Genomic DNA, 81,145 nt, shown 5'->3' with positions numbered 1-81,145 from the left:
TCCGATCCGATTTCCTCGGTGCTTTCCAGGTTCCCGCTTTTGTTTCGCGGTTTCCTTTCCGGCGGTTCCGACTTTATCAGAACTTTCGAGCCGGTCTGACCGGCCGCTCATTTCCGATTCATCGGGAGGTGGCTTCTTCGAAATCGACGTTCCGAGAAGCAGACAGACACTCACTGTTGCCGAACGGACAGGATCCGGTTCCAGGCAACTGTTCGAATCTACCTCCCCGCTTGGGTCGTGTCAACGATCCCTGCGGGGCGAAGGAGAGACTAACAGCTCAGCAGGCGTGCCCGCACATCAGGCGGCCGTCGGCACAGTGGCACTGCGCTCCGCCGCCTCGACGTCGCCCGTCTCGCCGGTGCGTGCCGCACGGCCGCCCAGGACGAAGACGTATGCGAGAAAGGCCAGCTCGGCGGTTACTCCGATGCCGATGCGGGCCCAGGTGGGCAGGCCCGACGGGGTGACGAAGCCTTCGATCGCGCCGGAGACGAAGAGCACCAGGGCGAGTCCGATCGCCATGCCGATGGCCGCACGGCCTTCCTCGGCCAGGGCCGTACGTCGGGAGCGTGGGCCCGGGTCGATGACCGTCCAGCCGAGGCGCAGGCCGGTGCCGGCGGCGACGAAGACCGCGGTCAGTTCGAGCAGGCCGTGCGGGAGGACGAGGCCGAGGAAGGTGTCGAGGCGGCCGGCCGAGGACATCAGGCCGAAGCCGACACCGAGGTTGAGCATGTTCTGGAACAGGATCCAGAGCACGGGCAGGCCCAGGAAGACGCCCAGGATGAGGCACTGAGCGGCGGCCCAGGCGTTGTTCGTCCATACCTGGGCGGCGAAGGAGGCCGCGGGGTGGCTCGAGTAGTACGTCTCGTACTGGCCTCCGGGACGGGTGAGCTCGCGCAGCTCACTGGGGGCGGCGATGCTCGCCTGCACCTCGGGGTGGGTGCCGATCCACCACCCCAGGATGACGGAGACGACCGTGGACAGCAGGGCTGTGGGGACCCACCAGCGCCGGGACCGGTACACCGCGGCCGGGAAACCGTGCCCAAGGAAGCGGGTGACGTCTCTCCAGGAGGCGCGTCGCGTTCCTGTCACCGCACTACGCGCGCGTGCGACGAGTTGGCTGAGGCGTCCGGTCAACTGCGGATCGGGCGCGCTGGACTGGATCAGCGAGAGGTGGGTGGCGGTGCGCTGGTAGAGCGTGACGAGTTCGTCGGCCTCGGCACCGGTGAGGCGGCGCTGGCGTCCGAGGAGGGCGTCGAGGCGGTCCCACTCGGCCCGGTGGGCGGTGACGAAGACGTCGAGGTCCATCGGTCTGCCTGCTCCTCGGATGTTCGTCGGCGGCTCGTCGTGGGAGTCAGCTTGTCGTACTGGGGCGCGATGCGCCCTCAGCTTGGCAGACTGGCCGTTCTCAGGGCAGGCCAGGGGAAGGACGACGGGCGTGAGTGAGCTGGTGACGGGCGAGGCGGTGGCGCTTGAGTTGCGCCCCGCGAGGCTGCCCAGCAGGGCGCTTGCGATATTGCTCGACCTGGTCGTGGCCATGGCCGTCTATGTCGCCCTGACCATCGGTCTTGTCGCGGCCACGGCCTCCATGGACGACGCCGCGCAGGTCGCGGTGTCGATCGCGACCTTCGTACTGGTGCTGGTCGGCGGTCCGATCGTGGTCGAGACGCTGAGCCATGGGCGGTCGCTCGGGAAGGTGGCGTGCGGGCTGCGGGTCGTCCGGGACGACGGCGGGCCCATCCGGTTCCGGCATGCGCTGGTCCGGGGTGGGATCGGGGTGTTCGAGATCCTGATGACGTTCGGGGTCGTCGCGTGTATCGCCTCGCTCGTGTCGGCTCGTGGCCGACGGCTCGGCGACGTGTTCGCCGGGACCCTCGTCGTACGCGAACGGGTGCCCGTCGCGCGCACCGGTTTCCTGCCTCCGCCGCCGCCCTGGCTGGCCGGACGGTTCGCGGAGCTGGATCTGTCGGCTGTTCCCGACGGCTTGTGGCTTGCCGTACGTCAGTATCTGGCGCGGATGCAGCAGTTGGACCCGCAGGTCGGCTCGGCCATGGCGGAGCGGCTCGCCTCGGATCTGTCGGCGCGGACGGGGACGCCGGTTCCGCAGGGGGTTCCGGCGGCGGCCTATCTGGCGGCCGTGTTGCAGGAGCGGCAGGCGCGGGAGGTACGGCGAGCCTTCGCGAACGGTCCCGCGACGGCTGGGCCGGCACCGGTTGTCCCGGCGGTGGGCGGGCAGCCGGCCCCTGCCATGCCTCGCTCGGAGACGCCGACCTCCGTCTCGGAGATGGGGACTTCCACCCCGGAGAAGCCGGCCCCCGGATTTTCCCTGACGCCGACTTCCGAAGTCGCCGAGTCGCCGACGCCAAGAGCCGCAGCGCCCAGCGGCCCAGTCCCCGCGGCGCCCGGCGCTCCAGTCCCCGCGCCGCCTGACGCGCCCGGGACCGACCGATCCGCCACCGAGAACTCCAGCCAGACAACCGGCTTCGTGCCGCCGGCCTGACCAGGACGCCCGGTCCGCCTCCGCCGCCCTTCGCCCCGCTCAGTCGAAAACGGAGGGCGGCGAAGCGAGGTCCTCCAACTCGATGCCGGGTGCCGCGAGTACGACGTCGCCGGCGATGTGGACCGTGTGCCGCTCGCCCGTGTCCAGGGCTGTGACCTGGTATTCGTCCACGGTCAGAGGGCCGTTGTCAGTGGCGTGTGTTTCGCTGTTCACCAGAGCCCAGGACTGGTCCAAGGTGCGCGGGGCGAGGACGGGGTCGGTGAAGCGGACGAGACGTACGCGGGTTGCCGCGGCGGAGGGGGTGAGGCGCAGGAGACGGCTGATGGCGATGAGGAACGCGGGGGAAGTGCCGGTGAAGGCGTGGGCTCGGACATTGCCTTCGGTGGCCTCGACGCCGGCGGGGTCCGTGCGGACCCAGGTGACGCCGTCCAGGGCGGCGCCGCGCACCCGCCAGCCCGCGGCGTGGAGTTCGAGTCGGATGGGGCGGCCGAGTTCGTCGAGGGCGAGGTCGACGGAGCCGCTGTGCTCGCCCGACGGGGCGATGAGCTGGGAGACGTAGCGCCAGCCGGAAGGGCCGGGGGCGCACTGGAAGTGCTCTTCCGCGAGGGGGGTGTGATCGTGCGGATCGTGGAGCGAATAACGGCCGCGGGGCATGGGGGTCCTGGGTCTTGACGGGCCGGCCCGGCGGACGGGCCACGGGGCCGAAGGGGCAGGCCCCCGACACGGGGGTGCGGGGGCCTGCCTCGGAGGAACTGCCTGCGGGGAGTGCGTCAGCGCACCGACGCGCTCCTCGGTAGCGGTAGTGGTCCGATCAGTAGCGGTAGTGGTCCGACTTGTACGGGCCCTCGACCTTGACGCCGATGTACGCGGCCTGCTCGGGGCGGAGCGTCGTCAGCTTCACACCGAGCGAGTCCAGGTGGAGGCGGGCGACCTTCTCGTCCAGGTGCTTGGGCAGCGTGTACACACCGGTCGGGTACTCGGACTGCTTGGTGAACAGCTCGATCTGGGCCAGCGTCTGGTCCGCGAACGAGTTGGACATCACGAAGGACGGGTGGCCGGTGGCGTTGCCCAGGTTCAGCAGGCGGCCCTCGGACAGCACGATGATCACCTTGCCGTCGGGGAACGTCCAGGTGTGGACCTGCGGCTTGACCTCGTCCTTGACGATGCCGGGGACCTTGGCGAGGCCGGCCATGTCGATCTCGTTGTCGAAGTGACCGATGTTGCCGACGATCGCCTGGTGCTTCATCTTGGCCATGTCCGAGGCCATGATGATGTCCTTGTTGCCCGTCGTGGTGACGAAGATGTCGGCCTTGTCGATCACCTCGTCGAGCGTGGTGACCTGGTAGCCGTCCATCGCCGCCTGCAGGGCGCAGATCGGGTCGATCTCGGTGACGATGACGCGGGCGCCCTGTCCGCGCAGGGACTCCGCGCATCCCTTGCCCACGTCGCCGTAGCCGCAGACGACCGCGGTCTTGCCGCCGATGAGGACGTCGGTGGCGCGGTTGATGCCGTCGATCAGGGAGTGGCGGCAGCCGTACTTGTTGTCGAACTTCGACTTGGTGACGGCGTCGTTCACGTTGATCGCCGGGAACAGGAGGGTGCCGTCGCGCTGCATCTCGTACAGGCGGTGGACGCCGGTCGTGGTCTCCTCGGTCACGCCGCGGATCTCGGAGGCCAGCTGGGTCCATTTCTGCGAGCCGTCCGTGATGGTGCGGTGCAGGAGTTCGAGGATGACGCGGTGCTCGTCGGACTCGGCGGTGTCGACGGAGGGGACCTTGCCGTCCTTCTCGTACTCGACGCCCTTGTGGACGAGGAGGGTGGCGTCACCGCCGTCGTCGAGGATCATGTTCGGGCCGCCGGTGGGGCTGTTCGGCCAGGTCAGCGCCTGCTCCGTGCACCACCAGTACTCCTCCAGAGTCTCGCCCTTCCAGGCGAAGACCGGGACGCCCTGGGGGTTCTCCGGGGTGCCGTTCGGGCCGACGGCGATGGCGGCGGCCGCGTGGTCCTGGGTGGAGAAGATGTTGCAGGACGCCCAGCGGACCTCGGCGCCGAGGGCGACCAGGGTCTCGATGAGGACGGCGGTCTGCACGGTCATGTGCAGGGAACCGGTGACGCGGGCGCCGGCCAGCGGCTGCGTCTCGGCGTACTCCTTGCGGATCGCCATCAGGCCGGGCATCTCGTGCTCGGCGAGGGTGATCTCCTTGCGGCCGAAGTCGGCCAGGGAGAGGTCGGCGACCTTGAAGTCCTGTCGGTTGTCGACAGTCGTCATTGCGAGCTGCTCCTCGGGGTTGGGTCGAGGTCGGGTACGGCTGTTCTGCGCGGCGGCGGACACAGGGGTGCCCGAAGAGGGCACAGGTGCCCACGTGCGCGCAGCGCAGTCCGTCGGAGGCCCTCTCTCCCTCGGTCGGTCCGCGGTGGGACCGCCCGACCGCCATCAGCAGCGACGTCTGGCTCTGTTCCAAGCTACACCGGCCGACCCGACCGGCCCCAGTCCGCCTTCGAACACATCGCGCCGATCGTGGTGTGCGTCGTGATGTGCCGCGGCCGACATGTCGGGCGGCGGAACGCGGTCACAGCGCTTGCGCACAGGTCGTTCACAGACAGCCGCTATCCTCCCCGCCGCGGAAGGGCCGCACGGGGAGGACGGGACATGGCGGGCAGAGGGCGGGGACTGGGGTTGTCGGCGCTCGTGGTGGGGGTGTTGGGCCTGGTGCTGGCCGTCGGCGCTCTCGTGTACGTGCGCGGGGCCTACGGCACGGGCACCGTGCCCGGTCAGGTCATGGCGCCGACGTACCGGCCGGGTGACCGGATCGTGTGGGAGCGGGTGGACGGGAGTGAGGTGCGGCGTGGTGATGTCGTGGTGTTCTCGGCGCCGGACCGCTATCCCGGGGGCGGGGTCCACATGCAGCGTGTGATCGGCGTGGGCGGCGACCGCGTGGCCTGCTGCACGCGCGTGGGCTCCGAGGAGCGGGTCACCGTGAACGGGAAGCCGATCAAGGAGCCTTACGTCAGTGACGGCGACGCCGACGGCCTGCACCGCAGCTACGACGTGAAGGTGCCCCGGGGCCGGCTGTTCCTGCTGGGCGACCACCGCGCCGACTCGGTCGACTCGCGGTTCTTCGCCACGGACCACGGCGGGACGATCCCCGTGGACGCCGTGCGGGGCAGGGTGACGGACGACCACGCGGTCGCACTGCTGCTGGGCGCGGCCGTGCTTCTGGGCGGGGTGCTGTTCCTCACGGGCGTCGGGCTGGGGATCGGCTTTCTGGTGGTACGGCGACGCAAGGCGCCCGCGGTTCCGCCGGCACCGTGGCCCGTGCGGCCGACGCAGGTCTGAGCGCCGTAACCGACTGTCGCCCGGCCCCCGTCCCAGTGCTGCCCGGCCGCTGAGCGCCAGGCACTCCCCCCGTCGCGCCCGTCCGTCAGTGCCCGGCCGCGTGTGGGGTCGGGCCGCCCGGGGTCGCCTCGCGGTCCGGGCCCTTCGCGGCCTCGGCCTCGCTGTAGATGTCGGGCTCCAGGTAGATCACGCGCGCGATGGGGACGGCCGCGCGGATGCGGGCCTCGGCGGCGTTGATCGCGGCGGCGACCTCGACGGCCGTGTCGTCGTGCTGGACGGCGATCTTGGCGGCGATGAGCAGTTCCTCGGGGCCGAGGTGCAGCGTGCGCATGTGGATGATGCCGGTGACCGTGTCGCCGTCGACGATCGCGGCCTCGATCTTCTTGACTTCCTCGACGCCCGCGGCCTCGCCGAGCAGCAGCGACTTGGTCTCGACGGCGAGGACGAGGGCGATCAGGACGAGCAGGACGCCGATGCAGACCGTGCCGACGCCGTCCCAGACGCCGTCTCCGGTGAGCAGGGCCAGGCCGACGCCGCCGAGGGCGAGGACGAGGCCGATGAGCGCGCCGAAGTCCTCCAGGAGGACGACGGGCAGCTCGGGGGCCTTGGCGCGGCGGATGAACTGCGACCAGGAGAGCCTGCCCCGCAGTTCGTTCGACTCCTTGATGGCCGTCCGGAACGAGAAGCCCTCGGCGATGATCGCGAAGACCAGGACGCCGACCGGCCAGTACCAGTGCTCGACCTCGTGCGGGTGGCTGATCTTCTCGTAGCCCTCGTAGATGGCGAACATGCCGCCGACCGAGAAGAGGACGATGGAGACCAGGAAGGCGTAGATGTACCGCTCGCGGCCGTAGCCGAAGGGGTGCTGCGGGGTCGCCTCGCGCTGGGCCTTCTTGCCGCCGAGCAGGAGCAGGAACTGGTTGCCGGAGTCGGCGAGCGAGTGGACGCCCTCGGCGAGCATCGACGACGAGCCACTGAACGCGAACGCAACGAACTTCGATGCCGCGATCGCGAGGTTGGCTCCGAGTGCCGCCACGATCGCCCTGGTGCCGCCTGACGCGCTCATGTGTCCGCGTTGTCCCTTCGCCTTCGTACGTCCGCCGTCCAGGCCTTTGCCCGTGCTTTGCCGGTGGGCCATTCTTGCAGCCCGGTCCGGCGACGGCTCGTCAGGTATCCACAACTCCGGTCATACGATCACAAGACCCGGGGTCATGCGACGACGGTGGCCCGGAACACCGTGCCCACGCCGGTCACCTCGGCCTTCTCGCCCGCGGGCACGAAGACCGACTGGCCGGGCCGCAGTTCGTGCTCGCCGGCCCGCACCGAACCGGCCGTGCACAGCAGGATCTGCGGGGTCTCGCGAGTGAGGTCGTGCGCGCCGGTGCCCTCCGGGAGGACGTACCGGGACAGCCGGAACTCGTCGATGGGGGTCTCGTAGACCTCCTCGCCGTCCGGGGAGGCCTCGGGGCGCAGGACGCCCGGGTCGCTCGCCTCGAAGCGGACGATGCGCAGGAGTTCGGGTACGTCGACGTGCTTGGGGGTCAGGCCGCAGCGCAGGACGTTGTCGGAGTTGGCCATGATCTCGACGCCGAGGCCGTTCAGGTACGCGTGCGGGATGCCCGCGCCGAGGAAGAGGGCCTCGCCGGGCTGCAGGCGGACGTGGTTGAGGAGCATCGCGGCGATGACGCCCGGGTCGCCCGGGTAGTGGTGGGCGATGTCCGCGTAGGGGGCGTACTCGCCGCCCACGCGCGTGCAGGCGGAGGCGGCCGCGGCGACCGTGTGCCGCATCTCCTCGGGGTCGGCGGTGAGGATCGCCGTGAGGACCTCACGCAGGGCCGCTTCCTCGGGGTGGGCGTGCAGCAGGTCGACGTACGGCTTGAGGGAGTCGACGCCGAGGCCCGCCAGCAGGTCGGCGGCCTGGACCGGGTCGCGGAAGCCGCACAGGCCGTCGAACTCGGTGAGCGCGCAGATCAGTTCGGGCTTGTGGTTGGCGTCCTTGTAGTTGCGGTGGGGCGCGTCGACCGGGATTCCGCGGCGCTCCTCGTCCTCGTAACCCTCCTTCGCCTGGGCCAGGTCGGGGTGCACCTGGAGGGAGAGCGGGGCGCCGGCGGCGAGGATCTTGAGGAGGAACGGCAGGCGGGGGCCGAACTTGGCGACGGCCGCGGGGCCGAGCTCGCGCTCCGGGTCGGCGTCGACGACCTCGACGAGGGTGCCGCGTCCGGTGCGCGAGGGGGCGCCGGGGTGGGCGCCCATCCACATCTCCGCCTGCGGTTCACCGGTCGGTTCGACGCCGAGCAGGTGCGGGATCGCGGTGGTCGAACCCCAGGCGTAGGGGCGGATGGTGTTGTCGAGCCGGTCCATGCTGTGTCTTCGTCTCCGTACGTACGCCGGTTCAGTGGGCGCTGGTTGCGTGGGTCAACGTCAGGCTCCCGAGGCGAGCGCCAGGTAAACGGCGGCGAAATCCGTGATGGCGATCAGCTCGGCGAGGGTCGCCAGCTCGTCGCCCTCCTCCGGCTCCAGTTCGCTGATCGGCGTGTCGTGGCTCAGGGCCAGGTCACGGGCGGCGGGGGCCGCGGTGAGGCCGCCTATCGGGCGGTCGCGCAGGAGCACCACGCGCGCGTGCAGCGCGGGAGGCTCCTCGACGCGGTCGCGGAAGAAGTCGTCCGGGTCGGCACTGGCGGCGAGGGGGCCCGCGAGCAGGGCGCTGTGCGCGGCGAGGGCCTCGGGGAGTTCGGCGACGACGGCCGGGCGGCCGGAGAGTTCGGCCAGCGCGGCGGCGAAGCGGCGGCCTGCCGGGCCCGCGGAGACGCCCTCCGTCCACACCACCGGCAGCGCGTCGGCGAGTTCGGCCGCGAGGGTCTTGGCGGGGTTGCTGTAGGTCGCGATGGCGGGCCCGCAGCGCTCGGCGACGTGGTCGAGGCGGTCGGCGACCTTCTCGACGGCGTCCGGCGGGGCGGTGAGCAGGCCGATGCGGTCGAGCACCACGAGCAGGGGTGTCAGCAGCGCCCACAGGACGCCGGGGGCGGACGCGGCGAGCTGTTCCTCGTCCTGCTCGTACGGGGCGGTCGCCATCGGTACGAACAGGCCGTGCGCGCCTTCCACGGCCTCCGTGAGAGGCGTGCGGGCGGGGGCGACGGCGACGACCGTGCAGCCGCGGCGGTAGGCGGAGTCCGCGAGCAGCGACAGGCCCGGTTCGGTGCCGTCGGGGGTGGTGATCAGGAGCAGGTCGACCGAGCCGGCCCAGCCCGGGAGCTCCCAGCGCAGGGCGCCTGCGGCGGGGGCGACGCCGGTGGGGGCGAGGCGGATGACGGGGCTGCCGGGGCCGGCCAGCGTGCCGAGGAGGTCGGCGGCGCAGATGGCGGCGGCGCCGGGGCCGGCGATGAGGACGGCGCGGGGGCGGCCGTCGGGCTTGAGGTCGTGCACGCCTGCTTCGGCGGCGTGGCGGGCCGCCGTGCGGACGCGGGCGCCGGCCTCGGCGGCGCCGCGCAGCAGGCCGCGGCGGTCGGCCTCCGAGAGGGCCTCGGGGGTGTCGAGCAGCGATTCGTCGAGCATGGGCGGCAGCCTCCGATCGCCGGGTTTCCTGGGTGCCTCGTCGGGCTGGTACGGATGCCTCGTCGGGGCGGCGGGGTGGGGTGCCGTTGGCGACGGGGCGGGCGCGGGCCTTGTGCGGGTCGCCGGCCTTGCGCGAGGTGCGGGCGCTGGGCGGGGCGGGTCGGCTCCGCGCGGGCCGGGGTCGTACGCGGGGCGGCGGGCCTTATGCGGGGCGGCGGGCCTCGTCGACGAGCAGGACCGGGATGCCGTCGCGGACGGGGTACGCCAGGCCGCAGTCCGCGCCGGTGCAGATCAGCTCGGTGTCCTGCTCCTTGAGGGGGGCGTGGCAGGCCGGGCAGGCCAGGATCTCCAGGAGGCCGGCTTCGAGCGGCATGGGGTGTCCCTTCGGGGCGGGGCGTGTACGCGCGCGTGCGGGTACGTGTGCGGATGTGCCTGGTCAGGGTACCGCCGTGGGGGGCGGGGTGCCGGGGTTGGGGCGAGGTGGGGTGGGGCGGGCGTGGAAGGGGGTTCGCCCCCGCCGCCCTTACCCGTCCCATCCCCAGGGGCTTCGCCCCTTCGACCCCACCAGGGGGCTCCGCCCCCTGGACCCCCGTCGGCCTGAACGGCCTCGTCCTCAAACGCCGGACGGGCTGAACGATGCCGGCCGGCGTCGAGAAGGCCCCGCCCCCCGATCCACCCCGCTCACGCCCTGATGATCGTCAAGACCTCGTCCCGTACCTTCGTCATCGTCGCCTCGTCCCTCGCCTCCGTGTTCAGGCGGAGCAGGGGCTCCGTGTTGGAGGGGCGGACGTTGAACCACCAGTCGGTGGCGGCGACCGTGAGGCCGTCGAGGTCGTCCAGGGTTACGTCCTCGCGGTCGCCGTAGGCCGATCTGATCGCGGCCAGGCGGGCGGTCTGGTCGGCGACCGTGGAGTTGATCTCGCCGGAGCCGACGTAGCGGTCGTACTCGGCGGTCAGGGCGGAGAGCGGGCCGGTCTGGCCGCCCAGGGCCGCGAGGACGTGCAGGGCCGCCAGCATGCCCGTGTCGGCGTTCCAGAAGTCCTTGAAGTAATAGTGGGCCGAGTGCTCGCCGCCGAAGATCGCGCCGGACTTCGCCATCTCGGCCTTGATGAAGGAGTGGCCGACCCGGGTACGGACCGGGGTGCCGCCGTGCTCCTTCACGACCTCCGGGACCGTCCAGGAGGTGATCAGGTTGTGGATGATCACGCCCTTGCCGCCGTTGCGCGCCAGCTCGCGCGCGGCCACCAGGGCGGTGATCGCGGACGGGGAGACCGGGTCGCCGTTCTCGTCCACCACGAAGCAGCGGTCCGCGTCGCCATCGAAGGCGAGGCCCAGGTCGGCGGACTCCTCGCGGACCCGCTTCTGCAGGTCCACGATGTTCGCCGGGTCCAGCGGGTTCGCCTCGTGGTTCGGGAACGTGCCGTCCAGCTCGAAGTACATCGGCACGAGGGTCAGGGGCAGGCCCTCGAACACCGTGGGGACGGTGTGGCCGCCCATGCCGTTGCCCGCGTCGACCACGACCTTCAGGGGGCGGATGGAGGTCAGGTCCACGAGCGAGCGGAGATGGGCCGCGTAGTCCGACAACGTCTCCCGCGAGGTGAGGGTTCCCGGCTCCGCGACCGGTTCCGGAGCGCCCGACTCCAGCCACTGCTCGGCGAGTTCGCGGATCTGCGCCAGGCCGGTGTCCTGGCCGACCGGCGCCGCGCCCGCCCGGCACATCTTGATGCCGTTGTACTGCGCCGGGTTGTGCGAGGCCGTGAACATCGCGCCCGGCAGGTCCAGCGCGCCGGAGGCGTAGTACAGCTGGTCGGTCGAGCACAGGCCGATCTCGGTCACGTCGGCGCCCTGGGCCGCCGCCCCGCGCGCGAAGGCACGCGACAGGGCGGGCGAGGAGGGCCGCATGTCGTGGCCGGTCACGATCGCGTCCGCGCCGGTGACCCGCACGAAGGCCGCGCCGAAGAGCTCGGCCAGCGGCTCGTCCCACTGGTCCGGAACCACTCCGCGCACGTCGTACGCCTTCACGATCTGCGACAGATCAGCCACGGCCAACCCTCCTGAAGTCCTATCGGTCGCCCCAAACTACCCGTACCGGATGAGCGCGCGCCGGGCGGACTCCAACTGGACCCCGAGCCGTAACCTCAGGTCAGAGCGGGGTGAGAAGATCCCGGGTCAACACACCTAGGGCAGCATCCAGTCCAGCACCGGGGAGCTCTGGCCCACGACGATCAGGCACATCACCAGGAGCAGGCCCAGGCTCCACGGCAGCACCTTGCGCAGCAGGTCCCCCTCGCGGCCCGCGAGTCCGACGGCCGCGCAGGCGATGGTGAGATTCTGCGGCGAGATCATCTTGCCGAGGACACCGCCCGAGCTGTTGGCGGCGGCCAGGAGCTCCGGCGAGAGCCCCGACTCACGGGCCGCGGTCACCTGCAGGGCCCCGAAGAGCGCGTTGGCCGAGGTGTCCGAGCCGGAGACGGCCACCCCGAACCAACCCAGGACGGGCGACAGGAACGCCAGCCCGGCGCCCGCGGCCGCCACGAAGTGGCCGATCGTCGCCGCCTGTCCGGAGAGGTTCATGACGTAGGCGAGGGCCAGCACGGACGTCACGGTCAGGATGGCGAACCGCAGCTCGTGCACGGTCGCGAGCCATTCCTTGACCGCCACGCGCGCGTGCACGCCGAGCACGACGGCCGTGCACATCCCGGCGATCAGCACGAGCGTGCCGCCGGTCGACACGACCGGCCAGGTGAAGACGTTCCCTCCGACGGGCTTCCCGTCGGGCCCCGCGACGTCCAGTAAGGGCCAGTCGTACGTCTGCGTCGCCTTCGCCAGCCAGTCCTTGACGGCCGGGATCTGCGCGATCGAGAAGATCACGACGATGAGGGCGTACGGGGCGTAGGCGCGCAGGACTTCGCGGCGCGGGTCGGCCTCGTCGAGCTCCTCGCTGCGCACGCCGGTCAGCACGGACGCGCGTACCGACTCGGTCGCGGGCACACGCGCGTGCGGAACGGCGACCAGGGCGCCCGCGCCCGCCAAGGACGCGGCGATGTCGGCGAGTTGCGCGGAGACGTAGTTGGAGGCGGCGAACTGGGCGACGGCGAAGGCGACTCCGCACACCAGGGCGGGCACCCAGGTCTCGCGCAGTCCGCGCCGGCCGTCCACCAGGCCGACCAGGAGCAGCGGCACCACCAGGGCGAGCAGCGGTGTCTGACGGCCCACCACGGAGGCCACGTCGTCCAGCGGCAGCCCCGTCACCTGGGCGAGCGTCACCACCGGCGTACCCATCGCGCCGAAGGCGACCGGGGCGGTGTTGGCGACCAGGGAGACGACGGCCGCCTTCACGGGGTCGAAACCGAGGGCGACGAGCATGACCGAGCAGATCGCGACCGGCGCGCCGAAGCCGGCGAGGGCCTCCAGGAGCGCGCCGAAGCAGAAGGCGACCACGAGAGCCTGGATGCGCGGGTCGTCGGAAAGGCGCCCGAAGGAGCGGCGCAGGATGTCGAAGTGCCGGGTGCGGACGGTCATCCGGTACACCCACAGGGCGTTGACGACGATCCACAGGATGGGGAAGAGCCCGAACACGGCCCCCTGGACGGCGCTGGAGGCCGTCTGGCCGAGCGGCATGCCGTACGCGAGCCAGGCGACCAGTACGGCCGCCAGAAGGCCCGTCAGGCCCGCGAGATGGGCTTTGAGGCGGACGCCCCCGAGCAGGACCAGGACGATCACCAGAGGCAGCGCGGCGACGAGGGCGGACAGGCCGAGCGAGTCGGCGACGGGTTCCAGTTGCTGGACGTACACGGGCGCCTCCCCGGATTCCGGCATGCGGAAAGCGATTTCCCGCCGGTTACGGAATGGTCGTGTCCGCGACAAGGGCGCGTCAATGGGTGTGCGTCACCGGGTGGAACGAGGGGAGCGACCAACGGGGAGGCGGGCGGCCTCAGTTGTCCGGCGAGCGCAGCACCCGCAGATGACCCCGCCGCGCGACCTCCATCGGGTCCGCCGCGCGCGCCCCGCCACCGCCGGCCCCGGCCGCGCGCTCCTGCGGGCGGGCCGCCTCGCGCACCGCGTTGGCAAGCGCTTCCAGGTCGTCGCCGCTGGGGCGGGCCGGAGCGGAGCCGTCGAGGAGCCGGACGACCTCCCAGCCGCGCGGGGCGGTGAGGCGCTCGGAGTGCTCGGCGCACAGGTCGTAGCAGTGGGGTTCGGCGTAGGTGGCGAGCGGGCCGAGGACCGCGGTCGAGTCGGCGTAGACGTACGTCAGCGTCGCGACGGCGGGGCGGCCGCAAGCGGTGCGCGAACAGCGACGTACAGGGCTCACGACGTTGGACGGTACCGCACTCTTGAGCGGGCCGCGACGACTCTCCCCCAGGTCACTCCACCGTGTCGTGCTGTGAATCACCCCACACACCTCTCCCGACCCATCTCTCTGACCTGCACGGACGTGCGTTCACAGGGCATCCGCAGGCCCCGCGCCCGATCAACAGTCCGTACAAACACCGTCATTTGCCTCGACGTCGGCGGTCTCGGAGAGATACGGAAACGAGCCCAACCTTGGCTGGAATGGTCATCCTGCGACATGCCGATCCGGGCGGCCGGACGGTGTCCGGAGTGCCGCGTGGGGCCGGGCGGCAGGTCCCGGCGGGGACTACGCTTCACCAGTGATGGACAACCCCGTACCGCCCCGTGCCGCCGGCCCCGGGCCCCGCCGCCGCGACCGCCATGGCCGGGGCATGCGCGGCCCGATCGCGCCGCCCCAGGTGCCGCTCGCCGCGAGCCGCGCCGACGCGTTCGCGGATCTGGTGCAGGACTCCGTGGAGCGCCTGGAGCGGCGCTGGCCGCAGCTCGCCGACATCGATTTCCTCGTCCTGGAGGTGCCGCGCCTGGACGGCCCGGGCCAGGCGTGGAACGACGAGGCGGTCCCGCTGGGCGGCACGATTCCCTCCCGCGAGGGACGCCGGGCCCGCGTCGTCGTCTACCGGCGGCCGGTGGAGATCCGCACCAAGGGACGCGACGAGCGCGCGGCGCTGGTGCACGAGGTCGTCGTCGAGCAGGTCGCCGAGATCCTGGGCCTGACCCCGGAGACGGTGGACCCGCGCTACGGCGAGGACTGAACCCGCCGCCCCGCCCCCGCTCCTGCTACTTCTGCAGCACGGACAGGTCCTGGTCCGCCTGCGGTACGGCCACCATCCCCCGGTCGTCCGGAAGCGTCTGGACGGTGAAGCCCGGGACGCCCTCCTCCGTCGCCGCGAGCGTACGGGCCGCGTAGACCGGGCCGCCGGAGAGCGGCTCCACCGTCAGGGCGTAGGTGCCCTTGAGGCCGCTGGGGACCGGGGCGTCGATGTCCTGGGTGGTGCCCGCCTTGATCGTGTACGTCTTCGAGACCGCCGTACCGCCCTCGCTGCCCGCCGACGCGGTGACCTTCACCCGGGCGGTGCGGGTCGGGGCGGCCAGCGAGAGGGTGGAGCCCTTGCCGCTGTTGTCGGCGGACGTCGCGCGCGTGCCGACCGGGCTGGTGGCCGGGATGAACGCCGTCTCCTGCTTGGCGCCCTTGCCGCGCACGACCCGCAGCGCGGCCACGACCGGCACCGAGTCGTCGGTGGGTGTGAGGACCAGGGAACCCGCCTCCCCGCGCGTGACCGCGCCGAGGTCGACCGCGGTCGTCATGCCGGCCTTCACGTGCAGCGTCTCGTTCCCGGCGGGCGTGATCAGCCCGGACGGGGAGGCGAGCCGCACCTTCAGGTCGGCGTCCGCGTCGCCCGGCGTGAAGGCGATCAGCCGTACCGAGGTGGCGTCCTTGGGGATGCCGGGCAGTACGAGGCTGCCCTGCGGGTCGGTGGAGGCGGCCAGCCAGTCGCCGCCCGCCTTGTCGTCCAGGGCTTGCACGGCGGCGCCCACGCGCCCGCTGCGCACGTTCACGTGCACGGTGAGGTCGGTCTGCTTCTCGTCGGTGAGCGTGGACAACAGGACCGGGTCACTGGAGTGCGGCGCGACCGTGATGCCCTCCCCCACGTCGGACGCGATGGCGCCGTCCTTGCCGTAGAGCTCGATGTCGACGACGGCCGCGGAGTCGTCGGGGTTGGTCAGGTGCACGTAGTCGGTGCGGCCGCTGTCCGTGCTGGCGCCCGGGAACCAGAACTCCGTGTCCGGCGCGGTGCAGTTGACGCCCTGCAGGCCACGACCGGTGCCGGCCGCGACCTCGGTGGTCTCCTGCACCGACCAGCCGGGCGCGAACTTGCCCTCGGCGGTGCCGACCAGCGCGGGCGTCTCGGAACCGGAGGCGTCCCCGGTGACCGGCGTGCCGGGCTCCTTGGGCGTGAGGACCGGCTTGGTGGCGGTCTTCTTGCCCTTGCTCTTCTTGTCCTTGGCGTCCTTGCCGCCGGTGTCGTCACCGGTCGTGTCGTCCGACTGCGCGGTGGCGGCCTGGAGTTCGGCCTTGCCGTCGCTTCCCGTGCCCTTGGTGACGGGCGTGAAGGACGTGTACGACGTCTCCGCGAGGTCGGAGGTGCTCGGCTGGGGGCACAGCAGCGTGGTGCGCTCCACGGGCAGTTCGGCGGCCGCCCTGGCGGTGTCCGCGCCGGAGGCGCCCGGCGCGGTGAGCGAGGCGACCCCGGTGATGGCGGCGAGCGCGGCCGTGCCGGCGATCAGGGACAGGGTGGTGCGGTTCACTGCTGACTCCCGTCGGGGCGCTCAGGGGCGTGCGGGTGCTGCTGCGCCGGGTCGTACGCGGGGTCGTAACCCTGCTGCTGGTACGACGGGTCGTACGCGCCTTGGTCGTACGTCCCCTGGGCCGTGCCGCCGTAGGCGTAAGGGTCGTACTGGCCGCCCTGGTACGGGTCCGCCTGGTACGTCTGGTCGTACGCGCCCGCCGGGTACTGCTGCTGGGCGCCCTGGTACTGGTTGCCGTACGCGTCGTACTGAGCACCTGCGTAACTCGCCTGATCCCACTCGCCGTACGCCTGCTGCTGCGGGACCGCGACGGGGGTCTCCTCCGGCGGAGGGGCCGGGAACTCCTCGCTCTGGTCGGTCTCCTCGGCCTCCGCCTGGGCGCGCAGGCGGCGGGCGCGGCGGCCCTCGCCGGCCACGGCCTGGGCGGGGACGGACGGCTCCTCGGGGAGGTCGTCGTCGACGTCGCGGCGGCGGCCCGGCAGCGCCAGGACGACGAGGACCAGGGCGAGGAAGCCCTGCGCCCACAGCCAGGCGGTGTGGGTGATCGGGTCGTCGAAGGTGACGTCCAGCTTCCCGCCGGAGGCGGGGAGTTCGAAGCCCTGGGCCCAGCCGTCGACCGTGGTGCGGGTCAGCGGCCTGCCGTCCAGGGTGGCCGTCCAGCCCTCGGCGGCGGTGTCGGCCAGGCGCAGGACGCGGCCGTCGGCGCCGGCGGGAACGGTCGTGTGGATCTCGACCGGGCCGGCGGCGACCGGCTGGGCGGTGCCCGAGCCGGACGCGCTGACGATGGTGGCGCGCGCGACCTCCTGGTCGACCCGCCACAGCGCGCTGCCGCCCTGCTGGCTGAGCCGGCTCAGGCCGGGCGTGGCGTCCAGCACGCGCGTGACCTCGCGGGGCGCGCCCTTGTGGACGAGGACGTAGCGCACCGCGAACTTGCCGAGCTGGTCGGCCTGGTCGGCGCCGGATCCTGCGACCAGGTTGGCGACGACCTTGTCGAGCTTGGCGTTCTCCCCGTCGGCCGCGGCGGTCTCGGCGTCGCCGAGGCGGGCGCCGGAGCCGCGGACCAGGGTGTAGCCGACGCGGGCCGTGGAGTCGCTGTCCAGGACGAGGGTGCGCGCCTGGTCGCGGCTGCCGCTCTCCTCGGCGACGAACGCGGGCACCTGGGTGGGGTCGCGCCGCTCCACCGGGCCGTCGGCACCGCGGGCCATCCAGCCGACGGCGATCACCAGCGGGCCGAGGACGGAGGCGAGGGCGATCAGCGCGGCCACCGGCTGCCGCCAGCCGAAGCTCTGCTCGGCCACACGCGCGCGTGCGCCGTCGGCGCCGAGAGCGGCGGCGGACAGAAGGGCGATGCCGTAGACGAGGGTGGCGGGTCCGGCCCACGTCGAGCCGTTGGACAGGACCGCGAAGACCAGGCCCACCAGGGCGATCGCCCAGGCCGTCCGGATTCCGGACTGACGCTCCGAGCGCAGCAGGGCGGCCAGCGCCGCCAGCACGATGCCGATCAGCGTCAGTCCGCTCACCGTGCCCGGGCCGCCGGGGCTCGCGCCGAGCAGATCGAGCGCCGAGGCGGCCGAGGAGCCGTACTCCAGGCCGGCCTGCTGGAAGAAGCCGAACGGGAGCAGCGTCAGCGACCAGGGCGCGAGGACCAGCAGGGGCGTGCCGAGCTGGGCCAGGAAGCGCAGGCCGTGCGCGGTGATCTCGGAGCGGCGCAGCGCGAGCACCGCGATGCCGAGGACCAGCGCGATCGGCCACACGATCGGCGTGAACGCGGTCGTGATGGTCAGCAGCAGCGCGTACGCCCAGGTGGCGCGCCAACTGCCGGGTCCCCCGGAGCTGTTCGCGAGGCCGCTCGCGGCGATGCCCGCGCGGGCGATCAGCGGCAGCAGCACGGCCAGTACGGCGGTGCCGATGCGGCCGCCGGCGAGGGCGCCGGTGGCGGCGGGCAGGAAGGCGTAGACGACGGCCGCCCAGGCGCGCAGCAGGCGCGACTCGACGAGCGGGCGGGAGGCGAAGTAGGCGGTGAAGCCGGCCAGCGGCACCGAGCACACCAGCAGGACGGTGACGGCGAGCCCGGTCGAACCGAACAGCACGGAGGCCAGCATCGCCACGATCGCGAGGTACGGCGGCGCGGCCGGGGTGCCGCCGGCGCCGACCGCGTGCCAGGAGTCGAGGTAGCGCGACCACAGCTCACTGGAGTCGGCCGGGGCGGGCAGCAGGGAGCCGCCCGCGAGCGCGCCGCCGCCGAGCAGGTCGCGGCAGGCGACCAGGGAGACGAACAGCAGCACCAGGAAGAGCATCGGGCCGGGCTTGCGGGCGATGCGCTTGAGGCGCGCGAACTGCTCGATCTCCAGGAAGTCGGCGTCGTCCCCGCCGGGCCCGGACTCGACCGCGCCGCCGTGCCGTCCGGCACCGGAGGCGGACTCGGAGTCGTCGCCGCCGAAGAAGTTGCCCGCGACCTGCTCGACGGTGGCCCGAACGGTCGCGCCGGGCGGCGGGAACAGCGCGCGCAGCTCGCCCTTGTCGATCTGCGGCACCCCGCGCCTGCGGCGGCCCGCGATGATCCGCTCGGGCCGCAGCAGTGTGCCCAGCAGGCCGCGGATCTCGTCGACGGCCTGTCCGGGGACCTTGCCGACGAGATAGGCGACCGTGCGCAGCAGTGTGCCGAGCACCAGGCGCAGCAGCACCCAGGGCAGTGCGGCCGTGCGCATGTTGACCAGGAGGGTGTAGACGGCGCCCGCCTTGTCGACCATGTGCGGGGAGGCGGCGCTGCGGCCCACGCAGTCGACGGTGCGGCGCTCGCGGGAGGCGGCCTCAGCGTGCCGTACGACCGCCTCGGGGGCGATCAGGACGCGGTGGCCGGCGGCGGTGGCACGCCAGCACAGGTCGACGTCGTCCCGCATCAGGGGCAGCCGCTTGTCGAAGCCGCCGAGCTGCTCGAAGACGTCGCGCCGGATCAGCATGCCGGCGGTGGACACCGACAGCACCGAGCGCACGTGGTCGTGCTGGCCCTGGTCCTGCTCGCGGCGGTCCAGGCCGGTCCAGCGGCGGCCGGAGTTGGCGATGGTGACACCGACCTCCAGCAACTGCCGCCGGTCGTACCAGCCGCGCAGCTTGGGTCCTACGACGGCCACGTCGTCGCGGCCCAGCTCCAACTCGTTCTCCACGACGCGCAGCAACTGGGCCAGGGCGTCGGGTTCGGGGGCGCAGTCGTCGTGCAGCAGCCACAGCCACTGGACCGGTTCGCCGTGCGGGAGCTCCGGCATGTCGTACGCGTCGTCGCGCCACGTGCGCGTGACCGGGTCCCAGCCGCTGGGGCGCTTCAGGTACGGCAGCTCGTCCGGGCTCAGCAGGGGCGCGGTCCGGGCCGCCTCCTCGACGGCCTGGCCGAAGCCGGTGCGCCGGGCGAGGTGCAGTACGCGGTCGGCGCCGAGGGCCTCGGTGACCAGCTGGGCGGAGGAGTCCGCGCTGCCGGTGTCGGCGGCCATGGCGTACTGAACGGGGCGCTCCTGGCCGAGCAGCCCGGCGAGCGCGTCGGGCAGCCAGCGGGCGCCGTCGTGGGAGACGACGACCGCGGTCACCACGTGACGCGGGAACTCTGGTGTGGCAGCCGGGTCTTGATGGGCTGCCGTGTGGCTGTGCACGGACATCGAGGTACGGGCCCCGGTTCGATGGACTGCGGTGGACGTCTGTGCCGCCTGGGGGCAGCGAGGCGTCTCGGACGAGCGACCACACTATCGGCTGGGCATGACGGCGGCCCGCCGCCTGTGGATAACCCACACGCGACGGGCCGTTCGAAGAGTTCCCGGGTGTATGTGTCCTCGGCGTGTCCTCAGACCGCGGCCTTCTTCAGACCGCGGCCTTCTTCAGCCTGCGCCGTTCCCGTTCGGACAGGCCGCCCCAGATGCCGAAGCGTTCGTCGTTGGCGAGGGCGTACTCGAGGCACTCGGAGCGGACTTCACAGGCGAGGCAGACCTTCTTCGCCTCGCGGGTGGAACCGCCCTTCTCGGGGAAGAAGGACTCGGGGTCGGTCTGGGCGCACAGCGCGCGCTCCTGCCAGCCGAGTTCCTCGTCCGCGTCGTCGACCAGCAGTTGCTGCACCAGCTCGGTCATGTGCGCCCCTCGTCTGTCTTTCGCGTCCCCGTGATGTAGCCGTTACCGATTCCGGCTGAACGACACGAGTGAAATTACAAGTGTGCTGCTCCGGGCGAGTCAAGCCGAGATCTGCTATTGGGCCCCTTATTCACTCTGCGGAACCAAGGCCTAGCGGAAAGTGTTCAAATCGGCATAAACCTTGACACGCAGACGGGGCCCTGAGGGCCTTCCAGCCCCGCGCAGAGCCTGTAGTGGGAAGGACGCCCAGACGTTCGATCCCGTTCCACAGGAGGCCTGTGCGCCCGGTTGTGCGCCATGTGTCCCGGTCGGCCTGTGAACAAACCTTTCACCTCCGCTATGTACCGGATGAGGTGAAACCCGTCCCACATACCGGGTGTCGAGTTGACAGTGGAGGTGTGAGCCGCTGTCCTTGTGGGCATGCTCGCGAACTCGGCACTCACCTCGACCCGCACCGCCGGGTCCCACGGTGCTGCCCGCGCTCGCTGTAGCTGTTGCTGTTGCAGCTGTTGAGCCACGCCCGCTCCAGCTGACGACCGAGTCCTCCGCGACTCGGTCTCCGCTTTCCCGCTCTTCTTCTCCGCAGACCCGTTCCCTCTGACCTTCTTCACTGAGGAACCACCGCACTCCATGAACAGCGACAGCGACCTCCAGATCGCCGGCGACATCCTCGAAGTCCCGCACCTGCTCCAGCCGCCGCGCGAGCACCCCGCCACCGTGGCCGAGTTCGTGGGCCTGGCCCGCTCCATCGCCGCGGACCGCTCCCAGTGGGAGCACCTCGTGCGGTACGACGCGACGACACGCTGGTACCACCGGCTGCGCACCGGCCCCGGCTACGAGGTGTGGCTGCTGTCCTGGGTGCCCGGGCAGGGCAGCGGGTTGCACGACCACGGCCGCTCCTCCGGGGTGCTGACCCTCCTGGAGGGCACGCTGACCGAGCGGACCGAGCGGGGCACGCGCGCGTTGGGCGAGGGCGCGCAGCGGGTCTTCGCGCCGGGATACGTCCACGAGGTCGTCAACGACGCCTTGGAACCGGCCGTCAGCCTGCACGTCTACTACCCCGGCCTGACCGAGATGCCCATGCACACGACATGCACGGCGGCCCCCGCCACCCACGACGAGGTGGACGCCGTAACCGCATGACGCGTTGTCCGACCCTCCTGCAAGACTGGCTTCCATGCGAATCGTGGTTCTGGCAGGCGGCATCGGTGGTGCCAGGTTCCTGCGTGGTCTGAAGCAGGCCGCGCCGGACGCGGACGTCACCGTCATCGGCAACACCGGGGACGACATCCACCTCTTCGGACTGAAGGTCTGCCCGGACCTCGACACGGTGATGTACACGCTCGGCGGCGGCATCAACGAGGAGCAGGGCTGGGGCCGGGCCGACGAGACCTTCCATCTCAAGGAGGAGCTCGCCGCGTACGGCGTGGGGCCGGAGTGGTTCGGGCTGGGCGACCGGGACTTCGCCACGCACATCGTGCGTACGCAGATGATCGGCGCGGGGTATCCGCTCAGCGCGGTGACCGAGGCGCTGTGCGACCGGTGGAAGCCGGGGGTGCGGCTGATCCCGATGACCGACGACCGGGTCGAGACGCATGTGGCCGTCGAGGTCGACGGCGAGCGCAAGGCGGTGCACTTCCAGGAGTACTGGGTACGGCTGCGGGCGTCCGTGCCGGCCCACGCGGTCGTGCCGGTCGGGGCCGAGCAGGCCAAGCCGGCGCCGGGGGTACTGGAGGCCATCGCGGAGGCGGACGTCGTCCTCTTCCCGCCGTCGAACCCGGTCGTGTCCGTCGGGACGATCCTCGCGGTGCCGGGCATCCGGGAGGCGATCGCCGAGGCGGGCGTGCCGGTCGTCGGCCTCTCCCCCATCGTCGGGGACGCGCCCGTGCGCGGGATGGCCGACAAGGTGCTGGCCGCGGTGGGCGTGGAGTCGACGGCCGCGGCGGTCGCCGAGCACTACGGCTCGGGGCTGCTGGACGGCTGGCTCGTCGACACCGTGGACGCGGGCGCCGTGGAGCGGGTCGAGGCGGCCGGGATCCGGTGCCTGGCGGTGCCGCTGATGATGACCGACCTGGACGCGACCGCGCAGATGGCACGCGAGGCGCTGGCGCTGGCGGAGGAGGTGCGGGCGGTTTGAGCGGGATGTCTGCCGACGGCACCGAGGCGTCCCCCGGCGCTGGTGTGAGGGCTGTGGCTGCCGAGGGCGCCGGGGGTGTGGCTGGCGGGGGTGCGGGCGGTGTGTTCGCCGACAGGGCAGAGGGCGGGGCCGACGGTGGTGCGGGGGCCGGGTCCGACGGTGGTGCGGGTGGCGTGTTCGCCGATGGGGCAGAAGGCGGGTCCGACGGCGGTGCGGGAGCCGGATCCGACGGCGGTGTGAGGGCTGTGGCTGCCGAGGGCGCCGGAGCTATGTCTGGCGACGGTGCGGGCGGTGTGTTCGCCGATGGGGCCGAGGGCGGGGCCGGCGGTGGTGTGGGTGGGGTGCCTGTGGGTGGTTACGTGGTGTGGGCCGTTCGTGGGCTGCCTGAGGTGCAGCGGGGGGACGAGCTTGCCAAGTTGATCGCTGCCGCCGAGCCGGGGCTGGTCGACGGGGACGTGCTGCTCGTCACCTCGAAGATCGTGTCCAAGGCGGAGGGCAGGGTCGTCGCGGCCGACGACCGCGAAGCGGCGATCGACGCCGAGACCGTGCGGGTCGTGGCGCGGCGCGGGACGCTGCGGATCGTCGAGAACCGGCAGGGGCTCATCATGGCCGCGGCCGGGGTCGACGCCTCCAACACCCCCGCCGGCACCGTGCTGTTGCTGCCCGAGGACCCCGACGCCTCCGCACGCGCGATCCGGGACGGACTGCGTGACGCCCTCGGCGTCGACGTCGGCGTCGTCGTCACCGACACCTTCGGGCGGCCCTGGCGCGCGGGGCTCACGGACGTCGCGATCGGCGCCGCCGGTGTGCGGGTGCTGGACGATCTTCGCGGGGGCACGGACGCGTACGGCAATCCGCTCAGCGCGACGGTCGTGGCGACGGCCGACGAACTGGCCGCCGCCGGTGACCTGGTCAAGGGCAAGGCGGCCGGGCGGCCCGTCGCCGTCGTACGCGGGCTGCCGCATGTGGTGGCCGAGGACGACGGGGAGGGGGCGCGGGCGATGGTGCGCGGTGCGCGCGACGACATGTTCCGGCTGGGCACGTCCGAGGCGGTACGGGAGGCGGTGGCCCAGCGTCGTACGGTACGGGCCTTCACCGACGAACCCGTCGACCCCTCGGCGGTGCGGCGGGCGGTGGCGCTGGCGGTCACCGCGCCGGCACCGCACCACACCACGCCGTGGCGGTTCGTGCTGCTGGAGTCGGAGGAGTCGCGGGGGCGGCTGCTGGACGCCATGCGGGACGCGTGGATCGCGGACCTGCGGCGGGACGGGAAGTCCGAGGAGTCCATCGCGAAGCGGGTGCGGCGCGGGGACGTACTGCGGAACGCGCCGTATCTGGTGGTGCCCTGTCTCGTGATGGACGGGTCGCACACGTACGGGGACGCGCGGCGGGACGGGGCCGAGCGGGAGATGTTCGTGGTCGCGGCGGGGGCCGGCGTGCAGAACTTCCTGGTCGCGCTGGCCGGGGAGCGGCTGGGGTCGGCCTGGGTGTCGTCGACGATGTTCTGCCGGGACGTCGTACGGGAGGTGCTGGGGCTGCCGGAGGGGTGGGATCCGATCGGGGCGGTGGCGGTCGGGCATCCGGCGGAGGAGCCGAGGCCGCGGGCGGAGCGGGGTGCGGAGGCGTTCATCGAGGTGCGATGAACGCGTAGTCTCTGGCTGGCCTCTCAGGGCATTCCCGACGGCTAGCTTCTCAGGACACTCCTGATGGCCAGCCTCTCAGGACATTCCCGATGGCCAGCCTCTCAGGACATTCCGTACGGCTAGCCTCTCAGGACACTCCCGACGCCTCTAGGAACTCATCCGTGGCAGGACGATTCGCTCCCCGGTCCACTCGTACGACCGTGCGCGGTGGGCATGTCGTCGTGCCGCCGGGGATACCTCGGCAGGCTGCCGCGCCGGGGCGGGTAAGGACGGTCGTACCGAAGGGGCCGCTCGATCTCGGGCTGGTGCTGGGGCCGCTGCGGCGAGGGCCCGGCGATCCGACGTTCCGGGCCATGCCCGACGGGTCCGTGTGGCGGGCGAGTCTCACGCCAGGTGGGCCGGGGACCTTGCGGGTGTCGGTGAGCGGGGGTGCCGTGCGCGGGGAGGCGTGGGGGCCCGGGGCCGAGTGGCTGCTGGAACAGTTGCCGGAGCTGCTGGGCGGGGCGGACGATCCGGCGGCGTTCGTGCCGCGACATCGGATCGTGGCCATGGCCCGGCATCGGCGGCCGGGGTTGCGGCTGACGCGGACCGGGCTGGTGCTGGAGTCGTTGATTCCGTCGGTGCTGGAGCAGAAGGTGACGACCGACGAGGCGTATCGGGCCTGGCGGTTGCTGGTACGGAAGTACGGGGAGCCGGCGCCGGGGCCTGCGGCGGGCGGGCGGTTGTGGGTGATGCCGGGGCCCCGGACGTGGGCGTTGATCCCGTCGTGGGAGTGGCATCGGGCCGGGGTGGACAACAAGCGGGCGTCGACGATCCTGCGGGCGGTGCGGGTGGCGCGGCGGCTGGAGGAGGCCGTGGGGATGGCGCCGGAGGCGGCGCAGGCTCGGCTGGAGGTCGTGCCGGGGATCGGGCCGTGGACTTCGGCGGAGGTCGTGCAGCGCAGTCATGGGGCGGCGGATGCGGTGACGGTGGGGGATCTGCATCTGCCGGGGATCGTGGGGTTCGCGTTGGCCGGGGACCGGGATGCGGATGATGCCGTGATGTTGGAGCTGTTGGAGCCGTATGCGGGGCAGCGGCATCGGGCGGCTCGGTTGATTCTGCTGAGTGGGAGGACGCCGGCGAGGCGGGCTCCGCGGATGCCGCGAGGGGATATCGGCCGGTTGTGACGTGCCGGCGCGTGGCGGGCACCGCCGAGGCTTCTCGCCCCCGCCGCCCCTACCCGTCCCATCCCCAGAGGCTGCCGCCCCTTCGACCCCGCCGAGGGGGCTCCGCCCCCTGGACCCCCGTCGGCCCTGAAGGGGCCTCGTCCTCAAACGCCGGACGGGCTGAAATGCTGGCCGGCGTTGAGAAGGCGCCGCCCCCTGCGGGTGGGTGGGGGATGGGGACGGCGGGGACCGGCCTCAAACGCCGGACGGGCTGGGAGATGGTCGCCGGTGTTGAGAAGGTGCCGCCCCTGCGGGTGGGTGGGGGTCAGGGATGGCGAGCGTCGGCCTCGAACGCCGGACCGGCCGAGAGTCACGGCCGACGCCGAGAAGACACCGCCCCTCCGGGCTCCAGGTGGGTGGGCCCGGGGATGGCCGTCGCTCATCCTCGCGTGCCGGGCGGGAGTTTCAGCCTGGTCGGCGCTTGAGGATGAGGTCGGAGGCCGATGGGGGGGGCGGGCACCCCCCGGCCGTCCGTGGGCGTGGCTACTGGTCCGATGAGAAGCGGACCGCGCCCGCCGGGATTTTCGCGTCGCACCACACCCGCATGCCGTCCCTCAACTCGTTGTCCGGGCCGATCACCGCGCCGTCGCCGATGACCGTGCCGGTGAGGACGGAGCGTTCGCCGACGCGGGCCCGGGTGCCGATCAGGGAGTCGGTGATGACCGCGCCCGGTTCGATCACCGCGCCGGGGAGGATCGTCGAGCCGAAGACCCGCGCGCCCTCCGCCACGAACGCGCCCTCGCCCACCACCGTGCCGCCCGTCAGCTTCGCGTCGGGGGCCACCGTGGCCGTGGGGAGGATCAGGCGGTCGCCGCAGCGGCCGGGGACGGCGGGGGAAGGGGCGCGGCCCAGGACCAGGTCGGCCGAGCCGCGGACGAAGGCGGCGGGGGTGCCCAGGTCCAGCCAGTACGTGGAGTCGACCATGCCCTGGAGGTGGGCTCCGGCGGAGAGCAGGTCAGGGAAGGTCTCGCGCTCCACGGACACCGGGCGGCCCGACGGGATCGTGTCGATCACCGAGCGGCGGAAGACGTACGCCCCCGCGTTGATCTGGTCGGTGACGATCTCCTCGGGGGTTTGGGGCTTTTCGAGGAAGGCGAGGACTCGGCCCGTCTCGTCCGTCGGGACCAGGCCGTAGGCGCGCGGGTCGGTGACCTTGGTGAGGTGGAGCGAGACGTCGGCGCCCGTCGACTCGTGGGTGTCGACCAGGGCCCTGATGTTCAGGCCGGTGAGGATGTCACCGTTGAAGACGAGGACCGGGTCGTCGGGGCCCGAGTGCAGACGGGACGCGACGTTGCGGATGGCTCCGCCCGTGCCGAGGGGTTCCTCCTCCGTCACGTACTCGATCCGCAGACCCAGCGACGAGCCGTCGCCGAAGTACGGTTCGAAGACCTCTGCGAGATAGGAGGTGGCCAGCACGATGTGGTCCACCCCCGCCGCTCTCGCTCTGGCCAGCTGGTGTGTGAGGAAGGGCACCCCGGCCGCCCGGACCATGGGCTTCGGCGTGTGCACCGTGAGCGGACGCAGCCTCGTGCCCTTGCCGCCGACCAGGAGGATCGCTTCTGTCACCTGTCGTCTCTGCTTCCTGCCGGGACCGGCCGAACTGACTTTCGGCCGGCCAGTGTATGCAGATCGTCGTGCGACGCCTTCGACGGCCCGGTGGCGTTACGTGGTTCGCGCCCTGTCCCCCGACGGCGGTGAACGCGATCCCCCGGCAGGCCTTGGCGGCAGTGCTCTGTCGCTCTATCGGCCCTGGTAACGGGCCGCGGTCGAGCGGGCCGTGCCGAGTTTGCGGTAGAGCTGCCAGCCGGGGCACTCCGTGGCGAAGCCGTCACGGTGGCCGGAGATCACGTTCAGTCGTACGTTCTTTCCTTTTCGGTAGAGATTGCCACCGGCGGACTTCAGATATGTCTTTCCGCGCGGATTGGCCCCGTAGAGCCCGAGTTTCCACGCGGTCAGCCGGGCGATGGCCCGCAGGACGGCCCCCGGCGGCTTCGACGAACCGAAGCTGCCGATCACCGCGATCCCCATGCTGTTGCTGTTGAAACCGAGGGTGTGCGCGCCGAGCACCGGCTTGGCCACGCCCCCGGCCCGTCCCTCGTAGATGTTTCCGCACTTGTCGACGAGGAAGTTGTAGCCGATGTCGCGCCAGCCCATGCTCTTGACGTGGTAGCGGTAGATACCGCGGATGACGGAGTCGGCCTGCGAACAGCGGTACCCGTTGCCGGACGCCGTGTGGTGCACGAAGGCCGCCTTGACCTTCTTCGTGTAGACGAACTTCTTCTCGCGCAGCTTCTCGTCCGCGCCCCAGCCGCGGCGCGTGATGATGCGCGGACGCGGGCCGATGTAGGGCCGGGCGCGCTGAGCCGTCGTCAATTCGCTTCCTCTCAGGGCCAGTAGCTCCGCCTCGGTCGCCGCCCGGCTCAGTGCCGGGAGCTCCGTGGCGCTCGGGGCGCCCGCGGGGACGGCCGCCCGGGTGAGCCTCTGCTCGCCGGGGTCCACGAGTTCCAGACGCAGGCCCGAGGGCAGCGGGGCCGCGGACGTGGCGGTGCGGGTGCCGCGGGCCGTCTCGTCCGTACGGCGTTCGCCCGCGGCCCGGACCCTGACCTCGACGCCGTCCGAGTCGCCCACCCACAGCGGGGCGGTGGAGCCGCGGACGCGGCCCGAGGTGCGCTCGGCGGTGCCCGGGTCGGCGGTGTCGTCGTTGTGCGTCTCCAGGTCCTGCCAGCCGGTCCAGGCGCCGGACCCGGTCGCGCGGGTGCGGACCTGGACGCTGCCGTGCAGCACGGTGTCGGGGTTGTCCCAGATGACGCCGACGAGCGAGAAGTGCCGTACGTCGTCCCGGGTCAGGCCCTGTTCGGGCGCGGCCGGGCCGAGGGCGCGGTCGCGGGTGAGGGGGGCCAGGGGCAGCGACTGGGTGCTGCCGGGGATCTCGGCGGGGGCCCGTTGGGAGGTGACCCGGGCGGTGGCCGTCACCGGTGCGGATCTCGCCCCGCTCGGCGCCGCGCCCGCCGTCGCGGCGGCTGCGGGCGGGGTGAGCGGAAGGGCGAGGGCGGCCGCGCACGTGACGCCGATCGAGGAAGCAAGGAATCCACGCATGCCCCTGATCTTGAACATAGTCATACATATCTGTCCATTTGGGATCTGACGGACCGTCGGCTGCCGTTCCGCCGAACCGGTGGCCCCGCGGCTGGGTGCGGGACGCCTCGCCCGCGTACGCTTGCGCGGGTGAACGCCACCGACCGCACCCCTGCCGACCTGCTGTCTTCCGCGCTCGCCGCGGATCCCGGACGCCCGCTGGTGACCTTCTACGACGACGCCACGGGTGAGCGGGTCGAACTGTCCGTGGCCACCTTCGCCAATTGGGTGGCCAAGACCGCGAACCTGCTCCAGGGCGACCTGGGGGCGGGGCCCGGCGACCGGGTCGTACTGCTGCTGCCCACGCACTGGCAGACGGCGGTGTGGCTGCTGGCGTGTGCGTCGGTGGGGGCCGTCGCGGACGTGGGCGGGGATCCGAAGACGGCGGACGTGGTGGTGAGCGGGCCGGATTCGCTGGACGCGGCGCGGGCGTGCCGGGGTGAGCGGGTGGCTCTCGCACTGCGGCCGCTGGGCGGGCGTTTCCCGCAGGTGCCGGACGGGTTCGTCGACTATGCGGTCGAGGTGCCGGGGCAGGGGGACCGGTTCGTTCCGTTCGCGCCGGTGGATCCCGAGGAGGCGGCGCTGATCGTGGCCGGGCGGGAGTTCAGCGGGGCGGAGGTCGTGGAGCAGGCGCGGGGGGAGTTCGGGGGGCGGGTGCTGTCGGGGTTGTCGTACGACACGTGGGAGGGGTTGAAGGCCGGGTTGTACGGGCCTCTGGCCGACGGTGGGTCCGTGGTGCTGTGCCGGAATCTGGACGCGCTGGGCGAGGAGGCGCTTGCGCAGCGGATCGAGAGCGAGCGGGTGACGGCCACTCGTCGCTGAACAGCTCTCACTCGAACGGACCAGCAACACCCACCCCCACCACCCCCTCCACGCCATGGTCGTAACAAGACCACGTCCGTACGCCATGAGGGGTGGGCCCGCTCGTGACCGACTGCCGAGGGACCCTGGGGCCCGGTGCCGGGGCGTCGGCCACCGGGAAGGGGCTGATACGGCGGCGTCGGCGGAAGTGGGCGCGGTACGGGGGGCTCGGGGTCGCCGTCGCGGTCGTCGTCGCCGCGGGCGTCGGCTGGGCCGCCTACGTCAAGCTCGACGGGAACATCACGCCCGACAACGCCGCCGCGGCCGAGCTCGCGCGGTACGAGAAGGAACGGCCCACCTCGCTCGTCAAGGACGCGCAGAACATCCTGCTGATCGGGTCGGACTCGCGGTCGGGGGACGGGAACGCGCGGTACGGGCGGGACTCGGGGACCGAGCGGTCGGACACCACGATCCTGCTGCACCTCGCCGCGGGACGGCGCACCGCCACCGCGATCTCCCTGCCGCGTGACCTGATGGTGGACGTGCCGGCGTGTCTGCGGGCGGACGGGACGCGGTCCGAGCCGATGTTCGCGATGTTCAACCACGCCTTCCAGATGGGCGGTTCGGCCTGCACCATCCGGACCGTCGAGCAGCTGACGAACGTGCGGATCGACCATCACGTCGTCGTGGACTTCCACGGGTTCAAGGAGATGGTCGACGCCGTGGACGGGGTGCGGATCTGTCTGGACCGGCCCATTCACGACAAGGCCGCCAAACTGAACCTGCCCGCGGGCAGGGTGACGCTCGACGGGGAGCAGGCGCTCGGGTACGTGCGGGCGCGCAAGTCGCTCGGCGACGGCAGCGACACCGACCGGATGGACCGCCAGCAGCGGTTCCTGGGCGCGCTGGTCAACAAGGTGCAGAGCAACGACGTACTGCTGAATCCGGTGAAGCTGTACCCCGTGCTGGACGCGGCCACTTCGTCGCTGACCACCGACCCGGATCTGGCGAGTCTGCGCGGGCTCTACGACCTTGTGCGCGGGCTGCGCGACATTCCCACCGAACGCGTGCAATTCCTGACCGTTCCGCGGGAGTCGTACGTCTACGACAGCAATCGTGACCAGCTCGTGGAACCGGAGGCGCAGAAGCTGTTCGAACGACTGCGCAAGGACGCGCCGGTCACCGTCGTCAAGGAAGTTCCGCGGGATTCCGCCGCAAAGAGTGATTACAGCGAGTACGGATACGGCGACGGAAAGTCGGGAAGAATGCCTTCCGGCGCGCCGTCGAACAGGCCTTCTCCCGCACCCACGTTCCGCGGGAACACGGCCGCCGAAGACACCTGCGGGTAAAGCGCTCACCAAATCGCCGCACTTATGTCCGAGAAAAAGGGCGAATTGCCCTGCCCGCGAGCGTGGAATTTCTCACCGTCGTCACTGGGCGCCGAAGCGGCCGGATAGTGTGAGCGATCCGGTGCATCCGCCGGCCAGGTCCGTCCTGGCGTCGGGCACTGTGAGACCGAGACCGAGCGCCTTTGAGGGGGGAAAGGCGCCGCGCCCCGACGGAGGATTCGGACAATCGTGGACGCGACAGGCCGTGGGCGGGCGGATGACATCGATCCCGCAGACCAGTGGGTGCTCAACCCGAACACCGGCGAATACGAACTGCGACTGACTCCTTCCGGACCGCAGTCGGGCGTCCCCAGTCCGCGCAGAGCCGCCGGCCACGGCGCCGGTGGCGCGGTGCGCAGTCGTACGGCGGCTCCCGAGCGGGCGCCCGGACGTGACGTTCCTGCGCCGAGGCGCAGGCGCGGGGTGCCCGAGGAGCCGCTGCCGGGGCGGCGCGGGCGCCGGCCGGTGAAGAAGAAGGGCAAGGCGAAGAAGGTCCTGCTGTGGACCGGCGGGACCATGGCCTTCGTGCTGGTCGCCGCGGCCGGGGGTGCCTACCTCTACATCAAGCACCTCAACGACAACATCACGGCCGTCTCCGACGACGGCGCGAGCACCGGTGGCTTCAGCAAGGGCAAGGCCATCAACATCCTGCTGATCGGCACCGACAAGCGCACCGGCAAGGGCAACACCAAGTACGGCGACTCCGGCAGCGTCGGGCACGCGGACACCACGATCCTGCTGCACGTCTCCAAGGACCGCTCGAACGCGACCGCGCTGAGCATCCCTCGCGACCTGATCACCGACATCCCGGACTGCCCGACCACACAGTCCGACGGCACCGAGAAGGTCATCGCGGGCACGGAGAACGTCCGCTTCAACACCAGCCTCGGGCAGGACGAGCGGACGCCCAGCTGTGTCGCGCGGACCGTCACCGAGCTGACCGGGATCACCCCGGACAACTTCATGGTGGCCGACTTCAACGCGGTCAAGACGCTGACCACGGCGGTCGGTGGCGTCGACGTCTGTCTCGGCAAGGACATCAACGACCCCGACTCGCACCTGAACCTGAAGAAGGGCATGCAGCACATCGAGGGCGAGACCGCGCTCGCCTTCGTGCGCACCCGGCACGCGGTCGGCTTCGGCGGTGACCTGAGCCGGATCACGCTGCAGCAGCAGTTCCTCAGCGCGCTGATGCGCAAGCTGAAGTCGAACGACACGCTCACCAACCCGGCGAAGATGATCAAGGTCGCCGAGGCGGGCACCAAGGCGCTGACCGTCGACTCCAACCTGGACAGCATCGGCAAGCTCAAGGACCTCGGTCTGGAGCTGGGCAAGCTCAACCCGAAGAACCTGACCTTCACCACGGTTCCGGTGGTCGACAACCCGGCGGAGAAGGTGAAGGCGACCGTCGTACTGAACGAGTCGACGGCCCCCGCGGTCTTCTCCGCGATCAAGAACGACGTGTCCTTCACCGCGGTGAAGGCGCAGAAGAAGAAGGAGGCGGCCGCGGTGGCGGCCCGGCTCAAGGGCACCAAGTCGGCCGCGTCCGAGGTGCGGGTGCAGATCCTCAACGGCGGTGCGGTCGCCGGCAGCGCGCAGGCGGAGCTCAACTACCTGCAGAACGACGAGGGTGTGCTGAAGTCGTCGAACGCGGGCAATGCGGACGCTGAGCAGGCGAAGACCACGCTGGAGTACGACCCGGACCAGGCCGACCAGGCCCGTCGGCTCGCCGCGATCCTGGGTCTGTCCGGCTCGCAGATGAAGCCCGGCAAGAGCGTGACTAACGACCAGGGCCTGCCGACGATGACACTGACGCTCGGCAAGGACTTCCCGGGGGCGGGAGAGTCGTACAGCGCGGCTACGAAGGCGCCGGACGTCGACAAGACGACGGCCGACAAGGTCGAGTGCGCCAAGTGAGAGCCTGTGTCATATTCCCGGTCGGATCAGCGCACGGCGTCTGGTGCTCCCCCAGAGGGGGCACCCCCAGATCGCAAGGCGCCGGAGCGCCCTCGTGGCGGAGCCACGTGGGTGGTTCGGCAACGCGGCTGGGGGTCCCCCCTCTGGGGGAGTGCGTGCCAGACGCCGCGCGCCCGGCCGGGGATATGACACAGGCTCTGGAGTGACCTGAGGGGCCTGTCGTGCGTCTAACAAGGCGCATGGCAGGCCCTTTTCGAGGGCGCGAGGGTGGGGAGGACGGGGAATGACGCAGAGCAGTGTGCGCGGGGAGGGGACCCGGCCGGGGGTTCGGGACGGTTCCGTGGGCCGGGGGGCCGCGCGGGACGGGGAGGGGTCCGGCAGACCCGGTACGGGGGACATGGGCGGCGGGCACCGCAGGACGGGGCCCGGTGGGCCGCGGCGGCGGGGGCGCCGGGTGCTGCGCTGGTCGGCGACCACGCTCGCGGTGCTGATACTCGGGACGGCCGGCGCCGGTTACCTGTACTACGAGCACCTCAACGGCAACATCCACAAGGGCGAGCGCAGCAGCGGCGACGCCAAGGCCCGCAAGACGGGGGCCAACGCGGCCGGGCAGACGCCGCTGAACATCCTGCTGATCGGCTCCGACAGCCGTAACTCGGACGCCAACGTGGCGCTGGGCGGCGCGAAGTACGACCGGGGCAGCCCGCCGCGGGCCGACGTGCAGATGCTGATCCACCTCTCGGCGGACCGCAAGAGCGCCGCGATGGTGAGCATCCCGCGCGACACCCGGGTCGACATCCCCAAGTGCACCGACCCCAAGACCGGCAAGGTCTACCCGGCGGTCAACACCATCATCAACGAGTCGCTGGCCCGCGGCGGCGCCGGCTGCACCCTGGCGACCTGGGAGAACCTCACCGGGGTCTACATCGACCACTGGATGACGATCGACTTCGCGGGCGTGGTGAAGATGGCCGACGCCATCGGCGGCGTCGACGTCTGCGTCCGGCAGAACGTGTGGGACCGGCCGACGGCCGCGGTGCCCGGCGGCTCCGGCCTGAAGCTGACCGCCGGCACCCACAAGGTGCAGGGCAAGCAGGCCCTGCAGTGGCTGCGCACCCGGCACGCCTGGGGCAGCGACCCGCTGCGCGCCAAGGCCCAGCACATGTACCTCAACTCGATGATCCGCACCCTGAAGCAGCAGAGCGTCTTCAGCGACACCGGCCGGCTGATGGGCCTGGCCGAGGCCGCCACCAAGTCCCTGTCGGTCTCCGAGGAGATCGGCACCGTCAAGAAGCTCTACGACCTGGGCATGCAGCTCAAGTCCGTGCCGACGGACCGCATCACCTCGGTGACGATGCCGAACGTCGAGGACCCGCAGAACCGCGACCACCTGGTCCCGGAGGCGACCGGCGCCGACAAGCTGTGGCAGCTGCTGCGCGACGACGTCCCGCTCGACGGCAAGGGCAAGAAGTCGAGCGCGAAGGCGAAGGCCGTGGCCACCAAGGCCCCTTCGGCGCCGGACGCCCAGATCGGCGTGATCGTGCAGAACGCCACCGGCACCACCACCCTCGCCCCGGTCCCGGGACGCGCCGGCACCGTCGCCCAGGAGCTGGTGACGAAGGGCTTCTCGCGGGCCGCGAAGGACGCGACGGCCGGACTCTCCGAGGAGCGGACGGTCGTGCGCTATCCGAGCGCCGACCTGGAGGGCGACGCCCAGCGCATCGCCAAGTCCCTGGGGATTCCGCTGAGTTCGGTGAAGCGGTCGACGGACGTCTCCGGGGTCACCCTCGTCGTGGGCGCCGACTGGCGGGAGGGTACGGCGTACCCGAAGCAGTCGACGTCCGACGACGCGCTGCCGAGCAACGCGGACGCGATCAACGGCTCGGACAAGAGCCAGTGCATGCCCGTGTACGCGCCCTACCAGTGGTAGACCCCCGGGTCCCGGGGCCTTCCCTCGACGTCCATGGGCGCCCAACTGTGCGGATATTGTGGGTGATCCATGTCTGACGGAGGCTCTGAGACCAGTGGATGCGCAAGGCCGTGGGCGGGCGGACGGTGTCGATCCCGCTGACCAGTGGGTGCTCGATCCGCGTACCGGCGAATACGAACTGCGGTCCCCCGCGGCCCCGTCCGGGCCCGCCCGCCCGACGGTGCCCGGCCCGCGCGGATCCGCCGGCCGGGTCCCGCCGCAGCGCGCCCGGCGCACCGCGCCCGGTGAACCACCGGCCGGGCGGCGCGGGCGACGGCCGGTCAAGAAGCAAGGCCGGGCGAGAAGGGCTCTGTTGTGGACCGGCGGCACCATGGCGTTCGTCCTGGTCGCCGTCGGTTCCGCCGCCTACCTCTACATCAAGCACCTGGAGGGGAACGTCCACACCGAGGACGTCGGCGGCGCGGCCAAGAGCAGCTTCAGCAAGGACGAGGCCTTCAACATCCTGGTCATCGGCACGGACAAGCGCACCGGCAAGGGCAACGAGGGCTACGGCGACAAGGGCAGCGTCGGGCACGCCGACACCAACATCCTGCTGCACGTCTCCAAGGACCGTACGAACGCGACCGCGCTGAGCATCCCGCGCGACCTGATCGTCGACATCCCCGACTGCCCGACCAAGCAGGCCGATGGCACCGAGAAGGTCGTCGCCGGGCAGCAGGGTGTCCGCTTCAACCGCAGCCTCGGCGAGAGCGGCCGCGACCCCGGCTGCACCATGCGCACGGTGAAGGCGGTCACCGGGATCTCGCCGGACCACTTCATGATGGCCGACTTCAACGCGGTGAAGACCCTGACCACGGCGGTCGACGGGGTCGACGTCTGCGTCGAGCACGCCGTGAACGACAAGGAGTCCAAGCTGGTCCTGCCCGCGGGCGAGTCCAAGGTCGAGGGCGAGAAGGCGCTCGCCTTCGTGCGCACCCGGCACAGCTTCGGCAACGCGGGCGACCTGGACCGCATCAAGGTCCAGCAGCAGTTCCTCGGCTCCCTGATGCGCAAGATGGCCTCCGGCGACACCCTCACCAGCCCCACCAAGCTGTGGAAGCTGGCCGAGGCCGCCACCAAGGCGCTCACCGTGGACAAGGCCATCGGCCATGTCGGCACGCTCAAGGACATCGCCCTGGAGCTGAAGAAGGTGCCGACGAAGAACATCTCCTTCACCACCGTGCCGGTGAAGGACAACCCGGCCGAGACGATCAAGGCGACCGTCGTCGTCGACGAGTCCCGGGCCCCGCAGATCTTCGAGCTGATCCGGAACGACGAGTCGCTCACCGAGGTGAAGAAGGCCAAGGCCAAGGAGAAGGCCGCGGTCGCCGCCCGCCTCAAGGGCACCAGGTCGGCCGCCTCCGAGGTCCGGGTCCGCGTCCTCAACGGCGGCGCCCCCGCCGGCAGCGCCCAGGACGAGCTGACCTGGCTGCAGAACGAGGCCGGTGTCCTCAAGTCCCAGAACGACGGCAACGCGGAAGCAGAGCTCGCGCGGACCACCCTCGAGTACGACCCCGCCCAGGCCGCCCAGGCCCGCCGCCTCGCCGACCTCCTCGGCCTGTCCGGCGCGGCCATGAAGCCCGGCGAGAGCGTCACCAACTCCCAGGGCCTGCCCACCATGACCCTCACCCTCGGCAAGGACTTCAAGGGCGCGGGCGTGAAGCTGAACTCCTCCTCGGCGGCCGCGGCGAACGTGGACAAGTCCACGGCCGACAAGGCGCAGTGCGCGAGTTGACGCGCTCAGGGCAACCTCACAGGCCCGTCGTATGTCTCCAGGACGTACGACGGGCCTGTGTCATGGCCCCATAGGGGCACAACGGGGTGGGGAGCAGGGGACATTGGGGCTAAACAGTGGGCGGCGTCGCCGTGTGCTCAAGTGGGTGGCGACGGGCCTCGCCGTGCTGGTGCTCGGCACGGCCTGCGCCGGTTACCTCTACTACCGGCACCTGAACGGCAACATCCAGCAGGCCGACCTCAACCTCGGCGACGCCAAGGCGCCCGCGCCGACACCGGACGAGGCCGGCCGTACGCCGCTGAACATCCTCCTCATCGGCTCGGACGCCCGGGACACCAAGGAGAACCAGGAGCTCGGCGGCGCCCGTGAGACCTTCGGCTCGACCCCGCTCGCGGACGTCCAGATGCTGGTCCACCTGTCCGCGGACCGCTCCAACATGTCGGTCGTCAGCATGCCCCGCGACACCCTGCTGACCATCCCCAAGTGCACCGACCCGGACACGGGCAAGACCTACCCGGCGAGCGACGGCCGCGTGATGACCAACCAGAGCCTCGGCCACGGCGGCCCCGGCTGCACGGTGGCCACCTGGGAGGCGCTCACCGGGATCCGTATCGACCATTTCATGATGGTCGACTTCTCCGGCGTGGTCTCCATGGCCGACGCCATCGGCGGCGTCCCGGTCTGCGTGGACGCCAACATCCTGTCCCGGGACGGCTCCGGGCACGGCTCGGGGCTGAAGCTGCCCGAGGGCACCACCTCGGTCAAGGGCGAGCAGGCCCTGCAGTGGCTGCGCACGCGCTACGGCTTCGAGGACGGCAGCGACCTCGCCCGGGCCAAGGCCCAGCACATGTACATGAACTCGATGGTCCGCCAGCTGCGCGCCAACGCCACCTTCTCCAACCCCGGCAGGCTGCGCGCCCTCGCCGAGACGGCCACCAGCGCGATCACCGTCGACCCGGGCCTCGACACCGTGAAGAAGCTCTACGACCTCGGCAGCGAGCTGCGCAAGGTGGAGCCGAGGCGCATCACGATGACGACCATGCCGAACCGTTACGTCGGCGCCCGCGTCGAGCCCACCGAGGAGGCCGGGCAGCTGTTCCGCCTGGTCCGCGAGGACATCGCCCTGGACGGCAGGGACAAGAAGAAGCAGACGGTCGAGCAGGTCTCCGACGACCCCGCCGCGGACGCCGCCGACATCGCCGTACAGGTGCGCAACGGCACCCGCACCGACACCCTCGCCGCCGCCCGCGGCCGGGCGACCGCGGTGACCGGGCTGCTGCGCGAGGCGGGCTTCACCGAGGCGGTCGCGGACTCCTCGACGCTGCCGAGCGAGAAGGCGACCGTCGTCCGCTACCCGAGCGCCGACCTGGAGGGCGACGCCCAGGCCGTCGCCAAGGCCCTCGGCGTCCCGCTGAGCGCGGTACGGCGGTCGACGGACGTCTCCGGGGTCACCCTCGTCGTGGGCGCCGACTGGCGCGAGGGTACGGCGTACAAGGCGCCGAAGGCGGACGACCGTACCCCCGAGTCCGCCGAGGCGCTCAACGGCGCGGACGACGGGGCGTGTATGCACGTCAACCCGGGCTTCACCTGGGAGTAACAGAGGAGCGCGCCTTCCCCTCACGTACCCACAGCAAACTCTTATCTCTCTACAGAATGATGAGGCGCGCTCAAGTCCGAGAGCCCCCGGGCCGACTCGGCGATCCACGGCGCTTTGTCGAGCGCTCGGGTGGGAGGACAGGGAGTTGGCGCGGAGCAGTGTGCGCGGGGAGGTCCCCGCGGTCGAGGACACCATGTCCCTCACCCCGGTGGGCAGCGGACGGGTGCCCGAGCAGCGGCGGCCCGGCGGCGCGGACGGCGGCGGGCGCAGACGGCGCGGCACCGGCGACGGCGACCGCAAGCGCCGCAGACGCCGAATACTGCGCTGGTCGGCGGCGGTCGTGGCGGTGGCGATCGTGGGCACGGCCGGTGCCGGCTACCTCTACTACCAGCACCTCAACGGCAACATCCAGAAGGAGAACCTCAACAACGCGGACGCCAAGGACCGCGCGGCGAAGTCCAAGGCCAACGCGGCCGGGCAGACCCCGCTGAACATCCTCCTCATCGGCTCCGACGCCCGCGACTCCGCCGAGAACCAGAAGCTCGGCGGCGCGAAGGACACGTACAACACCGCGCCCCGCGCGGACGTCCAGATGCTGCTGCACGTCTCCGCCGACCGCACCAACATGTCGGTCGTCAGCATGCCCCGCGACACCCTCGTCTCCATCCCGAAGTGCACCGACCCCGACACCGGCAAGGTCTACGCGGCGAGCACCTCGACGATGACGAACGCCTCCCTGGAGCGCGGCGGCCCCGGCTGCACCGTCGCCACCTGGGAGAAGCTCACGAACATCCACATCGACCACTTCATGATGGTCGACTTCTCCGGCGTGGTCTCCATGGCCGACGCCATCGGCGGCGTCCCGGTGTGCGTGGACGCCAACATCTACTCGCACACCTCCTCCGGGCACGGCTCGGGCCTGAAGCTGAAGAAGGGCACCACCTCGGTCAAGGGCAAGCAGGCCCTGCAGTGGCTGCGCACGCGCTACGGCTTCGAGGACGGCAGCGACATCGCGCGCACCAAGGCCCAGCACATGTACATGAACTCGATGGTCCGCCAGCTGCGCGCGAACGCCACCCTCACCAACCCGGGCAAGCTGCGCGCGCTCGCGGAGACCGCGACGAAGGCGCTGACGGTGGACGACGGCCTCGGGACCGTGGCCAAGCTCTACGACCTCAGCAAGCAGCTGAAGCAGGTCCCCACCAAGCGGATCACGATGACGACGATGCCGTGGGTGTACTCCTCGGACGGCAACCGGGTGCTGCCGAAGCCGACGGACGCGGCGAAGCTGTTCCGGCTGGTCCGCGAGGACATCGCGCTGGACGGCAAGGACAAGAAGAAGACGACCACGGCCAAGACGACCGACCCGGCCGCGGCGGACGACAAGATCGCCGTGCAGGTGCAGAACGGTACGAAGAGCAGCACGCTGGCCGCCGTGAGCGGGCGCGCCACCGCCGTCGCCCAGCTGCTGGTCGGCAAGGGCTTCGACGAGGCGGTCGCGGACTCCTCGACGCTGCTGAGCGAGGACACGACGGTCGTCCGCTATCCGAGCGCCGACCTGGAGGGCGACGCCCAGGCCGTCGCCAAGGCGCTGGGCATCCCGACCTCACAGGTGAAGAAGTCGACGGCGGTGTCCGGGGTCACGCTGGTCGTCGGCGCGGACTGGCGCTCGGGCACCACGTACACGGCCGACGACGACACGACACCGGCGTCGGCGAGCGCGCTGAACGGGGCGGACAGCAAGGCGTGCATGCATGTGGACCCGGACTACACCTGGTAGTCCGGGCCGTCGGGCCCAGTGGTATGTGACATAGCACTGACGCAGCGTCAGATATCACTCAGCCGCCGGTCACGACCGCCGGCCGCCGGGACGCGATGACCTTCCTGGCCAGCGCCTTCGGGCTGGTCAGGAAGCCCCAGCCCCACGACATGTGCATGGTGGCGAGGGCGACCGGGATCTGCAGCCGGGCCCTCAGCGGCAGCCCCTTGCCCGCCGGGAGCGAGCCGAGGGCGATCGCGGCGAGGTAGCCGCTGGGGACCACCAGGCCCCATGGCGTGAGCGCCGCGCCGACCACGAGCCCCGCGGCGATCGCCAGCACCGCGGTCGGCGGGGCGAGGTAGCGCAGGTTGATGGAGCCCTCGTGGTAGCGGGCGACGACGTGCCGCCAGCGGCCGTAGTCCTTGTACTGCTTGGCGAGGGCGCGCACGCTCGGCCGCGGCCGGTACGACACCTTCAGCTCCGGCGAGAACCAGATCAGGCCGCCGGCCTCCCGGATCCGGAAGTTCAGCTCCCAGTCCTGGGCGCGGATGAACTCCTCGTTGTAGCCGCCCTGTTGCTCCAGGGCCTCGCGCCGGAAGACGCCGAGGTACACGGTCTCGGCGGGGCCGGCCTCGCCGCCCGTGTGGAACGCGGCGTTGCCGACGCCGATCTTCGAGGTCATCGCGGCGGCGACCGCGTGCTCCCAGTCGTTCTCGCCCTCGGCGTGCATGATGCCGCCGACGTTCATCGCGCCGGTCTCCTCCAGGAGCCGTACCGCGGTGGCGATGTAGTTCGGCGAGAGCATGCCGTGGCCGTCGACGCGCACGACGATCGGGTGCCGGGAGGCCTTGATCGCGGCGTTCAGCGCGGCCGGCGTGCGGCCGGTCGGGTTCGGGACGGTGTGGACGCGCGGGTCGTCGCGGACGAGCTCGGCGGCGATCTCGTCCGTGCGGTCCTTGGACGGACCGAGGGCGATCACGACCTCCAGCTCGCCGGCGTACTCCTGCGCGAGGATCGCTTGGACGGCTCCGCGCAGATGCCGCTCCTCGTCGAGGACGGGCATGATCACAGAGACAGCGGGGAGTCGCACGTCGGAATTGGCGTTCATCGGTGCTCACGTTACCGCGAACGGGGGACACCTCCGCGCCCCGCCGGGGCGGCGGACCGGGCCACAGATCGTATGGACCTACGGTGCTCACGGATCCCACGTACGGCCGTCGCCCGGAGGTGTCCCCCTTGCCCACGCCGCCTCGGTCCGCCGCCCCGCCCCGTCCGCAGCGCCGCCCCCACCCCGCCCGTGCCCCGCAGCAGCGCGGCCCGCGGCCACCCGTCCGGCGCAAGAAGCCCCGCTGGGCCATGCGGGCGGTGACGACCCTGTCGGTCGTCGTGCTCGCCTCGGCCGGGATCGGGCACGCGGTGGTCACCAGCCTCGACGCGGACATCGCCCGCGTCGACCCCTTCAAGGACATGAAGAACCGCCCGGCCGCCGGGCACGGCATGAACGTCCTGCTGGTCGGCACGGACGGCCGCGACCGGATCACCGAGCAGGAGCGGCGCCGCTATCACCTGGGCGGCGCCCCCTGCCACTGCACCGACACGATCATGATCGTGCACATCTCGGAGGACCGGGAGCGGGCGAGCGTGGTGAGCCTGCCGCGCGACTCGTACGCCATGACGCCGCCGCACGTCGACGAGACCACCGGCCGACGGCACAACGGCCACCCCATCAAGATCAACGCGGCGTACGCGGAGGGCGGCCCGAACCTCACCGTGCAGACGGTCGAGGACATGACGCACGTGAAGATCGACCACTACCTGGAGGTCGACTTCACCAGCTTCATGAAGACGGTGGACGTGCTCGGCGGCGTGAAGATCTGCACGGCGGAGCCCCTGAAGGACACGTACACCGGTCTGAACCTCCCGGCCGGCACGCACACCCTCATGGGCGGCCAGGCACTCCAGTACGTCCGCGCCCGCCATGTCGACGGCGCCTCCGACCTGGGCCGCATGAAGCGCCAGCAGCGCTTCCTGGCCGCGCTCATCGACCGCGCGACCTCCTCGGGCATCCTCCTCAACCCCATGAAGTTCCGCGACGTGACGCGGGCGGTCCTCGGCTCGGTCCGCGCGGACAAGGGCTTCGGCACGGACGAACTCCTCGACCTCGGCCGCGCGATGCGCAACTTCTCGCCGTCCTCCTCGGAGTTCACCACCGTCCCCATCGGCCAGATGGGCTACGTCGTCAAAGGCATCGGCTCGACTTTGAAGTGGGACACCGCGAAGGCCGACCGTCTCTTCCAGGACCTCCGCGACGACAAGCCCCTGACCGTGCACCGCCCGACCGCCCCGCAGCCGGTCCGCGTCGACGTCGCCCCGCAGCAGATCCGCGTCCAGGTCGAGAACGGCACGGCGACGGCGGGCCTGGGCAAGCGCGTGGACACGGCCCTGGCGGCCACGGGCTTCCGCACCACCCACGCCCCCGCCAACGCCACCGACCGCACGGTCAGGCGCACGGTCGTCGAGTACGACCCCCGCTGGGACCGCTCCGCCAGGTCGCTGGCGGCCGCGCTGCCCGGCAGCGAACTGCGCGCGGTGAAAGGCCTCGGGCCGACGCTGAAGGTGATCGCGGGGGCGGACTTCAAGGACGTACGGAAGGTACGGGCGGAGGATGCGACGCAGGGGGAGTTCGGGGTGGTGACCGGGGATCAGGTGGTGTGCTCGTAGGTGCCGGTGCGGCAGAACATGCCGGATTGTTCCCGTCCGCCCGATGGCGCCCGGTGCCGGGCGGGCGTAGGACGGGAAGGGCACGGGGCCCGTCCCGGGCCTCACCGTCTCCCAGGAGGAGCCATGACCCAGACCGGACCGATGAGCGCCATGAGCAAGGAGATGCAGGACTGCGTCGAGGCCTGCATGACGTGCCACAGCATGTGCGAGGAGACCATGAGCTCCTGCATGCAGATGGGCGGTCAGGCCCAGATGCAGATCATGCGGGCGCTCATCGACTGCTCCGAGATGACCCGTATGTGCGCGGACATGATGATGCGCCGCTCCCCCATGTCGGCCGAGATGTGCGCGATGTGCGCCAAGGCCTGCGACATGTGTGCCGAGGCGTGTATGTCCATGCCGGACGACCCGCAGATGATGCGCTGCGCGGAGGCGTGTCGCCGCTGCGCGGAGATGTGCCGGACGATGGCGGGCGCGACGATGTGACACCGGCCCGCGTGACCGCTACGTGAACAGCGGCTCCAGCGCCCGCCCCAGATCCGCCGCCTCGCGGAAGTGCACCGTCCGCATCCCCAGGGCCGCCGCCGCTTCGACGTTCTCCTCGGAGTCGTCGACGAACAGACAGCGATCCAGGGATACGCCGGCCAGCTCGGCCGCGTGGCGGTAGATCCGTGGGTCCGGCTTGGCCAGGCCCACGCGGGCGCTGTTGACGACGTGGTCGGCGAGGTCGGTCAGGCCCAGGGTGTCCAGGTCGGACTCCAGGTCCAGGGACGCGTTGGAGACCAGGACCAGCGGGACCCGGATACGGGCGCGCCGGAGCAGGCCGACCACCTCGTCGTCCGCGTGGAAGGGGGACTCCAGGAGGGCCAGAGCCAGTCCGTACGCCGTCTGCGGCTCCGGGACCAGGCCGGCGAGGCCGTCGGCTATCCGCTCGGCCCACTCCTGCGAGGTGATCTCGCCCAGCAGCAGCGGCTGGTCCGTCTCCGGCGCGAACGCGACCTTCTTGGTGGTGCCCTCGGCGATCCCCGCGGCCCGCTCCAGCGCCTCCAGGCGGGAGGAGTCGAAGGACCGGATCACATTGTCGACGTCACACAGAACCGCCCCGAAGGGCGGTCTGTGGTTGTTGCCGTTGCTGTCAGTCACCCGAGACCGTGACCTTCTGGTCGTTGTTGAGCTCGTTCACCAGGGTCTTCACCTTCGCCTTGTCCCAGACGAGGTTGCCGCCGGTGGAGCCGGAGATCGGCATGTTCATCGACGTGCCGTCACCGCCGCTGACACCCTTCATCGCCCAGAACATGGACGCCAGGTCCCACAGGCTCATGTCCTTGTCGACGGTGAGGGAGTCCAGGCCCGCGCTCATCGTCGGGTACAGCTTGAAGGGGTTGAGCACGGTCGACGGCGTCGCCACCTGGTGGGCCAGCGCCGACAGGAACTTCTGCTGGTTCTTGGTGCGCTGGAGGTCGGAGGCGGCGAAGGCGTGCCGGGTACGGACGAAGGCCAGCGCCTGCTCGCCGTTCAGCGTCTGCTTGCCCGCCTTGAAGTCGGCGCCCGAGTACTTGTCCTTGAAGCCCTTGTCGATGTCGATGGTCACACCGCCGACCGCGTCCACGATGTTCGCGAAACCGGCGAAGCCGATCTCCACGTAGTGGTCGATGTGCAGGCCCATGTTGGCCTCGACGGTGCGCACCAGCAGCGTCGGCCCGTCCTCCGCGTAGGCGGCGTTCAGCTTCGTCTGCCGGCCGGTGCTCTGGTAGGTCTTCCCGGACGTCGATCCCTTGTACGTCGGGATCGTCACGTTCGAGTCGCGGGGCAGCGAGATCAGCGTGTCGCCGTTGTCGCCGACGTGCAGGATCATCATCGAGTCGGTGCGCTTGCCCTCCGCGGAGCCGGTGTGCAGCTCCTTCTTCTGCTCGGAGGAGAGCCCGGCGCGGCTGTCGGAGCCGACGATCAGGTAGTTCGTGCCGTCGCCCGCCGCGGGACGGTCGATGACGGTGGACAGGTCGACGTCCCGGTGCAGCTTGGAGTCGGCCCAGAAGTACGTGGCGACGGACGTGACGACCATCACCGTCACCAGTGTGATCGCGGTCCACTTGATACGGCGCCGCCAGTTCGGCCGCGGCCGCGGCTCGCCCTGGTAGCCGCCGCCCGGTCCGCCGCCGTTCGGCGAGCCGTAGACCTGGCCGGTGTTGTAGCCGCTGTCGTAGTCGTTGCCGTACTGGTCGCCGCCGTACCCCTGGCCGTCGACGTACGTCGGCTGCTGGGGCACGTTCTGGCCGTACGGCGGCGCGGACGGGCCGGAGCCCCCGTACGCGCCCGAGGCGGGCCGGCGGACCTGCCGCATGACACGAGCGCTCTCAGGCTGTGCGCTCGCGCTGCCGCCCCCGTACCGGTTGCCGCGGTTGTCTCCGGACCATCCCTCGGGCCAATCGTTCATGGGCCCCAGTGTGCAGGGAGCGGCGGTCCCCTTTACAAGGGTCGTAGGAAAATCAGGGCACTGCTGTTGCGAACCCAACACAAAGTCCGCAGATGTCCGGTCGGCACAAGAGCCTGGGTCACGTCCTCGGCCGGATCAGCGCGCGGCGTCTGGTGCTCCCCCAGAGGGGGCACCCCCAGATCGCAAGGCGCCGGAGCACCCTCGTGGCGGAGCCACGTGGGTGGTTCGGCAACGCGGCTGGGGGTCCCCCCTCTGGGGGAGTGCGTGCCAGGCGTCGCGTGCCCGGCCGAGGACATGACCCAGGCTCTAGGGTGGGGGCCATGACAGACCAGGCCACCGCCGCGGAAGCCGACATCCCGGGCAAGCCCACCTCGGCGTCCCGGACCACGCTCAGCCACATCATGACCCACAACGACACGAACCTGCTGGGGACCGTGCACGGCGGCGTGATCATGAAGCTGGTGGACGACGCGGCGGGCGCGGTGGCCGGCCGGCACAGCGGCGGGCCCGCGGTCACCGCGTCCATGGACGAGATGGCGTTCCTGGAGCCGGTCCGCGTCGGTGACCTGGTCCATGTGAAGGCCCAGGTCAACTGGACCGGCCGGACCTCGATGGAGGTGGGGGTCCGGGTCCTGGCGGAGCGCTGGAACGAGTCGACACCGGCCACCCAGGTCGGCTCCGCGTACCTGGTCTTCGCGGCCGTGGACGCCGACGGCAAGCCGCGCCGGGTCCCGCCGGTCCTCCCGGAGACGGAGAAGGACAAGCGGCGCTACCAGGAGGCCCAGATCCGCCGCACCCATCGGCTGGCGCGGCGGCGGGAGATCATGGAGCTGCGGGAGAAGCGGGCGGCGGAGGGGCTGGACGACTGAGCCTTCGGCTCCCCGGACTTCCCGTTCACCCCTTCACCTCGAACCAGAGCAGCTTGCCCGCACGGCGGTCGAAAGGGCTGTCACCGAGGGGTACGCCGCCCCAGCAGTCGGCGTATTCCTGTACGAGCCCCAGCCCGCGTCCCCCGTCGGCATGCGCCGGGGCGAGCGGGACCTGATCACAGGGCGGCCGGCCGAAAGGCGCGGGAATCCGAGGGTGACTGTCCCAGACCCCGACGCGCATACGCCCATCGGCGAGTGCAGTCAGGCGGAGGGACGCGGGGCCGTTGGTGTGCAGGTAGGTGTTCGTCACCATCTCGGAGGTCAACAGCTCGACGGCGTCGAGGACTTCGAGCCTGCCGTGGCTGTGCAGCACCGACCGTACGGTCATGCGTGCGACCCGTGCCGCCCGTGGGTCATGGGGCAGGCGGAGGGCGTACACCCAGGTGTCGCGCGGGGATACGGTGCGCATGGAAACCTCCAGAACTCACAGGGAAGGGAGCTCGGGCTCGCTCGCTCAACTGCCGCGCAGGGCGGTGGCATTGCCTGGGTTGGTGCGCTTCCGGCTTATGGGCGTGGGGAGTTGGGCGGCACGTGACAACCGTAGGGCAGATGGTTAGATACATCTAACCGAATGAGATAAAACCATCCAAGCTTCACTCGTGCGAGGGAACGCACCGCCGCCTCGCGGCCAGGAAGGAGGCGCCGTGCCGCCCACCAACAGCCCCACGCTCCGACAGCGAAGACTGGGTGCGGAGCTGCGCAAACTCCGCGAGCGCGCGGGACTCACCGCCACTGGCGCCGCCGAACTCCTCGGAGTCAACCAGGCGCGCGTCAGCATGATCGAGACCGGCCGCACGCCCATCAGCTCCGATCGCCTCCGCGCCATGGCGGGCGCCTACGATTGCAACGACGAGGAACTCGTCGACGCCCTCGCCGCGATGACGGGTCGGCGAGCCCGGGGCTGGTGGGAGGAGTACCGCGATCACGTACCGGTCGCCCTGGTCGACTTGGCCGAGTTGGAGCAGCATGCCTCCGGGCTTCGCGCGGCACTCCTGATCCACATCCCGGCACTGCTGCAGACCACCGACCATGCCCGCGCCCTCTTCCAGGCAGTGGTGCCACCGATGCGACAGTACGAGATCGAGCACCGCCTCACGCATCGAATGAAGCGGCAGGGCGTCCTGCACCGGTCAGATCCGCCTCCGTACACGGCGATCATTCACGAGGCGGCGCTCCGTATGGACTTCGGCGGTCCCGTCGTCGCCCGTGGGCAGCTCAAGCATCTGCTCGACATGAGCGAATTGCCTCACGTGACCGTCCGAGTGATCCCCTTCGGTACAGACCACTTCCCGGCCACCGGCCAGTCCTTCGACTACGTCGAGGGCTCCGTCTCCCAGCTCGACACGGTCCAGTTGGACTCGCACCACGGCGCCTGCGAATTCCTCGACGCCGAGGCCCAGTTGAACAAGTACCGGGCCGTTCTGGACCGCATGGAGTCCTGCGCGCTCAGCCCCGCCGAGACGCGGGACTTCATCCACCACCGCATCCAGGACCTGTGAAGGAACCCACCATGCAGAGCCTCAACTGGCAGAAGTCCACGTACAGCGGCGACGGCTCGAACTGCGTGGAGATAGCCACCACCCCCACCACCATCCACATCCGCGACTCCAAAACTCCTACCAGCCCCCACCTCAGCCTCCAGACCACTGCCTGGGCGAAGTTCCTCTCGCAACTCCAGTGCTGAGTTCCAACCAATGCGTGTGCAAGTTCTCGCAAGTTCCTGGTCTCCGTTCGGTGTTGGGCACAAGATCGAGCACAGAGGCCCGACTACAAGGAGGCGGCGATGGCGCTGATCAAACTTGGCCAGGATCCCGAGAGCCCGGAGGGCAAGTCGCCCACCATTTACCTCGACGACGAGAAGGGCACCTACCTCGTACAGGGCTGGAAGGTGCTTGACGAAGCCCGTCGTTCACAGCTGGACCTTCCGGGCCACGAGGACGTGATCGAGATCCCGCAGCGCATGGTGCAGTTCTTTCCGGAGGTGATGAACGGTGGTGGCGGCGCCGGCTCTTGCGGAGCGGTTGCGGAACTGCACGCGCTCCGCAGTCCATCTGGAGATGCGCGACGAGTACATGCGCTCCGACCCCCGGTTCGCCGCCTGGCAGAACGGTGTCCGTGACGATCCCGCCGAACGCGACCCAGAACGCCGGCCATGGCTACGACTCATCGCCGACCTCGTAGCCCAGGGAGTGGAAGTACGCAGGGCCCGGATCGTCTCGGAGCCCGTGTCGGACTACATCCGCTTCGAACACCACCTGACCGGCCCCACCGTGGAAGCCGGCGAGCAGGTGCGCTGGCTTCCTCGCCGCCGCGCATCCGCGCTGGCCCTGCCCGGCAACGACTTCTGGCTCTTCGACGACAGCTCGGTCCTCTTCCACCACTTCGGCGGCGACGGTGAACTCGCCCCAGACGACGAAGAGTTCACCGAGGATCCAGCCGTCGTGAAACTGTGCGCGGACGCTTTCGAGGCCGTTTGGACCCGAGCGGTGCCCCATGCGGACTACAGACTCGCCTGATCCAGAATTCCCAGTGTGACGTCATCCAGTGTTCAGCAAGCACGGCAGGCCCTCGGCCGGCGTCTTCGCGAGATCCGCCGGGACGCCGGCCTCACGGCACGGGAGCTGGCCAGGCGTGCCGACTGGCACGAGTCGAAGTGCTCACGGCTTGAGAACGGGCGCACACTCCCCTCCGACTCGGATATTCGGACGTACACGACGCTCTGCGCCGCCCAGCACCAGAACGCCGACCTGATCGCCACGGCACGTGGCATAGAAGGCGCGTACGTCCAATGGCGGCGTATGGAGCGGGCGGGCCTGCGGCGCGTCCAGCAGTCCGTGGCGCCGCTCTTCGAGCGCACCCGCCGCTTCCGGGTCTACCAGTCCTGGGTGATCCCCGGCCTGCTCCAGTCTGCCGCCTACACCCGCGCCGTACTCAATACCGTGGCCCAACTCCGAGATGTGCCGGATGGCATCGACGACGCGGTGGCCGTCCGCATGGATCGGCAGCGCATTCTCCACTCCGGCAACCATCGGTTCGCCATGCTCGTCGAGGAATGGGTGCTGCGCACGGTCATCGGTGACAACGAGACCATGGCCGGCGCGCTCGGCCACCTGATCTCAGTCGCATCGTTTCCCTCTGTCAGCCTGGGCGTCATCCCTCTCGGTACACCGCGCGGTGCCGGTTGGCCCGTCGAATCGTTCACCATGTACGACGACGCACAGGTCAACGTGGAACTCGTCTCCGCCCACCTCACCGTTACCCAGCCGGGCGAGATAGCGGAGTACGCAAAAGCCTTCAGGGAACTGTCCGCCATTGCCGTCTACGGCACACAGGCCAGGTCGCTCATCACCGCCGCCATCGACACCCTCGGGTGATCACCGCGCAAGCTCATGCAAGTTCGTAGCACCCGGCGCCCGCCGCTTCCTACGGTCGTTCACATCGACGCGGAATCGATCGGGAGGGTGCGGTGCGATGGGCGAGAGCAGGGCGCAGGACGCCGAGTCGGCCGGCCGTCTGGGCAGCAGTGAGGCCCGGCAGTTCCTCTCTCGACTCTCCGGAGCATTCGGAGTGGACGGCGTGCTCTTGGTGCGGAAGAGCGGCCCCGGCCCCGAGGGCGCTGATCTGGCCCCCAGTTCGGCTTTGCACTGGCCACATTGTGAGTGCGGGAGCCCGAAGTGCCCTGACTCCAAAGCCCCGACCGACAGGTCGGCCGAAGGCCTCAGCAGCAGAGTCGCCGAGGCCAACGCGCGGAGCCGCAGGGGTGGGCTGTGAGCAGCAGGACGGTCCTGCGGTACGTGATGCACCGGATCACCGAGCATCCCGACACGGACCTCACATTCGAGGCTGAGTGCCTGCACTGCAAGTGGAAGGCGACGCCTTCCGACGACTCGGCGGCCGTCGATGTGGAGTGCATGGCCCACACGGGCCGCTCCGGCCATGCCGGCTTCCGTCGCATCCGCACCTCATTCGCCGTGGCCGTCCGCGCCGAGTAGAGACCCGCCGCAAGAAGGACCTGAACTCCCGTCCAACCGGGCGGAGGCGGTCAGCCATGGCCGCGATCAGCTGAGCAGGAAGGTGCAGTGATGCTGGACGGAAACGATCTCTACGCCCTCGACATCGACGGGACCTCGTTCGTGAAAGCGTGCGGCGGACCCTGCACGGAAGGGTGCGTGACCCTCGCCCGGATCGGTGAGGACGCCTGGGCCCTCGGCGACAGCAAACGGCCGGACGCTCAGCCGCTGAGGTTTACCACGGAGGAGCTGGACGCGGCCGGTATCGACCCGGCGCGGTTCGGCCTGGGCGTCTGATTCGTCCTCGCCCTGTCGGTCGGGCCCGGTTCAGATTCGGTTTCCTGGGCCGTGCCCGACCGGTTCCCCGTCCGCCACACTCGAACTGGACCGACTCGTGCACCACCACGGCTACGTGTGGACCGGGCCCAAAGAACGCTTCGACCAAGAGGCGCTACGGCGACCTCCGCATCTTGATCCGCCACCCCCGCCGGCTCCCAACGACCCTGTGGGAGAACGGTTGTTGCAGCGCTACCGGGAAGTGGCCACGGAATTCCCCACCGTCGATCTGCCACCACTGGAAATCGCCTACTGGCTCCTCAAGCCGCGTTCACTGGTTCGCGGCACATGGGACGAGCCGAAGGAAGCGGCCGCCTGGCTCGGGGAGCAGCTGACCGAGCATGCGCACCGATTCGCCTGCGAGCAGGACCAGGCCGTCAGCCGAGTGGGCAGGCTGGTCGACTCCGCCGCTGAACGACTCGCCACGGGAGCCGACGTGTCGTACGGCTTCTATCTCGAACGCCCCTCGTACCTGCACTTGGCCGTGGTGACCTGTTCCCCGAACCGCTCGACGCCCACCCTGCCTTGTCCTCTCGTATGAGCAAGGCACGCTCAAGACACCTTGAAGGAGGCTGCCGTGTACCTGGACGGCGACGAATGGAACGCGTACTTCCGGGACTTCAAGCGCTCCGCGTTCCGGCTCGAAGTGCACCAGACCTACACCATGCCGGGCGAGGCGGCGACCTTTCGTGACTTCCTGGCCGGCGAGCGCATGCCGGACGGCTTCAACTCGCAGTGGCATCGGACCATTTGTGCGCACGCGGCGGCGGGCCGAACGATGACCCGCGCGAAGACAGTGCGCCGGCCGCTCACGCCGTACAGCAGGTACCTCTTCTCGTGGGCGGTGCCGACGAACGTCGCGGCCGGGGAGGACTACCGCATCGTCGATCTGACCGACCGGCCGAACCCTGGACGGCCTGAGCAGGACTTCTGGATGTTCGACGAGACGACTGTCGTTCATCTCAACTACCGGCCGGACGGGACACAGATAACCGGGAGTTGATGACGGAGGACATCAGCCGGTCCTTGGAGTGAAGCCCCGGTCCGGGCCCAAGGCGGCCGACCGGGGCTTCCTCCATGGCCCGTTACGGCAGGTTCCGCGCCATCACGATCCGCTGGACCTGGTTCGTGCCCTCGTAGATCTGCGTGATCTTCGCGTCGCGCATCATGCGCTCCACCGGGTAGTCGCGGGTGTACCCGTACCCGCCCAGCAGCTGCACCGCGTCCGTCGTGACCTCCATCGCCACGTCCGAGGCGAAGCACTTGGCCGCCGCGCCCTGGAAGGTGAGGTCGGCGTCGCCGCGCTCCGAGGCCGCCGCGGCCTGGTAGGTGAGGGCGCGGGCCGCCGCGATCTTCATCGCCATGTCGGCGAGCATGAACTGGATGCCCTGGAAGTCGGCGATCGGCTTGCCGAACTGCTTGCGCTCCTGGACGTAGCCCTTGGCGTAGTCGAGGGCGCCCTGGGCGACACCGAGCGCCTGCGCCGCGATCGTGATGCGGGTGTGGTCCAGGGTCTTCATCGCCGTGGCGAAGCCGGTGCCCTCCTCGCCGATCATGCGGTCCGCGGGGATGCGGACGTTGTCGAGGTAGACCTCGCGGGTCGGGGAGCCCTTGATGCCGAGCTTCTTCTCGGGGGCGCCGAAGGAGACGCCCTCGTCCGACTTCTCGACCACGAACGCCGAGATGCCCTTCGAGCGCTTGGTCGGGTCCGTCACCGCCATGACCGTGTAGTAGTCGGAGACGCCGGCGTTGGTGATCCAGCGCTTCACGCCGTTCAGGACCCAGAAGTCGCCGTCGCGGACCGCCTTGGTCTTCATGCCGGCCGCGTCCGAACCCGCGTCCGGCTCGGAGAGGCAGTACGAGAACATGCCGTCGCCCTTGGCGAGCGGGGTCATGTACTTCTTCTTCAGCTCCTCGGAGCCGGAGAGGATCACCGGGAGCGAGCCCAGCTTGTTCACCGCGGGGATCAGGGAGGAGGAGACGCAGACCCGCGCCACCTCCTCGATCACGATCACCGTGGCCAGCGCGTCGGCGCCCGCGCCGCCGTACTCCTCGGGGACGTGCACGGCGTGCAGGTCGCTGGCGACCAGTGCGTCCAGGGCCTCCTGCGGGAAGCGGGCCTCCTCGTCCACCGCGGCGGCGTACGGCGCGATCTTCGCCTCGGCCAGTGAACGGATCGCGTCACGGAGCATGTCGTGCTCCTCGGACGGGCGGTACAGGTCGAAGTCAGCCGATCCGGCCAAGGTCTCTCACGCTCCAAAACGCTGCGATTGCCGACGCTAATTACCGTTAAGTAACTCAAATTTTAGGGGGCGGCTCACAGGAGGGATACGTGAGCTTGGCGACAGCGGGAAAAGTGCCCCGGGAAGGCCCTGCGCAAGCCCCGGATATGCTCGGGCAGCGCAGCAGACCCAGTCCCCCTCAGGAGCACCCATGAGCCTCAAGATCACTGTGATCGGCACCGGCTACCTCGGCGCCACGCACGCCGCGGCCATGGCCGAGCTGGGCTTCGAGGTGCTCGGGCTCGACGTGGTGCCGGAGAAGATCGCCAAGCTGGAGCGGGGCGAGGCCCCGATGTTCGAACCGGGCCTGGACGAGCTGCTGCGCAAGCACGTCGCCGGGATCGAGGGCTCCACCGGGCGGCTGCGCTTCACCATGGACTGGGCCGAGGTGGGGGCCTTCGGCGACGTGCACTTCCTGTGCATCAACACCCCGCAGAAGCACGGCGAGTACGCCTGCGACATGTCGTACGTCGACTCCGCCTTCGCCTCCCTCGCGCCGCATCTGACCCGGCCCGTCCTGGTCGTCGGCAAGTCGACCGTGCCGGTGGGGTCCGCCGACCGGCTGGCCCGCTTCCTCGTCGAGAACTCCCCGGCCGGCGAGGGCGCCGAGCTGGCCTGGAACCCGGAGTTCCTGCGCGAGGGCTTCGCCGTGGAGGACACCCTGCACCCCGACCGGATCGTGGTCGGCGTCCGCAGCGAGCGGGCCGAGAAGCTGCTGCGGGAGGTGTACGCGACGCCGGTCGCCGAGGGCACGCCCTTCGTCGTCACCGACTTCCCGACCGCCGAGCTGGTGAAGACCTCCGCGAACTCCTTCCTCGCCACCAAGATCTCCTTCATCAACGCGATGGCGGAGATGTGCGAGGCCTCCGGCGGCGATGTCGCCAAGCTCGCGGAGGCGATCGGGTACGACGACCGGATCGGGAAGAAGTTCCTGCGGGCCGGCATCGGCTTCGGCGGTGGCTGTCTGCCCAAGGACATCCGGGCGTTCATGGCGCGCGCCGGTGAGCTCGGCGCCGACCAGGCGCTGACCTTCCTGCGCGAGATCGACTCGATCAACATGCGCCAGCGCGGGCAGATGGTGGAGCTGGCCCGGCAGATACTGGGCGGCGGCTCCTTCCTGGGCAAGCGGGTCGCGGTGCTCGGCGCCACCTTCAAGCCCGACTCGGACGACGTCCGCGACTCCCCCGCGCTGAACGTCGCCGGGCAGATCCACCTCCAGGGCGGCCAGGTCACGGTGTACGACCCCAAGGGCATGGACAACGCCCGCCGGGTCTTCCCGACGCTCGGGTACGCCGACAGCGCGGTCGAGGCGGTGCGGGGCGCCGACGTCGTACTGCATCTGACGGAGTGGCGGGAGTTCCGCGAGCTGGACCCGGCGGCGCTGGGCGAGGCCGCGGCGGCCCGGGTGATCCTGGACGGGCGCAACGCGCTGGATCCGGCGCTGTGGCGGAAGGCGGGCTGGACGTACCGGGCGATGGGGCGCCCGACCGCTTAGACGTGAACAACGCCGCTTAGACGTGAACAACGCCGGTTAGACGTGAACGACGCCGGTTCGGCCGAGGCTCAGTCGGCCGAACCGGCGTCTCGTTGCATTCTGCACCACCGGCCCGTGCGGCGGCCGGGGAACTACTTGGCCCGGTACCGCCGCATCTTCGCGCGCGCCCCGCACACCTGCATCGAGCACCAGCGGCCGCGGCCGGCGGGGCTGCGGTCGTAGTACGCCCAGTGGCAGGTCTCGGCCTCGCAGGCCTTGAGGCGGTTCCAGGTGCCGTCGACCAGGGACTGGGCGACGGCCGCGGCGACCCGGGACGGCAGCGGGCGGGCGTCGGCCGGGGCGAGGGCGGCCGAGCCGTCGGCCGGGTCGACCGTGACGCGCAGGGGTGCGGACGCCAGCAGCTCGCCCAGCGGCCTGACCCGGGCGTGCGGCGCGTGGCCGGCGTGGGCCAGCAGCGCGACCCGCAGGGCCTCCCGCAACTCGCGCGCGCCCGCGACCTCGTCCTCCGCGAGCCCGAAGCGCGCCCTGCCGTCCGCGGTGTCGAGGGCGTCGGCGCCCGATTCGATGTCCAGGGTGTTGACCAGGGACTCGACCAGGGCCAGACCGCCCGGCGCGGCCGATCTCTCACTCATGCTTGCGACGTTACCTCCAATGCGCCAGTATGCAGTAACCGTTACTGGCTGAACCCGTCTAGAGGTAACACCGGAGGTAATCATGGCTCTCGCCAAGCTCGGTGCCGTCGTCCTGGACTGTCCCGACCCGCGACTGCTCGCCGGCTTCTACGCCGAGCTGCTCGGCGGCACCGTCGAGGTGGAGGACGGCTGGGCGGACCTCACCACCCCCGACGGCCGGGCGCTGGCCTTCCAGGCCGCACCCGGCTTCACCGCCCCGCAGTGGCCCTCGCCCGAGCACTCGCAGCAGTTCCACCTGGACCTGACCGTCGAGGACCTCGACAAGGCCGAGGCCGGTGTCCTGGCGCTGGGCGCGAAGCCGCTGGACGCCGACGACCGGTCGCGGACGTTCCGTGTGTACGCCGACCCGGCGGGGCACCCGTTCTGCCTCTGCGCCTGCTGAGCAACCTCGAACCTGGAGGACACCATGCCCGTGGCCCGCTTCCGCTCCGTCGTGCTGGACTGCCCCGACCCGCGCGCGCTCGCCGACTTCTACGCGGCGGTCGCGGGCGGCACCCCGGTCGCCGAGGACGACGACTGGGTCGTACTCCGGGTGCCGGACGGGCCTCGGCTCGCCTTCCAGCGGGCCGAGGGCTTCACGCCGCCCGAGTGGCCGCGCGCGGACCGCAACTCGCAGCAGTTCCACCTCGACTTCGACGCCGGGGCGACCTGGGCGGAGATCGACGCGGCGCACGAGCGGGTGCTGGCGCTGGGCGCACGGCCGCTGGACCTGGAGGACCGGGAGAAGAAGGACTTCCAGGTGTACGCCGATCCGGCGGGGCATCCGTTCTGCCTCTGCCGGATCGAAACCCCCTGAACCCCGGATCGGGGCCCGGTCACCCGTCCAGGTCGGCGATCTTCGCCGTCGACGGCTCGCGGCGCTGCTGCGCGGCACGGGCCGTGAAGTCGGCGCTGCGCAGGACGCGCTGGACGTTGCCCCAGGTCAGCAGGGCGATGTCGGCCTCGGACCAGCCGCGGTGCAGCAGCTCGGCGATGAGGTGCGGGTAGCAGGAGGCGTCGCCGAGGTCCTGGGGGTGGGCGGTGCCGGCGTCGTACGTACCGGACAGGCCCACGCACTCCGGGCCCGCGATCTCGCGGACGTGGTCGAGGTGGTCGGCGACGTCGCGCACCGACGGGCCGGTCTGCTCGGCGGTCAGCGGCACCATGCACAGTCCCTTGGCGGCGCCCAGCTCCGTGAGCAGGCCGTCGGGGAGATTGGCGGGGTGGGGGCGCAGGGCGCGGGCCGCGGAGCGGGTGAACAGGACCGGGGACTTGGACACCGCGAAGGCGCGGTGGATGGTGTCGGCGGAGGCGCCGGAGAGGTCGGCGAGCACGCCGAGCCGGTTCATCTCGCGGACGACCTCCTCGCCGAAGCGGGTCAGCCCGGCCTCGCTCGCCCAGGTCGCGCCGGAGAGGGTGAGGATCCGCAGGCCGAGAGCGTGCAGGGAGCGCAGGATGCCGAGGGAGTCGCCGAGGGCGGCGGCTCCGGCGGGGCCCAGCAGGACGGCGACGCGGCCGCAGTTGCGGGCGTCGGTGGTCTGGCCCGCGGTGCAGGTGAGGCGGAGGCCCTCGGGGTGGGCCTGTACGACGGTCTTGACCAGGTCCAGCTGCTCCAGGGTGGCCCCGACGGCCCGGTCCCCGGCGAGGCCCTCCGGCAGGTGCAGCGACCAGAACAGGGCGCCGACGTGCCCCTCGCGCATCCGGGGCACGTCCGTGTCGACGGCGCTCTCGCCCAGCTCCAGGTCGTACCAGGGCAGGTGGCGCAGCGCCCAGGGCAGCCCGCTGTAGCCGTCGGCGACGGGGTGCGCGGCGAGGATGGCGTGGGCGCGCTCCAGCGGTGCGGAGTCCGGGTCGGAGACGGGGCTGTACGCCTCGGCGGCCTCGAAGGGGTCGGGCAGGCCGTCGAGCCCGCCGACCTCGGTGGGAGGGTGCAGTTCGTCCTGGAGGTCTGCCATGGCGGGCTCCGTACGTCGTGATCGCAGTACGGTTCACCGTCGCACGGAGGGCGGGTGGCTTCCTGGTGGGTGGGGCGTTCGGGCGTCGGCCGGTTCAGCGACCCCGACGCCCCCGCGCACCTCAGCCGTCGAGCTGCTCGATGGTCGCGTTCGACGGCCCCCGTGTGGCTTGCAGCTCCCGGGCCACGTCCTCCGCGGCGCCCAGCACGCGTACCGAGTTCTGCCAGGTCAGCTTGGCCAGGTCGGTCCTCGACCAGCCGCGGTCGAGGAGCTCCGCGATCAGGTTGGGGTAGCCGGAGACGTCGCTCAGGCCGTCCGGGGTGAAGGCCGTGCCGTCGTAGTCGCCGCCGATGCCCAGGTGGTCGATGCCCGCCACCTCGCGCATGTGGTCCAGGTGGTCGGCGACGGTCGACACCGTGGCGACCGGGCGCGGGTTGCGCTCCTCGAAGGCGCGGTGCACCTTCATCGCCTCGGGGGTGGTCTCCAGGTGGTGCAGACCGTGGGCGCGCATGTTCTCGTCGGCCGCGGCCGTCCAGTCCACGGCCGCCTGGAGCACGAACTTCGGCACGAACGTCACCATCGCGACGCCGCCGTTGCCGGGGAGGCGTTCGAGGACGTCGTCCGGGATGTTGCGGGGGTGGTCGCAGACGGCCCGCGAGGAGGAGTGCGAGAAGACCACCGGGGCCTCGGTCGCGTCCAGCGCGGCCCGCATGGTCGTCGCCGCGACGTGCGACAGGTCGACCAGCATGCCGAGCCGGTTCATCTCCCGGACGACCTCGCGGCCGAACGCGGACAGGCCGCCGACGTTCGGCTCGTCCGTCGCCGAGTCCGCCCAGTCGTTGTTGTCGTTGTGCGTGAGCGTCATGTAGCGGACGCCCAGGTCGTACAACCCCCGCAGCGTGCCGAGGGAGTTGGCGATCGAGTGGCCGCCCTCCGCTCCCATGAGGGAGGCGATACGGCCGTCCTGCCGCGCCTTCTCCATGTCGGCCGCGGTCAGCGCGGGCGCCAGGTCCGCCGGGTACCGCGCCAGCAACTGCCGTACGCAGTCGATCTGTTCGAGCGTCGCCGGCACCGCGTCGGGCAGGTCGGAGCGCACGTACACCGACCAGTACTGCGCACCGACCCCGCCCTCGCGCAGGCGCGGGATGTCGGTGTGCAGGTGTGCGTTCTGGTGTACGGCGATGTCGCGGGCGTCAAGGTCGTAGCGGACCTGGTTGCGCAGCGCCCAGGGGAGGTCGTTGTGGCCGTCGACCACCGGGAAGTCGGCGAGGAGCGCGCGGGCCTCCGCCAGGGAGGTCGGCCCGGTCATTTCCCGAACCCGAATCCGCCGCCGCTGCTCTCGACCTTGGTGCGCAGGCGCTTGCCCTTCTCGGTGGCCTGGTCGTTCAGGTCCTGCTGGAAGTCGCGCATCTTCTGGAGGAGGTCCTCGTCGTGGGCGGCGAGGATGCGGGCCGCGAGGAGGCCGGCGTTGCGGGCGCCGGCGACCGAGACGGTGGCCACGGGGACGCCGGCCGGCATCTGCACGATCGACAGCAGGCTGTCCATGCCGTCGAGGTACTTCAGCGGGACGGGGACGCCGATGACCGGGAGCGGGGTGACCGAGGCGAGCATGCCGGGCAGGTGGGCCGCGCCGCCCGCCCCCGCGATGATCACCTTCAGGCCGCGGTCGGCCGCCTGCTCGCCGTACGTCACCATCTCGCGCGGCATCCGGTGCGCGGAGACGACGTCGACCTCGTACTCGATCTCGAACTCGTCGAGGGCCTTGGCGGCGGCCTCCATGACGGGCCAGTCGGAGTCCGAACCCATGACGATGCCCACGACGGGGCCGGCAGCGGTGCTCATTCGGTGATGGTGCCTCTCAGGTAGCCGGCTGCGTGACGTGCGCGGTCGAGAACGTCGGCCAGGTCGTCGCCGTAGGTGTTGACGTGGCCGACCTTGCGGCCGGGCTTCACGTCCTTGCCGTACATGTGGATCTTCAGCTGGGGGTCGCGGGCCATGCAGTGCAGGTACGCGGAGTACATGTCGGGGTAGTCGCCGCCGAGGACGTTGACCATGACCGTCCACTTCGCGCGGGGGCGCGGGTCGCCGAGGGGGAGGTCGAGGACCGCGCGGACGTGGTTGGCGAACTGGCTGGTGATCGCGCCGTCCTGGGTCCAGTGGCCGCTGTTGTGCGGGCGCATCGCGAGTTCGTTGACGAGGATGCGGCCGTCGCGGGTCTGGAACAGCTCGACGGCCAGGTGGCCGACGACGTCCAGTTCCTTGGCGATGGTCAGGGCCATCTCCTCGGCCTTGAGCGCGAGGGACTCGTCCAGGTCGGGGGCGGGGGCGATGACCGTGTCGCAGACGCCGTTCACCTGCTGGGACTCGACGACGGGGTACGCCACCGCCTGGCCGTGCGGGGAGCGGACGACGTTGGCGGCGAGTTCGCGGACGTAGTCGACCTTCTCCTCGGCGAGGACCGGGACGCCCGCGCGGAAGGGGTCCGCGGCCTCGGTCTCGTTGTCGACGACCCACACGCCCTTGCCGTCGTAGCCGCCGCGGACGGTCTTGAGGACGACCGGGAATCCTCCCCCACTCTCGGCTCCGCTCGAGCGGGCGGTGCCCCCATCCTCGGCGCCTTCGGGGAGGCCTTCCGCCGCGAACGCGGCCACGTCCGCCGGATCGGTCACGATCCGGTGCCGTGGGCACGGGATGCCGATCGCGTCGAGCCTCGCGCGCATCACGCCCTTGTCCTGGGCGTGCACCAGCGCGTCGGGGCCGGGGCGCACGGGGATGCCGTCCGCCTCCAGCGCCCGGAGGTGCTCGGTGGGTACGTGTTCGTGATCGAAGGTGATCACATCGCAGCCCTTCGCGAACTCGCGGAGCGTGTCGAGGTCGCGATAGTCGCCGATGACGACATCGCTCACGACCTGCGCCGCGGAATCCTGAGGGGTGTCACTGAGGAGCTTGAACCTGATGCCCAGCGGGATGCCTGCCTCGTGTGTCATACGAGCGAGCTGGCCCCCGCCGACCATGCCGACTACCGGGAACGTCACGCCCCTAGGGTATCGGCCGCGCCGACGCGACCGGTTTCCGGCCGGTTCCGGGGTCTCTTACCGCACTCTTCCCGGACTTTTCCGCCTCTTCCCCCGCTCTTCCCATCCTGTTTCCGACCTGTGAGCTCATCCACAGGAGTTTATGAAGGGGGGTGGTTAGCATGGCTGAGTTGACGAAAACGCCGATACCACCGACCGGACGGGGGCCTTCAGGACCATGGGACAGGGTTCCTCCGGGCTGCGAAGGCTCGCGCACGAGATCGCCAAGTTCGGTGCGGTGGGTGCGCTCGGCACCGTCGTGAACTTCGGCGTGTCCAACCTGCTGTGGCATCTGACCAGCCTGCAGGCGGTGCGCGCCAACGTGATCGCCACGGTCGTCGCGATCGGCGTCAACTATCTGGGCTTCCGCTACTTCACCTACCGGGACCGCGACAAGAGCGCCCGCACGAAGGAGCTCTCCCTCTTCCTGGCCTTCAGCGCGGTCGGCCTGGTGATCGAGAACGGCATCCTGTTCGCCGCGATCTACGGCTTCGGCTGGGAGAGCGCTCTGGAGCGGAACGTCTTCAAGGTCGTCGGCATCGGGCTCGGCACGCTGTTCCGGTTCTGGTCGTACCGCACGTGGGTCTTCAAGACGCTGCCGGCCCGGGAGGCGGTGGCCGACGCGGAATCGTTCCTGGAGGAGGCAGACCCGACCGAGGTGCTGCCGCTGCCGAAGGCGGAACAGCGGGTCAGCTGACGTCCGGGTCGCGTGTCCGGGGACGGCCACCCCTGGGGCGTGTCCGGCGCCCCAGCCCTTGGGTGAGCTGTCCGAGGCCCCTCAGCTCACAGCCACCCCCGCTCGCTCAGCGAAACCATCGACCCCTCTCCGACCTCCGACCACGCTCAGGGGACCACCGGGTGGTCATCCACCTCCGGCCACACGCAGGAGGGCACCGGCGGGCCTCATCCCCCTCCGCCCCTCAGCGGACCGGCGGGGCCTCTTCCGCCTCCGACCCTCCGCCGACCGGCGGCTCGTCCGCCCTCTCCGGCCACACTCAGCGAACCGCCGATGCCCCTGCTGCCTCCCCCATCAGCGGACCATCGACCCGTCTGCCGTCTCCAGCGGCGCTCAGTCGGACCCGCCGGGCCCTCGCCCATCTCCGGTCGCCCTCGGTGAAACGTCGGGGGCCCTTCTCCCTCCGGACTCGGCGGATCGTCGGCTCGTCTGCTCAGGTCGGAGCCGCCGGGTTCTCATCCGTCTCCGGGCGCCCTCAGCGGACCGTCGGTTCCTCTTCCGTGTCCGGGCGCTTCAGTGGAGGGGTGCGGGACAGGAACAGGCCGAATACCGGGGGCTTGGTCTGGAGCATTTCCAGGCGGCCGCCGTCCGCTTCCGCGAGGTCCCGGGCGACCGCCAGGCCGATGCCCGTGGAGTTGCGGCCGCTGATCGTGCGCTCGAAGATGCGGGCGCCGAGGTCGGCCGGGACGCCGGGGCCCTCGTCGGTGACCTCCACCACCGCCTGGTTGCCGGTGACGCGGGTGCGCAGGGCGACCGTGCCGCCACCGTGCATGAGGGAGTTCTCGATCAGTGCCGCAAGGACCTGGGCGACCGCACCCGGCGTGCCGACGGCCTGCAGATGCCGCTTGCCGGAGCTGACGATCGCCCGCCCGGCGCTGCGGTAGGCGGGCCGCCACTCGGCGAGCTGCTGCTGGATGACCTCGTCGAGGTCGAAGGAGACGGCGTTGCCGGCCCGGGGGTCGCGGGAGTTGGTGAGGAGACGCTCCACCACGTCCGTGAGGCGCTCGACCTGCGTGAGCGCGACGTTCGCCTCCTCCTTCACCGTGTCCGGGTCGTCGGTGAGGGTGATCTCCTCAAGCCGCATGGAGAGGGCCGTGAGGGGCGTACGGAGCTGGTGGGAGGCGTCGGCCGCCAGGCGCCGCTCGGCCGTGAGCATGCGCGCGATGCGCTCGGCGGAGGAGTCGAGGACGTCGGCGACCCGGTCCAGCTCCGGGACGCCGTACCGCTTGTGCCGGGGCCGCGGGTCCCCGGAGCCCAGCCGCTCGGCGGTCTCCGCGAGGTCGGTGAGCGGGGAGGCGAGCCGGTTGGCCTGCCGGATGGCCAGCAGTACGGCCGCCACGACCGCGAGCAGCGCCACCAGGCCGATGATCAGCAGCGTCCGGCCGACCTCCCGGCTGACGGTCGACCGGGGCTCCTCGACGACGACGGTCTCGCCCTCCTCGCCGCTGGCATGGCCCCGGATGACCTCGCCCTCGGGCCTGGTGCCGAGCTCGATGACCGGCTCACCGGGGATCCGCACGACGGCGTACCGGTCGCCGGTCACCTGGCCGTGCAGCACCTCGGCGCTGACCGCCCCGGCCACGTTCAGCCGACTGTCCACGATGCTGGCCAGCCGCTGCGCCTCGGAACTCACCCGCTCCTGGGCGCTGTTGCTGATGGTCCGGGTCTCGACGATGACGAGGGACACGCCGAAGACGGCGATCACGACGAGCACCACGGCGAGCGTGGACTGGATCAGTCGACGGCGCATGTCCTCTGTACCTGGCTCACATGTACCTGGCTCACATGGGTCGGGCTACCGGCGGGGGTTCAGCTCTTCTCGAACCGGAAGCCCACGCCACGCACGGTGGCGATGTACCGGGGGTTCGCCGCGTCGTCGCCCAGCTTCTTGCGCAGCCAGGAGATGTGCATGTCGAGCGTCTTGGTCGACGACCACCAGGTCGTGTCCCACACCTCGCGCATCAGCTGGTCCCGGGTGACCACCCGCCCCGCGTCCCGCACCAGGACCCGCAGCAGGTCGAACTCCTTGGCGGTGAGCTGGAGTTCCTCGTCGCCCATCCACGCGCGGTGCGACTCCACGTCGATCCGCACCCCGTGGGTGGCCGGCGGCTGGGCCGGCTCGGCGGCGCCGCGCCGCAGCAGGGCCCGGACGCGGGCGAGCAGTTCGGCGAGGCGGAAGGGCTTGGTGACGTAGTCGTCGGCGCCGGCGTCGAGTCCGACGACGGTGTCCACCTCGTCGGCGCGCGCGGTCAGGATGAGGATCGGCACGGTGTGGCCTTCGGCACGCAGACGGCGGGCGACTTCGAGGCCGTCCATGCCGGGCAGACCGAGGTCCAGCACGACCAGGTCGACGCCGCCCTGCATTCCGGCGTCGAGTGCGGTGGGGCCGTCCTCGCGCACCTCGACCTCGTAGCCTTCCCGGCGCAGGGCGCGGGCCAGCGGCTCCGAGATGGACGCGTCGTCCTCGGCGAGCAGTACACGGGTCATGAGGTGATGGTAGACCGCTCTTGACATGTGCTGGGGTGTGATCGGCGCGCGTGATTCTTACCTTCGGGCGCCACGCAAGGAACCTGTGGATCTGCGGTGTGATCTTCGCGGGGACCTTGGAAAAGGGGTGTACGGTTCCTTCGACACCTGTGATCCGTGTCTCAAGTCCTTCCTTTTCCGGCACTACCCTGCCGTATGGTGAAAAAACAACGCCTGTAGCACTGCGGGGACCTTCGGCGGACAAACGCTGAAGGTCTCTTTTGTGTGCGGTAAACCCCCACCAGCAAGGATCGACCATGGCGTCCAGCCTGACGAAGGACTCGGTCACCCCGGGCACCCCCGGCACCGAGAAGACCTTCTTCGGCCACCCCCGGGGACTGGCCACTCTCTTCATGACCGAGATGTGGGAGCGCTTCTCCTACTACGGCATGAAGGCCCTTCTCACCGTCTACCTGCTCTCCGGCGGCCCCGGTGCCGGCAAGGGGAGCATGGGCGGCGGTCTGGCCATGGATGTGGCCACGACCACAGTGATCGTCTCCGTGTACTCGGCGATGGTGTACCTGCTCGCCATGCCCGGTGGCTGGCTCGGCGACCGCGTCTGGGGTCCCCGCAAGACGGTGACCATCGCTGCCGTCACGATCATGGCCGGCCATCTGACGCTGGCGCTGCCCGGTGGCCAGGCTCCGTTCTTCGCGGGTCTCGCACTGGTCGCGGCCGGTTCGGGTCTGCTCAAGGCCAACATCTCCACGATGGTGGGCCACCTGTACGACGGACCGGACGACCCGCGACGCGACGGCGGCTTCACGATCTTCTACATGGGCATCAACGCGGGTGCGTTCTTCGCCCCGCTGGCCATCGGCACCGTCGGCCAGAAGGTCAGCTGGCACCTCGGCTTCGGCATGGCCGCGGTCGGCATGGCGATCGGTCTGGCCGCGTTCCTGCTCGGCACCCGCAACCTGAGCCCGAAGAGCAGCGTCGTCCCGAAGCCGCTGGCGGCCGAGGAGCGTGCGGCCTGGCTGCGCAAGGGCCTGCTCTGGGTCATCGCGGCGACCGTCTTCTATGGTGTCGTCGGTGTCACCGGCCACTTCACCCTGAACTGGGCGATGATCCCGCTCACGGTCATCGGTCTGGTCGTCCCGGCGGGTGTGCTGCTGCGCATCAAGCGGGACAAGGAACTGTCGGCCACCGAGCAGTCGAAGATGACCGGCTACATCTGGTTCTTCGTCGCGGCCGCCGTGTTCTGGATGATCTACGACCAGGGCGCATCCACGGTCCAGGCGTTCGGCGAGGGCAAGGCGTCGACCTCGCTGCTCGGCTTCGACTTCCCGACCTCCTGGTACCAGTCGCTGAATCCGCTGTTCATCATGGCGCTGGCCCCGGTCTTCGCCTGGGTGTGGGTGTGGCTCAACCGCAAGGGCAAGGAGCCCAGCACCATCGTGAAGTTCTCGATGGGCCTGGTCCTGATCGGCGTCTCGTTCTTCTTCTTCCTGATTCCGCTCGCCATGGCGGCGAACGGCACGGCGGTCAGCCCGATGTGGCTGGTGGGCATCTACTTCATCCAGACCGTGGGTGAGCTGTGCCTGTCGCCGGTGGGTCTGTCGGTGACGACGAAGATGGCTCCGGCGAAGTACGCCTCCCAGATGATGGGCGTGTGGTTCCTCGCGGTCACCGCGGGCGACTCGATCACGAGCCTCCTGTCCAACCCGGCGATCGCCGGCGTCGACCTCGGCGGCACACCGGCGGTCTTCGGTGAAGCGGCCCTGGCCGCGCTCGCGGGCTTCGCCGTGTGGATGTACCGCCGGAAGGTCAAGTCCCTGATGGGCGAGGTCCACTGACGTTCCGCCCGGAACGCCGGAAGGCCCCGCACCGTGCGACCGGTGCGGGGCCTTTCGCTCGGCCTTGCGTCAGGCCCTGGTCTCGACCGACCAGGAGCGGGTGAAGCTGCTGAACCCGCACATCACGGTCGACTTCTGCCCCGGCTTCACCCAGGGACCGAACAGGACCCACGGGATCTCGTGCGGGTTGCCCCGGCCGCGCACCACGTCGCACACCAGCTTGACGCGGTGCTTGGCGACGGCCTTGCCGGAACCGGTCTTCTTGCACGAGGAGGTGGCCTTGGGCCGCCCCAGGTCGAGATGCACCTCGGCCTTGCACTTGTACCTGGCCCCCGCAGCCTCGGCCGGCGCCGCCGCCACGAGCCCGGTCCCGGCCGCCATGAGAACGGCGGCGAGCACACCACTCGCCGCCTTCTTCCCCCAGATCATTTGCTCCTCTTTCCTCTACGGAGCGTCGAGCACGATGGTCAATCGTTCAACTGCTCATTCACTCCGCACTCAGTGCGCTTGCTCGCTTGCTTGCGCGAACGCCAGGGACGTTATGTCAGCACTGATCCAGAAGGCAAACCATCTGCGCTGCTCTGAGCAGGATCTGAGGTGCGTTCTCCTCAGCGTGTCCTCCGCCCCGGCATGAACGTGAACACGCCCGCGCCCAGCAGCACCGCCGTCCCCGCCACCAGCCCCAGCGCCTTCAGTGCGCCGTGGTCGTCTGAGCCCGTCGCCGCCAGGCCGCCGCTCGACGACGAGGACGACGACGAGCCGCCCGAGGTCGAGGAGCCCGACGCTCCGCTCGCCTGTTCCGTGGTGTCCAAGGTCAGGGAGACCGCCGTCTTGTCCGGCTTGCAGGTCGTGGTCGTGCCGAGGGCCTCGATGGTCAGGACGCCCGGGGAGAGCGTCGACGACCCCGTCGCGCCCGGCTTGTACGTGCCCGTCATGTCGGGGATCTCGATCGGGTCACCGGACTTGATGGCCTTGGAGTTGGTCGGCCCCTCGACATGGACCGAGCCGCTGTCCGAGCCGCCGAGGGTGACCTCCATGGACGGCTTCACGGAGTCCGCGGGGATGTCGGCGGGGCTGTCCATCGGCGAGTTCTTGAACTGCACCGTGATGCCGTAACTGCCGCCGTCCTTCTTGGCGTTGATCTGGATCGTGGAGGTCGCCTTCTTCTCACCGATGGGCGACTGGCAGGTGTAGGGGATGTCGACCGCCTTGCCGGTGAAGTCGGTCTGCCCGTCCCCCGTCCCGTCGCTCGCCGAAGCGGAGGCGGACGCGGACGCGGACGCCGACTCGCTCGCCGACGTGGACGGCGACGCCGACTGCGACGTCGAGTCCGTCGGATCCGGCGTCGTACTCGACGAACTCCCGTCGCCCGGCGACACCTCGATCGTCGCCGCCTTCTGCACCGTCTCCGACGGCGTGCACTTGGTGTCCGTCGAGAACGCGTTGACGGTGTACGCGTCGGGCGTCAGCGTCACCTCGCCGGCCGTCGTCAGCTTCAGGCTGCCCTTCATGTCGGACAGCACCATGTCGCCGCCCTTGGGGATCGCCGGGTTCTCCCGCGGCCCCTGCATGGCGATGTCGGCGCTCTGCGCGCCGGCCGCCTTCAACACCCCCGACGGCTGTACGGAGTTGGCGGGCAGGTCGATGATGTCCGGGTTCTTGGAAGCGGCCTGGACGAACTTCCACACGACGTCCACCGTGTCGCCCACCTTCGCCGTGGCCGGCGCGGTGATCTCGACCTTCGTGGTGCCGTCGACGGGATCGGCGACCCCGGCGGGCGGCACGCAGTGCGTCGCGAACGACACCTCCGCCGCCTGCGCGGCACCGGCGGCCAGGCCCAGCAGGGCGCCCGCCCCGCCGAGCACCAGGGCGGTGCCCGCCGCGGCCGCTCTCAGCCGGGCGGCCGGGGTGACTCTCCTTCGCTTGCTCACGGGGGTCCCTTTCTGGTGGGAGTCGTAGGACTCGTCGGGCTGTCGTCGTGCGGTGCGGAGAGCCGACCGGCCGCGTTCGGATCGGAGTCCGGGGTGAACCACGGCAGGGTCGAGGTGGTGGCGGGCGCGGATTCCCGCGCCCCGGTGGTGAGCTTCTGGGTGGTGAACCTCGGCATGCGCAGGGTGAGTTCGGGCAGGTGCAGGCCGCGGTGGCGCAGGCCGCCGGCCTTGCGCGGCCGTACCCGGTCCACAATCGCCATCCCGGCGCGGAACACCGCCGCCGGCACCACCAGGCAGACCAGGACCCAGAACAGGATCACGCCCCAGGGCCGCCCCACGCCCCAGGGCTGCTCGGCGAGGACCTTGCCGCCGTACTTGAGGGAGACGGTGTAGTCGCCGTGCGCGCCCGCCGAGAGCTCGACGGGCAGCTTGATCTGCGCCTTCTTGCCGGGCGCGAGGGTGCCGCGCCACTCCTGGTCCTCCCACTCGGGGGCGAACACGCCGTGCGAGGTGCCGACCTGGAAGACGGGGTTCTTGATCGGGGAGGTACCGGCGTTGCCGACGGTGAGGACGAGCGTGCGGGAGGGCGGGGCGCCGAACCAGGTGAGCAGACCGCTGGAGCCGTCGAGCCGGGTGTCGGTGAGGACCGACAGGCGCCCCCCGGAGGCCTCCGCGGGCAACGGCTCCACAGCGTGTCCAGCCACCCGCAGAACCGCGTCGGCCTGCGCCTTCTCGCCCTCCACGGTCGCCACGTGCACCACGCACGGGCACGGCACCGGCGGCTCGGACACCGGCAGTTGCTTGCTGAAGGCGCCCTTGGCGTCGGTGGTGACGGCCCTGCCGTCCGCGTTGGCACAGGAGTTGGTGCCGCCGATCACCCCGCGAGCGGGCGTGGCCTGGCCGCAGATCAGCATCATCAGCAGCGCGTGCGAACGCCATCCACTGCCGCTCACCGTGATCGAACCGCCAGTCCCCGCCTGCGACTTGGACAGCCTCACCGTGGGCCCGTCCGCCGCCGTCGCGCTGCCCGCCAGGGGCAGCACGAGCAGCGCGAGCACCGCCAACAGCGCTGTGGTCCGCACCTTGCCGTTCACGCCACCGCTCCCGTCAACTCGGCTTCCGTCCGCGGCGATTCGGCTGCGAGTCCGCTCGTACGACGCCTGTGACGCCGTACGAGAAGCAGCGCGCCCCCGGCCGCCACCGCCCCCGCGACCCCCGCCACCGCACCCCAGGGCACGAACCGCACCGATGCCGTCGCCGTGTCCCGCGCGCCACCGTCCGCCGTCACCGTGAGCCGCACGTCGACCGCGTCCAGCGCCGGACGGCCGCGCCACGGCTCGGTCAGCCGCAGCCGGCGGCCGGGCGCGAGCCGGACGGGCAGGGTGCGCGGGGCGCGGTCGAGGACCCGGCCGAAGAGCCCGTCCGCGTGCACGGCGAGACGCGGTACGAGGGGGGTCGTACCGCGATTGACCAGCTCGTACGTGATGCGGTCACCGTGCACGGCGACGTGCTCGACGGTCAGCGCGGACAGGGCGGCAACACCCACCCGCAGCCGGATCGGGACGGCAGCCCGGCGGCCGTCCTGATCCCGGGCGACGATCTCACCACTGCGATCCCCACTCGCCCGCACGGTGAACGGCACGTCGGCTCGAGTCCGGCCGGGCACCCGCACCGGATTCTCGGCGAAGGCGACGGAGACACCACTCCCGCTCAACCGCACGGTGACCGCCCGCCCGCTCCGGTTGCTCACGGACACCGTGTCCTGCACCGCAGCCCCGGGCGCCCCCTCGGCATAGAAGGACGGCCGCGAACCACCGAAGGGCACCAGCGCCCACCCATCGGCGGCAACAGCAACCGGCGCAGCACCCAACACAAGGAGAAGGGACACAAGCAGAACACGAGCGGCAGTCGGCATCAGCGGCTCCAGCAGTCAAAGGGCAACGCCCCAAAGGGGCGCGGGGAACTGCGCGACCAGCCACGACGGCGCGTCAGACACCCGACAACCCATCGCGGCACTATCGACGGACCCCTAACGCCGAACCGCCTGATTCCTACGCGTGATCCACAACGCGCCCCCGGCCCCCACCAGCAGCACCGTCCCACCCAACGTCCCCAACGCGATCGCCGAGTCGTCCGGCCCGGTCTGCGGCAACGACGTCCCCGAGTCGGACCCACTCTCACTCGTCCCCCCGGCGGAGCCACCCGCCGCGGTCACGTCCAGCGTCAACGCCGGCCCAGGGTTGTTCGACGGCGTACAGGTCGTCGTCGTACCCAGCGCCTTGATCGTGAGGACCCCCGGCGTGAAGGTGACCTTGCCGGACTTCTTCGGCGTGTACGTACCCGTCAAGTCATTGATCTTGATAGGGGTGTTGGCCGGAATCGCGGCCTGGTTCGCGGGCCCGGACACCGCCACGGTCCCACTGTCCGCGCCCCCCAGTTTGATCGTGGCGCTCGGATTCATCGCGCCCTTGCCCAGCTCGACCGGGCTGGAGGAGACGCCCTTCTGCCAGGACATGGTGAGTTTGTACCCGCTGCCGCTCTTCACGCCCTTGATGTCGATCGGCGAGACGGCACTCTTCGCCCCGATCGGCGTCTTGCACTGGTAGTTGACGTCGACGACCTCGGCCCGGGCGGCGGGGGCGGTCATCAGCACCGCCGAGCCGGCCAGGGCCGCGACGGACGCGAGCGCGGCGGTTCGTTTCCGGTACGACACGATTTCCGCTCCCTCTCGGTTTCCTGACGACACATCAGATTCGGCCGTCAAGGTACGCCCGGGGTCGTGAGGAGGGAAGGGACAGTGCGCGCCGGAGTTGTGGGGATCCGGCGCGCACGGGCGGGGCGTCGAGTGGAGACGGTGACCCGGGGTAACTCAGGGTCAGGCCATGCGCAGCACCTCCGGCGCACCCCACCGCCACAGCACCTCGGGCACCTCGACGCTCCCGTCGGGCCGCTGGTGCTGTTCCAGGATCGCGGGGAGGAGACGGCTGGTGGCGAGGCCCGAGGCGTTGAGGGTGTGGACGTAGGGCGGTTTGCCGCCGCCCTCCGGGCGGTAGCGGATACCGCCGCGCCGGGCCTGGTAGTCGCGGGCGTTCGAGACCGAGCTGACCTCGGCGTACGCGCCCAGGCTGGGCAGCCACACCTCGACGTCGTACGTCTTGGCCTGGGCGGGGCTGATGTCGGCCGCGGCGAGCTTGGTGGTCCGGTGGTGCAGGCCGAGACCGGTCACCAACTCTTCGGCGCGGGCGAGGAGTTCCAGCTGGGCCGCCGCCGAGTCCTCCGGGCGCGTGAACTGGAACAGCTCGACCTTGTTGAACTGGTGGCCGCGCAGGGTGCCCCGCTCGGCGGTCCGGTAGCCGCCGCTCTCCTTGCGGTAACAGGGCGTGTAGGCGACGTACTTCAGCGGCAGCTCGCGCTCGTCGAGCGTCTCGCCGCGGTGCAGGTTGACCAGGGCGGTCTCGGCGGTCGGCAGCAGGAAGCGGTCGTCGTCCGTGCGGAACACCTCGTCGGCGAACTTCGGGAACTGTCCCGCCGTATAGCCCGCTTCGTACGTCAGCAGGTGCGGCGGCAGCACGAACTCGTATCCGGCGCGCCGGTGCGCGTCGAGGAAGTGGCTGAGCAGCGCCCACTCCAGGGCCGCGCCGTCGCCGCGGTAGATCCAGTAGCCGTTGCCGGCGAGGGCGGTGCCGCGCCGGTAGTCGACCAGGCGGAGGTCCTGGGCGAGCCGCACGTGGTCCTTCGGCTCGAAGGCGTAGGCGGGCGGGGTGCCGTACGTCCGTACGACCTCGTTGTTCTCCTTGCCGCCCGCGATCACGTCGTCGTCCGGGAGGTTGGGCAGGGCGTCGAGGAACTCCTGGTGTTCCGCGGCGAGTTCGGCGAGCCGTGTCTCGGCCGCGGCGAGTTCGTCGGCCAGGGTCCGGGCGGTGGCCCGGAGTTCGCCGGCCGGCTCGCCCGCCCGGTGTCGTACCGCGATGTCCGCCGAGACGCGCCGCCGTTCGGCGCGCAGCCGCTCCACGGCCGTGCGGGTCTCGCGGAAGTCGGCGTCCAGGGCGAGGAAGCCGGTGAGGTCGGCGTCGACCGCGCGCTTGGCGAGGGCGGCGCGGACGCGGTCGGGGTGCTGTCGGAGGAGGGTGATGTCGATCATGGCCGTGCTCCGGGAGGTCGTCCGGAGCGGCACGCACCGCCCCGGGGCTGTCCCCTGGGGGCGTGGGCGAGAGGGTGCTCGCGGTGCCACCACGCCTTCACCGTCGTACCGACGACTCGACGGAAGTCGTACGACGGTCTCGTTCGGGCCCGATGACGGGGGCCGGCCGGCGGGGCATTTCCTCCCCGCACTCGGGAGTGGATTCGCCCGGACCCGGCTCGCATGGTCCCGGCTACTTGTCTCCGTCAACGCGTTGCAGGGAAGGGTAGAGGGCCCGGCACGGCATGCGGAAACGATTTACGTTCACGCCGGAGCGCCGAGTTCCGCCCAGACCGTCTTGCCGGAGGCCCCCGGCGTCCGTACGACCCCCCAGTCCAGGCAGAGCCGCTGCACTATGAACATGCCGTGGCCGCCGGGGCGGCCCGCGCGGTGCGGGGTGCGCGGGGAGGGCTGGCCGGTGCCCTTGTCGGAGACCTCCAGGCGGATCACCTTGTTGTCGCAGGTGATCCCGAGCTCGTCCGGGCCCTCGGCGTGCAGACAGGCGTTGGTGACCAGCTCGGAGACGACGAGCAGCACGTCCTCGGCCGCGGCCCGCTGGTCCGCCGTGGCGGCGGGCAGCCAGCCCCAGTCGTACAGCGCCTGGCGGGTGAAGTCGCGGGCGAGCGGCACGACACCGCTCTCGCCGTCGAAGCTGAGCCTGCGGACCTGCCGGCCCGCCGGGGACGCAGGCGACACGGCTGCCGCCGACGATCCGGCGGCGCCCCCTTCGGACGCCCCGGCCGAGGCGGCGCCCCCCTCGGACGTCCCGGAAGCGCCGCTCGGCTCCGGGCCGCGGTCGCCCGGCGGGTAAGGCCGGGTGGTGCTCATCAGCGCTTCACCTCACCGATTCACCAGTTCACGATTCAAAAGTCACTACGTATTCAAAAGTCAGTACGTATACCGACGGCTGTTCCGCCGGTGTGCCTGCCGACATGTTCAGGATGTCTCCTGCCCGAGCGAACCGGCAGAACACCCCTTGTTTCGGCACGGAAGGCGTGACGCCCGGAAAGTGCCGGTCACACAGGGGCGACTGGGACGCGGACATGACGGCGCGGCCGGGGGCGGGCCCGGCTCAGCCGGTCTCGTCGGCCAGGGCCGCCGCCAGGGTGTCGTGGACGGTGAAGACCGCCTCGGCCCCGGTGATCTCGAAGACGCGGGCGACCACGGGCTGCATGCCCGCGAGATGGACCCCGCCGCCGGCCGCCTCCGCCTTCAGACGTGCGCCGAGCAGTACGTTCAGCCCGGTGGAGTCGCAGAACTCCAGCCGGGAGCAGTCCACCACCAGTCGTTTGAAGCCCTTGGCGAGGCAGTCCTCCAGCGGCTCGCGCAACAGATCGGCCGTATGGTGATCCAACTCACCGGCCGGGGTCACGACGGCACTGGAGCCCTCTTCCCTGACCTCCACCAGTAGCCGGCCAGACTGTGTGCTGCCGACCGTCCCGCGGTCCATGCCGTCTCTTCTCCCGACGTCGTGGCTGCTGACGTACGCCCTCGAACACTACGCCTTCCTCACACTCTCCGACACCCGAACAACCACCCACAAACGGACATAACCGCACGTAACGCACTTGCGGCGGGTGTGGGAAAGCGGGTAGGGCTAGTAGAGATACGTAACCGACACGGCCGGCTTTGGAGGCGCCGCACACCGCAGTGCACGCACACGGCTTCGGCAGCCATATGCCGAGAACGATGGAGGACATCATGTCACCCCGGCTCGACGCATCGCATACCCAGCAGGCGACGTCGACACCCCCACCGGAACATCTGGCTCCCATCGAGAGCTCCGACGCAGACGTACTTGCCGGGCTCCCGGACATCCCGCCCTACACCGAGGTGGGCCCGGTCGACGCCCGCGCCCTGTCCAAGACGCTCTTCGAACGGCTCGAGTCGCTCGAGGAGGGGACGTACGAGTACTCGTACGTCCGCAACACGCTCGTCGAACTCAACCTGGCCCTGGTCAAGTTCGCCGCCTCCCGCTTCCGCTCGCGCAGCGAGCCGATGGAGGACATCATCCAGGTCGGCACGATCGGCCTGATCAAGGCGATCGACCGGTTCGAGCTCTCGCGGGGAGTCGAGTTCCCCACCTTCGCGATGCCGACCATCGTCGGCGAGATCAAGCGCTTCTTCCGTGACACCTCCTGGTCCGTGCGCGTGCCGCGCCGGCTGCAGGAGCTGCGGCTCGACCTGGCGAAGGCCGGTGACGAACTGGCCCAGAAGCTGGACCGGGCGCCGACGGTCGCGGAGCTCGCAGAGCGGCTCGGTCTGACGAAGGACGAGGTCGTCGAGGGCATGGCCGCGTCGAACGCGTACACCGCCGCCTCGCTCGACGCGCAGCCGGAGGAGGACGACGCGGAGGGTGCGCTCGCGGACCGGATCGGCTACGAGGACCACGGGCTCGAAGGCATCGAGTACGTGGAGTCCCTCAAGCCGCTGATCGCCGAACTCCCGCCCAGGGACCGGAAGATCCTCTCCCTGCGCTTCGTCGCGGGCATGACCCAGTCGGAGATAGGGGACGAGCTCGGCATCTCGCAGATGCATGTGTCGCGGCTGCTGTCGCGGACGCTGGTGCGGCTGCGGAAGGGGCTGACGCTGGAGGAGTGACACACGTGGTGCCCCAGGTGGCTACAGCCGTCACCTGGGTTACTCACAGAAACCCTTTCCCCAAGACTTCCCATCCATCACTATGGGCCCCCATACCCGTCGGTAGACCAGAGCTGCGGCGGGTGGCGAGGCGCAAGGAGGCGGGTGGCGATGGCTCGGGCCGACCGGACCGACAACGGGGTCGAGACCGGAGGGGTCGAGGACGGAGACGGCCCGGGAGTGCATGCCCGCGCCGCCGACCCGCGGCTGGTCGAGCTGTTGCGGACCAGCACCGCCACCGTCTATCCGGCGTTGCGGGAGGTCAGGGCCCGGCATCAGCCCGCCGTGCTCGCGTACGCCCGGCTGTGCACGACGAGCGAGACCGTCGCCCGCCAACTGGCCGCGCAGGCCTTCACCCTGGCGGCCCGTCAGACCGCGCGCGGCACCGAGCCGACCGTGCCGCTGCGCCATCAACTCCTCCTCCTGACCGGGCGGTTGGCGGCCGCCTGGGCCGGTGACGAGCGGGCCGCCGGCCTCGATCCCAGCCTGCTGCTGGTGCTCAGCACGGCGGGCCCCGACGGCCCCGTCCCGCCCATGCTGGCCCCCTTCCAGACCCTCCCGTCCCGCGCGCAGGGCCTGGTCTGGTACGGCGTCGTCGACCGCGAACCCGCCGACACCACCGCCGTGTTCCTCGGCCTGACCCGCGAGGACGTCACCCACGAGACCGACGCGGCGCTCCAGTCCCTGGGCCACGCCTGCCTCCGCACCCGCCTCGCCGCCTCGGCGGACCCGCGCTGCGGCAACTTCGGCCGGCTGATCGAGGAGTCGGTACGGCCCGACAGCCCGCGCATCAGCAGCGATCTGCGGGCCCACATGGTCCACTGCGTGCACTGCACGGCGGCTCACGAGGAACTGTCTGCCCTGCGGGACTCGCCGCGGACCGCGCTGGCGGAGGGGCTGCTGCCGTGGGCGGGGACGGCGTACGCGGTGCGGGACCGGGCGGGGGACGAGCGGGCGGCGGGGGTTGAGCCGTCGGGGGCGGGAGCAGGTCCGGGGGCGGGAGGGGGCCCGGGATCGAGGCGGGCGTCGGCTGCGAGGCGGGCCTCGGGGCGCGGACCGCGCTCCAAGGTGCTTGCCGGACCGGCCGGTTGGCCCACGTCCCGGCGTTTCCTGATCTCCGGAGTGGCGCTCGGTGTGGCCCTCGCCCCGCTGCTGGTGTTCCTGCTGTCGCAGACGGGCGGCTCGAAGTCGCCTTCGCGGCAGGCGGCGGGGGCGCCGGCCACACCGACGAGCGCGCCGCAGGTCACGGTGACGGCGACGGTCTCCACGACCCCCTCCGTGACGCCGAGCACCAAGTCGCCGTCGCCGTCGCGCAGTTCGACTCCGTCGGCGTCGCCGTCGAGGTCGCCGAAGCCGTCCCCCTCCCCCACCCACGCCCCGAAGGGGACGTACGCGCAGATCGTGAACGTCTCCACCGGCCGCTGTCTGGACATCCGCGACGACGACCTCTCGAACGGCACCGACGTCGTCACGGCCCCCTGCTCCTCGTCCCGCAGCCAGCGCTGGCGGGTGGACGCGGAGCGCGGGGTCGTGCAGTCGTTCGCCGACTCGGACTTCTGCCTGGACAGCCGCGGTGACGTCGACAACGGTGTGGGCATCTGGGACTGCGGTTCGGTGGACGGCGACCACGGCCAGAACCTGCGGTTCACGGTGGACCCCGACGGGGTGATCCGCCCGGCGATCGCCATCGAGACGGCGGTCACCCCGGCCGGCGGCGACGGCGTGGCGCTGCGGCCGCTCAGCGGGGGTGGGGAGCAGCGGTGGCGGGCGGGGGCCAGGTGAGCCGAGGCGATCACCGATGCCTGCTCGACACCAACGTCGTCCGCGTCCACTCGATGAGCTGCCGCACGATCGCCCTGGCACGGATGCTGTGCCGGGGGAAGAACGGCAGCACCGCGAGAGCGGGCACGGATGCCAAGGTCACGACGAGCAGCGGGAGCAGCGCGAGCAGGACGATGAAGACCCGCTGGGCCCAGCGTGCTCCGGTGATCAGAGTCGGCCAAGTCGAGCGCATGGAGCGGTGGTTCCTTTCCCTGGGGCGATCTGCCGCGGCTGAGGAACCACCAGCTTTGGACGGCTCGGGTAGGTTGCGACAGCGGCAACGGTTGCCACTGTCGAGACAACGCCCCAAGGAGGCCCGACGTGTCCACGGCACTGCCCTCACCTCGCGGTTCGAGTGAGGTCGAGCGAGGGGACGTCGCAGAGGTTGTGGCGCTCGGCAACGCGTTGACCGAGCTGTTCAACGCACTGGAGATGTCGCAGAGCGCGTACGCGGTGCGCATCCACCGGGACAAGTCGACGGTCTCCCGCTTTCTGCGCGGCAAGAAGGTGGCGTCACAGGACTTCGTCGACAGGCTCGTCCGCGAGGTCGAGCGTCGACGGGGCACCTCGGTGAAGCCCGAAGCCCGCCGCAGGCTCGATCAGTTGCGGCTCGCCGCGGTGAAGGTGACCGACCCCGCCGCCTATGAACTGGAAGTCCTGCGGGCGGAGATGGAGCGGTCGCACCGCGAGGTCGACCGGCTGGCCCGGCAGCAGGAGGCGTTGCACCTTCTCCTGGAGCGGCGAGAGGCGGAGTTCCGCGCGGTGCAGGGCGAGTTGGCGCAGGTCCAGCAGGACTGGCGGGAGGAGGTCGCGCTGCGCGTGCGGCGGGAGGACGGTTTCGTCGGCGGCGAGCGGGCGAGCCTCGCCGAGGAAGTCGCGCGGCTGCGGGCCGACCTGGCGGAGGCCACCGCGCTTCGCGCCCGCGCCGAGCAGCGGTGCGAGGACCTTGAGCAGCGGGTCAGGGAGATGGAGGAGGAACTGGCCGCGCGTGAGATCGACGCGCCCGGGGCGCTTCCCCTGCCCGTGCTGCAGGAGCGGCTGAAGGCGTTGTGGGAGGACGGCAAGTCCCAGGAGGCCGGGCGGGAGTTGACGGAGGCGGCGCAGGAGCGGTCGGTCGGGGAACTCGTGGAGCTGGTCAGCTGGCTCGACCTGCGCGGCGACCTGGTCCGGCGCAACCGGCTGGCCGAAGAGGTGGCCCATACCCGGACCGTGGAGGTGGTCGCCGCGTTCGGCACCGCGCTCATCGAGGTCAGGACGCGGCGAAACCCTCGGCGGCGCCGAGGGACGCCGTCGCCCCTCGGCTGCCTCGTCGACGGGGCGTGCGCGGTGATGTCGCCCGCGGACCTCGTCACCCTGCACCGGAACTGGGGGCGGGCCGGGCAGAGCCAGAGCCGGCGTTCCCCTCTGCAGGACGAAGTGCCGCAGCGCCTCCTGAACGGAGCACGCCCCGCGGACGTCGCGGCGGAGGTCTTCGACCTGCTCGGCCCGGGCGACCAGTCCGTACTGCGCGCCATGCACCGGGACCGGGCCACGCCCCTCAGCGGCGGCATGCTCATCGCGCTCGTCCCTCGCCTGATCGAGCGGGGGAACGCCGAGCTCGCCCGCACGTGCTGTCGCGCGCTCGGCGACCTCAGCAAGCGACTCCTGGAGGGCTGGCGCACGATTCCGGCCTGGGGCGAAGTCGCCCTCACCGAGACGGACGAGTCGCAGATCCGCGCGTTCGTCCTCATGGCGGCCGACCAGCTCTCCGCGGAACTGCTGGCCTACCTCTTCATCGCCCTGGCCGCGCCGCGCATCGAGTACTCCCGCAAGCAGCAGGAGGACGCGGAGCGGTTCTTCCAGCTGTGCGTCGCCGCTCTGTACGCATCCGGGCGGATCAGCGATGTGCTGGCGGTCCTGGACGAGGGTGGGTTCCCCCAGACGAAGGACAAACTCCAGACGAAGCTCCGGGAGGCTCTCCTCACGTACCGGGCCTGACGTGTGCGCCGTCAGACAGCACGTGCCCCGGCACGCCAGACCTCGCGTACCAAGGGCACACCCGGCCGGTAGGCGAGGTGGACGTGGCTCGGCGCGTCCAGCAGGAGCAGGTCGGCGCGGGTGCCCGGGGTGAGGCGGCCGATGTCCGGGCGGCGGAGGGCTGCCGCGCCGCCCGCTGTCGCCGACCAGACCGCCTCGTCCGGGGTCATGCCCATGTCCCGTACCGCGAGCGCGATGCAGAAGGGGACGGACGAGGTGAAGGACGAGCCCGGGTTGCAGTCGGTGGAGAGGGCGACCGTGACGCCCGCGTCCAGGAGCCGGCGGGCGTCCGGCCACTCGGCGCGGGTGGAGAACTCGGCGCCGGGCAGCAGCGTGGCGACCGTGTCGCTGTTGGCGAGCGCGTCGACGTCCGCGTCGGTGAGGTGGGTGCAGTGGTCGGCGCTGGCCGCGTCGAGCTCCACGGCCAGCTGGACGCCGGGGCCGTAGGAGAGCTGGTTGGCGTGGACGCGCGGGTGCAGGCCCCTGGCCTTGCCCGCGGTGAGGATCGCGCGGGCCTGCTCGCCGTCGAAGGCGCCCTTCTCGCAGAAGACGTCGATCCAACGGGCGTACGGCGCACAGGCATCGAGCATCTCGCCGGTGACCAGGGCGACATAGCCGGCGGGGTCGTCCGCGAAGTCCGGGGAGACGATGTGGGCGCCGAGGTAGGTCACCTCGTCGGTGTGCGCGGCGGCGATCCGCAGGGCGCGGGCCTCGTCGGCGACGGTCAGGCCGTAACCGGACTTGGTCTCGAAGGTCGTGGTGCCCTGGCGGAGCGCCTCGGACAGGTAACGGGTGAGGTTCGCCTCCAGTTCCGCGTCGCTCGCGGCACGGGTGGCCGCGACCGTCGTACGGATACCGCCCGCGGTGTACGACCGCCCGGACATCCGGGCGTTGAACTCCTGCGTCCGGTCGCCCGCGAAGACCAGGTGCGAGTGGGAGTCGACGAAGCCGGGCAGGACGGTCCGGCCGCCCGCGTCGACCCGGTTGTCAGTGGCGGGTGCTTTGCTTGATTCACCGGTCCACGCGATGCGGTCGCCCTCGATGACGACGGCCGCGTCCTGGACCAGACCGAGGGGAGATCTGTCACCGAGGGAGGGGTCGTTGGTGACCAGCGTGGCGATGTTGGTGATGACGGTGCTGCTCATCGTGTCCTCGTGGGTGGCCGGTGCGGGGGTCTTCGTCAGGCGCGCAGGGCTTCGACCGCCCGCGCGAGGGCTTGGGGCACATCGGGTACGAGGGTGTGGGCGCCGTCGCGTACGACGTGCCGTCCGCCCACGATCGTGTGCCGTACGTCCGCTGCCGTCGCCGCGAATACGGCCGTCTCGGCGCCGAGCCTGGGCAGCGGCCCTGCCGTCCTGACCGAGTCGAGGGCGATGGTGGTGAGATCGGCGAGCGCGCCCGCCTCGATGGTGCCGGCCTCGTCCCAGCCGAGCGCCGCGTGGCCGTCGGCCGACGCCGCCCGCAGCAGGGCCGCCGCCGTCCAGTGACCTCGCGTACGGGTGCGCAGGCGCTCGTTCAGCTCCATCGCCCGTGCCTCTTCGAGCAGGTCGATGACGGCGTGGCTGTCGGAGCCGAGCGACAGCGGTGAGCCGGCGTTCTGCAGGGCGGCGGCGGGTCCGATGCCGTCGGCGAGGTCCCGCTCGGTCGTCGGGCACATGCAGGTGCCGGTGGAGCTGGAGCCGAGGAGGGCGATGTCCTCGTCGGTGAGGTGGGTGTTGTGGACGCCGGTGGTGCGCGGTCCGAGGACGCCGTGGTCGGCGAGCAGCCGGGTGGGCGTGCAGCCGTGGGCGGCCAGGCAGGCGTCGTTCTCGGCGGTCTGCTCGGACAGGTGGACGTGCAGCGGCGCCCGCCGCTCCTCGGCCCACCGCGCCACGGTCGCCAACTGGGCGGCGGGCACGGCCCGCACGGAGTGGACGGCCGCCCCGATCCGCGCGTGATCCCGTTCCTTGAGAACTGAACAGCGTTCGGCCCAAGCCTCCGCGCTGCCGTCGGAGAAGCGCAGCTGGTGCGTGTTGGGCGCCTCGCCGAAGCCCGCGGAGAGGTAGGCGGTGTCGAGGAGGGTGATGCGGATGCCGGCGTCGGCGGCGGCCGCGATGAGGGCCTCGCCCATGGCGTTGGGGTCGGCGTAGGGGGTGCCGCCGGGGGCGTGGTGCACGTAGTGGAACTCGCCGACACTCGTGATCCCGGCCAGCGCCATCTCGGCGTACACGGCCCGCGCGAGCGCGTGGTACGTCTCCGGGGTCAGCTTGTCCGCGAAGGAGTACATGACCTCGCGCCAGGTCCAGAAGGTGCCGGAGCCGACCTGGACGGTGGAGCGCAGGGCGCGGTGGAAGGCGTGCGAGTGGGCGTTGGCGAGCCCGGGGAGGGTGAGGCCGCGGAGGATCTCGGCGCCGGGGGGTGGGGTGTCGACGTCCTGGTGGACGGCGGTGATGCGGCCGTCCGCGGTGTCGACGGCCACGCCCGGCTCGACGTGGGTGTCGAGCCAGGCGTGCTCCAGCCAGTAGGTCCGCTTGGTCACCGGCAGGCCAGTCCTTCCAGTACGTCGGCGAGGGCGAGCACTCCGGCCACGCAGTCGTCCTCGGCGGCGAACTCGGCCGGGGAGTGCGAGACGCCCGTGGGGTTGCGCACGAACAGCATGGCGGTCGGGATGGTCCCGGAGAGGATCCCGGCGTCGTGTCCGGCCCCGGTACCCAGCACGGGGACGGTGATGCCGGTGTCCTTGCCGAGGATGCGGGCGAGTTCGTCGCGCAGGGCGTGGTCGAACTCGACGACCGGGGTGAAGGACTCCCGGACGACGTCCAGGTCGATGCCGTGCGCCTCGGCGTACTCGCGGGCGGCCTTCTCGATACCGCCGACGACGGTGTCGAGGGTGGCCTGGTCCTCGGCGCGGGAGTCGAGCCAGCCGCGCACAAGGGAGGGGATGGCGTTGACGCCGTTCGGCTCGACGGCGATCTTGCCGAAGGTGGCGACGGCACCGGCGAGTTCGGCCTCGCGACGGGCGGCGAGCACGGTCTCGGCGTACGACAGCATGGGGTCGCGGCGGTCCACGAGCCGGGTGGTGCCGGCGTGGTTGGCCTCGCCCCGGAAGTCGAACCGCCAGCGCCCGTGCGGCCAGATGGCGCTGGCGATGCCGACGCGGTCGCCGGAGAGGTCCAGCGCCCGCCCCTGCTCGACGTGCAGCTCGACGAAGGCGCCGATCCGCCCGAGCCGCTCCGGATCGGCGCCGATGCCGTCGGGGTCGTACCCGGCGGCCTCCATGGCCCGCGGGAGGCTGATCCCGTCCCCGTCGGTCAGCCGGTGCGCGGCGTCGACGGAGAGCTGCCCGGAGGTGAGCCGGGACCCGACACAGGCGAGCCCGAACCGGGCGCCCTCCTCGTCGCCGAAGTTGACGATGGCGAGGGGTTTGGTGAACTCCGCGCCCCGCGCCCGGAGTTCGTCGAGGGCGGCGAAGGAGGAGACGACGCCGAGGGGCCCGTCGAAGGCGCCCCCGTCGGGCACGGAGTCGAGATGCGACCCGGTGACGACGGCATCCCCGGCGGCGGGATCCCCGAGCCAGGCCCACTGGTTCCCGTTCCGGTCGACCTCGTAGGCCAGCCCCCGCCCCTCGGCCTGCTCCTGGAACCAGGCCCGGCACTCGGTGTCGGCCCCCGTCCAGGCGAACCGACGGTAGCCCCCGGAGTCGGCGTGCCGCCCGATGGGGAGCAGCTCGCGCCACATGGTGTGGAAAGAGCTCGCGTGGACCGCGGCGCCCCCCGTTGCAGGCTGGGTCACGCGTCGTCACCTTCGCGCATCGGCACCCGCACGCCCCGCTCGTCGGCCACCGACTCCGCGATGTCGTAGCCCGCGTCCACGTGCCGGATGACGCCCATGCCGGGGTCGTTGGTCAGCACGCGGCGGATCTTCTCGCCGCCCAGCTTCGTGCCGTCGGCCACCGTCACCTGGCCGGCGTGGATGGAGCGGCCCATGCCGACGCCGCCGCCGTGGTGGATGGAGACCCAGGACGCACCGGAGGCGACATTCACCATCGCGTTCAGCAGCGGCCAGTCCGCGATCGCGTCGGAGCCGTCGAGCATGGCCTCGGTCTCGCGGTACGGGGAGGCGACGGATCCGCAGTCGAGGTGGTCGCGGCCGATCGCCAGCGGTGCCGCCA

Annotated in this window: 73 protein-coding genes and 1 pseudogene (1 of these 74 running past the window's edge); 34 read left to right on the top strand and 40 right to left on the bottom strand. The window is 71.0% G+C overall.

Annotated features, from left to right (window positions below):
• Positions 1 to 297: 297 nt before the first annotated feature.
• Complete coding sequence (locus MQP27_RS16345) at positions 298 to 1,305, bottom strand: stage II sporulation protein M (protein WP_242765870.1); 1,008 nt, start codon at positions 1,303 to 1,305, stop codon at positions 298 to 300.
• A gap of 130 nt (positions 1,306 to 1,435) precedes the next feature.
• Between MQP27_RS16345 and MQP27_RS16340 the strand changes: the two genes are divergently transcribed.
• Positions 1,436 to 2,497 carry an RDD family protein gene (locus MQP27_RS16340; RefSeq protein ID WP_242765869.1) on the top strand — a complete coding sequence of 354 codons (1,062 nt, stop codon included), beginning with the start codon at positions 1,436 to 1,438 and terminating at the stop codon, positions 2,495 to 2,497.
• Positions 2,498 to 2,536: 39 nt separating this feature from the next.
• On the opposite strand, the gene MQP27_RS16335 is transcribed toward MQP27_RS16340, so the two are convergent.
• Positions 2,537 to 3,151 (bottom strand): hypothetical protein, encoded by a 615-nt coding sequence (locus MQP27_RS16335; RefSeq protein WP_242765868.1) that lies wholly within the window; start codon positions 3,149 to 3,151, stop codon positions 2,537 to 2,539.
• A 157-nt stretch (positions 3,152 to 3,308) separates the two neighbouring features.
• Complete coding sequence (ahcY, locus tag MQP27_RS16330; RefSeq protein ID WP_242765867.1) at positions 3,309 to 4,766, bottom strand: adenosylhomocysteinase; 1,458 nt, start codon at positions 4,764 to 4,766, stop codon at positions 3,309 to 3,311.
• A gap of 381 nt (positions 4,767 to 5,147) precedes the next feature.
• Between ahcY and lepB the strand changes: the two genes are divergently transcribed.
• The gene (lepB, locus tag MQP27_RS16325) at positions 5,148 to 5,834 is read left to right on the top strand and encodes a signal peptidase I (protein ID WP_242765866.1); all 687 of its coding nucleotides are present in this window, start codon (positions 5,148 to 5,150) and stop codon (positions 5,832 to 5,834) included.
• Between the two features lie 85 nt (positions 5,835 to 5,919).
• Here the strand turns inward: lepB and MQP27_RS16320 are convergent, their stop codons facing one another.
• The 7 genes from MQP27_RS16320 to MQP27_RS16290 form a co-directional block, all read right to left on the bottom strand.
• A complete protein-coding gene (locus MQP27_RS16320) occupies positions 5,920 to 6,900 on the bottom strand; it encodes a cation diffusion facilitator family transporter (RefSeq protein ID WP_242765865.1) in 981 nt (326 codons plus the stop codon).
• 143 nt (positions 6,901 to 7,043) lie between these two features.
• Positions 7,044 to 8,195 carry a mannose-6-phosphate isomerase, class I gene (gene manA / locus MQP27_RS16315; protein WP_242765864.1) on the bottom strand — a complete coding sequence of 384 codons (1,152 nt, stop codon included), beginning with the start codon at positions 8,193 to 8,195 and terminating at the stop codon, positions 7,044 to 7,046.
• A gap of 60 nt (positions 8,196 to 8,255) precedes the next feature.
• On the bottom strand, positions 8,256 to 9,386 hold the full coding sequence (locus MQP27_RS16310; protein WP_242765863.1) for an SIS domain-containing protein: 1,131 nt from the start codon (positions 9,384 to 9,386) through the stop codon (positions 8,256 to 8,258).
• Positions 9,387 to 9,588: 202 nt separating this feature from the next.
• On the bottom strand, positions 9,589 to 9,759 hold the full coding sequence (locus MQP27_RS16305; protein WP_242765862.1) for a Trm112 family protein: 171 nt from the start codon (positions 9,757 to 9,759) through the stop codon (positions 9,589 to 9,591).
• Positions 9,760 to 10,067: 308 nt separating this feature from the next.
• Complete coding sequence (locus tag MQP27_RS16300) at positions 10,068 to 11,435, bottom strand: phosphomannomutase/phosphoglucomutase (RefSeq protein WP_242765861.1); 1,368 nt, start codon at positions 11,433 to 11,435, stop codon at positions 10,068 to 10,070.
• Between the two features lie 129 nt (positions 11,436 to 11,564).
• Positions 11,565 to 13,181 carry an L-lactate permease gene (locus tag MQP27_RS16295; protein ID WP_242765904.1) on the bottom strand — a complete coding sequence of 539 codons (1,617 nt, stop codon included), beginning with the start codon at positions 13,179 to 13,181 and terminating at the stop codon, positions 11,565 to 11,567.
• Positions 13,182 to 13,320: 139 nt separating this feature from the next.
• Entirely contained in the window at positions 13,321 to 13,698 is a 378-nt protein-coding gene (locus tag MQP27_RS16290; RefSeq protein WP_062154068.1) for a DUF3499 domain-containing protein, read from the bottom strand.
• Positions 13,699 to 14,041: 343 nt separating this feature from the next.
• Between MQP27_RS16290 and MQP27_RS16285 the strand changes: the two genes are divergently transcribed.
• Positions 14,042 to 14,491, top strand: coding sequence for a metallopeptidase family protein (locus tag MQP27_RS16285; RefSeq protein ID WP_242765903.1), 450 nt, complete (start codon positions 14,042 to 14,044; stop codon positions 14,489 to 14,491).
• Positions 14,492 to 14,516: 25 nt separating this feature from the next.
• Here MQP27_RS16285 and MQP27_RS16280 read toward each other — a convergent pair whose 3' ends face one another.
• The 3 genes from MQP27_RS16280 to MQP27_RS16270 all read right to left on the bottom strand — a co-directional run bounded on the left by MQP27_RS16280 (position 14,517) and on the right by MQP27_RS16270 (position 20,156).
• The gene (locus MQP27_RS16280; RefSeq protein WP_242765860.1) at positions 14,517 to 16,046 is read right to left on the bottom strand and encodes a DUF5719 family protein; all 1,530 of its coding nucleotides are present in this window, start codon (positions 16,044 to 16,046) and stop codon (positions 14,517 to 14,519) included.
• Positions 16,043 to 19,693: a glycosyltransferase gene (locus MQP27_RS16275; RefSeq protein WP_242765859.1), complete on the bottom strand. Its 3,651-nt coding sequence runs from the start codon at positions 19,691 to 19,693 to the stop codon at positions 16,043 to 16,045. Before MQP27_RS16275 ends, MQP27_RS16280 begins: the two co-directional genes overlap by 4 nt.
• Before the next feature lie 199 nt (positions 19,694 to 19,892).
• Positions 19,893 to 20,156 carry a WhiB family transcriptional regulator gene (locus MQP27_RS16270; RefSeq protein ID WP_003975777.1) on the bottom strand — a complete coding sequence of 88 codons (264 nt, stop codon included), beginning with the start codon at positions 20,154 to 20,156 and terminating at the stop codon, positions 19,893 to 19,895.
• Between the two features lie 630 nt (positions 20,157 to 20,786).
• On the opposite strand from MQP27_RS16270, the gene MQP27_RS16265 reads away from it, so the two are divergent.
• From MQP27_RS16265 to MQP27_RS16250, 4 genes are all read left to right on the top strand, one after another.
• Complete coding sequence (locus tag MQP27_RS16265) at positions 20,787 to 21,299, top strand: cysteine dioxygenase (RefSeq protein WP_242765858.1); 513 nt, start codon at positions 20,787 to 20,789, stop codon at positions 21,297 to 21,299.
• 34 nt (positions 21,300 to 21,333) lie between these two features.
• Positions 21,334 to 22,293 carry a 2-phospho-L-lactate transferase gene (cofD, locus tag MQP27_RS16260; protein WP_242765857.1) on the top strand — a complete coding sequence of 320 codons (960 nt, stop codon included), beginning with the start codon at positions 21,334 to 21,336 and terminating at the stop codon, positions 22,291 to 22,293.
• A gap of 269 nt (positions 22,294 to 22,562) precedes the next feature.
• Complete coding sequence (locus tag MQP27_RS16255; protein WP_242765856.1) at positions 22,563 to 23,936, top strand: coenzyme F420-0:L-glutamate ligase; 1,374 nt, start codon at positions 22,563 to 22,565, stop codon at positions 23,934 to 23,936.
• 161 nt (positions 23,937 to 24,097) lie between these two features.
• On the top strand, positions 24,098 to 25,102 hold the full coding sequence (locus MQP27_RS16250) for a DNA-3-methyladenine glycosylase family protein (protein ID WP_242765855.1): 1,005 nt from the start codon (positions 24,098 to 24,100) through the stop codon (positions 25,100 to 25,102).
• Between the two features lie 522 nt (positions 25,103 to 25,624).
• Here the strand turns inward: MQP27_RS16250 and manB are convergent.
• Entirely contained in the window at positions 25,625 to 26,707 is a 1,083-nt protein-coding gene (gene manB, locus MQP27_RS16245; protein WP_242765854.1) for a mannose-1-phosphate guanylyltransferase, read from the bottom strand.
• A gap of 174 nt (positions 26,708 to 26,881) precedes the next feature.
• Positions 26,882 to 28,237: a peptidoglycan recognition protein family protein gene (locus MQP27_RS16240; protein WP_242765853.1), complete on the bottom strand. Its 1,356-nt coding sequence runs from the start codon at positions 28,235 to 28,237 to the stop codon at positions 26,882 to 26,884.
• A 129-nt stretch (positions 28,238 to 28,366) separates the two neighbouring features.
• Between MQP27_RS16240 and MQP27_RS16235 the strand changes: the two genes are divergently transcribed.
• The 7 genes from MQP27_RS16235 (at position 28,367) to MQP27_RS16205 (ending at position 39,463) form a co-directional block, all read left to right on the top strand.
• Entirely contained in the window at positions 28,367 to 29,098 is a 732-nt protein-coding gene (locus MQP27_RS16235) for a TIGR03089 family protein (protein ID WP_242765852.1), read from the top strand.
• 104 nt (positions 29,099 to 29,202) lie between these two features.
• Entirely contained in the window at positions 29,203 to 30,426 is a 1,224-nt protein-coding gene (locus MQP27_RS16230) for an LCP family protein (RefSeq protein ID WP_242765851.1), read from the top strand.
• 228 nt (positions 30,427 to 30,654) lie between these two features.
• Positions 30,655 to 32,382, top strand: coding sequence for an LCP family protein (locus tag MQP27_RS16225; protein ID WP_242765850.1), 1,728 nt, complete (start codon positions 30,655 to 30,657; stop codon positions 32,380 to 32,382).
• 283 nt (positions 32,383 to 32,665) lie between these two features.
• Positions 32,666 to 34,312 carry an LCP family protein gene (locus tag MQP27_RS16220; protein ID WP_242765849.1) on the top strand — a complete coding sequence of 549 codons (1,647 nt, stop codon included), beginning with the start codon at positions 32,666 to 32,668 and terminating at the stop codon, positions 34,310 to 34,312.
• A 94-nt stretch (positions 34,313 to 34,406) separates the two neighbouring features.
• Complete coding sequence (locus MQP27_RS16215) at positions 34,407 to 36,086, top strand: LCP family protein (protein WP_242765848.1); 1,680 nt, start codon at positions 34,407 to 34,409, stop codon at positions 36,084 to 36,086.
• A 31-nt stretch (positions 36,087 to 36,117) separates the two neighbouring features.
• Positions 36,118 to 37,683 (top strand): LCP family protein, encoded by a 1,566-nt coding sequence (locus MQP27_RS16210; RefSeq protein ID WP_242765847.1) that lies wholly within the window; start codon positions 36,118 to 36,120, stop codon positions 37,681 to 37,683.
• Positions 37,684 to 37,876: 193 nt separating this feature from the next.
• The gene (locus MQP27_RS16205; protein ID WP_242765902.1) at positions 37,877 to 39,463 is read left to right on the top strand and encodes an LCP family protein; all 1,587 of its coding nucleotides are present in this window, start codon (positions 37,877 to 37,879) and stop codon (positions 39,461 to 39,463) included.
• Between the two features lie 58 nt (positions 39,464 to 39,521).
• Here the strand turns inward: MQP27_RS16205 and MQP27_RS16200 are convergent, their stop codons facing one another.
• A complete protein-coding gene (locus tag MQP27_RS16200; protein ID WP_242765846.1) occupies positions 39,522 to 40,550 on the bottom strand; it encodes a glycosyltransferase family 2 protein in 1,029 nt (342 codons plus the stop codon).
• Between the two features lie 128 nt (positions 40,551 to 40,678).
• On the opposite strand from MQP27_RS16200, the gene MQP27_RS16195 reads away from it, so the two are divergent.
• Entirely contained in the window at positions 40,679 to 42,163 is a 1,485-nt protein-coding gene (locus MQP27_RS16195; protein ID WP_443735753.1) for an LCP family protein, read from the top strand.
• Between the two features lie 123 nt (positions 42,164 to 42,286).
• On the top strand, positions 42,287 to 42,649 hold the full coding sequence (locus MQP27_RS16190; protein ID WP_242765845.1) for a four-helix bundle copper-binding protein: 363 nt from the start codon (positions 42,287 to 42,289) through the stop codon (positions 42,647 to 42,649).
• A gap of 18 nt (positions 42,650 to 42,667) precedes the next feature.
• Here MQP27_RS16190 and MQP27_RS16185 read toward each other — a convergent pair whose 3' ends face one another.
• Positions 42,668 to 43,306 (bottom strand): HAD family hydrolase, encoded by a 639-nt coding sequence (locus MQP27_RS16185; RefSeq protein ID WP_242765844.1) that lies wholly within the window; start codon positions 43,304 to 43,306, stop codon positions 42,668 to 42,670.
• A complete protein-coding gene (locus tag MQP27_RS16180) occupies positions 43,299 to 44,597 on the bottom strand; it encodes an LCP family protein (RefSeq protein ID WP_242765843.1) in 1,299 nt (432 codons plus the stop codon). Before MQP27_RS16180 ends, MQP27_RS16185 begins: the two co-directional genes overlap by 8 nt.
• A 320-nt stretch (positions 44,598 to 44,917) precedes the next feature.
• Between MQP27_RS16180 and MQP27_RS16175 the strand changes: the two genes are divergently transcribed.
• Positions 44,918 to 45,466 carry an acyl-CoA thioesterase gene (locus tag MQP27_RS16175; protein ID WP_242765842.1) on the top strand — a complete coding sequence of 183 codons (549 nt, stop codon included), beginning with the start codon at positions 44,918 to 44,920 and terminating at the stop codon, positions 45,464 to 45,466.
• Positions 45,467 to 45,491: 25 nt separating this feature from the next.
• Here MQP27_RS16175 and MQP27_RS16170 read toward each other — a convergent pair whose 3' ends face one another.
• Positions 45,492 to 45,935, bottom strand: a complete 444-nt coding sequence (locus MQP27_RS16170; protein ID WP_242765841.1) for an ATP-binding protein — start codon at positions 45,933 to 45,935, stop codon at positions 45,492 to 45,494.
• A 235-nt stretch (positions 45,936 to 46,170) separates the two neighbouring features.
• Here MQP27_RS16170 and MQP27_RS16165 point away from each other — a divergent pair, with 235 nt between their 5' ends.
• The 9 genes and pseudogenes from MQP27_RS16165 (at position 46,171) to MQP27_RS16125 (ending at position 50,875) form a co-directional block, all read left to right on the top strand.
• Positions 46,171 to 47,025 carry a helix-turn-helix domain-containing protein gene (locus MQP27_RS16165; RefSeq protein ID WP_242765840.1) on the top strand — a complete coding sequence of 285 codons (855 nt, stop codon included), beginning with the start codon at positions 46,171 to 46,173 and terminating at the stop codon, positions 47,023 to 47,025.
• Between the two features lie 11 nt (positions 47,026 to 47,036).
• Entirely contained in the window at positions 47,037 to 47,210 is a 174-nt protein-coding gene (locus MQP27_RS16160; protein ID WP_242765839.1) for a DUF397 domain-containing protein, read from the top strand.
• Between the two features lie 99 nt (positions 47,211 to 47,309).
• Positions 47,310 to 47,519 (top strand): annotated as a pseudogene (locus MQP27_RS16155) (hypothetical protein); the annotation flags it as partial.
• A gap of 64 nt (positions 47,520 to 47,583) precedes the next feature.
• The gene (locus tag MQP27_RS16150) at positions 47,584 to 48,042 is read left to right on the top strand and encodes a DUF6879 family protein (RefSeq protein WP_242765838.1); all 459 of its coding nucleotides are present in this window, start codon (positions 47,584 to 47,586) and stop codon (positions 48,040 to 48,042) included.
• A 6-nt stretch (positions 48,043 to 48,048) separates the two neighbouring features.
• Positions 48,049 to 48,900: a helix-turn-helix domain-containing protein gene (locus MQP27_RS16145; protein WP_372511205.1), complete on the top strand. Its 852-nt coding sequence runs from the start codon at positions 48,049 to 48,051 to the stop codon at positions 48,898 to 48,900.
• 393 nt (positions 48,901 to 49,293) lie between these two features.
• Positions 49,294 to 49,518, top strand: a complete 225-nt coding sequence (locus tag MQP27_RS16140; RefSeq protein ID WP_242765836.1) for a DUF7848 domain-containing protein — start codon at positions 49,294 to 49,296, stop codon at positions 49,516 to 49,518.
• A 90-nt stretch (positions 49,519 to 49,608) separates the two neighbouring features.
• The gene (locus tag MQP27_RS16135) at positions 49,609 to 49,833 is read left to right on the top strand and encodes a DUF397 domain-containing protein (RefSeq protein ID WP_242765835.1); all 225 of its coding nucleotides are present in this window, start codon (positions 49,609 to 49,611) and stop codon (positions 49,831 to 49,833) included.
• A gap of 97 nt (positions 49,834 to 49,930) precedes the next feature.
• A complete protein-coding gene (locus tag MQP27_RS16130) occupies positions 49,931 to 50,413 on the top strand; it encodes a hypothetical protein (RefSeq protein WP_242765834.1) in 483 nt (160 codons plus the stop codon).
• A gap of 36 nt (positions 50,414 to 50,449) precedes the next feature.
• A complete protein-coding gene (locus MQP27_RS16125) occupies positions 50,450 to 50,875 on the top strand; it encodes a DUF6879 family protein (RefSeq protein ID WP_242765833.1) in 426 nt (141 codons plus the stop codon).
• Between the two features lie 82 nt (positions 50,876 to 50,957).
• On the opposite strand, the gene MQP27_RS16120 is transcribed toward MQP27_RS16125, so the two are convergent.
• Positions 50,958 to 52,115: an acyl-CoA dehydrogenase gene (locus MQP27_RS16120; RefSeq protein ID WP_242765832.1), complete on the bottom strand. Its 1,158-nt coding sequence runs from the start codon at positions 52,113 to 52,115 to the stop codon at positions 50,958 to 50,960.
• Positions 52,116 to 52,305: 190 nt separating this feature from the next.
• On the opposite strand from MQP27_RS16120, the gene MQP27_RS16115 reads away from it, so the two are divergent.
• Complete coding sequence (locus MQP27_RS16115) at positions 52,306 to 53,649, top strand: UDP-glucose dehydrogenase family protein (protein WP_242765831.1); 1,344 nt, start codon at positions 52,306 to 52,308, stop codon at positions 53,647 to 53,649.
• A gap of 131 nt (positions 53,650 to 53,780) precedes the next feature.
• On the opposite strand, the gene MQP27_RS16110 is transcribed toward MQP27_RS16115, so the two are convergent.
• Positions 53,781 to 54,281, bottom strand: coding sequence for a CGNR zinc finger domain-containing protein (locus MQP27_RS16110; protein ID WP_242765830.1), 501 nt, complete (start codon positions 54,279 to 54,281; stop codon positions 53,781 to 53,783).
• 82 nt (positions 54,282 to 54,363) lie between these two features.
• On the opposite strand from MQP27_RS16110, the gene MQP27_RS16105 reads away from it, so the two are divergent.
• Both MQP27_RS16105 and MQP27_RS16100 read left to right on the top strand, forming a co-directional pair.
• Positions 54,364 to 54,723 (top strand): VOC family protein, encoded by a 360-nt coding sequence (locus tag MQP27_RS16105; RefSeq protein WP_242765829.1) that lies wholly within the window; start codon positions 54,364 to 54,366, stop codon positions 54,721 to 54,723.
• Positions 54,724 to 54,747: 24 nt separating this feature from the next.
• Positions 54,748 to 55,137, top strand: a complete 390-nt coding sequence (locus MQP27_RS16100; protein WP_242765828.1) for a VOC family protein — start codon at positions 54,748 to 54,750, stop codon at positions 55,135 to 55,137.
• Between the two features lie 19 nt (positions 55,138 to 55,156).
• Here MQP27_RS16100 and MQP27_RS16095 read toward each other — a convergent pair whose 3' ends face one another.
• The 4 genes from MQP27_RS16095 to MQP27_RS16080 all read right to left on the bottom strand — a co-directional run bounded on the left by MQP27_RS16095 (position 55,157) and on the right by MQP27_RS16080 (position 59,310).
• Positions 55,157 to 56,275 carry a dipeptidase gene (locus MQP27_RS16095; RefSeq protein WP_242765827.1) on the bottom strand — a complete coding sequence of 373 codons (1,119 nt, stop codon included), beginning with the start codon at positions 56,273 to 56,275 and terminating at the stop codon, positions 55,157 to 55,159.
• Between the two features lie 121 nt (positions 56,276 to 56,396).
• Entirely contained in the window at positions 56,397 to 57,584 is a 1,188-nt protein-coding gene (locus tag MQP27_RS16090; RefSeq protein WP_242765826.1) for a dipeptidase, read from the bottom strand.
• Positions 57,581 to 58,117 (bottom strand): 5-(carboxyamino)imidazole ribonucleotide mutase, encoded by a 537-nt coding sequence (purE, locus tag MQP27_RS16085; RefSeq protein ID WP_242765825.1) that lies wholly within the window; start codon positions 58,115 to 58,117, stop codon positions 57,581 to 57,583. The genes MQP27_RS16090 and purE overlap by 4 nt, the downstream gene beginning before the upstream one ends.
• Positions 58,114 to 59,310, bottom strand: coding sequence for a 5-(carboxyamino)imidazole ribonucleotide synthase (locus MQP27_RS16080; protein ID WP_242765824.1), 1,197 nt, complete (start codon positions 59,308 to 59,310; stop codon positions 58,114 to 58,116). The genes purE and MQP27_RS16080 overlap by 4 nt, the downstream gene beginning before the upstream one ends.
• Positions 59,311 to 59,527: 217 nt before the next feature.
• Between MQP27_RS16080 and MQP27_RS16075 the strand changes: the two genes are divergently transcribed.
• Positions 59,528 to 60,046 (top strand): GtrA family protein, encoded by a 519-nt coding sequence (locus MQP27_RS16075; RefSeq protein WP_242765823.1) that lies wholly within the window; start codon positions 59,528 to 59,530, stop codon positions 60,044 to 60,046.
• Positions 60,047 to 60,560: 514 nt separating this feature from the next.
• Here the strand turns inward: MQP27_RS16075 and MQP27_RS16070 are convergent.
• Together MQP27_RS16070 and MQP27_RS16065 are read right to left on the bottom strand one after the other, a co-directional pair.
• Positions 60,561 to 61,835 (bottom strand): sensor histidine kinase, encoded by a 1,275-nt coding sequence (locus tag MQP27_RS16070; protein WP_242765822.1) that lies wholly within the window; start codon positions 61,833 to 61,835, stop codon positions 60,561 to 60,563.
• A gap of 59 nt (positions 61,836 to 61,894) precedes the next feature.
• On the bottom strand, positions 61,895 to 62,572 hold the full coding sequence (locus MQP27_RS16065) for a response regulator transcription factor (protein ID WP_058928367.1): 678 nt from the start codon (positions 62,570 to 62,572) through the stop codon (positions 61,895 to 61,897).
• Positions 62,573 to 62,868: 296 nt separating this feature from the next.
• On the opposite strand from MQP27_RS16065, the gene MQP27_RS16060 reads away from it, so the two are divergent.
• A complete protein-coding gene (locus MQP27_RS16060; protein ID WP_242765821.1) occupies positions 62,869 to 64,407 on the top strand; it encodes a peptide MFS transporter in 1,539 nt (512 codons plus the stop codon).
• A 69-nt stretch (positions 64,408 to 64,476) separates the two neighbouring features.
• On the opposite strand, the gene MQP27_RS16055 is transcribed toward MQP27_RS16060, so the two are convergent.
• The 8 genes from MQP27_RS16055 to MQP27_RS16020 all read right to left on the bottom strand — a co-directional run bounded on the left by MQP27_RS16055 (position 64,477) and on the right by MQP27_RS16020 (position 71,968).
• Positions 64,477 to 64,836: a hypothetical protein gene (locus tag MQP27_RS16055; RefSeq protein ID WP_242765820.1), complete on the bottom strand. Its 360-nt coding sequence runs from the start codon at positions 64,834 to 64,836 to the stop codon at positions 64,477 to 64,479.
• Between the two features lie 179 nt (positions 64,837 to 65,015).
• On the bottom strand, positions 65,016 to 66,272 hold the full coding sequence (locus MQP27_RS16050; RefSeq protein WP_372511204.1) for a hypothetical protein: 1,257 nt from the start codon (positions 66,270 to 66,272) through the stop codon (positions 65,016 to 65,018).
• Positions 66,273 to 66,334: 62 nt separating this feature from the next.
• Positions 66,335 to 67,432, bottom strand: a complete 1,098-nt coding sequence (locus tag MQP27_RS16045; RefSeq protein WP_242765819.1) for a hypothetical protein — start codon at positions 67,430 to 67,432, stop codon at positions 66,335 to 66,337.
• On the bottom strand, positions 67,429 to 68,088 hold the full coding sequence (locus MQP27_RS16040; protein ID WP_308289935.1) for a hypothetical protein: 660 nt from the start codon (positions 68,086 to 68,088) through the stop codon (positions 67,429 to 67,431). The genes MQP27_RS16045 and MQP27_RS16040 overlap by 4 nt, the downstream gene beginning before the upstream one ends.
• 279 nt (positions 68,089 to 68,367) lie before the next feature.
• Complete coding sequence (locus MQP27_RS16035; protein WP_242765817.1) at positions 68,368 to 69,051, bottom strand: LPXTG cell wall anchor domain-containing protein; 684 nt, start codon at positions 69,049 to 69,051, stop codon at positions 68,368 to 68,370.
• A gap of 162 nt (positions 69,052 to 69,213) precedes the next feature.
• The gene (gene serS / locus MQP27_RS16030) at positions 69,214 to 70,479 is read right to left on the bottom strand and encodes a serine--tRNA ligase (RefSeq protein ID WP_242765816.1); all 1,266 of its coding nucleotides are present in this window, start codon (positions 70,477 to 70,479) and stop codon (positions 69,214 to 69,216) included.
• Between the two features lie 303 nt (positions 70,480 to 70,782).
• Positions 70,783 to 71,346 (bottom strand): ATP-binding protein, encoded by a 564-nt coding sequence (locus MQP27_RS16025; RefSeq protein WP_242765815.1) that lies wholly within the window; start codon positions 71,344 to 71,346, stop codon positions 70,783 to 70,785.
• 244 nt (positions 71,347 to 71,590) lie between these two features.
• Positions 71,591 to 71,968 carry an STAS domain-containing protein gene (locus MQP27_RS16020; protein ID WP_242765814.1) on the bottom strand — a complete coding sequence of 126 codons (378 nt, stop codon included), beginning with the start codon at positions 71,966 to 71,968 and terminating at the stop codon, positions 71,591 to 71,593.
• Positions 71,969 to 72,207: 239 nt separating this feature from the next.
• Between MQP27_RS16020 and MQP27_RS16015 the strand changes: the two genes are divergently transcribed.
• Together MQP27_RS16015 and MQP27_RS16010 are read left to right on the top strand one after the other, a co-directional pair.
• Positions 72,208 to 73,119, top strand: coding sequence for an RNA polymerase sigma factor SigF (locus tag MQP27_RS16015; protein ID WP_242765813.1), 912 nt, complete (start codon positions 72,208 to 72,210; stop codon positions 73,117 to 73,119).
• 150 nt (positions 73,120 to 73,269) lie between these two features.
• Positions 73,270 to 74,940, top strand: a complete 1,671-nt coding sequence (locus MQP27_RS16010; RefSeq protein WP_242765812.1) for an RICIN domain-containing protein — start codon at positions 73,270 to 73,272, stop codon at positions 74,938 to 74,940.
• Positions 74,941 to 74,950: 10 nt separating this feature from the next.
• Here MQP27_RS16010 and MQP27_RS16005 read toward each other — a convergent pair whose 3' ends face one another.
• Positions 74,951 to 75,172, bottom strand: a complete 222-nt coding sequence (locus MQP27_RS16005; RefSeq protein WP_242765811.1) for a hypothetical protein — start codon at positions 75,170 to 75,172, stop codon at positions 74,951 to 74,953.
• Positions 75,173 to 75,300: 128 nt separating this feature from the next.
• Here MQP27_RS16005 and MQP27_RS16000 point away from each other — a divergent pair, with 128 nt between their 5' ends.
• Positions 75,301 to 76,956, top strand: coding sequence for a coiled-coil domain-containing protein (locus tag MQP27_RS16000; protein ID WP_242765810.1), 1,656 nt, complete (start codon positions 75,301 to 75,303; stop codon positions 76,954 to 76,956).
• A gap of 11 nt (positions 76,957 to 76,967) precedes the next feature.
• Here the strand turns inward: MQP27_RS16000 and hutI are convergent, their stop codons facing one another.
• The 4 genes in view from hutI to hutU are tightly spaced (at most 50 nt apart) and all read right to left on the bottom strand, a layout consistent with a single transcriptional unit that may run on beyond the window.
• Positions 76,968 to 78,140, bottom strand: coding sequence for an imidazolonepropionase (gene hutI, locus MQP27_RS15995; RefSeq protein ID WP_242765809.1), 1,173 nt, complete (start codon positions 78,138 to 78,140; stop codon positions 76,968 to 76,970).
• Between the two features lie 35 nt (positions 78,141 to 78,175).
• A complete protein-coding gene (locus MQP27_RS15990) occupies positions 78,176 to 79,513 on the bottom strand; it encodes a formimidoylglutamate deiminase (RefSeq protein WP_372511197.1) in 1,338 nt (445 codons plus the stop codon).
• The gene (locus tag MQP27_RS15985; RefSeq protein WP_242765898.1) at positions 79,510 to 80,712 is read right to left on the bottom strand and encodes an allantoate amidohydrolase; all 1,203 of its coding nucleotides are present in this window, start codon (positions 80,710 to 80,712) and stop codon (positions 79,510 to 79,512) included. Before MQP27_RS15985 ends, MQP27_RS15990 begins: the two co-directional genes overlap by 4 nt.
• Before the next feature lie 50 nt (positions 80,713 to 80,762).
• On the bottom strand, positions 80,763 to 81,145 hold the final stretch of the coding sequence (gene hutU / locus MQP27_RS15980; RefSeq protein ID WP_242765808.1) for a urocanate hydratase. Its footprint extends 1,282 nt past the window's final position; 383 of the gene's 1,665 nt are visible here — the last part of the coding sequence; its start codon lies off the right edge, out of view; its stop codon occupies positions 80,763 to 80,765.

The organism is Streptomyces cylindrosporus (assembly GCF_022698165.1).
Taxonomy (GTDB): Bacteria; Actinomycetota; Actinomycetes; order Streptomycetales; family Streptomycetaceae; genus Streptomyces; species Streptomyces cylindrosporus.
Note: the sequence above shows the minus strand (reverse complement) of the source record. Positions and strands in the feature narration are given on the sequence as shown.

What these genes read in the sequence shown, in the direction of transcription:
- MQP27_RS16160 (WP_242765839.1), top strand. Translation starts at nt 47,037, where the DNA reads ATGCAGAGCCTCAACTGGCAGAAGTCCACGTACAGCGGCGACGGCTCG.
- MQP27_RS16180 (WP_242765843.1), bottom strand. Translation starts at nt 44,597, where the DNA reads ATGAACGATTGGCCCGAGGGATGGTCCGGAGACAACCGCGGCAACCGG.
- MQP27_RS16240 (WP_242765853.1), bottom strand. Translation starts at nt 28,237, where the DNA reads ATGCGTGGATTCCTTGCTTCCTCGATCGGCGTCACGTGCGCGGCCGCC.
- MQP27_RS16015 (WP_242765813.1), top strand. Translation starts at nt 72,208, where the DNA reads ATGGAGGACATCATGTCACCCCGGCTCGACGCATCGCATACCCAGCAG.
- MQP27_RS16270 (WP_003975777.1), bottom strand. Translation starts at nt 20,156, where the DNA reads ATGACCGAGCTGGTGCAGCAACTGCTGGTCGACGACGCGGACGAGGAA.
- MQP27_RS16095 (WP_242765827.1), bottom strand. Translation starts at nt 56,275, where the DNA reads ATGGCAGACCTCCAGGACGAACTGCACCCTCCCACCGAGGTCGGCGGG.
- MQP27_RS16100 (WP_242765828.1), top strand. Translation starts at nt 54,748, where the DNA reads ATGCCCGTGGCCCGCTTCCGCTCCGTCGTGCTGGACTGCCCCGACCCG.
- MQP27_RS16190 (WP_242765845.1), top strand. Translation starts at nt 42,287, where the DNA reads ATGACCCAGACCGGACCGATGAGCGCCATGAGCAAGGAGATGCAGGAC.
- purE (WP_242765825.1), bottom strand. Translation starts at nt 58,117, where the DNA reads ATGAGCACCGCTGCCGGCCCCGTCGTGGGCATCGTCATGGGTTCGGAC.
- MQP27_RS16060 (WP_242765821.1), top strand. Translation starts at nt 62,869, where the DNA reads ATGGCGTCCAGCCTGACGAAGGACTCGGTCACCCCGGGCACCCCCGGC.
- manA (WP_242765864.1), bottom strand. Translation starts at nt 8,195, where the DNA reads ATGGACCGGCTCGACAACACCATCCGCCCCTACGCCTGGGGTTCGACC.
- MQP27_RS16170 (WP_242765841.1), bottom strand. Translation starts at nt 45,935, where the DNA reads ATGCGCACCGTATCCCCGCGCGACACCTGGGTGTACGCCCTCCGCCTG.
- MQP27_RS16070 (WP_242765822.1), bottom strand. Translation starts at nt 61,835, where the DNA reads ATGCGCCGTCGACTGATCCAGTCCACGCTCGCCGTGGTGCTCGTCGTG.
- MQP27_RS16200 (WP_242765846.1), bottom strand. Translation starts at nt 40,550, where the DNA reads ATGAACGCCAATTCCGACGTGCGACTCCCCGCTGTCTCTGTGATCATG.
- MQP27_RS16220 (WP_242765849.1), top strand. Translation starts at nt 32,666, where the DNA reads ATGACGCAGAGCAGTGTGCGCGGGGAGGGGACCCGGCCGGGGGTTCGG.
- MQP27_RS16005 (WP_242765811.1), bottom strand. Translation starts at nt 75,172, where the DNA reads ATGCGCTCGACTTGGCCGACTCTGATCACCGGAGCACGCTGGGCCCAG.
- MQP27_RS16265 (WP_242765858.1), top strand. Translation starts at nt 20,787, where the DNA reads ATGAACAGCGACAGCGACCTCCAGATCGCCGGCGACATCCTCGAAGTC.
- MQP27_RS16345 (WP_242765870.1), bottom strand. Translation starts at nt 1,305, where the DNA reads ATGGACCTCGACGTCTTCGTCACCGCCCACCGGGCCGAGTGGGACCGC.
- cofD (WP_242765857.1), top strand. Translation starts at nt 21,334, where the DNA reads ATGCGAATCGTGGTTCTGGCAGGCGGCATCGGTGGTGCCAGGTTCCTG.
- MQP27_RS16150 (WP_242765838.1), top strand. Translation starts at nt 47,584, where the DNA reads ATGCGCGACGAGTACATGCGCTCCGACCCCCGGTTCGCCGCCTGGCAG.
- ahcY (WP_242765867.1), bottom strand. Translation starts at nt 4,766, where the DNA reads ATGACGACTGTCGACAACCGACAGGACTTCAAGGTCGCCGACCTCTCC.
- MQP27_RS16025 (WP_242765815.1), bottom strand. Translation starts at nt 71,346, where the DNA reads ATGAGCACCACCCGGCCTTACCCGCCGGGCGACCGCGGCCCGGAGCCG.
- MQP27_RS16275 (WP_242765859.1), bottom strand. Translation starts at nt 19,693, where the DNA reads ATGTCCGTGCACAGCCACACGGCAGCCCATCAAGACCCGGCTGCCACA.
- MQP27_RS16320 (WP_242765865.1), bottom strand. Translation starts at nt 6,900, where the DNA reads ATGAGCGCGTCAGGCGGCACCAGGGCGATCGTGGCGGCACTCGGAGCC.
- MQP27_RS15985 (WP_242765898.1), bottom strand. Translation starts at nt 80,712, where the DNA reads ATGTGGCGCGAGCTGCTCCCCATCGGGCGGCACGCCGACTCCGGGGGC.
- MQP27_RS16010 (WP_242765812.1), top strand. Translation starts at nt 73,270, where the DNA reads ATGGCTCGGGCCGACCGGACCGACAACGGGGTCGAGACCGGAGGGGTC.
- lepB (WP_242765866.1), top strand. Translation starts at nt 5,148, where the DNA reads ATGGCGGGCAGAGGGCGGGGACTGGGGTTGTCGGCGCTCGTGGTGGGG.
- MQP27_RS16075 (WP_242765823.1), top strand. Translation starts at nt 59,528, where the DNA reads ATGGGACAGGGTTCCTCCGGGCTGCGAAGGCTCGCGCACGAGATCGCC.
- MQP27_RS16115 (WP_242765831.1), top strand. Translation starts at nt 52,306, where the DNA reads ATGAGCCTCAAGATCACTGTGATCGGCACCGGCTACCTCGGCGCCACG.
- MQP27_RS16065 (WP_058928367.1), bottom strand. Translation starts at nt 62,572, where the DNA reads ATGACCCGTGTACTGCTCGCCGAGGACGACGCGTCCATCTCGGAGCCG.
- MQP27_RS16305 (WP_242765862.1), bottom strand. Translation starts at nt 9,759, where the DNA reads ATGCCGCTCGAAGCCGGCCTCCTGGAGATCCTGGCCTGCCCGGCCTGC.
- serS (WP_242765816.1), bottom strand. Translation starts at nt 70,479, where the DNA reads ATGATCGACATCACCCTCCTCCGACAGCACCCCGACCGCGTCCGCGCC.
- MQP27_RS16105 (WP_242765829.1), top strand. Translation starts at nt 54,364, where the DNA reads ATGGCTCTCGCCAAGCTCGGTGCCGTCGTCCTGGACTGTCCCGACCCG.
- MQP27_RS16175 (WP_242765842.1), top strand. Translation starts at nt 44,918, where the DNA reads ATGACAGACCAGGCCACCGCCGCGGAAGCCGACATCCCGGGCAAGCCC.
- MQP27_RS16335 (WP_242765868.1), bottom strand. Translation starts at nt 3,151, where the DNA reads ATGCCCCGCGGCCGTTATTCGCTCCACGATCCGCACGATCACACCCCC.
- MQP27_RS16310 (WP_242765863.1), bottom strand. Translation starts at nt 9,386, where the DNA reads ATGCTCGACGAATCGCTGCTCGACACCCCCGAGGCCCTCTCGGAGGCC.
- MQP27_RS16055 (WP_242765820.1), bottom strand. Translation starts at nt 64,836, where the DNA reads ATGATCTGGGGGAAGAAGGCGGCGAGTGGTGTGCTCGCCGCCGTTCTC.
- MQP27_RS16020 (WP_242765814.1), bottom strand. Translation starts at nt 71,968, where the DNA reads ATGGACCGCGGGACGGTCGGCAGCACACAGTCTGGCCGGCTACTGGTG.
- MQP27_RS16205 (WP_242765902.1), top strand. Translation starts at nt 37,877, where the DNA reads ATGTCCCTCACCCCGGTGGGCAGCGGACGGGTGCCCGAGCAGCGGCGG.
- MQP27_RS16135 (WP_242765835.1), top strand. Translation starts at nt 49,609, where the DNA reads ATGCTGGACGGAAACGATCTCTACGCCCTCGACATCGACGGGACCTCG.
- MQP27_RS16090 (WP_242765826.1), bottom strand. Translation starts at nt 57,584, where the DNA reads ATGACCGGGCCGACCTCCCTGGCGGAGGCCCGCGCGCTCCTCGCCGAC.
- MQP27_RS16285 (WP_242765903.1), top strand. Translation starts at nt 14,042, where the DNA reads ATGGACAACCCCGTACCGCCCCGTGCCGCCGGCCCCGGGCCCCGCCGC.
- hutI (WP_242765809.1), bottom strand. Translation starts at nt 78,140, where the DNA reads ATGAGCAGCACCGTCATCACCAACATCGCCACGCTGGTCACCAACGAC.
- MQP27_RS16255 (WP_242765856.1), top strand. Translation starts at nt 22,563, where the DNA reads ATGTCTGGCGACGGTGCGGGCGGTGTGTTCGCCGATGGGGCCGAGGGC.
- MQP27_RS16110 (WP_242765830.1), bottom strand. Translation starts at nt 54,281, where the DNA reads ATGAGTGAGAGATCGGCCGCGCCGGGCGGTCTGGCCCTGGTCGAGTCC.
- MQP27_RS16210 (WP_242765847.1), top strand. Translation starts at nt 36,118, where the DNA reads ATGTCTCCAGGACGTACGACGGGCCTGTGTCATGGCCCCATAGGGGCA.